This is a genomic window from Pseudomonas sp. CFBP13509 (genome assembly GCF_005233485.1).
Taxonomy (GTDB): domain Bacteria; phylum Pseudomonadota; class Gammaproteobacteria; order Pseudomonadales; family Pseudomonadaceae; genus Aquipseudomonas; species Aquipseudomonas marginalis.
On sequence record NZ_QGAA01000007.1, the window covers coordinates 1 to 113,159 of the forward strand.

The 113,159-nt window shown below is 61.7% G+C and carries 98 protein-coding genes and 4 tRNA genes (1 of these 102 running past the window's edge); 52 read left to right on the forward strand and 50 right to left on the reverse strand.

Annotation, left to right across the window (positions count from 1 at the left end; translation table 11 throughout):
* Positions 1-220: 220 nt before the first annotated feature.
* The 3 genes from preA to hydA form a co-directional block, all read right to left on the reverse strand.
* A complete protein-coding gene (preA, locus tag PspCFBP13509_RS13045; protein WP_065927011.1) occupies positions 221-1,495 on the reverse strand; it encodes an NAD-dependent dihydropyrimidine dehydrogenase subunit PreA in 1,275 nt (424 codons plus the stop codon).
* The gene (locus PspCFBP13509_RS13050; RefSeq protein ID WP_137212144.1) at positions 1,495-2,862 is read right to left on the reverse strand and encodes an NAD(P)-dependent oxidoreductase; all 1,368 of its coding nucleotides are present in this window, start codon (positions 2,860-2,862) and stop codon (positions 1,495-1,497) included. Before PspCFBP13509_RS13050 ends, preA begins: the two co-directional genes overlap by 1 nt.
* Positions 2,863-2,924: 62 nt before the next feature.
* Positions 2,925-4,364 carry a dihydropyrimidinase gene (gene hydA / locus PspCFBP13509_RS13055; RefSeq protein WP_065927013.1) on the reverse strand — a complete coding sequence of 480 codons (1,440 nt, stop codon included), beginning with the start codon at positions 4,362-4,364 and terminating at the stop codon, positions 2,925-2,927.
* A gap of 591 nt (positions 4,365-4,955) precedes the next feature.
* Here hydA and PspCFBP13509_RS13060 point away from each other — a divergent pair.
* Both PspCFBP13509_RS13060 and PspCFBP13509_RS13065 read left to right on the forward strand, forming a co-directional pair.
* Positions 4,956-6,437, forward strand: coding sequence for an NCS1 family nucleobase:cation symporter-1 (locus PspCFBP13509_RS13060; RefSeq protein ID WP_065948399.1), 1,482 nt, complete (start codon positions 4,956-4,958; stop codon positions 6,435-6,437).
* 25 nt (positions 6,438-6,462) lie between these two features.
* A complete protein-coding gene (locus tag PspCFBP13509_RS13065) occupies positions 6,463-7,746 on the forward strand; it encodes a Zn-dependent hydrolase (RefSeq protein ID WP_065927015.1) in 1,284 nt (427 codons plus the stop codon).
* A gap of 122 nt (positions 7,747-7,868) precedes the next feature.
* On the opposite strand, the gene PspCFBP13509_RS13070 is transcribed toward PspCFBP13509_RS13065, so the two are convergent.
* Complete coding sequence (locus PspCFBP13509_RS13070) at positions 7,869-8,327, reverse strand: REP-associated tyrosine transposase (protein ID WP_137212145.1); 459 nt, start codon at positions 8,325-8,327, stop codon at positions 7,869-7,871.
* A gap of 369 nt (positions 8,328-8,696) precedes the next feature.
* Here PspCFBP13509_RS13070 and PspCFBP13509_RS13075 point away from each other — a divergent pair, with 369 nt between their 5' ends.
* Positions 8,697-9,080 carry a polymorphic toxin type 44 domain-containing protein gene (locus PspCFBP13509_RS13075; RefSeq protein ID WP_065927017.1) on the forward strand — a complete coding sequence of 128 codons (384 nt, stop codon included), beginning with the start codon at positions 8,697-8,699 and terminating at the stop codon, positions 9,078-9,080.
* Positions 9,058-9,510: a hypothetical protein gene (locus PspCFBP13509_RS13080; RefSeq protein ID WP_074847219.1), complete on the forward strand. Its 453-nt coding sequence runs from the start codon at positions 9,058-9,060 to the stop codon at positions 9,508-9,510. The genes PspCFBP13509_RS13075 and PspCFBP13509_RS13080 overlap by 23 nt, the downstream gene beginning before the upstream one ends.
* Positions 9,511-9,607: 97 nt before the next feature.
* Here PspCFBP13509_RS13080 and PspCFBP13509_RS13085 read toward each other — a convergent pair whose 3' ends face one another.
* The 3 genes from PspCFBP13509_RS13085 to PspCFBP13509_RS13095 are packed head-to-tail and all read right to left on the reverse strand — an operon-like array spanning position 9,608 to position 15,390.
* Positions 9,608-11,026, reverse strand: coding sequence for an efflux transporter outer membrane subunit (locus PspCFBP13509_RS13085; RefSeq protein ID WP_137212146.1), 1,419 nt, complete (start codon positions 11,024-11,026; stop codon positions 9,608-9,610).
* Entirely contained in the window at positions 11,010-12,179 is a 1,170-nt protein-coding gene (locus tag PspCFBP13509_RS13090) for an efflux RND transporter periplasmic adaptor subunit (protein ID WP_065927019.1), read from the reverse strand. The genes PspCFBP13509_RS13085 and PspCFBP13509_RS13090 overlap by 17 nt, the downstream gene beginning before the upstream one ends.
* Positions 12,169-15,390, reverse strand: coding sequence for an efflux RND transporter permease subunit (locus PspCFBP13509_RS13095; protein WP_065927020.1), 3,222 nt, complete (start codon positions 15,388-15,390; stop codon positions 12,169-12,171). The genes PspCFBP13509_RS13090 and PspCFBP13509_RS13095 overlap by 11 nt, the downstream gene beginning before the upstream one ends.
* Before the next feature lie 207 nt (positions 15,391-15,597).
* On the opposite strand from PspCFBP13509_RS13095, the gene PspCFBP13509_RS13100 reads away from it, so the two are divergent.
* Complete coding sequence (locus PspCFBP13509_RS13100; protein ID WP_065927021.1) at positions 15,598-16,008, forward strand: PA0061/PA0062 family lipoprotein; 411 nt, start codon at positions 15,598-15,600, stop codon at positions 16,006-16,008.
* On the opposite strand, the gene PspCFBP13509_RS31490 is transcribed toward PspCFBP13509_RS13100, so the two are convergent.
* Positions 16,005-16,166, reverse strand: a complete 162-nt coding sequence (locus PspCFBP13509_RS31490; protein ID WP_162844269.1) for a hypothetical protein — start codon at positions 16,164-16,166, stop codon at positions 16,005-16,007. The two genes, PspCFBP13509_RS13100 and PspCFBP13509_RS31490, sit on opposite strands and share 4 nt — an antisense overlap.
* Before the next feature lie 211 nt (positions 16,167-16,377).
* Between PspCFBP13509_RS31490 and PspCFBP13509_RS13105 the strand changes: the two genes are divergently transcribed.
* The gene (locus tag PspCFBP13509_RS13105; protein WP_065948396.1) at positions 16,378-17,040 is read left to right on the forward strand and encodes a peptidase C39 family protein; all 663 of its coding nucleotides are present in this window, start codon (positions 16,378-16,380) and stop codon (positions 17,038-17,040) included.
* A gap of 43 nt (positions 17,041-17,083) precedes the next feature.
* Here the strand turns inward: PspCFBP13509_RS13105 and pbpG are convergent, their stop codons facing one another.
* Both pbpG and folD read right to left on the reverse strand, forming a co-directional pair.
* Positions 17,084-18,007 (reverse strand): D-alanyl-D-alanine endopeptidase, encoded by a 924-nt coding sequence (gene pbpG / locus PspCFBP13509_RS13110; RefSeq protein WP_065927030.1) that lies wholly within the window; start codon positions 18,005-18,007, stop codon positions 17,084-17,086.
* A 208-nt stretch (positions 18,008-18,215) separates the two neighbouring features.
* The gene (gene folD, locus PspCFBP13509_RS13115; RefSeq protein WP_137212147.1) at positions 18,216-19,070 is read right to left on the reverse strand and encodes a bifunctional methylenetetrahydrofolate dehydrogenase/methenyltetrahydrofolate cyclohydrolase FolD; all 855 of its coding nucleotides are present in this window, start codon (positions 19,068-19,070) and stop codon (positions 18,216-18,218) included.
* Between the two features lie 275 nt (positions 19,071-19,345).
* Here folD and PspCFBP13509_RS13120 point away from each other — a divergent pair.
* From PspCFBP13509_RS13120 to PspCFBP13509_RS13170, 11 genes are all read left to right on the forward strand, one after another.
* Positions 19,346-19,422, forward strand: a tRNA-Arg gene (locus tag PspCFBP13509_RS13120).
* A gap of 32 nt (positions 19,423-19,454) precedes the next feature.
* Positions 19,455-19,530 (forward strand) — tRNA-His (locus PspCFBP13509_RS13125).
* Positions 19,531-19,586: 56 nt separating this feature from the next.
* Positions 19,587-19,671: transfer RNA gene (locus PspCFBP13509_RS13130), tRNA-Leu, on the forward strand.
* Positions 19,672-19,747: 76 nt separating this feature from the next.
* Positions 19,748-19,823, forward strand: a tRNA-His gene (locus tag PspCFBP13509_RS13135).
* Between the two features lie 398 nt (positions 19,824-20,221).
* A complete protein-coding gene (gene tig / locus PspCFBP13509_RS13140; RefSeq protein ID WP_027606242.1) occupies positions 20,222-21,532 on the forward strand; it encodes a trigger factor in 1,311 nt (436 codons plus the stop codon).
* A 91-nt stretch (positions 21,533-21,623) separates the two neighbouring features.
* The gene (clpP, locus tag PspCFBP13509_RS13145) at positions 21,624-22,259 is read left to right on the forward strand and encodes an ATP-dependent Clp endopeptidase proteolytic subunit ClpP (protein WP_003174822.1); all 636 of its coding nucleotides are present in this window, start codon (positions 21,624-21,626) and stop codon (positions 22,257-22,259) included.
* A gap of 112 nt (positions 22,260-22,371) precedes the next feature.
* Positions 22,372-23,655, forward strand: coding sequence for an ATP-dependent Clp protease ATP-binding subunit ClpX (gene clpX, locus PspCFBP13509_RS13150; RefSeq protein WP_003238279.1), 1,284 nt, complete (start codon positions 22,372-22,374; stop codon positions 23,653-23,655).
* A 162-nt stretch (positions 23,656-23,817) separates the two neighbouring features.
* The gene (lon, locus tag PspCFBP13509_RS13155; RefSeq protein ID WP_065927024.1) at positions 23,818-26,214 is read left to right on the forward strand and encodes an endopeptidase La; all 2,397 of its coding nucleotides are present in this window, start codon (positions 23,818-23,820) and stop codon (positions 26,212-26,214) included.
* 149 nt (positions 26,215-26,363) lie between these two features.
* The gene (locus PspCFBP13509_RS13160) at positions 26,364-26,636 is read left to right on the forward strand and encodes an HU family DNA-binding protein (protein WP_003174819.1); all 273 of its coding nucleotides are present in this window, start codon (positions 26,364-26,366) and stop codon (positions 26,634-26,636) included.
* Positions 26,637-26,866: 230 nt separating this feature from the next.
* Positions 26,867-28,741: a SurA N-terminal domain-containing protein gene (locus tag PspCFBP13509_RS13165; RefSeq protein WP_027606244.1), complete on the forward strand. Its 1,875-nt coding sequence runs from the start codon at positions 26,867-26,869 to the stop codon at positions 28,739-28,741.
* Positions 28,742-28,842: 101 nt separating this feature from the next.
* Positions 28,843-29,367, forward strand: a complete 525-nt coding sequence (locus tag PspCFBP13509_RS13170) for a GNAT family N-acetyltransferase (protein WP_137212148.1) — start codon at positions 28,843-28,845, stop codon at positions 29,365-29,367.
* On the opposite strand, the gene PspCFBP13509_RS13175 is transcribed toward PspCFBP13509_RS13170, so the two are convergent.
* Positions 29,314-30,519, reverse strand: a complete 1,206-nt coding sequence (locus PspCFBP13509_RS13175) for an MFS transporter (RefSeq protein WP_137212149.1) — start codon at positions 30,517-30,519, stop codon at positions 29,314-29,316. The two genes, PspCFBP13509_RS13170 and PspCFBP13509_RS13175, sit on opposite strands and share 54 nt — an antisense overlap.
* A 115-nt stretch (positions 30,520-30,634) precedes the next feature.
* Here PspCFBP13509_RS13175 and PspCFBP13509_RS13180 point away from each other — a divergent pair, with 115 nt between their 5' ends.
* Together PspCFBP13509_RS13180 and PspCFBP13509_RS13185 are read left to right on the forward strand one after the other, a co-directional pair.
* Positions 30,635-31,531, forward strand: coding sequence for a LysR family transcriptional regulator (locus PspCFBP13509_RS13180; RefSeq protein ID WP_065927027.1), 897 nt, complete (start codon positions 30,635-30,637; stop codon positions 31,529-31,531).
* A gap of 89 nt (positions 31,532-31,620) precedes the next feature.
* Positions 31,621-32,403 carry a DUF2242 domain-containing protein gene (locus tag PspCFBP13509_RS13185; RefSeq protein ID WP_137212150.1) on the forward strand — a complete coding sequence of 261 codons (783 nt, stop codon included), beginning with the start codon at positions 31,621-31,623 and terminating at the stop codon, positions 32,401-32,403.
* Position 32,404: 1 nt separating this feature from the next.
* On the opposite strand, the gene aceE is transcribed toward PspCFBP13509_RS13185, so the two are convergent.
* Complete coding sequence (aceE, locus tag PspCFBP13509_RS13190; RefSeq protein ID WP_137212151.1) at positions 32,405-35,065, reverse strand: pyruvate dehydrogenase (acetyl-transferring), homodimeric type; 2,661 nt, start codon at positions 35,063-35,065, stop codon at positions 32,405-32,407.
* A 145-nt stretch (positions 35,066-35,210) separates the two neighbouring features.
* Here aceE and PspCFBP13509_RS13195 point away from each other — a divergent pair, with 145 nt between their 5' ends.
* The gene (locus tag PspCFBP13509_RS13195) at positions 35,211-35,687 is read left to right on the forward strand and encodes a MarR family winged helix-turn-helix transcriptional regulator (protein WP_027606249.1); all 477 of its coding nucleotides are present in this window, start codon (positions 35,211-35,213) and stop codon (positions 35,685-35,687) included.
* A 26-nt stretch (positions 35,688-35,713) separates the two neighbouring features.
* Positions 35,714-35,971: a hypothetical protein gene (locus PspCFBP13509_RS31425; RefSeq protein WP_137212152.1), complete on the forward strand. Its 258-nt coding sequence runs from the start codon at positions 35,714-35,716 to the stop codon at positions 35,969-35,971.
* An 8-nt stretch (positions 35,972-35,979) separates the two neighbouring features.
* Here the strand turns inward: PspCFBP13509_RS31425 and PspCFBP13509_RS13205 are convergent, their stop codons facing one another.
* Both PspCFBP13509_RS13205 and PspCFBP13509_RS13210 read right to left on the reverse strand, forming a co-directional pair.
* On the reverse strand, positions 35,980-37,014 hold the full coding sequence (locus PspCFBP13509_RS13205; protein ID WP_065924139.1) for an AraC family transcriptional regulator: 1,035 nt from the start codon (positions 37,012-37,014) through the stop codon (positions 35,980-35,982).
* Between the two features lie 4 nt (positions 37,015-37,018).
* Positions 37,019-38,149 (reverse strand): carbon-nitrogen hydrolase family protein, encoded by a 1,131-nt coding sequence (locus PspCFBP13509_RS13210; protein ID WP_065924138.1) that lies wholly within the window; start codon positions 38,147-38,149, stop codon positions 37,019-37,021.
* Positions 38,150-38,360: 211 nt separating this feature from the next.
* Here PspCFBP13509_RS13210 and PspCFBP13509_RS13215 point away from each other — a divergent pair, with 211 nt between their 5' ends.
* Together PspCFBP13509_RS13215 and PspCFBP13509_RS13220 are read left to right on the forward strand one after the other, a co-directional pair.
* Positions 38,361-40,400, forward strand: coding sequence for an NADPH-dependent 2,4-dienoyl-CoA reductase (locus PspCFBP13509_RS13215; RefSeq protein ID WP_137212153.1), 2,040 nt, complete (start codon positions 38,361-38,363; stop codon positions 40,398-40,400).
* A 57-nt stretch (positions 40,401-40,457) separates the two neighbouring features.
* Positions 40,458-41,348, forward strand: coding sequence for a 1-aminocyclopropane-1-carboxylate deaminase/D-cysteine desulfhydrase (locus tag PspCFBP13509_RS13220; RefSeq protein WP_137212154.1), 891 nt, complete (start codon positions 40,458-40,460; stop codon positions 41,346-41,348).
* Here the strand turns inward: PspCFBP13509_RS13220 and PspCFBP13509_RS13225 are convergent.
* The 3 genes from PspCFBP13509_RS13225 to PspCFBP13509_RS13235 form a co-directional block, all read right to left on the reverse strand.
* Entirely contained in the window at positions 41,338-41,895 is a 558-nt protein-coding gene (locus PspCFBP13509_RS13225; RefSeq protein ID WP_065924135.1) for a cytochrome b, read from the reverse strand. The two genes, PspCFBP13509_RS13220 and PspCFBP13509_RS13225, sit on opposite strands and share 11 nt — an antisense overlap.
* Positions 41,896-42,008: 113 nt before the next feature.
* Positions 42,009-42,836 carry a phosphonoacetaldehyde hydrolase gene (gene phnX, locus PspCFBP13509_RS13230; RefSeq protein ID WP_065948389.1) on the reverse strand — a complete coding sequence of 276 codons (828 nt, stop codon included), beginning with the start codon at positions 42,834-42,836 and terminating at the stop codon, positions 42,009-42,011.
* Between the two features lie 27 nt (positions 42,837-42,863).
* Complete coding sequence (locus PspCFBP13509_RS13235) at positions 42,864-43,973, reverse strand: 2-aminoethylphosphonate--pyruvate transaminase (protein ID WP_137212155.1); 1,110 nt, start codon at positions 43,971-43,973, stop codon at positions 42,864-42,866.
* Between the two features lie 113 nt (positions 43,974-44,086).
* Here PspCFBP13509_RS13235 and PspCFBP13509_RS13240 point away from each other — a divergent pair, with 113 nt between their 5' ends.
* On the forward strand, positions 44,087-44,944 hold the full coding sequence (locus tag PspCFBP13509_RS13240; protein ID WP_074847207.1) for a LysR substrate-binding domain-containing protein: 858 nt from the start codon (positions 44,087-44,089) through the stop codon (positions 44,942-44,944).
* A gap of 99 nt (positions 44,945-45,043) precedes the next feature.
* Entirely contained in the window at positions 45,044-45,751 is a 708-nt protein-coding gene (locus tag PspCFBP13509_RS13245; protein WP_027606258.1) for a YebC/PmpR family DNA-binding transcriptional regulator, read from the forward strand.
* Positions 45,752-45,979: 228 nt separating this feature from the next.
* Here the strand turns inward: PspCFBP13509_RS13245 and PspCFBP13509_RS13250 are convergent, their stop codons facing one another.
* The 4 genes from PspCFBP13509_RS13250 to PspCFBP13509_RS13265 form a co-directional block, all read right to left on the reverse strand.
* Positions 45,980-47,284, reverse strand: coding sequence for a protein kinase (locus PspCFBP13509_RS13250; RefSeq protein WP_074848199.1), 1,305 nt, complete (start codon positions 47,282-47,284; stop codon positions 45,980-45,982).
* Between the two features lie 39 nt (positions 47,285-47,323).
* Positions 47,324-48,418 (reverse strand): cell division protein ZapE, encoded by a 1,095-nt coding sequence (gene zapE / locus PspCFBP13509_RS13255; RefSeq protein ID WP_137212156.1) that lies wholly within the window; start codon positions 48,416-48,418, stop codon positions 47,324-47,326.
* 62 nt (positions 48,419-48,480) lie between these two features.
* The gene (locus PspCFBP13509_RS13260; RefSeq protein WP_137212157.1) at positions 48,481-49,218 is read right to left on the reverse strand and encodes an anti-sigma factor family protein; all 738 of its coding nucleotides are present in this window, start codon (positions 49,216-49,218) and stop codon (positions 48,481-48,483) included.
* A complete protein-coding gene (locus PspCFBP13509_RS13265) occupies positions 49,215-49,721 on the reverse strand; it encodes an RNA polymerase sigma factor (protein WP_027606262.1) in 507 nt (168 codons plus the stop codon). Before PspCFBP13509_RS13265 ends, PspCFBP13509_RS13260 begins: the two co-directional genes overlap by 4 nt.
* 170 nt (positions 49,722-49,891) lie before the next feature.
* Between PspCFBP13509_RS13265 and PspCFBP13509_RS13270 the strand changes: the two genes are divergently transcribed.
* Both PspCFBP13509_RS13270 and PspCFBP13509_RS13275 read left to right on the forward strand, forming a co-directional pair.
* Positions 49,892-50,974: a catalase family peroxidase gene (locus PspCFBP13509_RS13270; RefSeq protein WP_065948384.1), complete on the forward strand. Its 1,083-nt coding sequence runs from the start codon at positions 49,892-49,894 to the stop codon at positions 50,972-50,974.
* Positions 50,971-51,510, forward strand: coding sequence for a cytochrome b (locus tag PspCFBP13509_RS13275; RefSeq protein WP_137212158.1), 540 nt, complete (start codon positions 50,971-50,973; stop codon positions 51,508-51,510). The genes PspCFBP13509_RS13270 and PspCFBP13509_RS13275 overlap by 4 nt, the downstream gene beginning before the upstream one ends.
* Before the next feature lie 18 nt (positions 51,511-51,528).
* Here PspCFBP13509_RS13275 and PspCFBP13509_RS13280 read toward each other — a convergent pair whose 3' ends face one another.
* On the reverse strand, positions 51,529-52,680 hold the full coding sequence (locus PspCFBP13509_RS13280) for a M14 family metallopeptidase (RefSeq protein WP_098479150.1): 1,152 nt from the start codon (positions 52,678-52,680) through the stop codon (positions 51,529-51,531).
* 462 nt (positions 52,681-53,142) lie between these two features.
* Positions 53,143-53,493, reverse strand: a complete 351-nt coding sequence (locus PspCFBP13509_RS13285; RefSeq protein ID WP_137212159.1) for a DUF6124 family protein — start codon at positions 53,491-53,493, stop codon at positions 53,143-53,145.
* Between the two features lie 131 nt (positions 53,494-53,624).
* Between PspCFBP13509_RS13285 and PspCFBP13509_RS13290 the strand changes: the two genes are divergently transcribed.
* Positions 53,625-54,260, forward strand: a complete 636-nt coding sequence (locus tag PspCFBP13509_RS13290) for a LexA family protein (protein ID WP_137212160.1) — start codon at positions 53,625-53,627, stop codon at positions 54,258-54,260.
* Here PspCFBP13509_RS13290 and PspCFBP13509_RS13295 read toward each other — a convergent pair.
* From PspCFBP13509_RS13295 to PspCFBP13509_RS13315, 4 genes are all read right to left on the reverse strand, one after another.
* On the reverse strand, positions 54,257-56,182 hold the full coding sequence (locus tag PspCFBP13509_RS13295; RefSeq protein ID WP_137212161.1) for an acetyl/propionyl/methylcrotonyl-CoA carboxylase subunit alpha: 1,926 nt from the start codon (positions 56,180-56,182) through the stop codon (positions 54,257-54,259). The genes PspCFBP13509_RS13290 and PspCFBP13509_RS13295 overlap by 4 nt on opposite strands.
* Positions 56,179-56,985, reverse strand: coding sequence for a gamma-carboxygeranoyl-CoA hydratase (locus tag PspCFBP13509_RS13300; RefSeq protein ID WP_027606269.1), 807 nt, complete (start codon positions 56,983-56,985; stop codon positions 56,179-56,181). Before PspCFBP13509_RS13300 ends, PspCFBP13509_RS13295 begins: the two co-directional genes overlap by 4 nt.
* Before the next feature lie 133 nt (positions 56,986-57,118).
* On the reverse strand, positions 57,119-58,726 hold the full coding sequence (locus PspCFBP13509_RS13310; RefSeq protein ID WP_027606270.1) for a carboxyl transferase domain-containing protein: 1,608 nt from the start codon (positions 58,724-58,726) through the stop codon (positions 57,119-57,121).
* An 11-nt stretch (positions 58,727-58,737) separates the two neighbouring features.
* Positions 58,738-59,901, reverse strand: coding sequence for an isovaleryl-CoA dehydrogenase (locus PspCFBP13509_RS13315; protein ID WP_065924121.1), 1,164 nt, complete (start codon positions 59,899-59,901; stop codon positions 58,738-58,740).
* Positions 59,902-60,051: 150 nt separating this feature from the next.
* On the opposite strand from PspCFBP13509_RS13315, the gene PspCFBP13509_RS13320 reads away from it, so the two are divergent.
* A complete protein-coding gene (locus PspCFBP13509_RS13320) occupies positions 60,052-61,689 on the forward strand; it encodes an AMP-binding protein (protein WP_137212162.1) in 1,638 nt (545 codons plus the stop codon).
* Positions 61,690-62,231: 542 nt separating this feature from the next.
* Here PspCFBP13509_RS13320 and PspCFBP13509_RS13325 read toward each other — a convergent pair.
* The 3 genes from PspCFBP13509_RS13325 to PspCFBP13509_RS13335 all read right to left on the reverse strand — a co-directional run bounded on the left by PspCFBP13509_RS13325 (position 62,232) and on the right by PspCFBP13509_RS13335 (position 64,590).
* A complete protein-coding gene (locus tag PspCFBP13509_RS13325; RefSeq protein WP_137212163.1) occupies positions 62,232-63,131 on the reverse strand; it encodes a hydroxymethylglutaryl-CoA lyase in 900 nt (299 codons plus the stop codon).
* Between the two features lie 16 nt (positions 63,132-63,147).
* Positions 63,148-63,540 (reverse strand): MerR family transcriptional regulator, encoded by a 393-nt coding sequence (locus tag PspCFBP13509_RS13330; protein ID WP_027606274.1) that lies wholly within the window; start codon positions 63,538-63,540, stop codon positions 63,148-63,150.
* A gap of 114 nt (positions 63,541-63,654) precedes the next feature.
* Positions 63,655-64,590, reverse strand: coding sequence for a LysR family transcriptional regulator (locus PspCFBP13509_RS13335; RefSeq protein ID WP_027606275.1), 936 nt, complete (start codon positions 64,588-64,590; stop codon positions 63,655-63,657).
* A gap of 166 nt (positions 64,591-64,756) precedes the next feature.
* Between PspCFBP13509_RS13335 and PspCFBP13509_RS13340 the strand changes: the two genes are divergently transcribed.
* On the forward strand, positions 64,757-65,986 hold the full coding sequence (locus PspCFBP13509_RS13340) for an acyl-CoA dehydrogenase (RefSeq protein WP_027606276.1): 1,230 nt from the start codon (positions 64,757-64,759) through the stop codon (positions 65,984-65,986).
* A 117-nt stretch (positions 65,987-66,103) separates the two neighbouring features.
* Here the strand turns inward: PspCFBP13509_RS13340 and PspCFBP13509_RS13345 are convergent, their stop codons facing one another.
* Positions 66,104-67,438, reverse strand: a complete 1,335-nt coding sequence (locus PspCFBP13509_RS13345) for a substrate-binding domain-containing protein (RefSeq protein ID WP_137212164.1) — start codon at positions 67,436-67,438, stop codon at positions 66,104-66,106.
* Between the two features lie 151 nt (positions 67,439-67,589).
* Positions 67,590-68,402, reverse strand: a complete 813-nt coding sequence (gene xthA / locus PspCFBP13509_RS13350; RefSeq protein WP_065924116.1) for an exodeoxyribonuclease III — start codon at positions 68,400-68,402, stop codon at positions 67,590-67,592.
* A gap of 168 nt (positions 68,403-68,570) precedes the next feature.
* On the opposite strand from xthA, the gene PspCFBP13509_RS13355 reads away from it, so the two are divergent.
* From PspCFBP13509_RS13355 to PspCFBP13509_RS13385, 7 genes are all read left to right on the forward strand, one after another.
* Positions 68,571-69,215 carry a GNAT family N-acetyltransferase gene (locus PspCFBP13509_RS13355; RefSeq protein WP_027606279.1) on the forward strand — a complete coding sequence of 215 codons (645 nt, stop codon included), beginning with the start codon at positions 68,571-68,573 and terminating at the stop codon, positions 69,213-69,215.
* A gap of 64 nt (positions 69,216-69,279) precedes the next feature.
* Positions 69,280-71,007, forward strand: coding sequence for an autotransporter assembly complex protein TamA (locus tag PspCFBP13509_RS13360; protein WP_108572655.1), 1,728 nt, complete (start codon positions 69,280-69,282; stop codon positions 71,005-71,007).
* Entirely contained in the window at positions 71,007-74,678 is a 3,672-nt protein-coding gene (locus PspCFBP13509_RS13365; RefSeq protein ID WP_137212165.1) for a translocation/assembly module TamB domain-containing protein, read from the forward strand. The genes PspCFBP13509_RS13360 and PspCFBP13509_RS13365 overlap by 1 nt, the downstream gene beginning before the upstream one ends.
* A gap of 334 nt (positions 74,679-75,012) precedes the next feature.
* The gene (locus tag PspCFBP13509_RS13370; protein WP_027606282.1) at positions 75,013-75,486 is read left to right on the forward strand and encodes a MarR family winged helix-turn-helix transcriptional regulator; all 474 of its coding nucleotides are present in this window, start codon (positions 75,013-75,015) and stop codon (positions 75,484-75,486) included.
* Positions 75,483-76,934, forward strand: a complete 1,452-nt coding sequence (locus tag PspCFBP13509_RS13375; protein WP_074847194.1) for an efflux transporter outer membrane subunit — start codon at positions 75,483-75,485, stop codon at positions 76,932-76,934. The genes PspCFBP13509_RS13370 and PspCFBP13509_RS13375 overlap by 4 nt, the downstream gene beginning before the upstream one ends.
* Before the next feature lie 15 nt (positions 76,935-76,949).
* On the forward strand, positions 76,950-78,149 hold the full coding sequence (locus tag PspCFBP13509_RS13380) for an HlyD family secretion protein (RefSeq protein WP_137212166.1): 1,200 nt from the start codon (positions 76,950-76,952) through the stop codon (positions 78,147-78,149).
* On the forward strand, positions 78,149-79,678 hold the full coding sequence (locus PspCFBP13509_RS13385) for a DHA2 family efflux MFS transporter permease subunit (RefSeq protein WP_027606285.1): 1,530 nt from the start codon (positions 78,149-78,151) through the stop codon (positions 79,676-79,678). The genes PspCFBP13509_RS13380 and PspCFBP13509_RS13385 overlap by 1 nt, the downstream gene beginning before the upstream one ends.
* 259 nt (positions 79,679-79,937) lie before the next feature.
* Here PspCFBP13509_RS13385 and lpxH read toward each other — a convergent pair whose 3' ends face one another.
* The gene (gene lpxH, locus PspCFBP13509_RS13390; protein ID WP_027606286.1) at positions 79,938-80,687 is read right to left on the reverse strand and encodes a UDP-2,3-diacylglucosamine diphosphatase; all 750 of its coding nucleotides are present in this window, start codon (positions 80,685-80,687) and stop codon (positions 79,938-79,940) included.
* Entirely contained in the window at positions 80,684-81,187 is a 504-nt protein-coding gene (locus PspCFBP13509_RS13395; RefSeq protein WP_065927032.1) for a peptidylprolyl isomerase, read from the reverse strand. The genes lpxH and PspCFBP13509_RS13395 overlap by 4 nt, the downstream gene beginning before the upstream one ends.
* Before the next feature lie 249 nt (positions 81,188-81,436).
* Here PspCFBP13509_RS13395 and PspCFBP13509_RS13400 point away from each other — a divergent pair, with 249 nt between their 5' ends.
* Together PspCFBP13509_RS13400 and cysS are read left to right on the forward strand one after the other, a co-directional pair.
* Positions 81,437-83,137 carry a glutamine--tRNA ligase/YqeY domain fusion protein gene (locus tag PspCFBP13509_RS13400; RefSeq protein WP_065927033.1) on the forward strand — a complete coding sequence of 567 codons (1,701 nt, stop codon included), beginning with the start codon at positions 81,437-81,439 and terminating at the stop codon, positions 83,135-83,137.
* Between the two features lie 15 nt (positions 83,138-83,152).
* Positions 83,153-84,535 carry a cysteine--tRNA ligase gene (gene cysS, locus PspCFBP13509_RS13405; protein WP_074847192.1) on the forward strand — a complete coding sequence of 461 codons (1,383 nt, stop codon included), beginning with the start codon at positions 83,153-83,155 and terminating at the stop codon, positions 84,533-84,535.
* A 410-nt stretch (positions 84,536-84,945) separates the two neighbouring features.
* Here cysS and PspCFBP13509_RS13410 read toward each other — a convergent pair whose 3' ends face one another.
* The 4 genes from PspCFBP13509_RS13410 to PspCFBP13509_RS13425 all read right to left on the reverse strand — a co-directional run bounded on the left by PspCFBP13509_RS13410 (position 84,946) and on the right by PspCFBP13509_RS13425 (position 87,480).
* Entirely contained in the window at positions 84,946-85,659 is a 714-nt protein-coding gene (locus tag PspCFBP13509_RS13410; protein ID WP_074847191.1) for a DUF4225 domain-containing protein, read from the reverse strand.
* Positions 85,656-86,141, reverse strand: coding sequence for an Hcp family type VI secretion system effector (locus PspCFBP13509_RS13415; protein WP_074847190.1), 486 nt, complete (start codon positions 86,139-86,141; stop codon positions 85,656-85,658). The genes PspCFBP13509_RS13410 and PspCFBP13509_RS13415 overlap by 4 nt, the downstream gene beginning before the upstream one ends.
* A 194-nt stretch (positions 86,142-86,335) precedes the next feature.
* Positions 86,336-86,671: a DUF6124 family protein gene (locus PspCFBP13509_RS13420; protein ID WP_074847189.1), complete on the reverse strand. Its 336-nt coding sequence runs from the start codon at positions 86,669-86,671 to the stop codon at positions 86,336-86,338.
* 113 nt (positions 86,672-86,784) lie between these two features.
* Positions 86,785-87,480: a Type 1 glutamine amidotransferase-like domain-containing protein gene (locus PspCFBP13509_RS13425; protein ID WP_074847188.1), complete on the reverse strand. Its 696-nt coding sequence runs from the start codon at positions 87,478-87,480 to the stop codon at positions 86,785-86,787.
* A gap of 141 nt (positions 87,481-87,621) precedes the next feature.
* Between PspCFBP13509_RS13425 and PspCFBP13509_RS13430 the strand changes: the two genes are divergently transcribed.
* A complete protein-coding gene (locus PspCFBP13509_RS13430) occupies positions 87,622-88,080 on the forward strand; it encodes an HIT family protein (protein WP_074847187.1) in 459 nt (152 codons plus the stop codon).
* A gap of 140 nt (positions 88,081-88,220) precedes the next feature.
* Here the strand turns inward: PspCFBP13509_RS13430 and PspCFBP13509_RS13435 are convergent, their stop codons facing one another.
* The 7 genes from PspCFBP13509_RS13435 to PspCFBP13509_RS13465 form a co-directional block, all read right to left on the reverse strand.
* Positions 88,221-88,559, reverse strand: coding sequence for a Na+/H+ antiporter subunit G (locus PspCFBP13509_RS13435; protein ID WP_074847186.1), 339 nt, complete (start codon positions 88,557-88,559; stop codon positions 88,221-88,223).
* The gene (locus PspCFBP13509_RS13440) at positions 88,556-88,834 is read right to left on the reverse strand and encodes a K+/H+ antiporter subunit F (protein WP_005789171.1); all 279 of its coding nucleotides are present in this window, start codon (positions 88,832-88,834) and stop codon (positions 88,556-88,558) included. Before PspCFBP13509_RS13440 ends, PspCFBP13509_RS13435 begins: the two co-directional genes overlap by 4 nt.
* Positions 88,831-89,319: a Na+/H+ antiporter subunit E gene (locus PspCFBP13509_RS13445; RefSeq protein ID WP_065927037.1), complete on the reverse strand. Its 489-nt coding sequence runs from the start codon at positions 89,317-89,319 to the stop codon at positions 88,831-88,833. The genes PspCFBP13509_RS13440 and PspCFBP13509_RS13445 overlap by 4 nt, the downstream gene beginning before the upstream one ends.
* On the reverse strand, positions 89,316-90,998 hold the full coding sequence (locus PspCFBP13509_RS13450; protein WP_027606292.1) for a monovalent cation/H+ antiporter subunit D: 1,683 nt from the start codon (positions 90,996-90,998) through the stop codon (positions 89,316-89,318). The genes PspCFBP13509_RS13445 and PspCFBP13509_RS13450 overlap by 4 nt, the downstream gene beginning before the upstream one ends.
* Positions 90,995-91,339 carry a Na+/H+ antiporter subunit C gene (locus tag PspCFBP13509_RS13455; RefSeq protein ID WP_003192163.1) on the reverse strand — a complete coding sequence of 115 codons (345 nt, stop codon included), beginning with the start codon at positions 91,337-91,339 and terminating at the stop codon, positions 90,995-90,997. The genes PspCFBP13509_RS13450 and PspCFBP13509_RS13455 overlap by 4 nt, the downstream gene beginning before the upstream one ends.
* Positions 91,339-94,260: a monovalent cation/H+ antiporter subunit A gene (locus PspCFBP13509_RS13460; RefSeq protein ID WP_027606293.1), complete on the reverse strand. Its 2,922-nt coding sequence runs from the start codon at positions 94,258-94,260 to the stop codon at positions 91,339-91,341. The genes PspCFBP13509_RS13455 and PspCFBP13509_RS13460 overlap by 1 nt, the downstream gene beginning before the upstream one ends.
* A gap of 124 nt (positions 94,261-94,384) precedes the next feature.
* On the reverse strand, positions 94,385-95,314 hold the full coding sequence (locus tag PspCFBP13509_RS13465; protein WP_027606294.1) for a DMT family transporter: 930 nt from the start codon (positions 95,312-95,314) through the stop codon (positions 94,385-94,387).
* 92 nt (positions 95,315-95,406) lie between these two features.
* Between PspCFBP13509_RS13465 and PspCFBP13509_RS13470 the strand changes: the two genes are divergently transcribed.
* The 11 genes from PspCFBP13509_RS13470 to PspCFBP13509_RS13520 all read left to right on the forward strand — a co-directional run bounded on the left by PspCFBP13509_RS13470 (position 95,407) and on the right by PspCFBP13509_RS13520 (position 106,401).
* The gene (locus tag PspCFBP13509_RS13470; protein WP_027606295.1) at positions 95,407-95,970 is read left to right on the forward strand and encodes a helix-turn-helix domain-containing protein; all 564 of its coding nucleotides are present in this window, start codon (positions 95,407-95,409) and stop codon (positions 95,968-95,970) included.
* A gap of 154 nt (positions 95,971-96,124) precedes the next feature.
* A complete protein-coding gene (locus tag PspCFBP13509_RS13475) occupies positions 96,125-97,321 on the forward strand; it encodes an SfnB family sulfur acquisition oxidoreductase (protein ID WP_027606296.1) in 1,197 nt (398 codons plus the stop codon).
* Positions 97,322-97,332: 11 nt separating this feature from the next.
* Positions 97,333-97,659, forward strand: coding sequence for an acyl-CoA dehydrogenase (locus PspCFBP13509_RS13480; RefSeq protein WP_065927040.1), 327 nt, complete (start codon positions 97,333-97,335; stop codon positions 97,657-97,659).
* Positions 97,659-99,050, forward strand: a complete 1,392-nt coding sequence (locus PspCFBP13509_RS13485; protein ID WP_065927041.1) for an LLM class flavin-dependent oxidoreductase — start codon at positions 97,659-97,661, stop codon at positions 99,048-99,050. The genes PspCFBP13509_RS13480 and PspCFBP13509_RS13485 overlap by 1 nt, the downstream gene beginning before the upstream one ends.
* A gap of 257 nt (positions 99,051-99,307) precedes the next feature.
* On the forward strand, positions 99,308-100,156 hold the full coding sequence (locus PspCFBP13509_RS13490) for an AMP-binding protein (protein ID WP_065927042.1): 849 nt from the start codon (positions 99,308-99,310) through the stop codon (positions 100,154-100,156).
* Positions 100,153-100,923 (forward strand): ABC transporter ATP-binding protein, encoded by a 771-nt coding sequence (locus PspCFBP13509_RS13495; RefSeq protein WP_065927043.1) that lies wholly within the window; start codon positions 100,153-100,155, stop codon positions 100,921-100,923. The genes PspCFBP13509_RS13490 and PspCFBP13509_RS13495 overlap by 4 nt, the downstream gene beginning before the upstream one ends.
* Positions 100,923-101,804 carry a branched-chain amino acid ABC transporter permease gene (locus PspCFBP13509_RS13500; protein ID WP_027606301.1) on the forward strand — a complete coding sequence of 294 codons (882 nt, stop codon included), beginning with the start codon at positions 100,923-100,925 and terminating at the stop codon, positions 101,802-101,804. The genes PspCFBP13509_RS13495 and PspCFBP13509_RS13500 overlap by 1 nt, the downstream gene beginning before the upstream one ends.
* Before the next feature lie 4 nt (positions 101,805-101,808).
* Complete coding sequence (locus tag PspCFBP13509_RS13505) at positions 101,809-102,858, forward strand: branched-chain amino acid ABC transporter permease (protein ID WP_065927044.1); 1,050 nt, start codon at positions 101,809-101,811, stop codon at positions 102,856-102,858.
* Positions 102,859-102,876: 18 nt separating this feature from the next.
* A complete protein-coding gene (locus PspCFBP13509_RS13510) occupies positions 102,877-104,217 on the forward strand; it encodes an ABC transporter substrate-binding protein (RefSeq protein ID WP_137212167.1) in 1,341 nt (446 codons plus the stop codon).
* 3 nt (positions 104,218-104,220) lie between these two features.
* On the forward strand, positions 104,221-104,988 hold the full coding sequence (locus PspCFBP13509_RS13515; RefSeq protein ID WP_065927046.1) for an ABC transporter ATP-binding protein: 768 nt from the start codon (positions 104,221-104,223) through the stop codon (positions 104,986-104,988).
* Between the two features lie 12 nt (positions 104,989-105,000).
* On the forward strand, positions 105,001-106,401 hold the full coding sequence (locus tag PspCFBP13509_RS13520) for an FAD/NAD(P)-binding protein (protein WP_137212168.1): 1,401 nt from the start codon (positions 105,001-105,003) through the stop codon (positions 106,399-106,401).
* 162 nt (positions 106,402-106,563) lie between these two features.
* Here PspCFBP13509_RS13520 and PspCFBP13509_RS13525 read toward each other — a convergent pair whose 3' ends face one another.
* Genes PspCFBP13509_RS13525 through PspCFBP13509_RS13540 form a run of 4 tightly spaced genes read right to left on the reverse strand, consistent with a single transcriptional unit; the run spans position 106,564 to position 111,169 of the window.
* Positions 106,564-107,808, reverse strand: a complete 1,245-nt coding sequence (locus PspCFBP13509_RS13525; RefSeq protein WP_137212169.1) for an efflux RND transporter periplasmic adaptor subunit — start codon at positions 107,806-107,808, stop codon at positions 106,564-106,566.
* A complete protein-coding gene (locus tag PspCFBP13509_RS13530; RefSeq protein ID WP_137212170.1) occupies positions 107,798-109,276 on the reverse strand; it encodes a TolC family protein in 1,479 nt (492 codons plus the stop codon). Before PspCFBP13509_RS13530 ends, PspCFBP13509_RS13525 begins: the two co-directional genes overlap by 11 nt.
* Positions 109,269-110,468 carry an ABC transporter permease gene (locus PspCFBP13509_RS13535; protein ID WP_065927050.1) on the reverse strand — a complete coding sequence of 400 codons (1,200 nt, stop codon included), beginning with the start codon at positions 110,466-110,468 and terminating at the stop codon, positions 109,269-109,271. The genes PspCFBP13509_RS13530 and PspCFBP13509_RS13535 overlap by 8 nt, the downstream gene beginning before the upstream one ends.
* Positions 110,465-111,169: an ABC transporter ATP-binding protein gene (locus tag PspCFBP13509_RS13540; RefSeq protein WP_137212171.1), complete on the reverse strand. Its 705-nt coding sequence runs from the start codon at positions 111,167-111,169 to the stop codon at positions 110,465-110,467. Before PspCFBP13509_RS13540 ends, PspCFBP13509_RS13535 begins: the two co-directional genes overlap by 4 nt.
* Positions 111,170-111,531: 362 nt before the next feature.
* Here PspCFBP13509_RS13540 and PspCFBP13509_RS13545 point away from each other — a divergent pair, with 362 nt between their 5' ends.
* Entirely contained in the window at positions 111,532-112,284 is a 753-nt protein-coding gene (locus PspCFBP13509_RS13545; RefSeq protein ID WP_065927052.1) for a TetR/AcrR family transcriptional regulator, read from the forward strand.
* 166 nt (positions 112,285-112,450) lie between these two features.
* On the opposite strand, the gene PspCFBP13509_RS13550 is transcribed toward PspCFBP13509_RS13545, so the two are convergent.
* Positions 112,451-113,159: the 3' portion of an FUSC family protein gene (locus PspCFBP13509_RS13550; protein WP_137212172.1), read on the reverse strand. 353 nt of this gene lie beyond the right edge of the window; only the last 709 of its 1,062 coding nucleotides appear in the window; its start codon lies off the right edge, out of view — the gene reads right to left on this strand; its stop codon occupies positions 112,451-112,453.

Sequence of the window (113,159 nt, forward strand, 5' to 3'; positions counted from 1 at the left end):
GTGAGCGGGCTTGCCCCGCGCTGGGCTGCGCAGCAGCCCCAAAACACAGCCCCGGAACTGTCTGGCACACTGCAGCGTTCTTATTGGGGCTGCTACGCAGCCCAGCGCGGGGCAAGCCCGCTCACCACAGAAGCCTAATTGCCATAGATTCCGTATTCACTGGAAGTTGTGTAGATACCCATGCTCATCGGGGGCAAGCCCCCGATAGCGGCCTGAAGGCCTACACCGCTTCCCGGTAAGGATTCCTCGGATCCTGCGTCCAATTCAAAAACGGCTTGCCCGTGTCGATGGGCACCATCTCGATGCAATCGGCCACCGGGCAGGTGATCTGGCACAGGTTGCAGCCCACGCACTCGTCATCGATCACTTCGTATTTATGCGTGCCGTCCGCCTGTTTCAGGCTGGCGATGGCCTGGTGCGAGGTGTCCTCACAGGCAATATGGCAACGCCCACAGCCAATGCACGCCGCCTGGTCGATCCTGGCGATCACCTGGTAATTGATGTCCAGGTACTTCCAGTCCGTGGTGTTGCCCACCGCACGCCCGGAAAATTCTTGCAGGCTGGTGTAGCCCTGGCTGTCCATCCATCGCGACAGCCCATCCTTCATCTCTTCCACGATGCGAAAACCATGCAGCATCGCCGCCGTGCACACCTGCACCGCGCCGCAACCGAGGGCGACGAATTCCGCGGCGTCGCGCCAGTTGCCGATGCCGCCGATCCCGCAGATCGGTAGGCCTTGGGTCTGCGGGTCACGGGCGATTTCGGCAACCATGTTCAGGGCAATCGGCTTGACCGCCGAGCCGCAGTAACCGCCGTGGGTGCTCTGGGTGCCGACCATCGGCAGGGCGACCATGCGTTCCAGGTCCACGCTGGTGATGGAGTTGATGGTGTTGATCAGCGACACCGCGTCCGCACCGCCGCGATACGCTGCCCGTGCCGCCACGCGGATGTCGGTGATATTCGGCGTGAGCTTGACGATCACCGGCAGCGAGCAATAGGTCTTGCACCAGCGCGTCACCTGTTCCACGTACTCCGGCACCTGGCCCACCGCCGCACCCATGCCGCGTTCGGGCATGCCGTGGGGGCAGCCGAAGTTCAGCTCGATACCGTCGCAGCCGGTGGCTTCCACCAGGGGCAGGATGTTTTTCCAGGATTCCTCCACGCAGGGCACCATCAGCGACACGATCAGCGCGCGGTCGGGCCAGTCCTTTTTGACTTGGGTGATTTCCCGCAGGTTGATCTCCAGGGAACGGTCGGTGATCAGTTCGATATTGTTGATGCCCAGCACTTCACGGTTGGCGCCGTAGTGCGCCGAGTAGCGCGATGACACATTGACCGCCGCCGGGTCTTCACCCAGGGTCTTCCACACCACGCCGCCCCAGCCCGCTTCAAACGCACGCACCACGTTGTAGGCCTTGTCGGTGGGCGGCGCGGAGGCCAGCCAGAATGGGTTGGGGGCCTTGATACCGGCGAACACAATCGAGAGATCGGCCATTACGCAGCCTCCACATTCAGCATGAGTTGGGCGTGCATGGCTTCGGCGGCCAGCTTGCCGTGTTGCACCGCCTGCACGGTGAGGTCCTGGCCGAGGCTGACGCAGTCACCGCCGGCGTAGACCCCAGGGATGCTGGTGCGCAGCTGTTCGTCGACGAAGATACGCTCGCCGACGCGGTGCAGCTGTTGCGCCAGGGGATCGTGCAAAGCGTCGTTGTCGAAGCCCTGGCCGATGGCCTTGAAGATGGCATCAGCGGCCAGTTCGAAGGTTTCTCCGGTGGATTGCAGGCGGCCGTTTTCCAGGCGGGTGCGGGCGAAGCGCATGCCGCGTACGTGGCCCTGGTCGTCGAGCAGGACTGCTTCGGGTTGGGCCCAGGTCAGCAGGCGCACCTGATTGGCCTTGGCGATGTCCTGCTCATGGTGGGTGGCGCCCATATCGGCCAGGCCCCGGCGGTAGACGAGGTTCACATCACGGGCACCGAGCCGGGCCATTTGCACGGCCATGTCGATGGCGGTATTGCCGGCGCCGAGCACGATGCAGCGGTCGGCCAGGGGCAGTTGGCTCAGGTCGTCGGCCTGGCGCAGTTCGCGGATATAGTCGGTGGCGGCGAGCAGGCCGGGGGCGTCCTCATGGGGTAAACCGAGTTGCTTGCTGGCCGCCAGGCCCAGGCCGAGGAACACCGAGTCGAATTGCTGGTGCAGTTCGCTCAGGGTCAGGTTGTCGCCCAGGCGCTGGCCATGGCGGATTTCGATGCCGCCGATCTGCAGGAGGAAATCCAGTTCCTTCTGGGCGAAGTCGTCGACCAGCTTGTATTTGGCGATCCCGTATTCATTCAGGCCGCCGGCTTTTTCCCGCGCTTCGAAGATCACCACGTCATGCCCGTGCAGCGCGGCGCGATGGGCACAGGCCAGCCCTGCGGGACCTGCGCCGACCACGGCGATGCGTTTGCCGGTGGGGGCGGCACGCTGGAACGGGTGTTCGCTGAAGTGGGCGTTATCGATGGCGTAGCGTTGCAACAGGCCTATCAGCACCGGCGCGCATTCTTCGGCGTTGTTACGCACGCAGGCTTGCTGGCAGAGGATCTCCGTCGGGCAGACCCGCGCGCAGCTGCCGCCAAGGATGTTGGCCGAGAGGATTTTCTGCGCTGCGCCCTGGACGTTGTCGGTGTGGATATTGCGGATGAACGACGGGATGTCGATTTCGCTGGGGCATGCGTTCACGCAAGGGGCGTCGTAGCAATACAGGCAGCGCGAGGCTTCCAGTTGGGCCTGGCGCGCGTTGAGCGGCGGCGCCAGGTCGGTGAAATGGCTGGCGAGGGTGGCCCCGTCTTCATGGGGATGGGGGAGGTGGGTCAGGGTCTGGATCACGGTGTGGGCCTCACGGTTTTTTTGGATTGCCTCTAAGTGGGCATTTTTGTTGCTTGGCGGTCTCAGCGCTTCACAGCAACCGGCCTGGAATGCTCCGCCCGCTTGCTCAACTGTTCGAACACCGACGGATACGCCGGCCGTTCCACATAGCGCCCGGCCCCGCGCTCGGCGCGCAGGTCGCCATCGGCCCAGACCAGCTTGCCCTGGCTGATGGTGTGGCTCGGCACGCCGCGCACGGTCTTGCCTTCGAAGATGTTGAAGTCGACTTGCTGGTGATGGGTCTTGGCGGAGATGGTCCGCGTACCCTCGGGGTCCCACAGCACCAGGTCGGCATCCGCACCCACGCGGATCGCGCCTTTGCGTGGGTAGAGGTTGAAGATCTTCGCGGTGTTGGTGGAGGTCAGCGCGACGAACTCCTGCATCGACAGGCGCCCGGTGTTGACCCCTTCGTGCCACAGCAGCGCCATGCGGTCTTCGATACCGGCGGTGCCGTTGGGGATCTTGCTGAAGTCGTCACGCCCGGCGGCTTTTTGCTCGGCGCAGAAGCAGCAGTGGTCGGTGGCGGTGGTGTGCAGGTTGCCCGATTGCAGGCCATGCCACAGCGCTTCCTGATGCCCGCGCGGGCGGAACGGCGGGCTCATCACGTAGCCGGCGGCGGTTTGCCAGTCGGGGTGCTGGTAGACGCTGTCGTCCAGCAGCAGGTGGCCGGCGAGCACTTCGCCGTAGACCGCCTGGCCCTTGCCCCGGGCGTAGGTGATTTCATCCAGCGCTTCCCGGGTGGACACGTGCACCAGGTACAGCGGCGTGCCGATGGTCTCGGCGATACGGATCGCGCGGCTGGCCGCTTCGCCTTCCACCTGGGACGGGCGCGACAGCGGGTGCGCTTCCGGCCCGGTGATGCCCTGGGCCATCAGTTTGCGTTGCAGGTGGTACACCAGCTCGCCGTTTTCCGCATGCACGGTGGGCACGGCGCCGAGTTCCAGGCAGCGTTCGAAGCTGGCCACCAGGGTATCGTCGGCCGCCATGATCGCGTTCTTGTAGGCCATGAAATGCTTGAAGCTGTTGATGCCGTGGTGGCTGACCAGCTCGGCCATTTCCTCGCGCACCTGCTCGCTCCACCAGGTGATTGCTACGTGAAAGCCATAGTCGGACGCGGATTTTTCCGCCCAGCCCCGCCACTGATGGAACGCTTCCATCAGCGATTGCTGCGGGTTGGGAATCACGAAGTCGATAATCGACGTAGTGCCCCCCGCCAAACCCGCCGCCGTGCCGCTGAAGAAATCTTCACTGGCCACGGTGCCCATGAAGGGCAGTTGCATATGGGTATGGGGATCGATGCCGCCGGGCATCAAATATTGTCCGCTGCCGTCGAGTTGTTCAGTGCCGGCGGGAATATCCAGGTCCGTGCCAATGGCGCGAATCAGGCCGCCTGCGCATAAAACATCGGCGCGGTAACTTTCATCATGGGTAATAACGGTGGCGCCACGGATCAACAGCGACATGTCGAGTTCCTCACAGGCTTGACCGGCTTGTGCCAGTTCTAAGTGTTGTATGGCTACGCGCCGATGGTCGGTTAATTCCTGTCATCGGTGACAGGAATAGAAACTAGACCGAGTTTTTCGATTGAGCAAGAAGATTTTTTATAAGCTTATATCGTATTTAATCTATTGATTTATAAGAATAAAAATACAAAATCACCAAAATGTAGCGGTCTCTCACCATTTTGACGCACTTGACAGGTTCCCAATATGAGCAACATTTCTTATTGCAAATCAGACGCTTGAGACATGCCTCTTGACGGGGGCGGTCAATAAAAATAATTGTGGTGCACCAGATTGAGTCCTGACCGTTCGGATAATTGGCGCGTTATTTAGCCTGAGTATCGCGGCAAGTACCGCAGGCACAATCGGAAAGCTGATTAACATCAGCGAGTTATATAAGCGGTGCGGGTTCAAGAGCGGTTGTCGGCACGGTTATTGAGTGCAGTGGCGGCTGGCCGGGCCCGTGATGTCATGTTGTTTACGAGGTACTCCGGCCACCCTGCGTTCAGCGCGGAGTGAGCAACAATAATTCGAAAAAACCGTGGAGCGGCCATGCAACAGAACAGATCGCAAGTCATTGAGCGCAACGGCCTGTACGAACTCGACGCCGGTCCCGACGTCCTCGACAGCCCTCGCTACAACCATGACATGGCACCGACCAAGGTGCACGAACGCACCTGGAACAAGTGGCACATCACCGCGCTGTGGGTCGGCATGTCGATCTGCGTGCCCACGTACACCCTGGGCGGTGTGCTCACCGCGTATTTCGGGTTGTCGGTGGGCGAGGCGCTGATGGCGATTTTGCTCGCCAATATCGTGGTGCTGATCCCCCTGACCCTTAACGCCTTCCCCGGTACCAAGTACGGCATTCCGTTCCCGGTGTTGTTGCGTTCGTCCTTTGGCATCCTCGGCTCCAACGTGCCCTGTTTGATTCGAGCGCTGGTGGCGTGCGGCTGGTTTGGTATCCAGACGATGTTTGGCGGGCTGGCGATTCACCTGTTCCTGGGCTCGATTTTCGAGGGGTGGAAGTCCCTCGGCGGCACTGGTGAAGTGATCGGCTTCATGATGTTCTGGTGCCTGAATTTGTGGGTGGTGCTGCGCGGCGCCGAGTCGATCAAGCGCCTGGAAACCCTGTCGGCGCCGTTGCTGGTGGCGGTGGGCATTGGCCTGCTGGTGTGGGCGATGCCGAATGTGTCTCTCAGCGAACTGATGGCGATCCCGCCCAAGCGTCCGGAGGGCGCGAGCCTTACCGGTTACTTCATGGCCGGCCTGACCGCGATGGTGGGCTTCTGGGCCACCCTGTCACTGAACATTCCCGATTTCAGCCGCTACGCCAAAAGCCAGAAGGACCAGATCCTCGGGCAGATCTTCGGCCTGCCACTGACCATGTTCCTGTTCGCCGCCCTCGGCGTGATCATGACCGCCGCGTCGGTGAAACTGGTGGGCGTCAGCGTGTCCGACCCGGTGACGCTGATCGGGCATATCCAGAGCCCTGTGTGGGTGGCCGTGGCCATGGCGCTGATCATCGTCGCCACCTTGTCCACCAACACCGCCGCGAACATCGTCTCGCCCACCAACGACTTCCAGAACATCGCGCCCAAGCTGATCAACCGCACCACGGCGGTGATCCTCACCGGGTTGGTGGGCTTGGCGTTGATGGGCCATGAACTGCTGAAAAAACTCGGCTTGATCGTCTCGGATGTGAGCCTGGAAACCGTGTATTCCAACTGGTTGCTGGGCTATTCGAGCCTGTTGGGGCCGATTGCCGGGATCATGGTGGTGGACTACTTCATCACCCGCAAACAACAACTGGACCTGGCCGGCCTGTACCGCGACGACGTGTACCCGGCGTGGAACTGGAGCGGTTTTATCGCCTTCGGTGTACCGGTGGTGCTGACCTTGCTGTCCCTGGGCAGTGATGCGTTCAGCTGGTTCTACAGCTACGGCTGGTTTACCGGTTCGGCGTTGGGCGGGTTGTTGTATTACGGCCTGAATGCCAGGCGTGGAGCCAGCCCGGTGGTTGTCAATTCATAAGAAATACAAGCCTGAGGAGATCCCCATGAACGCTGCCCTTGACGTTCTGCAATCGCCCCACCAGCACATCAATCGCGACCGTTTGTGGCAGTCGTTGATGGACCTGGCCAAACTCGGTGCCACCCCCAAGGGCGGCGTGTGCCGCCTGGCGCTCACCGACCTCGACCGCAAGGCCCGCGACCTGTTTGTGCAATGGTGCGAAGACGCCGGTTGCACCGTGACCGTCGACGGCATCGGCAATATCTTCGCGCGCCGCCCTGGGCGTAATCCCGACCTGCCGCCGGTGATGACCGGCAGCCATATCGACACACAGCCTACGGGCGGCAAGTTCGATGGCTGTTTCGGTGTGCTGGCGGGCGTGGAGGTGCTGCGTACGCTCAATGACCTCAAGATCGAAACCGAGGCGCCCTTGGAAGTGGTGGTGTGGACCAACGAGGAAGGCTCGCGCTTCCCGCCGTGCATGATGGGCTCGGGGGTATTTGCCAAGAAATTCACCCTGGCGGATACCTTGGCCAAGGTCGATGCGGATGGGGTCAGCGTGGGTGACGCGCTGAATGCGATTGGCTACGCGGGAACCCGTCCCGAGTGTGGACACAAGGTCGGTGCGTATTTCGAGGCGCATATCGAACAAGGGCCGATTCTGGAGGATGAGAAAAAGACCATCGGCGTGGTGCTCGGCGCCCTCGGGCAGAAGTGGTTCGACCTGAAACTGCGCGGTGTCGAGGCCCATGCGGGGCCGACGCCGATGCACCTGCGCAAGGACGCCCTGGTCGGCGCGGCAGCGGTGGTGGCGGCGGTCAATGCGGCGGCGTTGGGGCATCAGCCCCATGCGTGCGGGACCGTCGGTTGCCTGCAGGCGTATCCCGGTTCACGCAACGTCATTCCGGGCGAAGTGCGCATGACCCTGGACTTCCGTCACTTGGAACCAGCGCGGTTGGATTCGATGATTGCCCAGGTGCGCCAGGTGATTGACGAGACCTGTGCCAAGCATGGGCTGAGTTTTGAAATGGAACCCACGGCTGACTTCCCGCCGCTGTACTTCGACAAAGGCTGTGTGGACGCCGTGCGCGATGCGGCCAATGGGCTGGGCTTGTCGAACATGGACATCGTCAGCGGGGCAGGGCACGACGCGATTTTCGTCGCCGAGTTGGGGCCGGCGGGGATGATCTTTGTGCCGTGTGAAGGGGGCATCAGCCACAACGAAATCGAGAACGCCGCCCCGGATGACCTGGCGGCGGGGTGTGCGGTGTTGTTGCGGGCCATGGTGGCCGCTTCAGCCGCCATCGCCAGCGGCAAACTCGCGGCTTGAAATGCGGGTAAAAAATGTAGGAGGGGGCTTGCTCCCGATAGCGGTGTATCAGTTACAGATAAGTTGACTGACCTACCGCAATCGGGAGCAAGCCCCCTCCCACATTTGAACTGTGTTTGACGTTAAACCCAGATGGCATCCCACAGTGGGTAGTCGCCAATCCGCTCGACCAGACCCGCTCGCAATGGATTAGCCACCACATACCGGGCCATTTTCACCAAGTCATCTTCCTTGCGCAGTGCCCGGTCATGAAAGCTTTCTTGCCAAAGCCGTCCTTTGCGACCACTCACGCCATTGACGATCCTGGTGCTTTTTGACTTCACCTGGCACATCAAGTCCGCCAGCGAGCCTTTTTTCAGTTCAAGCAGCCAATGGAAATGGTCCGGCATGATGACCCATGCCAGGGAGTTGGCCAGCCCTTGGTACTGGGCTAACCGAAATTGCCAGACCACCAGGCGACCGAGATGGAAATTGCTGAATATCGGTATGCGTTCGTGGGTGTTGGTGGTGACGAGGTAAATGCGGTCGGGTTCGCTGAGTCGGCCGATGCGCAGGCGGTGTGAAGCGGGTAAATCTGCCATTCCCTGGCCCTCTCTAGATGTGCTTAGAGAGGCTAGATTGGCGAGCAAGAGGTTGATGGGCGGGCTTTTGGCAGGATGTGTCTGAACGGCCGCGATCGGGAGCAAGCCCCCTCCCACATTGGCTCAGCGGTGTTCATACATTGTGTGTCTGACGTGGGACCAGTGTGGGAGGGGGCTTGCTCCCGATGAGGCCGGAACTGACGCTGCCGAAACCTCATTGGACGTGGAAGTACCTTGTTTTGAGGCTGTGGTGTAAGGCATGTCTTACTCCTTTGTACGAAGTCTCTTTTGTTCTTCTCCTCGCTCATCATCTTGGCTATCTGGTGTTAGGTTCTGCCGCGCAAAAACCTAATGCAGAGGAAGCATGCAATGGCGAACCCTATACCCCCGCCTGGTGTATCTGTTGACGAAAATATGGCCACCGCTTTTCATAAAAAGAATGTACTGAAAGCCGGTTCAGCGTTTATGTACTCTTGGTTTTATACTCAGGTCCGCAATCGCGGCCCGTGGGACTACAAGCAAATTTCCAAAGAATATGAAGCGTTTGGAAATTTTCACTATGGTGCGGTGGGGATTGCGGCGGGTTTCAGCGAGGAAGTGCTTTTACGCGCAGCGGGACTTGCTCAAACCAGAGCGGGTACGGATAAACCCGAGTTTGGTCGTTGGTGGGGGGATGCGCCTTTCGGTGACGATCCAGTCGACCAATATTGGATCAAGAAAGGAATCAGCTATGCCAGGTTCAGGAACTACTAGAAAGTCGCTTTATTCAACGGTCACAACGATCTTGCTGGCGCTTTGCTTGGTGTATATCGCTGGTGATTGGCTGCTCTCGCCGGGCCGTCCGCAATTGACGGAGGTTGTACTCCGCGTGCCGATCAGTGATGACGCTTCGATCTATGGCGTCAAGGATGATCGCGGAGGGGCCACTGTGCCGTTCAGTTACCGATATTACGTTTACCGCACCTTGGGAACCGATAGTGAAATATTGGCTGTATTGAAAGATGCCAATCCGTTTCTAGTTACGCGTGACGGGGCGGTAAAAGTTGATGTCGAGAGCCGTTCGATTACGGTTTCGGTGTCGGGGGATGTATCCGACTATCACAGCAGTACCCTGTATCGGCATGCCAATGGTAGTGATTACACAGTGGTGAGTGTTTTTCTTAATAGTCGGCCAGAGGGCTGAAATGTGCGGTGGCTCAGTCAGTGGTGGTTGACTGAGCCACCGCCATCGGGGGCAAGCTCTCTCCTGCATTTAGCCTGAACTGTGCCTTGGGGCGATGTCAGGCGCCAGGTTGCCAGCCGCCGCCGAGTGCAGTCATGAGTCCTACACTGGCCTGCAACTGCCGCGTCTGCACCGCCTGCAATGTCCGCTGCGCCTGCAACGCCGCGGTCTGCGCGGTCACCACATCCAGGTAACTCACCGCCCCCGCCTGATAGCTGTTCATCGCCAATGATTGCGTATGCTGCGCCGCATCCGCCGCCGCCTGTTCATCCTGCGCTTCCTGCTGCAAATCCCGTAGTTGCGCCAAGTTATCTTCCACCTCGCGCACGGCCTTCAGCACCTGGCTACGGTACTGCGCCGACGCCTCTTCAAACTCGGCCTTGGCCTGGCGTTCATTGGCGCTCAAGCGGCCACCGTCGAAAATCGGCAGGTTCACCAACGGGCCCAGTGCCCAATACCGATTACCCGCCGACAGCAGATTGCCGACGCCCTGTGTCTGCCCGCCAATCAACCCGGTCAAGCTGACGTCCGGATACCACGCCGCCTTGGCCACGCCGATATTTGCGTTGGCCGCAAACACCCGTCGCTCTGCCGCTGCAATATCCGGGCGACGTTGCAACAGGTGGCTTGGCAACTGCGACGGAATTCCCGGCAGGGCGATCAGTTGCTGGCCGGGCGGCAAGGTAAAGTCGCTGGCTGCCACACCCACCAACTCGCCGATGGCGTGCTCGGTGAGGTTGCGTTGCCCACGCACTTCATCCAATTGCGCCCTGGCCTGCGCCAGTTGATTTTGCGCACGGGTCAGGTCCAGCTCCGAGGCTATCTGGCCCTCGTAGCGGCTGCGGGTCAATTGCAATGCCTGGCTGAAATCATCCAGCGAGCGAGTGAGAATCCGGCTCTGTGCATCCAGCCCATTGAGCTGCACGTACAAGGTCGCCAACTGACGCTGCAAACTCAGGCGTGCCACCGCCAGGTCATCCCCGGACGCTTGCGCCTGGGCATCGCCGGCCGCGACCCGGTTGCGGATTTTGCCCCACAGGTCCAGGTCATAGCTCAACGAAAAGCCCGCGATGTTGCTGTTGTACACCGACGGTTGCGTATCCCCCCGCAACGGTCGCGAATCCGATTGCCGCTGGCGCAGCGGTTGCGCGCTGGCGCTGATCTGCGGGAACAGGCCTGCGTGCAGTTGGCTGGCATACGCCTGGGAAGCGTCGAAGTGCGCCAGCGCCGCCGCCAGGTCCGGGTTGGCCTTGAGCAGCTGCTGTTGCAGGTCATTCAGGCGCGAATCGTTGTAGAGCTTCCACCATTCGGGCGCCAGTTGGTCGGAGGGCTGGGCGCTGTGCCAGGGCCCATCGCTGGTCTGTTCGCGGTAGTTGGCCGGCAGGTCGATCGCCGGCACCTTGTAGGTCGGCGCCATCGAGCAACCCTGCAAGACCAGCAGCGTCAATGCGGCGAGCGGTTTAAGCCTTATGCGCATGCGCACCTCCGGAGGCATCGGCGAGTTGCACGGGATCACCTTCGCGCAGCGCATCGGGCGGGTTGTCGACGATGCGGTCGGCGGGTTTCAAGCCCTGGTCGATCACCAGGCGTTCGCCCAGGTCGAGGCCGATATGGATGGCCTGCAGGTGCACATGGTTCTGCCCGTCCAACACCGCCACCTGGGTGCCCTGGGCGCGGAAGATCAGCGCGCTGGCCGGGATACTCACACCATGGGTATCGGCCGGAATCGGCAAGGTGGCTTCGGCATAATCACCGGGCAGCAGTTCGCCGTCGGGGTTGTCGGCGACGAACTGGGCGAGCAGGGTGCCGGAGCGGCGGTCGATGGCGGTGGAGTCACCGATCAGGCGCGCCTTGAAATGCTTGCCGGGGTGCTCGGGCACGGTCAGCTCGGCTTCAAGGCCGGGATGGATGACCGCTGCGTAGTTCTGCGGCACCGGTACATAGAGGCGCAATTGATGGGTGTCGGCAATGTTGAACAGTTCCGGATCGCTGTCGGTGTCGGCCTTGATCAGCTGGCCGATATCGGTGTTGCGCGCGGTGATGGTGCCGGCGAACGGGGCGCGAAGGGTCTTGTAGCTTTCCAGCGCCGACAGCCGGGCGTAGTCGGCAGCGGCGGCCTCGGCGTTGGCCTTGGCGGCAGCGGCATTGGAGGTTTTTTCATCCGCCTCCTGGCGCGATACCGAATGGCTGGCCAGCAGGTTTTGCCAGCGCGTGGCGGTGGTTTCGGCCAGGCGTGCGTTGGCCTGTTCCTGCACCAGGCGTGCATGGGTCTGCGCCAACTGTTGATCAAGGTCGGGGCTGTCGATTTCCGCGAGGACTTGCCCGGCGTTGACGTGGCTGCCGATATCGACTTTCCAATCCTTCAGGTAACCGCTGACCCTGGCGTGGATCGGCGCCTTGCTCCAGGCTTCCAGGTGCGCCGGCAGGCGCAAGGTATCGCCGGCCACATTCTGCCTGGGCTGGAACACCATCACGTGCGGGATGGCGGCGGTCTCGGTCCAGGCCGTGACCGATTGTTCGTGCAGCGTACGGGCATGCAGGCCGTTGGCGACCAACAGGGCGGCCAGGGTCAGGCCGCCGACACCCATGAGCATCAGACGCTTGCGCGAGGGTTTGTGATCAGACGACATGTGGGGTTTCTCCTGCAACTGCGCGAGTAGGGTGACGACCGTGGACCAGGCTGAAGACCACGGGAACAAACAACAATGTGGCGAGGGTGGCGAAGATCAAACCGCCGATGACGGCGCGCCCGAGCGGGGCGTTCTGCTCCTCGGAAATCGCCAGGGGCAACATGCCGATGATCATCGCCAGGGCGGTCATGCACACCGGGCGGAAGCGCGTGTAACCGGCCTCCATGGCGGCTTTCAACGCATCACCATGTTCGGCCAGGCGCTCACGGCAGAAGCTCACCACCAGGATCGAGTTGGCCGTGGCCACGCCCATGCACAGGATGGCGCCGGTGAGTGCCGGCACCGACAAGGAGGTGCCGCTGAGGAACAGCATCCACACGATGCCTGCGAGCGCCGCCGGCAACGCGGTGATGATGACGAATGGGTCGGCCCACGACTGGAAGTTGACCACGATCAGCAGGTAGATCAGCACCACCGCACCCAGCAGGCCAAGGCTCAAGCCGCTGAAGGCTTCATGCAGCGCATCGATCTGTCCGTGCAGGCTGATCGTCGCGCCTTTGGGACGCAGATGCGCGGTGTCATCCAGCACCTTTTGCACGTCGCGGGCTACGCCGCCGAGGTCGCGGCCCTGCACGTTGGCGTACAGGTCCAGGGTCGGTTCGATGTTGTAGTGGGTCACCACCGCCGGGCTTTGCACGCGGGAGATGGTTGCCACGCCGCCGAGGATCTGCGACTGCCCATCGGCACCGGTGACGGGCAGCGCTTCCAGTGACGGCAGGCTGTCGAGGCGGTATTGCGGGGTGGCGGCGACAATGGAATAGGACACGCCGTTGGCCGGGTTGAGCCAGAAGGTCGGCGCGGTCTGCGAACTGCCGGCCAGCGACGCCACCATGCTGTTGGTCACGTCCCGCTCGGTGATGCCCAGGCCGTTGGCGCGCATGCGGTCGACATTCACCTGCAGCGACGGGTAGCCGGTGGACTGCTGGATGCGCAGGTCGGCGATACCGGGCACGTGTTGCAGGCGACGTTCCAACTCGACGGCATAGGCGCGGTTTTCTGCATCGCTGCGCCCGGAGATTTTTACGTCCAGCGGCGCCGGCGCACCGAAGTTGAGGATCTGGCTGCTGATGTCCGCCGGCAGGAACGCAAAGTGGCTGCCAGGGAAGCTCTGCGGCAGCGCTTCACGCAGTTTCTTCACGTAGTCGGCGGTGGGCGCATGGCCCTTTTTCAGGCTGACCTGGATGTCGCCATCCTGCGGGCCGATGGTGCCGCTGCTGCTGTAGGCCATGTCGATGCCGCTGAGCGGAATGCCAATGTTATCGACGATGGTGTCCAGCTCTTCGGCGGGGATCACTTCACGGATCCGCGCTTCGATGCGGTCGAAGGCGGCGGCGCTTTCTTCGATGCGCGTGCCCAGCGGCAGGCGCACATGCAGGGCCAGCGCACCGGCATCCGTCGCCGGGAAAAAGTCCTGGCCCAGGCTTGGCAACAGCAGGAATGAGGCGAGCACGCAGGCCAGGAAACCGACGATAAAACCCTTGCGATTGCCCAGGGCCAAGGTCAGCAGGCCGTGGTAGGTGTCGCGGATATTCGAGAAGTGACGCTCGAAACCCTGCTGGAAATTCAGCACCGCTTGCAGTGCGGCATTGCGCGGTTTCGGGTGCTGCTCGCCCTCATGGTGGTTGATGAATGCATCTTCGGGATGGTGCCCCACGCCTGGCTCCGGCGTGTGCGGCTTGAGCAGGAACATCGCCAGCGTCGGCACCAGGGTGCGCGAAAGAATGAATGAGCTGGCCATGGCGAAGATCACCGCCAGCGCCATCGGCCGGAACAGATAACCGGCGATGCCTTGCAGCAGGAACATCGGCACGAACACGATGCAGATGCACAGCAGCGAGACGAACGCCGGGCCGACAATTTGCGCGGCGCCGTCGAGGATCGCGGTCTTCACCGCCTTGCCTTGTTCCAGGTGCCAGTTGATGTTTTCGATGGTCACCGTGGCGTCGTCCACCAGGATCCCCACCGCCAACGCCAGCCCGCCGAGGGTCATGACGTTGAGGGTCTGCCCGCTGACCGCCAGCAACGCAATGGCCGACAGCACCGCCAGGGGAATTGACGCCGCGATAATGATCGTGGAGCGCCAGCTGCCGAGGAACAGCAGGATCATCGCACTGGTCAGCAGCGCGGCGATGATGCCTTCTTGGGCCACGCTGCCCACCGATTGCTTGACGAATACCGAGGCGTCGCCCAGCAACGAGGTCTTCAATGACGGCGGCAGGGTTTCGTTGATGCGCGGCAGCATCTGGCGGATACCGTCGATGATCGACAGGGTGGAAATGCTGCCGTTTTTCAACGCCGGCATCAGCACCGCTCGATGGCCGTCGACGCGCACGATGTTGGTCTGCGGCGGCGAACCGTCGCGCACGTGGGCGACCTGGCCGATGGTGATCAGCGCGCCGTCGACGGTCTTGATCGGCAGGTCGTTGAGCTCATCGATGGCCTTGGGGCTGTTGTTGAGCAGGATCGTGTATTCATTGGGGCCGAGTTTGGCGGTGCCCACCGGGATGATCTGGTTCTGCAGCGCCAGGGCATTGCCCACATCCTGGGCCGACAAGCCTTTGGCCGCCAACGCCTGGGGGTCGAGGTCGAGGGTGATCTGCCGCTGCTTGCCACCCATCGGCGTGGGCATAGCCAGGCCGGGCAGGGCGCTGAGGGGCAGGCGGATATTGTTCTGCACCAGGTCGCGAATTTTGGCTTCCGACAGCGTGGGGCTGGAGAACGCCATTTGCAGGATCGGCACCGTGGAGGCGCTGTAGTTGAGGATCAGCGGCGGCGTGATGCCCGGTGGCATCTGCTTGAGCACGGTTTGTGATACGGCGGTCACTTGGGCGTTGGCTGTGCGGATGTCGACGCCGGGCTGGAAGAAAATCTTCACGATGCCCATGCCGGGCAGCGATTGCGATTCGATATGTTCGATGTCGTTGACGGTGGTGCTCAGGGAGCGTTCATAGGTGTAGATCACCCGGCCGGCCATGGCGTCCGGTGACAGGCCGTTGTACTGCCAGACCACAGCGACCACAGGGATGCCAATATCGGGAAACACGTCGGTGGGGGTTCGCAGGGCCGCCATCGGCCCGATGATGCAGATGAATATGGCCAACACGATAAACGTGTACGGCTTTTGCAGTGCGGTCTTTACCAGCCCGAGCATGCGTGAACCTCCGAGGGAGCAGGATTGCAAACCCCGGCAGTCTTGCCCGACCCACCTAACACGCGCCTTTCAGCCAGGTGAAGGAACATTTAGGTAAGGGCTGAAGATCGTTTCATATGGATTCATTTGTTCTACAGGGCGTGGCTGCCCAAGCTTGCATCCCATCGGACGACTTGTCTTTTAACTGATGTTCTTTGGAGCCCTGCCATGTCACTCAAACCTTTATTGTTGATCCCCGCCCTGGGGGCTGTTTTGTTGTTGTCGGCCTGTGCCGGCCCGATTCCCAAGGCGGACCCCAGCGAAGCCTGGATCGGCTTGAAAGAAGAAGCGCCGAACGACCTGATGGCCGAACGTGTGGACGGCAAGCGTGTCGACGACGGGCGCTTTTTCGAGGTGACCCCCGGGGATCACCGCCTGGACGTGACGTTGTTCGAGGAAGAGGCAGGCGACGACAACCAGCAGGACTGCCAGGGTCGGGTCGAGTACAAGGATTTCAAGGCGGGTGAGCATTACACCCTGGTGGAGTCGAGCCTGGGCACCACCGTGCGCGCATCCCTGATGGACGGGCACGGTAAGGAAGTCGCAGCGACTCAGGATTTCAATTGCATGCCTGGCTAGGCGTGGTGCACCGCCGCTCTATGGGGCTTGGCGGGTGCCGCAGGTTTGACGTGGGGGTGATGGTGCCGGCGAGTAATGCGCAACACCCCCCACAACATGGCGCCGGCTACCGCCAGCCAACCGCAGATCAACAGGAAAATCGTTGTTGCAAGGCTCATTTTGGCCTCCTTTCGCCCCGCAGGGGGCACACACAGTCTTCTCAATGGACAGTCTAGCTACCCGGCGGTTGCCTGCTATTGACCAATGGTCGTGTTCGTCCAACTCGTTTGCTCTATCCGCGACGCTTTACTGAGCCTGTGGGCTATACCCGCGTGGCAGAGCGTCCTATGATCAGGGCCCTCACCGGCAGTTGATCAAGAGAGTAAAAAATTGCGGTTACGGTCGAACCTTAAAACATCCTTGTTGCTGGCCTGTGCCCTGGGGCTCGCGGCCTGTTCCGGGCAGCCGTCGAAACTTCCGGGCCTGCCGGAACGTGTCGAACTCAATGGTGTGCCGACCTTTCGCAGCGAGGCTTATCAGAGTGGTCCTACAGCGTTAGCCAGCATGCTGTCGCAACAAGGCATTGTGATGACACCGGGCTTGTTGGATAAACCGTTGCATTTGCCGGGCGGGGAAGCGGACCTGGAGCGCAACATGCAGGTGCTGGCCCGTGAGTACGGGCTGATGGTGTACCCGCTGGATGCCAAGCTGACCGCGGTACTGGCGCAGGTGGCGGCGGGTTACCCGGTGATGGCGCGGATTGGCGGCGGCCTGTTGTCTGACGCGCGCTACGTGGTCGTGGTGGGTTTCAACCAGCAGAAAAGCACGGTGCTGTTGCGTTCAGGCATGGACCGACGCCTGCTGATGAGCTTCAGCGACTTTGAGTCGAAGTGGAGCAGTGCCGGGCACTGGGCAATCCTCACTCAGCGCCCGAGCCAGTTGCCGGCCAATGTGGATGCGCAGCGCTGGCGGGACTCGGCGAACGCAACGGCCCAGGCCGGGCAGGAGCGGGCGGCGGCGCAGGCGCTCAAGGTGTTGGCGGAACACAAATAAAATGGGAGGGGCGAGCCCCTCCTAAATGAGTTCTCGGTGTTCCTTAGCGGCGGACTTCGGCGGCATTCGCGCGGTTCTTCAGGTTCTTATCAGCCTTGTAGCGCAGAGCGACGTCCGGCACCGAGCCGCCCTTGCCGGTCTCGACCCAGTTACGGATACGGCTGGCATCGGCAAAGTGGGTGAATTTGCCGAAAGCATCCAGGATCACCAGCGACACCGGACGATTACCCATGCGGGTGACCAGCACCAGGCAATGACCGGCCTGGTTGGTGAAACCGGTCTTGGTCAGCTTGATATCCCAGTTGGCGCGGTTGATCAGGTGGTCGGTATTGGAGAAACCCAGGGTGTAGTTGGGCTTGCGGAACGCTACGGTCTTTTCCTTGGTGGTGCTCAACTGGCTCAGCATCGGAAATTTTTGCGCGTAGGCCAGCAGCTTGCTCAAGTCGCGGGCGGTGGACACGTTGTGGATCGACAGGCCGGTGGGCTCGACATAATGGGTGCTGGTCATGCCCAGGGCCTTGGCCTTGGCGTTCATCGCGGCAATAAAGGCCGCGTAGCCGCCCGGATAGTGGTGCGCCAGGCTCGCGGCGGCGCGGTTTTCCGAGGACATCAGGGCAATCAGCAACATCTCCTTGCGCGGCATCTGGCTGCCGATCTTCACGCGGGAGAACACGCCTTTCATCTCCGGCGTGTCGGTGATGTTGATGTCGATGTACTCGTCCATGTTCTGCTTGGCTTCAAGCACGATCAGGCCCGTCATCAGTTTGCTCACCGAGGCGATAGGCACCACCACGTCGGGGTTGCTGGCGTAGATGACCTTGTTGGTTTGCAGGTCCACCAGCATGGCGCTGCCGGAAGCGATCTGCAGTTTGGATGGATCCCGCGGCGCCAGGGCGGAGTCGGCAGCGTGTGCAAAGGTGCCGGTGAAAGCAAAAAATAGGCTGACAATGGAAAGACGAATTTTCACGCGGATGAACTCGCTAAAAAAGTAAGAAATACCGTTGGGAAACGGGTTCTGTGACAAATGGCGTTACATTTTAGGAGTATGGACGACAGACTGTCGAATGTTCTTCTAAAACCAGACGAAAGTGCTTAAAAACTAAGAAAAAACAGGTTTTCTTCCGGGTAATAAAAAGCCCTGCGATAAGGCAGGGCTTTTTCAGTACGACTGGTTATTAACCGTGCAGGGTTTCTGCGGCGTACAGGGTATTTTCCAGCAGGCAGGCACGGGTCATCGGGCCAACGCCACCCGGCACCGGGGTGATCCAGCCAGCGCGGGGCAGGGCGGTTTCATACACCACGTCGCCGACCAGCTTGCCGTCTTCCTGGCGGTTGATGCCCACGTCGATGACGATGGCGCCTTTCTTGATCCATTCGCCCTTGACCAGGCCCGGCTTGCCGGCGGCCACGACGACCAGGTCGGCACGGCCAACGTGGCCTGCGAGGTCCTTGGTGAAACGGTGGGTCACGGTGACGGTGCAACCGGCCAGCAGCAACTCCATGGCCATGGGGCGGCCCACGATGTTGGACGCGCCGACGATGACGGCATCGAGGCCGTACAGGTCGACACCGGTGCTTTCCAGCAGGGTCATGATGCCTTTGGGCGTGCACGGGCGCAGCAGCGGGATACGCTGGGCCAGGCGGCCGACGTTATAGGGATGGAAACCGTCGACGTCTTTGTCAGGGCGGATGCGCTCGAGCAACTTGGACGCGTCCAGGTGCGCGGGCAATGGCAATTGCAGGAGGATGCCGTCCATCGCCGGGTCGTCGTTGAGGCTGTCGATCAGGTCGGTCAGGGCCTGCTGGGTGGTGTCGGCAGGCAGGTCGTAGGCCTTGGAAAGAAAGCCGACCTCTTCACAGTCTTTACGCTTGTGCGAGACATAAACCTGAGAGGCAGGATCGCTGCCGACCAGGATCACCGCGAGGCCAGGCGTGCGCAAGCCTTGCTGGCTGCGCTCGGTGACTCGTTTGGCGATCTGCTGGCGCAGGCTGGCGGCGATTGATTTGCCGTCGATAAGTTGTGCAGTCATTACGCGTGATTAACCATCGAGAGGGGGAGGAAAAGTGCGCGCATTCTCGCACGCCACGGCGTGAGGGCAAAGGCGCTTGGTCCGCAAATTGGCCTAACCCCTTAAATAAAATGAATTTTTTTCAAAAAAGATTTGACGGGTTTCCAGGCCCTCTATACTATTCGTCGCACTTGTCGGGCACAGCCTAGCACTGGTTAAGAAGGTCGAGCAGAATCGTTGTTCTGCAAGGCTGGAAGCACTTAGTTTGTAATCCTCCAAGAGTACAGATTAATAAGGCGCCCGTAGCTCAGCTGGATAGAGCATCCGCCTTCTAAGCGGATGGTCGCAGGTTCGAGTCCTGCCGGGTGCGCCATTAGGCAGCTTTGGCACAAGTAGCGCTATATGGTGGGCGTAGCTCAGTTGGTAGAGCACGGGATTGTGACTCCCGTTGTCGAGGGTTCGATCCCCTTCGTCCACCCCATATTTTGAAAGGCGCCAGATTAACCGTCTGGCGCCTTTGCTTTAAGAGCTTCAAGCGCGGATGTGGTGGAATTGGTAGACACACTGGATTTAGGTTCCAGCGCCGCAAGGCGTAAGAGTTCGAGTCTCTTCATCCGCACCAATAAAGCTTTACTCGGTCTATACGCAGGGTAGGGCTCGACAAAGAAGTGGTTTGGTTTCTTTGTTAACGCAATATGGTGGGCGTAGCTCAGTTGGTAGAGCACGGGATTGTGACTCCCGTTGTCGAGGGTTCGATCCCCTTCGTCCACCCCATATTCGAAAGGCGCCAGATTTAACAGTCTGGCGCCTTTTTTGGTTTTGGCGGTTCGGATTGTCGTGGCTGCAGGTTCTGGGTCGCGATGGCGGTGCGTTTCATCGTATTTATGTGTCTCGATGATACTGCGTTGTCTATCTGCCCTCACTGCGGGGTGGGCGTCAGGGAGATGAGCGACGACCCCTTCTATATATAGAAGGGGCGGCGCAGAGCCCTGGCGTGATTGGCTTTATTTGTCACCGGGGCGGGGCGCGACAGTGCCTTCGTATCGATAAATTGCCGGCTGTTTACGGGCGTATTTCCAGTAGGGTGACTTCTTGAGTTTGACCCACTAGAATGCATGCCCTTGATTGGGGTCGGAAATGGCCGGCTAACGTCTGTGCAACGAGGAATATCCATGCAAGTTTCTGTTGAAAATACTACTGCTCTCGAGCGCCGCATGAGCATCACCGTGCCGGCTGAGCGCATCGAGACTGCGGTCAACAAGCGTCTGCAGCAGACTGCCCAAAAGGCCAAGATCGCTGGTTTCCGTCCAGGCAAAGTGCCAATGAGCGAAATCAAGCGCCGTTTTGGTGCTGATGCACGCAATGAAGCCGTCGGTGACGTGATCCAGGCTTCTTTCTACGAAGCAGTGGTTGAGCAAAAGCTGAACCCGGCTGGTTCGCCTTCGATCGAACCCAAGTCCCTGGAAGCGGGCAAGGACCTGGAATACGTTGCCGTATTCGAAGTGTTCCCCGAGTTCGAAGTGGCCGGTTTCGACGGTATCGCTATCGAGCGCCTGAGCGCCGAAGTGGCTGATTCGGACCTGGACAACATGCTGGAAATCCTGCGCAAGCAGAACACCCGTTTCGAAGTGGTCGACCGTGCTGCCCAGAACGAAGACCAGTTGAACATCGATTTCGTTGGCAAGGTTGACGGCGAAGCATTCGCTGGCGGCTCCGCCAAGGGTACTCAGCTGGTGCTGGGTTCCAACCGCATGATTCCTGGCTTCGAAGACGGCCTGGTTGGCGCCAAGGCTGGCGAAGAGCGGGTCCTGAACCTGGAATTCCCTGCTGACTACCAGAACCTGGACCTGGCTGGCAAAGCCGCCGAGTTCACCGTGACCGTCAACAGCGTTTCCGAGCCTAAGCTGCCAGAGCTGAACGAAGAATTCTTCAATCAGTTCGGCATCAAGGAAACCGGTATCGAAGGCTTCCGCACCGAAGTTCGCAAGAACATGGAGCGCGAGCTGCGCCAGGCTATCAAGTCCAAGGTCAAGAACCAGGTCATGGACGGTCTGCTGGCCTCCAACCCGATCGAAGTGCCTAAGGCCCTGCTGTCCAACGAAGTGGATCGCCTGCGCGTACAGGCTGTCCAGCAGTTCGGCGGCAACATCAAGCCAGACCAGCTGCCGGCCGAGCTGTTCGAAGAGCAAGCCAAGCGCCGTGTGGTGCTGGGTTTGATCGTGGCTGAAGTGGTCAAGCAGTTCGACCTCAAGCCTGACGAAGATCGCGTCCGCGAAATGATCCAGGAAATGGCTTCGGCCTACCAGGAGCCTGAGCAGGTCGTGGCCTGGTACTACAAGAACGACCAGCAGCTGAACGAAGTACGTTCGGTTGTGCTGGAAGAACAAGTTGTGGATACTGTTCTGCAGAAGGCTAAGGTGACCGATAAAGCGGTCTCTTACGAAGAAGCAGTCAAGCCGGCGGAAGCAGCACAAGCCGACTGATTGTCCAACTCGTTGGAAATTCAACCATAAGCCAGCCTCGCGCTGGCTTATGCGTTTTCAAGACATGACTATTTGGGAGTAACTGCAGAGCATGTTCCGTAATTCCTATATTCAGCAGAACTCTGATATCCAGGCCGCAGGCGGCCTGGTCCCGATGGTTGTCGAGCAGTCCGCTCGTGGCGAACGCGCCTACGACATCTACTCGCGCCTGCTCAAGGAGCGAGTGATCTTTCTGGTGGGCCCGGTAGAGGACTACATGGCCAACCTGATCTGTGCGCAACTGCTGTTCCTTGAAGCGGAAAACCCGGACAAGGACATCCATCTCTACATCAACTCGCCGGGCGGTTCGGTGACAGCGGGCATGTCGATCTACGACACCATGCAGTTCATCAAGCCGAACGTATCGACTACCTGCATTGGCCAGGCCTGCAGCATGGGCGCGTTCCTGCTGACCGCAGGTGCCGAGGGCAAGCGTTACTGCCTGCCGAACTCGCGCGTGATGATTCACCAGCCACTGGGCGGTTTCCAGGGCCAGGCGTCGGACATCGAAATCCACGCCAAGGAAATCCTCTTCATCCGCGAACGTCTCAACACGCTGATGGCCAAGCACAGCGGGCACACCCTGGAAGAAATCGAGCGCGACACCAACCGTGACAACTTCATGAGCGCCGAAGCCGCACGTGAATATGGGTTGATCGACGCAGTGATCGAAAAGCGCCCCGCTTAATATAAGCCGCTCAAAATAGGGCTGGTCGGGTTTCCCGATCATCTGCGGGCTTGAAAAAGCCCGCATAAGCCTTCATCTTGTGTTGCAAGCCTATCGGATTTGGATCGAACGAATGACTGACACCCGCAACGGCGAGGACAACGGCAAGCTGCTCTATTGCTCCTTCTGTGGCAAAAGCCAGCATGAAGTGCGCAAATTGATTGCCGGCCCCTCGGTCTTTATCTGCGACGAGTGCGTCGACCTGTGCAATGACATCATCCGTGAGGAGGTGCAGGAAGCCCAGGCCGAAAGCAGCGCGCATAAATTGCCTTCGCCTAAAGAAATCAGCGGCATCCTTGATCAGTATGTGATTGGTCAAGAGCGTGCAAAGAAGGTTCTGGCCGTAGCGGTATACAACCACTACAAGCGCTTGAACCAGCGTGACAAGAAAGGCGACGAAGTCGAACTCGGCAAGAGCAACATCTTGCTGATCGGTCCTACAGGCTCGGGTAAGACCCTGCTTGCAGAAACCCTCGCTCGCCTGCTGAACGTTCCGTTCACCATCGCTGACGCCACCACCCTCACCGAGGCTGGCTACGTGGGCGAAGATGTCGAGAACATCATTCAGAAACTGCTGCAGAAGTGCGACTACGACGTAGAGAAGGCCCAGATGGGTATTGTCTACATCGACGAAATCGACAAGATCTCGCGCAAGTCCGACAACCCGTCGATCACTCGGGACGTTTCCGGTGAAGGCGTGCAGCAGGCCCTGTTGAAACTGATCGAAGGCACGGTTGCTTCCGTACCGCCACAAGGCGGCCGCAAGCACCCGCAGCAGGAATTCCTTCAGGTTGATACGCGCAACATCCTGTTTATCTGTGGCGGTGCATTCTCCGGCCTGGAGAAGGTTATTCAGCAACGGTCTACCCGTGGCGGCATCGGTTTCAGTGCAGAAGTGCGCAGCAAGGAAGAAGGCAAGAAGGTGGGCGAGTCCCTGCGTGAAGTCGAGCCTGACGATCTGGTCAAGTTCGGTCTGATCCCGGAATTCGTTGGCCGTCTGCCGGTCCTGGCCACGTTGGACGAGTTGGATGAGGCGGCTCTGATTCAGATCCTCACCGAACCGAAAAACGCCCTGACCAAGCAATACGCCAAGCTGTTCGAGATGGAAGGTGTGGACCTCGAGTTCCGTACCGACGCGCTCAAATCGGTGGCCAAGCGGGCACTGGAGCGCAAGACCGGTGCACGTGGCCTGCGTTCGATCCTCGAAGGTGTATTGCTCGACACCATGTACGAAATCCCCTCGCAGTCCGAGGTGAGTAAAGTGGTGATCGACGAAAGCGTTATAGAAGGTAAGTCCAAGCCACTGTATATCTACGAAAACAGTGAGCCGACTGCCAAGGCTGCGCCAGACGCGTAAGCGTTTCGCAGTTTTGGTACAAACGAAGGGGCCTCTAGGGGCTCCTTTGTTTTTCATAAGGATTTTTACTGCGTGTAACTGCCAGCATTGAGCTTGTTTTTTTTACACGCAGCCCCCATCTTGGTTTCAAGCTTATTTTTCAACTGTCATAGAGGCGAAATCATGAAGACAACCATCGAATTGCCTCTCCTGCCGTTGCGTGATGTCGTCGTCTATCCGCACATGGTTATCCCGCTGTTCGTGGGGCGCGAGAAGTCTATCGAAGCCCTCGAGGCCGCGATGACGGGCGACAAGCAGATCCTGCTGTTGGCCCAGAAAAATCCTGCCGATGATGATCCAGGCGAAGATGCCCTGTATCGCGTCGGCACCATTGCCACTGTCCTGCAACTGCTCAAGCTGCCCGATGGCACCGTCAAGGTGCTGGTGGAAGGCGAGCAGCGCGGTGCGGTAGAGCGTTTCATGGAGGTGGACGGCCACCTGCGCGCCGAAGTGGTGCTGATCGACGAAGTCGAGGCCCCTGAGCGCGAGTCCGAAGTGTTTGTGCGCAGCCTGCTCTCGCAGTTCGAGCAGTACGTGCAGTTGGGCAAGAAAGTCCCGGCTGAAGTCCTGTCTTCCCTCAATAGCATCGATGAGCCAAGCCGCCTGGTCGACACCATGGCCGCGCACATGGCGCTGAAGATCGAGCAGAAGCAGGACATCCTCGAAATCATTGACCTGTCGGCCCGTGTCGAACACGTGCTGGCGTTGCTGGATGCCGAGATCGACCTGCTCCAGGTCGAGAAGCGCATCCGGGGTCGGGTCAAAAAACAAATGGAGCGCAGCCAGCGCGAGTACTACCTGAATGAGCAGATGAAGGCCATTCAGAAGGAACTCGGCGACAGCGAGGAAGGCCACAACGAAATCGAAGAGCTGAAAAAGCGCATCGATGCTGCCGGCCTGCCGAAAGACGCCCTGGCCAAAGCCACCGCCGAGTTGAACAAGCTCAAGCAAATGTCGCCGATGTCGGCCGAAGCCACCGTGGTGCGCTCGTACATCGACTGGCTGGTGCAGGTGCCGTGGAAGGCCCAGACCAAGGTACGCCTGGACCTGGCCCGTGCCGAAGATATCCTTGATGCCGACCACTATGGCCTTGAAGAAGTCAAAGAACGCATCCTCGAATACCTCGCCGTGCAGAAGCGCGTGAAGAAGATTCGTGGCCCGGTGTTGTGCCTGGTTGGCCCGCCTGGGGTAGGTAAAACCTCCCTGGCCGAGTCCATCGCCAATGCCACCAACCGTAAATTCGTGCGCATGGCCCTCGGTGGTGTGCGCGATGAGGCGGAAATTCGTGGCCATCGCCGGACTTACATCGGTTCGATGCCAGGAAGATTGATTCAAAAAATGACAAAGGTGGGTGTGCGCAACCCGCTGTTCCTGCTCGATGAAATCGACAAAATGGGCAGCGACATGCGTGGCGATCCGGCATCGGCCTTGCTGGAAGTGCTCGACCCTGAGCAGAACCACAATTTCAACGACCATTACCTGGAGGTCGACTACGACCTGTCCGACGTAATGTTCCTGTGCACCTCCAACTCCATGAACATCCCGCCGGCATTGCTGGACCGGATGGAGGTGATTCGTCTGCCGGGTTACACCGAAGACGAGAAGATCAATATCGCCGTCAAATACCTCGCGCCCAAGCAGATTTCGGCCAATGGCCTGAAGAAGGGCGAGATCGAATTCGACGTCGAGTCGATCCGCGACATCGTGCGCTACTACACTCGCGAGGCCGGTGTCCGGGGCCTTGAGCGCCAGATCGCGAAGATTTGCCGCAAGGCGGTCAAGGAGCACGCGCTGGAAAAACGCTTCTCGGTGAAGGTCTCGGCCGACGCTCTTGAGCACTTCCTGGGTGTGCGTAAATTCCGTTACGGCCTGGCAGAACAGCAGGATCAGGTAGGGCAGGTGACTGGCCTGGCGTGGACCCAGGTGGGCGGCGAATTGCTGACCATCGAAGCTGCGGTGATCCCCGGCAAGGGCCAGTTGATCAAGACCGGCTCCCTCGGTGACGTGATGGTCGAATCCATTACCGCCGCGCAGACCGTGGTGCGCAGCCGCGCCAGGAGCCTGGGGATCCCCCTGGACTTCCACGAGAAGCACGACACCCACATCCACATGCCGGAAGGGGCTACACCGAAGGATGGTCCGAGCGCTGGCGTAGGCATGTGCACGGCCCTGGTTTCGGCATTGACCGGCATACCGGTGCGCGCCGATGTTGCGATGACCGGGGAAATCACCCTGCGTGGCCAGGTATTGGCCATTGGTGGCCTGAAAGAGAAATTGCTGGCTGCACACCGCGGTGGCATCAAGACTGTGATCATTCCTGAAGAGAATGTTCGCGACTTGAAGGAAATTCCTGACAATATCAAGCAGGATCTTCAGATTAAACCGGTTAAATGGATTGACGAGGTCCTGCAAATTGCGCTGCAATACGCGCCGGAGCCCTTGCCGGATGTGGTTCCGGAGATAGTTGCAAAGGACGAAAAACGAGAGTCTGATTCCAAGGAAAGAATTAGCACGCATTAATGTGAATAAGCCTGGGGGCTTCCTTGACAGCTTTTTAGAGCCCTTGTTATAAAGCGGCTCTTAAGTGTCTGTAGGCCATTCAGCACTGGTTTTTGCTGTTTACCAAAAAACTTAGAATCATACTCAATAGATATATAAGGGGACTTAGAGTGAACAAGTCGGAACTGATTGATGCTATCGCTGCATCCGCTGATATCCCGAAAGCTGCTGCCGGCCGTGCGCTGGATGCAGTAATCGAATCCGTCACTGGCGCTCTGAAGGCCGGCGACTCCGTGGTACTGGTAGGCTTCGGTACTTTCTCTGTGACTGACCGTCCAGCTCGCACTGGCCGTAACCCACAGACTGGCAAAGCACTGCAAATCGCTGCTGCCAAGAAACCAGGTTTCAAAGCCGGTAAAGCCCTGAAAGAAGCGGTTAACTAAGCTTCGATCAAGCCTTTGCTACCCGGGTCGGACGCAGGTCTGGCCTGGCAGCGGAGCGAAAGCTGACCCAAGTATCCATCGGGTCGCCAAGCCGGGGGTGTAGATTCAACCCCCCGTCCGCTCCGCCAGTTACGAGAAGGCGCATCCTCGGATGCGCCTTTCTTCTATCCGGACTCTACCCACGCTCCACGGTTGCCAATTTTTGAAGTTCAACCGTTTCTGGGGGACGCATGCTGCAAAATATCAGGGACAATTCACAAGGCTGGATTGCCAAGACCATTATCGGGATCATCGTCGCATTGATGGCGTTCACCGGTATCGAGGCCATTTTCCAGGCTTCGACCAACACCAAGCAGGACGTGGCCAAGGTCAACGGTGAAGAAATCACCCAGACTGAACTGAGCCAGGCCGTCGACATGCAACGTCGCCAGCTGATGCAACAGCTGGGCAAGGATTTCGATGCTTCACTGCTGGACGAAAAACTGCTGCGCGAAGCGGCCCTCAAGGGCCTGATCGATCGCAAGCTGCTGCTGCAAGGCGCTGCCGACTCCAAGTTTGGCTTCTCTGAAGCTGCACTGGACCAGGTGATCCTGCAGACGCCGGAATTCCAGGTGGACGGCAAGTTCAACGCCGAACGCTTTGACCAGGTGATCCGTCAGCTGGGCTACAGCCGTCTGCAGTTCCGTCAGATGCTGACCCAGGAAATGCTGATCGGCCAGGTGCGCGCAGGCATCGCCGGCAGCGGTTTCGTGACCGACGCCGAAGTGCTGGCATTCGCCCGTCTGGAAAAACAGACCCGCGATTTCGCTACCGTCAATATCAAGGCCAACCCTGCGGCGGTGAAACTCACCGACGACGAGGTCAAGGCTTACTATGACCAGCACGCCAAGGAGTTCATGACCCCGGACCAGGTGGTCATTGACTACTTGGAACTGAAGAAGTCTTCCTTCTTCGACCAGGTCAGCGTCAAGGACGATGAACTGCAGGCTGCCTATCAGAAAGAAACCGCCAACCTCGCTGAACAACGTCGTGCCGCGCACATCCTGATTGAAGTCAACGACAAGGTCACCGACGCGCAAGCCAAGGCCAAGATCGAAGAAATCCAGGCACGCCTGGCCAAGGGTGAGAAGTTCGAGGCCCTGGCCAAGGAGTTCTCCCAGGATCCAGGTTCGGCCAACAATGGCGGCGATCTGGGCTTTGCCGGCCCTGGCGTCTACGACCCTGACTTCGAAGCTGCCTTGTACGCGTTGAACAAAGACCAGGTTTCGGCGCCGGTGCGCAGCACCTTCGGTTGGCATTTGATCAAGCTGTTGGGCGTTGAAGCACCGCAAGTGCCGACGTTTGCCAGCCTGAAAGACAAGCTGACCCGCGAGCTCAAGACCCAACAGGTCGAGCAGCGTTTTGTCGAAGCAACCAAGCAATTGGAAGATGCGGCATTCGAAGCCTCCGACCTGGCCCAACCAGCATCGGACCTGAAGCTGACCGTACACACCTCCGCGCCGTTTGGCCGTGAAGGTGGTGACGGTGTCGCGGCCAACCGCGCCGTGGTCACCGCTGCGTTCAGCCCGGAAGTGCTGGATGAGGGTGCCAACAGCAGCGCCATCGAGCTGGACCCGGAAACCATCATCGTGCTGCGTGCCAAAGAGCACCGCAAACCGGCGCAACTGCCGCTGGAAAGCGTTGCCGCGGCGATTCGCACACAGATGGCCAAGGAGCGCGCCAGCGCGGCTGCCAAGACTCACGCTGACGAACTGATCGCCAGCCTGCGTGATGGCAAGACCCCGCTGAACCAGCCGGTCGACGGCCAGGCCTGGAAAGTCACTGAAGCGGCTACCCGTAGCCAGGAAGCGATTGACCCGGCCGTGCTGCAAGCCCTGTTCCGCATGCCCAAGCCTGCGGCCAAGGACAAGCCGACCTTCACCACCGTGACCCTGGCTGATGGCAGCCTGGTGATCGTGCGCTTGAACGGCGTCAACGAAGCGGCTGCCCCAACGGACGAAGAAAAGGCGCAATACCGCCGCTTCCTCGCTTCCCGTGTCGGCCAGCAGGACTTTGCGGCGTACCGCAAGCAGTTGGAAACCAAGGCTGATATCAAGAAGTACTGATGTCGCTTTGAACAAGAAGCCCCCGGCCTGAAAAGACCGGGGGCTTTTTTATGTGTGCGCTAGACTGGGTACTCGGTATCGTCGACCCAGGAGTTCCAAGCGTGTTGATTCAAGGAATGGATGGCTTGCTGATCCGCCGCGCCAGCGTGGCGGATGTTCCTGCGGTGCTGCAGGTGTTCGACGAGGTGATCGCCTGGTTCGTTGGCAGGGGCAATACCCATCAGTGGGGCACCGAGCCCTGGTCGGGGTCGCCCCGGCGGGTCGCGCAAGTGGCTGAAGCCTGCGCGTTGCCCGAGGCCTGGGTTGTCGAGGACCCCGAGGGGCATCTCCGAGGAGCGCTGGTGGTGGGCGATCCCATGCCTTATGTACCTTCGGCGACTGAGCCCGAGGTGTATGTGCGCCTGTTGATTGCCGCGCGTGACCTGAGTGTTCGCGGCCTTGGCCGGCGCATGATGGCCTTTGCCGATGACCAGGCCCGCGCAGCAGGAGTCACGCGCTTGCGTGTGGACTGCTACGGCGGCGGGACAGGGGATCTGGTGCGTTTTTATGAGTCCTGTGGCTACCAGCGCATTTCAACGTTCGACTTGGCGGGGTGGCCGGGCCAACTGCTGGGGCGCCGTCTGTGATGCACCGGCCCAGGCCAGCAGCATCAGAAGCACAACCGCCCATGGAAAGGCCGTGACGCCCCAACCTTGAAGCAATACGCCACCCGCCAGGCCGCCACCGGCTATCCCCAGGTTCCACACGGTCACCAGCATGGATTGTGCGGCATCCGCCGACTTGCCCGCCGATTGGGCCAGTGCGGTTTGCAGCAATGCCGGCAAACCGCCGAACGCCAGGCCCCATAACGTCACGGCGATATAGATGACTGCCGGCACATTGATCCACAACGCCAGCGCAAGGGCGATCAGGCCAAACAGCGCACAACTGATCAGCAGCAAGGCGCGCAACCACCGGTCAATCAATACACCTGCCAGCCAGATGCTCAGCACTGCCGCGAGGCCGAACACCAGCAGTACTCGGTCAACGTCCGCATCGACCCCTGCGGGCACCAGCAACGGGGCGATGTAGGTGTACAGAATGTTGTGGGCCAGCACGTAGGTAAACGTCACCCATAGCACCGGACGAATGCCCGACAGGTTCAGCACCTGGCGCAGCCCCAGGCGTTTATCCGCCCGTTCGCCGGCAAAGTCCGGCAGTTGCCAGCGTGCCCAGGCGAGCAGCACCAGGGTCAGCCCGGTCATGATCGCAAAGCTCAAGCGCCAGCCAACGGCGGTGCCGAGGAAGGTGCCCGCAGGTACACCCAGCGACAGCGCCAGGGGTGCACCCAGCATCGCCACGGCAATGGCGCGACCTTGCAGGTGTGGCGCCACCATTCGGCTCGCATAACCCGCCAGCAACGCCCACAGCAACCCGGCGAAGACCCCGGCAAAAAAGCGCGCCACCAGGGTCAACCCGTAATGGCTGGACAGCGCGGTTACGCTATTGACCAAGGCAAAGCCGCCAATGGCCAGCAGCAACAACGGCCGCCTGCGCCAGCCGCGGGTCAGCAGCGTCAGCGGGATGGCTGCCAGCAGGGAGCCAAGGGCGTAGAGGGTAACCAATTGGCCGACCAAGGCGGGCGACACGCCCAGGCCGTCGCCCATCTGCGGCAGAAGCCCGGCGGGCATGGCTTCGGTGAGGATGGTAATAAAGCCGGCGCTGGCCAGGGCCATTAGACCGCCCAAGGGTAAAGAATCCCGTTGGGCTGATGCGGTGAGTGAAGGGCTGCTGCTCATGACGTTTTATCCAGGTAAAAGGGCAAGCAGGCAGAGTAGGGGGCTGTGGTTGACGGAAAAACAGGCTAAGGTTCCGAACTTATCGGACGCGGATGTCCGTAATTGGAGGCAGATCATGGACAGCTTGGGCAGCCTGTCGGTATTTGTGCAGGTGGCGCAGACGCTCAGCTTCACCGCCGCCGGCCGCGTGCTGGGGGTGTCGTCGTCGGCCGTGGGCAAAAGCATTGCGCGGATGGAAGAGCGCCTGGGCGTGCGGCTGTTTCACCGCAGCACGCGCAGTATCACCTTGACCAGTGAAGGTGCACTGTTCCTTGAGCGCTCGCGGCGGATTCTCGCTGAGGTGGAAGCGGCCGAGCAGGAGCTGACGGACGCCGCTGCAACGCCACGGGGCAAGTTGCGCATCAGTGTGCCGCAGGTGCGCGGCTTGTTGATGCCGGTGCTCAGTGACTTTATGCGCACCTACCCGGAGATCGAGCTGGACGTGGATTTTTCCGACCGCATGGTGGACGTGATCGAGGAAGGTTTCGATGCGGTGATTCGCACGGGCAAGCCGGAAGATTCGCGCTTGATGGCGCGTCATCTGGGCCACTACCAGTTGGTACTCGTCGCCACGCCGGGCTACTTCGCCCAACACGGCACGCCGCAGCAACCACAGGACCTCAATGGCCACGCCTGCCTGCGCCACAAGTTCTGCGCCACGGGCAAGCTCGAGCCCTGGCCGTTGCGCCTTGCCCCGGGGGCTGCGGAACCGCTGTTGCGTACGCCGCTGGTCAGCACCACCATCGAGTCCCTCAAGCATGTGGTGCTCGAGGGCTTGGGCATTGCCTGCCTGCCGGACTACATGGTCAACCAAGCCGTGGACGAAGGGCGCTTGCAACGGGTGCTGGATGATGACCTGGAGCATCGGGGCAATTTCTGGATATTGTGGCCCGGTCGCCATACCTCGGCCAAGCTCCGCGTATTTATTGACCATATGTGCGCCGGGCTTTTCCCTGCAGGCCCCGGCGCGTAAACCTGTGACGTTTTACCGACAGGAATGCGCGCGCCAAGGCCTCGTTCTGTTGCACAATACCGCCCAGACCGTTTTCCTCAGGATTATCAATGTCGACATCATTCCACTTGCGTAGCCTCGGGCTGGCGCTGGTGCTGGCGGGCGCCGCGGGCTGCTCGTCACCCAAGACCGCTATTTATGAACATGAGAACTTCGACGACTCCGGTACATTTTCCCGGGATTACCCGGTTACCGATGTAGCGGCGTGCGAGGCCGCGCGGCGCGCCTTGCTGAGCCAGGGCTACATCATCACCAGCAGCGATCCGAAACTGGTCGTGGGTAACAAGAGCTTCCAGCAGACCGGCGAAACGCACCTGCAGATCAGCTTCAACGTGGTGTGCGCCGATGATGGCAAAGGCAAGAACCACTCGACGATGTTCGCCAATGCCCTGCAGGATCGTTATGCGCTGAAGAAGGTCAACAACTCCGCGAGCCTGGGCGTGGGCGTGCTGGGGTCGGTGTCGATGCCGATCGGCTCTACCGATGACTCGATGGTGAAGGTGGCCAGTGAGACGGTGTCCGCGCCGAAGTTCTACGACCGTTACTTTGCGTTGGTGGATGTGTTCCTGCCACAGGAAGTGAAGAAGGCCGAGCATATCCCCGAGCAGCCCAAGGCCGACCTCGGTGTGCCGGAGCCGAAGGCCGCACCGGCTGCAGAGAAAGTCGAGGCGCCGAAGGAAGAGCCTGCCGCACCGGCTGCCTCGGAGCCGGTTGTGCCCGCGCCTGAGGCTGCACCGATTGCGCCGCAGGCCGAGCCCGTACCCGCTGCCACCACGCCGGACCTGCCGCCGCCGACAGAAGCGATTCCGCCCCTGCCGACGCCTGCGCAGTAAATCAAACCGCTACGGGGTCGGCCTTGTCGACGTTGATCCCGTAGCGTTTGATCGCTTCACTGACCTTGTCGCGACCGATCACGCCGTCATCCGCCAGTGCCTTCAGGGCAGCCAGGGCGATGAAGTGGCGATCCACCTCAAAGAACGCGCGCAAGGCTTCCCGGGTGTCTGATTGCCCGAAACCATCAGTGCCCAGTGCGACAAAGCGTCGGCCCGGCACGAACGGACGGATCTGATCGGCGAACAGCTTCACGTAATCCGTCGCCACCACCACCGGTCCCGTTTGCCCGGCCAGGCATTGCTCGACGTAGCTCTCGCGTGGCTCACGCTCGGGGTGCAACAGGTTCCAGCGCTCCACCGCGTGCCCGTCACGGCGCAATTCGGTCAGGCTGGTCACGCTCCATACATTGCATTGCACGGCAAAGTCGTTGGCGAGCAGGTCGGCGGCGGCGATCACTTCGCGCAGGATCGAACCACTGCCCATCAGTTGCACCTTGGCGTGCTGGCTGCCGCTCAGGCGGTACATGCCTTTAACAATGCCATCCTCCATACCTTCGGGCATTGCCGGGTGCGGGTAGTTTTCGTTGAGCAGGGTGATGTAGTAGTAAATATCCTCCTGTTCGACATACATACGCCGCATGCCTTCGCGAATAATCACCGCCAGTTCGTAGGCAATGGTCGGGTCATAGGACACGCAGCACGGAATCATCGACGACAGGATATGACTATGGCCATCGTCATGCTGCAGGCCTTCGCCCATCAACGTGGTGCGCCCGGCCGTGGCACCCAGCAGGAAACCACGTGCCCGTGCATCGCCCGCTGCCCAGGCCAGGTCGCCGACGCGCTGGAAGCCGAACATCGAATAGAAGATGTAGAACGGCACGGTCATCAGGCCGTGATTGCTGTAGGACGTACTCGCCGCTATCCACGAGGAAATGGCCCCGGACTCATTCAGGCCTTCCTGCATGATCTGTCCGTCCTTGCTCTCCTTGTAATAGCTCAGTTGCCCGGAGTCCTGTGGGGTGTAGAGCTGGCCGACGGCAGAGTGGATACCGATCTGACGGAACAGGCTTTCCATGCCGAAGGTGCGTGATTCGTCCGGCACGATGGGCACGATCAGCTTGCCCAGGTGCGGGTCTTTCAGCAGGGTGCCGAGGATGCGCACGAAGGCCATGGTGGTTGATATCGCGCGCTCGCCAGTGTCCTTGAGCTGAGTGGCGAAGGCGCTCAGTTCGGGGATCTGCAACGGTTCGACCGCCGTGTGGCGCGCGGGTACATAGCCGCCCAGGGCCTGGCGACGCGCGGCGAAGTAACGGGCTTCTTCGCTGTCGGCGGTGGGCTTGAGGTACGGAATTTCAGCGAGTTGCTCATCGGGCACTTCCAGGCCGAAGCGGTCGCGGAAGGCTTTGACGGCATCGGCGCCCATCTTTTTCAGTTGGTGATTGATGTTCTGGCCTTCGCCGGCTTCGCCCATGCCAAAGCCCTTGACGGTCTTTGCCAGGATCACCGTTGGTTGGCCGCTGTGGCGTACGGCGGCAGCATAGGCGTTGTAGACCTTGTCCGGGTCATGGCCGCCCCGTGAGAGTTTCCAGATATCGTCGTCGGACAGGTCTGCAACCAGTGCCAGCAACTCCGGGTATTTGCCGAAGAAATGTTCGCGCACATAGGCGCCGTTCTGGGATTTGTAGTTCTGGTAGTCACCGTCCACGCACTCCATCATGCGCTGGCGCAGCAGGCCGCCGGTGTCTTTTTCCAGCAGCGCATCCCAGCCACCGCCCCAGATCACTTTGATCACATTCCAGCCGGCGGCGCGGTACAGGCTTTCGAACTCCTGGATCACCTTGGCATTGCCGCGTACCGGGCCGTCCAGACGTTGCAGGTTGCAGTTGACCACGAAGATCAGGTTGTCGAGTTTCTCGCGCCCGGCCAGGGAAATGGCGGCCAGGGATTCCGGCTGGTCCATTTCGCCATCACCGAGGAATGCCCAGACCTTGCGGCCCTGGTGTTGCTTGAGGTCACGAAACTCCAGGTAGCGCATAAAGCGCGCCTGGTAGGCCGCCGTGATCGGCCCGAGGCCCATGGACACGGTGGGGAATTGCCAGAAGTCCGGCATCAGCCGTGGGTGGGGGTAGGACGAAATGCCCTCGCCACCGGCTTCGCGGCGGAAGTTATCCAGTTGTGCTTCGCTGATGCGGCCTTCGAGGTAGGCACGGCCGTAGATGCCTGGCGAGGAGTGGCCCTGGATGTACACCAGGTCGCCGTCGAAGTTGTCGGTGCGGCCACGGAAGAAGTGGTCGAAACCTACGTCGTACAGCACAGCGGCTGACGCATAAGTGGCGATATGCCCACCCACACCGGAGTGTTTGCCTGCACGCAATACCATGGCCATGGCGTTCCAGCGGATAAACGCGTTGATACGGCGTTCGATGACCAGGTTGCCGGGGTAGGGCAACTGGCGTTCCACCGGGATGGTGTTGACGTAAGGCGTGGTCACCCGCCCGTAGAAATCACCATGCCGCGCCACGTCGAAATCCAGCAACTGATCGATCAGGTAATGGGCGCGCGGGCGACCTTCGGTGGACAGCACCGATTCGATGGACTCCAGCCACTCGCGGGTTTCCTGTGGATCGACGTCGCGTCTGACTACGTTATTCGGGGTCATGTGAGGCTCCAGGGTCGGCGGATTTCAAGTGGCGGGCTCCTTGTGGGAGCGTCGTCAATGTTGTTGCAATTGCAACTACATGGCCGAATCTAGCGCGGGATGAGCTACTATTGCAACCTTCTTGAAATCCGCCGGATGGTGTTGCATGTCGTCGAAAGAGCCTGATGTATGGTTCCGTTTTGTCAGGGCCCACAGGACGGTCATCCGTGAAATCGAGCGCCGCCTGGCGGCCGCCGACTTGCCGCCTTACGCCTGGTACGATGCACTGTGGGGCCTTGAAAGCGGCCCCGAAGGCACCCGCCGCATGCACGAATTGGCCGATGTGCTGGCCATCGAGCGCTATAACCTCACGCGCCTGGTAGATCGCCTGGAAAAGGACGGCCTGGTGCTGCGTTCACGTTCCGACGGCGATGGGCGCGCGGCCTTTGCGTCGATCACCGATGCCGGCCGGGCGTTGCGTAAAAAAATGTGGAAGATCTACGAAAGTACGGTGGACGAGTTGTTCCTGTCGCAGATCGAACCGCAGCAGCGCCAGGCGTTTGCCGAGGCGTTGGAGCGTACCGCCGGGATGGCGGTGGAGGCGGGTGTCCAAACCCGTGGTCGACGCAAGTCTGAAACTTGATGCATTCCATTTCAGTGCATCCCTGATTGCAATCGCGCCTCAAAACCCCGGTGCTAAATCCGCACAACGCTGCTACGTTTAATCCTGGAGTGCAGGAACGTCATGACGTCGACATTTTTTCGTCATCACGGCACTTTAGGCTGGCTGTGCAGGTCATTTATCTGCAGCCGCTTTTAATTCAAAACAAGGAGCCCACCATGGACGAATACCAGGAAGAACTGCTGGAGTACCAGGCCTTTGAACTGGATCCTCTGGATCCGGCCGATGACGCCACCGAGCTGTAAGACCGACTTCAGGCGGAATGCCGCTGACTGCGGCGAAATTCCCCTGGCGTCTGGTTGTTCCATCGCCTGAACGCCCGTTGAAACGCCTGGGCCGAGGCAAAACCGAGCAAGTAGGCGATTTCGCCGAATGCCAGTTCCGTATCGCGAATGTAGGTCATGGCCAGGTCGCGGCGGGTATCGTTGAGAATCGCGCGAAACTGTGTGCCTTCTTCGGCCAGTTTGCGGCGCAGTGTCCAGGTCGGCAGCTTCAAGCGTGCCGCCACTTCTTCCAGGTCGGGTTCCCGGCCGCCATTGAGCATCGGCCCGAGCAACCGGGTAATGCGCTCGCGCAGGCTGCGGGTGCGGGTCAACTGCTCCAGTTCCCGTTCACACAGTTGCAGCAACAGGTGCCAGGTACTCGGACAATGCTGCGGGTTGCGCAGGGCCAGGGTTTGCTGGCTCAGGCGCAGTTGATTGGCGTCGGCGCCGAACTGGATCGGGCCATCGCCCAGCACCGCGTACTGTTCGCTGTAGTCCGGCGCTTCAAACTCGATTTCAATCCGCTGCGCCTGCACCGTTTGCTGGGCCAGGCTCGACAGTTGCTGCAGCCAGCCGGCGATGATCGAGTCCACCACGAAGCGGTTGTAGGCGTTATAGGGGCTGATGGAATAGAAACGCAGCCAGGCGCCTTCGGCGTCCTCGTGAAAACTTGATTGGCCGCGATAGTTGGAGCCGTACAGCGCCTCGAAGCGGGTCAGGGTGCGCGCCGCCTCACGTACGTTGGGTGCCTGGGCGGCGGTGACCCCGGCCAGCCCGGCCTGGCTCAGGCGGCTGAGCTGGCCCATGCGCAGGCCCAGGCCGGGGTCGCCGGTGAGTTGGATGGCCGCATGGCCCAGGCGCATATAACGGGGGATCGACAAGCGTGCACCCGCTTCGGCGAGGCGCGCGGGGTCGAGGCCGTATTGCAGCAGCAGCGGTTGCGGGTCGAGGCCGTGGCTGTGGATCGCGTCGGCCAGAGTGTGCACGAAGCCCACCGACAAATCACCCAGGCGCACCGGCTTCACGGGGTTACAGCCAGATATTCAGCAGGCGCGCACCACGGGCGTCGCCGTCGGCGCTGATCTGCCCGTAGCTGCTGAGAAAGCTGTGCCCGGCCGTGCCCAGGTCCCAGAACTGCCCACGCAGGAATACGCTCATGCCAGCGGTTGCCTGGCTGACGGGTTGCTGGCTGATCAGCGTCAGGCGCCGCCAGGCCTCACCTTCGCTGAGTTCTTCAGGCTTGAGGCTGATTTCCGGTGGCGTGGACACGCTCTTGAAGCCGCGCCATGGTCGATCCCAGGTATCGCGACCCAGCACAAAGGCCGGTACCGCAATCAGTTGCGCACCTTGCTCGTTGAGCTTGCGATAGTTGTCCGGGTACCAGCTGTCACTGCCGACCAATACGCCGAGGCGCCCGGCCGGGGTGTCGACCACGCTGACGATGTTTTCGTCACCGGGTTCGATAAAACCGCGTTCATCGTAGATCGGATAAAGCTGGCGCTGGGGATCACCGAGGGGCAATCCGTCCGCCGCGAACACCACGCTGGCGTTGTACAAGGCGCCATGGCCGACCTGCAGTTGGCCCTGGCTGACGCTGGGGTTGGGCAGGGCGATGGAGCCGGCCACCAGCGTGACGCCAAACTCCTTGGCCAGGCCGCCGAACAGCACCTGATAGTCCCGCGCCATGCCGGAGGCTTTCATGCGCAGGTAGGCGTCATCGGTGCGGTTATCGCCGGTTGCGCTGATCCAGGCACGGGCAAACAGCAGCGGGTTGCTGACCGACAGCCAGTTCATCGCATCCTTCACGTGCAGCGCCTGGTACACCTCATTTTTTTCACCGGTCAACATCAGCCAGGTGCCGATATGTTCAGGCAGCACCACGATGGTTTTTTCGTTGATCAACCCCTGGTCCCGGGCCTTTTGCAGATAGGCCGCGAGCTTCAGGTGCAGGCGTTCCAGGCTCTGGTAATCGGCGGGAAACAGCTCCGGCTGGATGCCCAGCAAGTTGCCGCGATCGGCGGGCAGGCCTTCGTTGACGGCGAGGGTGATGCGCAGGTCCGACAGGTAATGCCCCACGGGGCGCTCCTGGGTCCAGACCAGATACGCGGCGACTGCGGCAACCAGGGCCATGGAGACGGTAAAAGCGAGAAGTTTACGCATGGGGCAACAGACAACAGACCGGGTGCAGGGTTCGCGACTAGGGTAGGGCCCCGGCAGCGGCTTGCCAAGGGGCGCTGTGCATTTGGATCAATAACTTGTCAGTTTCAGTCATTGAGCCGTCGTCCACCGCCTCTTAGTCTGTGGGACATAAACCGATGGGGTGCCATTCGAGCCCTCCACGTCCCGTGATGATCCGTTGTGGAGCTGTACCATGACCGCTGCTGCCTACCCGCACCTGCTGGCCCCGTTGGACCTGGGTTTTACCACCTTGCGCAACCGCACCCTGATGGGCTCGATGCACACGGGCCTGGAAGAAAAGCCCGGTGGGTTCGAGCGCATGGCGGCCTACTTTGCCGAGCGCGCCCGTGGCGGCGTGGGCCTGATGGTCACTGGCGGCATTGGCCCGAATGATGAAGGCGGGGTGTATTCCGGCGCGGCCAAGCTCACCACCGAAGAAGAAGCGCAGAAGCACAGGATCGTCACGCAGGCCGTGCATGAGGCGGGCGGCAAGATCTGCATGCAGATCCTCCACGCCGGCCGTTATGCGTACAGCCCAAAACAGGTGGCGCCGAGTGCGATCCAGGCGCCGATCAACCCGTTCAAGCCCAAGGAGCTGGACGAGGAAGGCATCGAGAAGCAGATCCAGGATTTCGTCACCTGCTCGCTGCTGGCCCAGGTCGCCGAGTACGACGGCGTGGAAATCATGGGTTCCGAAGGTTACTTCATCAACCAGTTCCTCGCCGCCCACACCAACCACCGCACCGACCGTTGGGGCGGCAGCTACGAAAACCGTATGCGCCTGGCGGTGGAGATAGTGCGCCGCGTGCGTGAAGCGGTGGGCCCGAACTTCATCATTATCTTCCGCCTGTCGATGCTCGACCTGGTGGAAGGCGGCAGCACTTGGGAAGAAATTGTGCAGTTGGCCAAGGCCATCGAGCAGGCCGGCGCGACCATCATCAACACCGGCATCGGCTGGCACGAAGCGCGTATCCCGACCATCGCCACCAAAGTACCCCGTGGCGCGTTCAGCAAAGTCACGGCCAAATTGCGCGGTGCGGTGCAGATCCCGCTGATCACCACCAACCGCATCAACACACCGGAGATTGCCGAGCAGATCCTCGCCGAAGGCGATGCCGACATGGTCTCGATGGCGCGGCCTTTCCTCGCCGACCCCGAGTTCGTCAACAAGGCCGCCGCCGGCCGCGCCGATGAAATCAACACCTGCATCGGCTGCAACCAGGCTTGCCTGGACCACACCTTCGGCGGCAAGTTGACCACCTGCCTGGTTAACCCTCGGGCCTGCTATGAAACCGAACTCAACTACCTGCCGGTCAAGCAGATCAAGAAAATCGCCGTGGTCGGTGCCGGCCCCGCAGGCCTGGCCGCCGCCACCGTGGCGGCTGAGCGTGGCCACCAGGTGACCTTATTCGATTCGGCCAGTGAGATCGGCGGCCAATTCAATATCGCCAAGCGCGTACCGGGCAAGGAAGAGTTTTTCGAGACCCTGCGCTACTTCAATCGCAAGTTGCAGACCACCCACGTCGAGCTGTGCCTCAACACCCGTGTCGACACCGCACAACTGGTGGCGGGCGGTTACGACGAGATCGTCCTGGCCACCGGCATTGCGCCGCGCACGCCGGCGATTCCGGGCGTTGAAAATGCCAAAGTGCTGAGCTACCTGGACGTGATCCTCGAGCGCAAGCCGGTGGGCAAGCGCGTCGCGGTGATCGGCGCCGGCGGCATTGGTTTTGACGTGTCGGAATTCCTCGTGCATGAAGGCGTGTCTACCAGCCTCGACCGCGAAGCGTTCTGGAAAGAGTGGGGCATCGACACCCAGTTGCAAGCCCGTGGCGGTGTGGCCGGGATCAAGCCGCAACCCCATGCCCCGGCCCGTGATGTGTTCCTGTTGCAACGCAAGGCTTCCAAGGTCGGCGACGGCCTGGGCAAGACCACCGGCTGGATCCACCGTACCGGCTTGAAGAACAAGCGCGTGCAGATGCTTAACAGCGTCGAGTACCTGAAGATCGACGATGACGGCCTGCATATCCGCATCGGTGCCGAAGGTGAGCCGCAGCTGTTGGCCGTGGACAACATCGTCATCTGCGCCGGGCAAGACCCGCTGCGCGAGTTGCAGGATGGCCTGGTCGCCGCAGGGCAGAACGTGCACCTGATCGGCGGCGCCGATGTGGCGGCCGAGCTGGACGCCAAGCGCGCCATCAACCAAGGCTCACGGCTCGCCGCCGAGCTGTAAGGCGACGCAAGGGGCGGTGTTAGACTACCGCCCCTTTTTCGATGCAGATGCCGCCCGATGGGTCCTTTTGATTGGCTTCCCCATGCACCGCTTGAACCGTTAGCGCTGGAGTGGCTGAACGGCGTCGAGCTGGCCGTGCTGCGCCTGGACCGTATCGACCCACTGATCAGCGGCAATAAGTGGTTCAAGCTCACCCAACATCTGGCCCAGGCGCAGCAGGCCGGTGCCAGCGGCATCGTCAGCCTCGGCGGTGCTTACTCCAACCATCTGCACGCGCTGGCAGCGGCGGGCAAGCGCTTTGGTTTTCCCACCGTCGGCCTGTTGCGTGGTCACCCTCAAGACACCCCCACAGTCCTCGATCTGAAAGCCTTTGGCATGCAGTTGCATTGGCTGGGCTATGCCGGCTACCGCACGCGCCACGCGGAGGATTTCTGGTTGCCGTGGCGCGCGCAATATCCCGATCTTTACCCCGTGCCCGAAGGCGGCGGCGGGTTGGCCGGGGCATTGGGTTGCGGGGTCTTGGTCGAGCAGGCACGCCGGCAATTGAGCACCGTGGGCTGGGCCGATTACGATGCCTGGTGGTTGGCGGCAGGCACCGGTACGACGTTGGCGGGGTTGGCGTTGGCGGAGGCGGGCGCGCATCCGGTGTATGGCGCCATGGCGGTACCGGATGATCATGGTGTGGCACAGAACGTGAGTGCCCTGGTGCAGGGTGGTTATGAATTGCTGGACGCCAGTCGGGGCGGTTTTGCCAAGGTAGATCCGCTGCTACTGGACTTTATCGAGACCGCTGAACAGGCCTGCGGTGTACCGCTGGAACCGCTCTATACCGGCAAGGCGTTGTTGGCGTTGAAGCAGCAGATCGAGGCCGGGCGGTTCGTACCCGGCACTCGCCTGATCTTCGTGCATACCGGCGGCTTGCAGGGCCGCCGAGGGTTTACAGCCTAGCACGCTTACCCGGCATCATCCGCAGCGCCGTGTTATCACGCATCACATAATGATGAAAGATCCCCGCCAACGCATGCAGCCCGATCAGCCAGTAACCGGCTTTGCCGAACCACACATGCCAGCCTTCAATCTCTTTGGCCAGCGCCTTGTTTTCAGCGATCAGCGGCGGCAACTCGATCCCATAGAACATCACCGAATGCCCCTCGGCACTGACGATCAGCCAACCGGCAATCGGCATGCCGATCATCAAGGCGTACAGCGCGAAGTGCATCAGCGTGGCCAGCAGGCTTTGCCATTGCGGCGGGGCGGGGACGATCCTCGGCGCAACCCCCAGGCTGCGCGCGAACAGGCGCAGCCACACCAGCACAAACACGGTGAGGCCGAACATAAAATGCATCTCGACGATCAACGTCCGTGCACCGCTGCCTTTGGGAAACTGTCCGCGTAACTCAATGCAGGCGTAGACCACCGCCAGTAGCACCACCATCAACCAGTGCAGCGCAATCGACATGGTGCTGTAGCGCGTATCGGAATTTTTCCACGGCATCGCTGGGTTCCTCACTCATCAGGGCGAACCTTCGTTCTTTGGCGACGAAGTCCTTTTACTGTAAGCCTGTTTTGCGCGGTTTGCCCGGTGCGATGTCGTTGTCTTGACCTCTATCAGTCGCTTTGCGGCATTTCGCCACGGGCCAGGCGCTGGTTGATGTCGGCGATGACGGCCGGCAGGTCGGTAATGGTATCGATCAGGTAATGGGGGCGGGAGCTTGCGAACATCGCTTCGATGCGCGTGCGTTCGCTGGCCAACGTGGCGCTGTCCAGGGCGCGGAACTGCGCGTAGGTCAGGCCCAGGGCATTGCCGGAGCAGGTCAGGGCCACGGTCCACATCCCGGCGCGGCGGCCTTCGAGGATGCCTGGCACGGTGTCGTCGACCTTGACGCACGCCGCCACATCGTCGATGCCCAGGGCGATCACGTTGGCGAGTGCCTGGGCTGGCCATGGGCGGCCGTTGGGCACTTCGTCGGTGGCGACCACGTGGTCGGCGACGTAGCCGTTGGTGGCGGCCAGGGCGACGACCTTGTCCATGACTTGCTTGGGGTAGCCGGAGCAAGAGCCGATCTTGATGCCTTGCCCGCGCAGTTGGCCGATGGTGTCGAGGGCGCCGGGGATCAGCGCCGAGTGTTCGGCGATCTTCTCGATCTGCAACGGCATGAAGCGCTGGTAGATGGCCGTCACGTCGTCATCGGTGGGCGTGCGGCCGAATGCCTGGCGGTAGCGCTCGGCGACTTGCGGCTGGTCGCACAGGGTGCGGATATGGTCCCACTTGCCCATGCCCATCGGGCCACGGGCTTCTTCGATGGATACCTGCACATCGAATTCGGCGAAGGCCTCGACGAAAATCTGCGTGGGGGCGAAGGAGCCGAAGTCGACCACGGTGCCGGCCCAGTCGAGGATGACGGCCTGGAGGGTGTTGGGGTTTTGATAGTTCATGGTTCAGATCCTGTGGGTAGGGGGCAATCAGATGTCCGACACTTCCATTTCTTGCAGCACCTCGGCGATCGCCTTGACCGCTGCGCGCATCCCTTGCGCATCGACATGGCCGATGCAGCCCACGCGGAACGTCTCCACCTCGGTCAATTTGCCCGGGTACAGAATGAACCCCTTGGCCTTGACCCGTTCGTAGAAGTCCTTGAACTGGTAGCGCGGGTCCTGCGGTGCGTGAAAGGTCACGATGATCGGTGCCTGGATCGCCGCCGGCAGGAAGCTGCGCAGGCCCAGTGCGGCCATGCCGTCGAGCAAGGCCTGGCAGTTGTCGGCGTAGCGTCGGTGGCGCGCGGGCAGGCCGCCTTCTTCCTGGTATTGCAGCAGCGCTTCGTGCAGGGCGGCGACCACATGGGTCGGCGGGGTAAAGCGCCATTGGCCGGTCTTGGCGATGTAGCTGTGCTGGTCGAACAGGTCCATCGCCAGGGAATGGCAGTTGCCCTGGGCGGTTGCCAGCGCCTGTTTGTTCGCGAAGACGAAGCCCATGCCCGGCACGCCTTCCAGGCACTTACCGGACGCGGCGATCAGTGCGTCGAACGGCACCTCGCGGGCATCGATCGGCAGCGCACCGAAGGAGCTCATGGCGTCGATGATCAGGCGCTTGCCGTGGTGTTTGACGACCTCGGCGATCTGCGGCAGCGGGTTGAGAATGCCGGTGCTGGTTTCGCAGTGGATCAACGCGACGTGGGTGATGGCGCTGTCTACCGTCAGCAGGCGGTCCACATCGGCGGCGGTGGTGGGCTGGTCCTCGGCGGTCTCAAAGGTGCTCAAATCACGGCCGAGCACTTCGCAGATCCTGGCCAGGCGCTTGCCGTAGGCGCCGTTGATCAGCACCAGCACCTTGCCGTCACGCGGTACCAGAGTGCCGATGGCGGCCTCGACCGCAAAGGTGCCGCTGCCTTGCAACGGCACGCAATGGTGGCTGCCTTCGCCATGGAGGATCGCCAGCAATTGCGCGCAGACGCTGGCAGTGAGTTGGTTGAAGCGGTCATCCCATGAACCCCAGTCCACCATCATGGCCCGGCGGGTGCGGTTCGATGTGGTCAGGGGGCCAGGTGTCAGCAGGATCGGCGCGGCAGTGGTCATCTCAAGTCCTCGCAAGGCATCGGGGGTTGAAGCTACGACGCCTAAATTGCAGTTTGGCTTGTCATCAATCAAATTGTTTGTTGTTATGCGAGCTATCAGTGAGGCCGATAACCATGAACCTGTTCCAACTGCGCGCATTCGATGCCGTGGCCCGCGAGGGCAGTTTTACCCGTGCTGCCGCGCGGCTGTTCATCAGCCAACCGGCGGTGACCGGGCATATCAAGGCCCTGGAGGAGCACTACCAGATCCCGTTGCTGCGCCGCACCGCGCGGCGGGTGGAGTTGACCGAAGAGGGCGCGCGGCTGGCGGCGATCACACGGGCGATCTTTGGCCTGGTGGACGAAGCCCAGACCATGCTGGAGGCCAACCGCCAACTGCTGAGCGGGCGCCTGGAAGTCGCGGCGGACGGCCCGCACCTGGTGATGCCGATGATTGCCAGCCTGCGCGCGCGCTACCCCGGGATTACCGTCAACCTGCGCCTGGGCAATGCCCAGGAAACCCTGGCCGCGCTGTTGTCCGAGCATGCGGATGTGGCGGTGCTCACCGAAGTGGAACCGCGCAACGGTCTGCACCTGCAACCGTTGAGCGAGTCGCGGATGTGCGCATTGGTGCCGGCCAGCCACCCGTGGGCGCAGCAACCCGAGGGTATTCGCCTCGAGCAACTCAACGACATGATCATGGTGCTGCGCGAGCCCAGCTCGATCACCCGGCGTACCTTCGATGAGGCCTGCATGGCCGCGAATGTGCAGCCCAAGGTGCTGCTGGAGCTGGACAGCCGCGAGGCGGTGACCGAAGCCGTCGCCGCTGAGCTGGGGGTGGGCGTGGTCTCGTCCATGGAAGTCAGCCCCGACCCGCGGGTGCAGGCGGTGCCGATTGAGGGCGAGGGGCTGCTCAACCGGCACCTGCTCGGTTGCATGGAGCGGCGCCGTTCGTTGCGCCTGATTCAGGCGTTTTTCGAGTTGGCGCCCTGAGGGTTTTTTGGTGGAACGATGCGTTCTCGCGCTATAAACTCTGCCCCCAAAGCGCCGGCCAGTAGACGTTTCGGCGCGATGTATAGAAGAGAGTGAGTCATGGGCGCACAGTGGAAAGTCAAACATAAAGAAGCGGCATCCAATGCCAAGGGCAAGATCTTCGGCAAGCTGGTGAAAGAAATCACCATCGCCGCCCGCAACGGTGCCGACACCGCGACCAACGCCCACCTGCGTCTGGTGGTGGAACAGGCCAAAAAGGCCTCGATGCCCAAGGAAACCCTGGAACGCGCGATCAAGAAGGGCGCCGGTCTGCTCGGTGAAACCGTGCAATACCACCGCGTGACCTACGAAGGGTTCGCCCCGCACCAGGTACCGTTGATCGTCGAGTGCGTGACCGACAACATCAACCGCACCGTGGCGGAAATCCGCGTGGCGTTCCGCAAGGGGCAGCTGGGTGCTTCCGGCTCCGTGGCCTGGGATTTCAACCATGTCGGCCTGATCGAAGCCTCGCCGGACACCCCGGATGCCGATGCGGAAATGGCCGCGATCGAAGCCGGTGCGCAGGACTTTGAAGACGGCGAAGAGGAAGGCACCACCCTGTTCATCACCGAGACCACCGACCTGGACGCCGTGCAAAAAGCCCTGCCGGAACAGGGGTTCACCGTGCTGTCGGCCAAGTTGGGCTACATCTCGAAGAACCCGGTAAGTGGCCTGACCGATGAGCAGATGGCTGAAGTCGAAGCCTTCCTCGAAGGCTTGGACAACCACGACGACGTGCAGGATATGTTCGTCGGCCTGGCGGGCTGATTTATCCGCTGAAGAAACGCATTCAAAATGTGGGAGGGGGCAAGCCTTAATGCCAGTCAGTTAAGGCTTTTTGTAGGAGCGAGCTTGCTCGCGAAAAACTCACAGGCGCCGCGCTCATTCAGGAAGCACGCGTTATCGTTGACGTTTTTCGCGAGCAAGCTCGCTCCTACAGGAGGCGATGTACGCTTAACTGACTGGCATTAGGGCAAACCCCCCTCCCACATTTGTTTATTGGTGTTGGATGGATTGCAGCAAGGCGTTGATTTCTTCGAAGCTCGGCCGTGCCAACACGTCGGGCTGGCAACAGCTTTTCTGCAACGCTACCAGCGCCTCGTCAATCAACCCCGCTTCAACCCGCTCCAGCAATTCCCCCAGCAACACCCCGAACGCGCGCACTTCAATGCGTTGCAAGGCTCGTGTTTCCAAGGTGTCTGCCTTGGCATGGAACGACGCCGCGCCAAAGTCCCCGAGCAAACAATCTCCCGCTTCATTCCACAGGATATTGTGCCCGTACAGGTCGCCATGGGTGATGCCGTGCCGGTGCAGATGCGCGGCCACGGAGGCGATGCCCCGGGCCATGCGCAAGGCTACGTCGAGGCTGAAGCGGGTGGCGGGGTCGTAGACATCGCGGGTGCACGAGGCCAGGCTCGGCAGGGCGGCGAGGTTGCGGTAGCTCGGGTCGATCAGGTCCATGACCAACGCGGCCTGGTCCTCGGGGGCACCCACCACGCGGCCTTGCACCTTGATCAGGTTAGGGTGCAACCCGGCGGCGATGCAGGCCTGCATTTCGTGCAGCGGCGAGCCGTCGCTGGTGATCGTGCCCTTGTACAGCTTGACGGCGACGGGCTTGGCCATGGGGGTCCACAGGGCCTTGCGAATCACCCCCGAGGCACCTTCGCCCAGCACGTCGGCGAGTTCCAGTTCCGTCCAGGGAATAGCCGCTGTCGTGTCGTCCACCGCCACATCCACGGCCATTTCCACCGGGTTGCCCGCATAGGCCAGCCACGTCAGGCTCGGCAGCGTCAACAGCCATTCGGGCAAGCGTGTGAGGCGGTTGGAGGCAATGCGGATCAGCTCCAGATTGCTGCAGTTGGCCAGGCTCTGCGGCAACTGCGTCAGTTGGTTACCGGCGAGCATCAGTTTCTGCAGTAGCGGCCGCTCGCCCAACTCGCAGGGGAGCTGGCTGATGCAGTTATCGGTGAGGATCAGCCAGCGCAGCAACGGCGGCAGCGCGGCGGCGGGCACGTGGCTGATCTGGTTGGCCTTGAAGCCGATCATGCTCAGTTTGGCGCATTGGCCCAGGCATTCCGGCAGTTCGGTAAAGGCGTTGTCCGAGCAGAACAGCACGCGCAGGTGCGGCAGGCGGTGCAGGTCGTCGGGCAGGCGGCTCAGGGCATTGCCGCTGAGGTTGAGGATTTCCAGGGAGTCGGCCAGCCCGAAGATTTCCTCAGGGAATTCGGTGAGTCCGCAGGACAGGTCCAGGCGCGTAATGCCGGCCAAGTGGCCGGCCTTGAGTTGGGCGAGGGTATTCATGAACGGCGCGATCACTCGGCAAGGGGGCGTAAATGGCGCTCATGATACCGGGTCGCGCGCCCGTTGCGGGTTGGCCTGTTGCAATTGGTTCAGGCGACTGGCGGTGCGCGCCAGGTCGATGGCCTGGCCGCTCATGGCCTGTGCCAGCGGTTGTTCGCCGATCAGGACCAGGTGCTTGTCCTTGTCGTAAAGCACGTCCACCAAGTTGATAAAACGCTGTTGCACGGCGATCGGGCACTCTGCCAGGTGGGGCAGGCCGTCGATGACCCAGTGATCGAACGCCTCGCACAGCAACAGGTAGTCCATCACCGCCGTCAGCTGTTCGCACAGGTCGTTGAAGGTGAATACGATGGTGCGGGCCTGATGCCGGCGGCAGATCAATGTGCGGTTGCCCACCGTCAGCGTCTGCGTCGGGCCGCCGCTGACCGGCAGGCCGAGCGCCGCACGCTGGGCCTGCGTGCCCGGCCACAGGTAACAACCGGTGGTAAAGCGTTGCGCGGCATGGGCCTGGGGCAGGCTGCGAAAGTCCTCGGGCGAACTGACTTCCAGCACGTCCATACGCGCGGCAATCAAGTCGATCACCGGCTTGAAACGCTCGTGGTACAGCGGGTTGGGCAACAGCCCTTCGGGTGGATAATTGGAGGTGACCAGCACCCACACGCCACGCTGGAACAGGGCCTTGAACAGCCGGGTAATCAGCATGGCATCGCCGATGTCGTGCACGTGGAACTCGTCGAAACACAGCACGCGACAGCCGACGAGCAACTCGTCCAGGGTGATGGCCAAGGCATCGTCCGTCGCCTGGTGCGTGAACATACCGCGGTGCAGTCGGGCGAAAAACTCATGGAAATGCACGCGTTGCTTCTCGGCGATGGGCAGCGCCTGGAAGAAACCGTCCAGCAGCCAGCTTTTGCCGCGCCCCACCGGGCCGTGCAGGTACAGGCTGCGGGTCGGCTGGCTGGCGAGCAGGTGCCGGGTCTGGCGCGCCATCGCGTCGATGGCCTGGGCTTGGCCAGCACTGAGGGTGTAACCCTGTTGCCGGGCTTTGTCCTGAAAGAACGTCTGGATGGGCATGTCGTCGTGTGTGTCGGTTTTTTTACCGAGCAAACGACGGATAAGGGGGAGCACGGCCAATGCGAGTCACTCTGTAGTGCGGTGGTCGCTTACTTTAGGGCGCCGCTGGCGATTTGACCAATCTAGAACGGCTGCAGGGGCGGCGTCGGCTGGTCCGTCGGGCTGACCACCGCATAGTTGTAGCCGCCGCCGGACCAGTATTGCGCTTGCAACCCATCCGCCGTGCGCTCGCCACGGGGCAGGAAACCGTTGTCCGGGCCCGGTGGGCGGATGTAGAAGCTGATGCGCCGACCTTGTGCGTCCTGGTACAGCACCATGGCGGCGGCGCCTTGATCGGTGGTGAGCAGTCGCCCGCTGACGGGCGTGAAGCCCGCCTGGCTCAAGTCCGGCAGGCGATGGGCCTGATTGAAGTAGCGGTCGAGCCACGCCTGCATCGTGCCGCGGTCCTGGCCGTTGTAGTCGGCGGGCATGATGCCCTCCTGGGCAAACAGGCGGAACGCTTGCATCGCATCGGCCATCGGCAGCAGCGGCGGTTGCGTGGCTTCACGGGCCTGCCAGCCGCCGAGGCCACCGAGGCTGACGGCCATCAGCAGCACCGCAGCGGTAGCATAGTGGCGGCGCGATTGATGCTTGAGGCGCTGGCGAATCAGTGCCGGATCCAGCGCCGGGTTAGCCGGTTGTTGCAGGGCGCCGCTCAAGGACGCGCGCAGCAATTGCGCGTCCTGTTGCCACGCCTGCACTTGGGCCGCGACCTCGGGGTGGGCGGCCAGATAGGTTTCGAGCACGCGGCGATCACTGTCCAGGAGTTGATGATCGACGTAGGCATGCAGGTCGCGTTCGCTGGGGGGCAGGCTGATCATTTGAGTATCCGCAGGGAAGGGCTGGCGATGTCGCCATCGCTGAGTTGACGCAACGCTTGGCGCGCCCGGGACAGGCGCGACATCACGGTGCCGATCGGCACCTCGAGTATTTGCGCGACTTCCTTGTAGCTCAAGCCCTCCACCGACACCCACAACAGCAGTGCGCGTTGTTCGGTGTTGAGTTGGTCGAAGGCTTGCAGGGTCGCTTGGGCGATGACGGTGCGCTCCACCGACGGCTGCGCATCATCGCGGCCGGTAAAGAATTCCAGCATGCGTGCATAGCGCCGGGTGCGGCGGTGGGCATCGAGGAACTGCCGGTAGAGGATCGAGAACAGCCAGGCGCGCAAATCGCCCTCGATGCGTTTGTCGGCCCAACGGGTGATCGCCCGCTCCAGGGTCGCCTGCACCAGGTCGTCGGCACTGCTGGCGTTACGGGTCAGGGACACAGCGAAACGCCGCAGCCTGGGGATGAGTTCACGTAACGGTTCGTCGAGTTCATGCATGGGTGTCTGGCTGGTCACTACGCTGGGGACTAGAGAGACGTCCGGCGTGAACGGTTATTCCCGGCCGTGGAAAATAAATCCAGGGCCTGGGAATAGAGCGGATCGGCGTTCGTCTTAATGCTCCGACCTTATGGTTACCCCCAAAGGCCTTCAGGCCCTGGAGTCTGTTCATGGTAGATCACTCATCACCGCCACGTCCCCCGTTAAGCACGGCGAGCCTGATCGCACGACTTGCGGGAATTGGTGCCGTGGTTGCGGTTATGGCCGGGGCATTTGCCTACGTCAACGGCAGCCTCGACCCACAACGCCTGCGTCCGAAAACCCTGGTCAATGCCCTGGAAACCAACAACGGCGTGCACCCTGGATTCCGGCGTAACCATGCCAAGGGCGTGTGCGTGGCCGGGTACTTCGAAAGCAGTGCCGAGGCGCGTGCCTACTCCCGCGCCCAGGTGTTCAGCGCGGCCAGGACCCCATTGATCGGCCGCTTCGCCCTGCCCAGCGGCAACCCCTATGCGCCGGACAGCAGTGTACCGATCCGCAGCTTTGCCGTGCAGTTCAGCCTGGCCAACGGCCAGCAATGGCGTACCGGCATGAACAGCATGCCGGTGTTCCCGGTGGGCACGCCCGAGGCGTTCTACCAGATGCTCAAGGCCGGCGCGCCGGACCCGGCCACCGGCAAGCCGAACCCGGCGAATATGCCGGCGTTTTTTGCCGCACACCCTGAGGCGGCGCCATTCCTGGCGTGGGTCAAGACGGCCAGGCCATCGGCCAGTTATGCGACCGAAACCTATAACGGTATCAACGCGTTTTATTTGGTGAGTGCCGAGGGCAAGCGCCAGGCCGTGCGTTGGGGCGTAGTGCCCCAGAGTCAGGATGCAAAGGGGGAGACCGCACCGATGGGCGCCGACTTTCTGGAGAAAGACCTGGTGCAACGCCTGGCCACAGGGCCGTTGCGTTGGCAGTTGAACATGACCCTGGCCAACCCCGGCGACCCGCTGGAGGACGCGAGCAAACCCTGGACCGGTGAGCACAAGGTGTTGAATGCCGGCACCCTGGTGCTGCAAAGCAGCCAGCCCCAGGCCGACGGCGATTGTCGCGACATCAATTTCGATCCGTTGATCTTGCCCAGCGGCATCGAAGCCTCCAATGACCCGCTGCTGGCTGCACGTTCGGCGGCATATGCCAGTTCTTACCTGCGCCGTGCCGGTGAAGTCAGCCCCTTGCACAGTGCCCCAGCGGAGTCGAAGCCATGAATGCCCAACCGCGGTTTTTTGCGCTCCTGGCGCGCCTGCTGCACTGGTTGATGGCGCTGATGGTCATCGCCATGTTGTTTATCGGCGCAGGCCTGGCGGCGTCAGTGTCGGAGCGGCATGAGTGGTTGATCCACCTGCACAAGCCGCTGGGGATCGCGATCCTGGTGCTGGTGATCGTGCGCCTGGCGGTGCGCTTCTCCACCCGCCAGCCGCCGTTGCCGTCTGACTTACCGCTGTGGCAAGTGCTGGCGGCCAAGGCGTCCCATCTGGTCTTGTATGGGTTGATGCTGGTATTGCCGCTGCTGGGCTGGGCGATGATTTCGGCGGCGGGCGACCCGGTGATGCTCAGCAGTTCGGTGCAGTTGCCGGCGCTGGTGGCGGCGGATGCGCCGCTGTTTGCGCTATTGCGCAAGGCCCATGGGTATCTGGCCTACCTGCTGTTCCTGACGGTACTGCTGCACCTGGCGGCGGCGCTGTTCCATGGGTTGATTCGGCGCGATGGTGTGTTGCAGAGCATGACCGGCACCAAGGACTGATGCCGGGGGCCAGGGGCGTTAGCGCAGGACCGTGACGATATCGGCCACGGTGCTCAAGACGTCCTTGGCCAGCTGTTTGGAGCGTTCGCCTGACCAACCGGTTTTCGGGTTGGGGGCGTCATCGTTGTCCTTGAACGGCATTTCCAGGGTCAGGGACAGGCAGTCGTATTGCTCGCCGACGGCATTGCAGGCCAGGGTCATATTGGCTTCGCCCGGCAAGTCGCGGGTGTAGCCGTGGGTGGTTTGGAAGTCACGGGTCAGCGAACTCAAATGGCTGCGAAAGCGTTTTTCCAGCGCTTCGATACGCGGGGTGTAGCCGGGGTTGCCTTCGCAGGCAGCGGTGAACACGTAGGGGATTTCTTCGTCGCCGTGAATATCGAGGAACAGGTCGACACCGTACTGCTGCATTTGCTGTTGCACGAACAGCACTTCCGGGCTGATCTCCTGGCTGGCGCTTTGCCAGGCGCGATTGAGGTCCTGGCCCATGGCGTTGGTGCGCAGGTGACCGTGGAAGGCGCCGTCGGGGTTCATGTTCGGCACCAGGTACAGGTCGGCAACGGCCAGGAGCTTTTTCATCTCGGCATCGCCATCCTGTTGCAGGCGTTCGATGATGCCCTCCATGAACCATTCGGCCATGTGTTCGCCGGGGTGCTGCTGGGCAATGATCCAGACATTGCGTCGGCCTTCGCCGCCTTTGCCACGTCGCAACAGTTGAATATCGCGGCCCTCGACACTTTTGCCGGTGGCCAGCAGTTGGGTGCCGGCGTACTTCAGGGCCTGGTCGATCAGCCAGTCGTGGCGTTCGCGGCTGTAGGGCTCGAAGTAGGCCAACCAGGCATGCTTCTCACGGGTTTCTAGGCTGATGTGCAGGATCTCGCCGTCAAAGCGCGTGGGGACTCGGAACCAGTTGACGTGATCATAGGACGCGACAGCGTTATAGCCGCTCCAGGCGTGCTTATACGAAGAGCCACCGGCGTTGCTCAGGCGAAAGTTATGGGTGTGGCCCACGTGCATGCCTTCGGCTTTGAAGTGGAACCATTGGTAATGGTGGCTGCGGGTATCGGGTTGGATGGCCAGCAGCAGCTGGTAGGCGTCGCTGGCGTCGAGCACCTGGATATTGCCACTGTCGAAGTCGGTGCTGATCTTGATGGAGGTCAAGGCCACGGTCATAGTCTGGTTGCCTGAATATGAGTGTTGTGGCGGCTATATTACACAGGAGTTTGGTAAAGCCTGGATGCAAAATTGTTGCGGGGAGGGGGGCGTCGTCCGTGACGCCGCCGCAGCTTAGAATCTATGAGATTGATTCTCAAGCGCTATTTCGCAGAGATGTGCGCTGGAGCACTGGACTGGCTTTCTTTTGGCGATGGTCTTTTGCTACCATGCGCGCCATCAAGCAACACACAGTCTTCATTAGCCTGAAGCCATGCCAGGGAAACTGGCAAAAAAAGACCCGGCCAAAGAGCCGGGTCAAAAACCGTGATTAGCCTGATGAGGAGATATTCCAAGAGTCCGACCTAAGGTCCCTTGGTCTATCGACTGATCTCGCGATCAGCTGGGTCCAATAATAATCATTATCATTTGCAAGTCAAATGTTTTTATCCATGGGATAGAAATATTTTTCTTTCGCGGCTGTTATCCGTTCGCCCGAACCTCCGGTGCCCGCAACGACCGCTCGACCATCGCCTTCGCCATATCAATCAAATACACCACGGAAAACGCCAGGTCGCGCTGGTTGCCCTTATGGCTGCTCGCTGATTCGTAGGCCGTGGCGGCGGCACTGCGCAACAGGTCCGAGGCGTGCACCAGGGCTTCCTCCTGGCTGATGCCGGGCTTGATGGCGAAAAAGCTGTCATCCGGGACGGGTGCTGACATATTTTCTTTCAAGTAGAAGTCCAAGGCACGCTGGGCAGCACCGCTGCTGCGCAGGCCTTGAACGTCATCGTTTTCGGGTGTTTCAGGCAGGGGGTACGGGCTCGTCGTCATAAGGGGCGGTACTCTGGGTGGGTGTCGAAAACCTTATGCTCGATGATAGTACGTATCGTATTTATGTCGTTTTATGGATTACTACAAACTGTTTATTGCCCTGGAAACTGACTGACGTATTGTCGGCGGCCATGGATAAATGGATAGCGTTGGTCAAGGCCAACATGAAAGACCGCAAGGTCACCCAGGGTGAGTTGGCTGAACGCTTGGGCATGTCCCAGGGTGGCGTTGGCCACTGGCTCAACAAGCGCCGCGTGCCGAGCCTGGCGGATATGAACCGGGTGCTGGCAGAGTTGGGGCTGGGCGACCTGGAAGTGGTGCAGGAGCTGCGTGAGAAGGCCGACGAGGTCGTAGATCCGGCAAGACAGTACACGGCGTATTTTCGCTACCCGGTCAGCGAGTGGAAAGGCCTGTGTGACATTCGCGAAGAGCGCCCGGCCTATGGTGCCGCACGCTTCGAACCGACGGATTACCACGCCCGGGGGGACGCCTTCTGGCTGCCGGTGACAGGTGACGCCATGACCGCGCTCAGCGGCCCGAGCATCGCAGCGGGGATGATGATCCTGGTAGATCCGGCCATCGCCGCCGAACCCGGCAAACTGGTAGTTGCCCAACGGGCCGCCAGCACCCAGGCGACCTTCCGCCAGTTGCTGGAAGAGAGCGGCCAGCTCTACCTGGTGCCGCTCAACCCCACCTACCCGAAACTGCTGTTCACCGCTGATTGCCGCATCCTCGGCGTCGTCGTGCAGGCCACGGTGAAGTTCTAGTCCTCCGTTTCGAGCTCCACCAACGCACACCCTTCGGCAACCATTTCGCCCTCCTGGCAGAACAGCGCCTTGACTACCCCGGCCTGGGGCGCGCGGATACTGTGCTCCATCTTCATCGCCTCGAGCACCACCAGTTGCGTGCCGGCCTCGACCGTTTGGCCGACGTCCACCAGTACCCGCACGATGCTGCCGTTCATCGGTGCCGTGAGGCCGCCCTGGTGCGACTGGCTGGCCTCGACTGCGGCAATCGGATCGAACAGGCTCACGCCCTGCATCTCGCCGTCCCAACGCAGGAAAACCGTGTGCTCGTTGCGCACTGCCAGATGTGAACGACGGACGCCCTGGTGTTCGATCACTAACTGTTCGCCCTGCAATGTCGCGGCGCCGGCGGCCAGTGTCACCAGGCGGTCCTGGCCATTGCAGCTCAAGTGCAGCGAGACCTCGGCGGGCAGCCCCGCACGGAATCCACGTGTGTCCGCCCATGGCCCGTCACCCGCAGGCAAGCTCTGCATGAAGGCCGAACCCGCAGCCTGCCAGAACGCATCGCTCAGCGTCCCGGCCACCGGCAGCAGATCCTCCTGATAGCGCGGAATGAATCCGGTATCCAACTCGGCCGCCGCAAATGCCGGATGACCAATAATGCGCCGCAGGAAGCCCAGGTTGGTCTTCAGCCCACCCACGGCAAACTCGTCGAGCATGCTCAGCAACCGCAGGCGTGCCTGTTCACGGTCTTCACCCCAGGCAATCAGCTTGCCGAGCATCGGATCGTAGAACGGCGACACGTCGTCTCCTTGCTCGACACCACTGTCCACGCGGCGCCCCGGGCCCGGCCCGGACTCGCGATACAGCGCCAGGTGCCCGGTGGCGGGCAGGAAGTCGTTGGCCGGGTCTTCGGCGTACAAACGCACTTCAATCGCATGGCCGATCAGCGGCACCTGCTCCTGGGTGATCGGCAGCGCCTCGCCCTGGGCGACGCGAATCTGCCAGGCCACCAGGTCCAGGCCGGTAATCGCTTCGGTGACCGGGTGTTCCACCTGCAGCCGGGTGTTCATCTCCATGAAGAAAAACTCGCCGCGCGCATCCAGCAAGAACTCCACCGTGCCCGCACCGACATAACCGATGGCCTGGGCCGCACGCACCGCCGCTTCGCCCATGGCCTTGCGCTGTGCAACGCTCAGCCCCGGTGCCGGGGCTTCCTCGACGACCTTTTGGTGGCGGCGTTGGATCGAGCAATCCCGCTCATTGAGGTACAGGCAATGCCCATGCTGATCGGCAAACACCTGGATCTCTACGTGGCGTGGCTTGAGCAGGTATTTCTCCACCAGCATCTGCCCATTGCCGAAGGACGACAGCGCCTCACGCTGGGCCGAGGCCAGGGCGTCGGCGAGCTGGCTGACATCCTCCACCACCTTCATGCCCTTGCCGCCGCCGCCGGCCGTGGCTTTGAGCAGTACCGGATAGCCGATGCGCTCACAGGCGGCGCGGAAGGTTTCCAGGTCCTGCTCTGTGCCGTGATACCCAGGCACCAGGGGCACGCCGGCGGTTTCCATCAGGGCCTTGGCGGCGGACTTACTGCCCATGGCGTCGATGGCCGAGGCGGGCGGCCCGAGGAAGATCAGGCCCGCCGCCTCGATCGCACGGGCAAACCCGGCGTTTTCCGACAGGAAGCCGTAGCCTGGGTGAATGGCCTGGGCACCGCTGGCCTGGGCGGCGGCGATCAGTTTGTCGATTTGCAGGTAGCTCTCGGTGGCCTTGCTGCCCCCCAGGTCGACACGAATATCCGCCTCGCGGCTGTGTCGCGCATCACGGTCGACGGCGCTATGCACCGCCACGGTGGTCAGGCCCATGGCCTTGGCGGTGCGCATCACCCGGCAGGCAATCTCGCCGCGGTTGGCCACCAGTATGGTGGTCAGCGTGCTCATGAACGCGGCTCCTGGGGTTGCCAGCTGGGTGGGCGTTTTTGCAAAAAAGCGCGCAAACCTTCCTGGCCTTCGGCGCTGACACGGATGCGTGCAATGGCATTTTCGCAATAGCGGCGCAGGGCAGGGGTGAGCGCGCCGTTACCGACTTCACGCAGCAGGTCCTTGCTGGCGCGCATCGCCGCCGGGCTGTTATGCAGCAGGTGGGTGATCCACTGTTCCACCTGTTGGTCCAGTTCGCCAATCGGGTAGCTTTCCGCCAGCAGGCCGATTTCCCGTGCACGCTGGCCGCCAAAGCGCTCGGCGGTCAGGGCATAGCGCCGCGCCGCCCGTTCGCCGATGGCCTGCACCACGAACGGGCTGATCACGGCCGGGGCCAGGCCGATGCGCACTTCCGACAGGCAAAACTGCGCGTCATCGGCGCCGATGGCCATGTCGCAGCAACTGATCAGGCCCAGCGCGCCACCGTAGGCCGCGCCTTGCACTACTGCCAGGGTCGGGATTTTCAGCTTGGCCAGGTTGTACATCAGCTCCGCCAGTTCGCGGGCGTCGTCCAGGTTGGTGTGGTAATCCAGCTCGGCCGACTGCTGCATCCAGGCCAGGTCGGCACCGGCGCTGAAGTGCCTGCCACGCCCCCGCAGGACCAGGAAACGCAGGGACGCATCACCTTGCACATGGTCGAGGGCGATGATCAGTTCGCGGATCATCTCGGCGTTGAACGCGTTGTTCTTGGCTTCTCGGCTGAGCCACAGCGTGGCAAAGCCACGGCTGTCGGTGATCAGTTCGAGGGTGTTGAAATCGCTCATGCAAGGAGCTCCATGATGATGAGAGGTCTCCTGTAGGAGCGAGCTTGCTCGCGAAAAACGTCCAGGCAACGCGTTCATCCAGAATGCTCGCGTTATCGTTAACGACCTTCGCGAGCAAGCTCGCTCCTACAGGTTACATGCGGAACACGCCGAAGCGGCTCGGCTCGATGGGGGCATTCAGCGCGGCGGACAAGGCCAGGGCCAGCACATCGCGGGTCTGCATCGGGTCGATGACGCCGTCGTCCCACAGGCGTGCGCTGGAGTAATAAGGGTGACCCTGGGTTTCGTACTGGTCGAGGATCGGCTGCTTGATCGCCGCTTCCTCTTCAGCGCTGAAGCCGACGCCTGCCCGTTCAGCCTGCTCACGCTTGACCTGCACCAGCACGCCCGCAGCCTGTTCGGCGCCCATCACGCCAATCCGCGCGTTGGGCCACATCCACAAAAAGCGCGGATCATAGGCGCGGCCGCACATGCCGTAGTTGCCGGCGCCGAAGCTGCCGCCGATGATCACCGTGAATTTCGGCACCTTGGCGCACGCCACCGCGGTCACCAGCTTGGCGCCGTGCTTGGCGATGCCACCGGCTTCGTATTTCTGGCCGACCATAAACCCGGTGATGTTCTGCAGGAACAGCAGGGGAATCCCGCGTTGGCAGGCCAGCTCGATAAAGTGCGCGCCTTTTTGCGCGGCTTCGGCGAACAGAATCCCGTTGTTCGCCAGGATCGCAATCGGGTAGCCGTGCACATGCGCGAAGCCGCACACCAGGGTGGTGCCGAACAGCGCCTTGAACTCATCGAACACCGAGCCATCCACCAGCCGTGCGATCACTTCGCGTACATCGAACGGCTGCTTGGCATCGGCCGGGATCACGCCGTAGAGCTCTTCGCTGCTGTACAGCGGCGCCACGGGCGTGCGTTGCAGCAATTGGCCCTGCTTGCGCCAATTGAGGTTGGCCACGCTGCGGCGGGCCAGGGCCAGGGCGTGTTCGTCACTGTCGGCATAGTGGTCGGCCACGCCGGATATCCTGCAGTGCACATCGGCACCGCCGAGGTCTTCGGCACTGACCACTTCACCGGTAGCGGCCTTTACCAGCGGCGGGCCGGCCAGGAAGATGGTGGCTTGGTTGCGCACCATGATCGCTTCGTCGGCCATGGCCGGCACGTAGGCGCCACCGGCGGTGCACGAGCCCATCACCACGGCGATCTGCGGGATGCCCTGGGCACTCATGTTGGCCTGGTTGAAGAAGATCCGCCCGAAGTGTTCGCGGTCGGGAAACACTTCATCCTGGCGCGGCAGGTTGGCGCCGCCGGAGTCCACCAGGTAGATGCACGGCAGACGGTTCTGCTCGGCGATGGTCTGGGCGCGCAGGTGTTTTTTCACCGTGAGCGGGTAGTAGGAGCCGCCTTTTACCGTGGCGTCGTTGGCGACGATCATGCATTCGACGCCTTCCACGCGGCCGATGCCGGCGATCACGCCGGCGGCCGGCACGTCTTCGCCATACACCTGATGGGCGGCCAGTTGGCTGAGTTCAAGGAACGGCGAGCCCGGGTCCAGCAGGCGATTGATGCGCTCGCGCGGCAGCAGTTTGCCGCGTGAGGTGTGGCGTTCCTGGGCCTTGGCGCCGCCGCCTTGCTGCACGTGGGCGAGCAGGGTATGCAGGGCGTCGACCTGTTGGCGCATCGCCGCGCTGTTGCTGGCGAACTCCGCTGAGCGTGGGTTGAGCTGGGTGTGCAAGGTGGCCATGGGGCGCTCCTTCAGCGGGTTTCGTTGAAGAGTTCGCGACCGATCAGCATCCGCCGAATCTCACTGGTGCCGGCGCCGATTTCATACAGCTTGGCGTCCCGCAGCAGGCGCCCGGCGGGGAATTCATTGATGTAGCCATTGCCGCCGAGGATCTGGATCGCGTCGAGGGCCATTTGCGTGGCGCGTTCGGCGCTGTACAGGATCACCCCGGCCGCATCCTTGCGCGTGGTTTCACCGCGTTCGCAGGCCTGGGCCACCGCGTAGAGGTAGGCGCGGCTGGCGTTGAGCTGGGTGTACATGTCGGCGACCTTGCCCTGGATCAGCTGGAACTCGCCGATGCTTTGGCCGAACTGCTTGCGATCGTGGATGTAGGGCACGATCAGGTCCATGCACGCCTGCATGATCCCGGTGGGGCCGCCGGACAGCACCACGCGCTCGTAATCGAGGCCGCTCATCAGCACTTTCACACCGCCGTTGAGCACGCCGAGGATGTTTTCTTCCGGCACTTCGACGTCATCGAAAAACAGCTCGCAGGTGTTGGAGCCACGCATGCCGAGCTTGTCGAACTTGTTGCTGCGGCTGAAGCCTTTCCAGTCGCGCTCGACGATAAACGCGGTGATGCCGTGTGGGCCCTTTTCCAGGTCGGTCTTGGCGTAGATCACATAGGTGCTGGCGTCGGGGCCGTTGGTGATCCAGGTCTTGCTGCCGTTGAGCACGTAGTGGTCGCCGTGTTTGTCGGCGCGCAGTTTCATCGAGACTACATCGGAACCGGCGTTGGGTTCGCTCATGGCCAGGGCGCCGACGTGTTCGCCGCTGATCAGTTTGGGCAGGTACTTGAGTTTCTGTTCGTGAGTACCGTTGCGGTTGATCTGGTTCACACACAGGTTGGAGTGTGCGCCGTAGGACAACGCCACCGACGCCGAGCCACGGCTGATTTCTTCCATGCTCACCACGTGGGCCAGGTAGCCCAGGCCGGCGCCGCCGTATTCTTCCGGTACGGTGATGCCCAGCAGGCCCATATCCCCGAACTTGCGCCACAGGTCGGCGGGGAACAGGTTGTCGATGTCGATCTGTGCCGCACGGGGCGCGATTTCCTTGGCCACGAAGGACTGCACCTGGTCGCGCAGCATGTCGATGGTTTCACCGAGGGCGAAGTTCAGGGACGGGTAACTCATGGACAGGCACCTTAATGTGAGCTTTGTTGTTGTGTGGATGGCGCGCCAGGGAAGGGCGCTCACCTTTACGTTAACGTAAGCTTGCGTTACGGTGCTGTCAATCGTAGTTTACGTTTACGTCAACCTACAAAAAAGACAACAGGGGTCGTTATGGATCAACTGCATCCGAGCTACAGCCGTGGCTCCCAGGACAAGGCCTTGCTGGCCATGACCATTGGCCAGGCCTTCGATCACACCGTGGCGCAATACCCCGATGGCGAAGCCCTTGTGGTGCGCCATCAGCAGCGTCGCTACACCTGGCGGCAACTGGCCGAGACCGTCGATGTGCACGCCCGCGCGTTCCTGGCCTTGGGTATGCAGACCGGCGATCGCCTGGGCATCTGGGCGCCCAATTGCGCCGAGTGGTGCATCAGCCAGATCGCCAGCGCCAAGATTGGTGTGATCCTGGTCAATATCAACCCGGCGTACCGCAGCAGTGAACTGGACTACGTGCTCAAGCAGTCCGGCTGCGAGTGGCTGGTGTGCGCCGGCGCGTTCAAGACCTCCGACTACCACGCGATGTTGCAGGCATTGCAGCCTGATCTGCGCGGCATGATCAGCCTCGACCCCAGCCCGCCCCCGGGCTTCCTGCCCTGGTCGGAACTGGCGGCCCTCAGTGCGGGCCTGCCGCCCGAGCAGCTGCACAGCCGTCAGGCCAGCCTGCACTTCGATCAAGCCGTCAATATCCAGTACACCTCCGGCACCACGGGGTTCCCCAAGGGCGCCACCCTCAGTCATCACAACATCCTCAATAACGGCTATATGGTCGGCGAAAGCCTGGGCCTCACCGCGCAGGACCGCCTGGTGATCCCGGTGCCGCTGTACCACTGCTTCGGCATGGTGATGGGCAACCTGGGCTGCATTACCCATGGCACCACCATGATCTACCCGAATGACGGCTTCGATCCGCTGCTGACCCTCACCGCCGTCGCCGAAGAACGTGCCACTGGCCTGTACGGCGTGCCCACGATGTTTATTGCCTTGCTTGATCACCCACGCCGGGGCGAGTTCGAGCTGTCCACCCTGCGTACCGGCATCATGGCCGGCGCCACGTGCCCCATCGAGGTGATGCGCCGGGTCATCGGCGAATTGCACATGGGCGAGGTGCAGATTGCCTACGGCATGACCGAGACCAGCCCCGTGTCCCTGCAAACCGGCGCGGATGACGATCTGGAGCGTCGCGTGACCACCGTCGGCCGCACCCAGCCGCAACTGGAAAGCAAGATCATCGATGAAGCCGGTAACACGCTGCCCCGTGGCCAGGTCGGCGAACTGTGCACCCGTGGCTACAGCGTGATGCTCGGCTACTGGAACAACCCCGACGGCACCCGCGAGGCCATCGACGCTGCGGGCTGGATGCACACCGGCGACCTGGCCACCATGGATGCCCACGGCTATGTGTGCATCGCCGGGCGCAACAAGGACATGATCATTCGCGGTGGCGAAAACGTGTACCCGCGCGAGGTGGAAGAGTTTTTCTTCACCCATCCGGCGGTGGCCGATGTGCAGGTCATCGGCATTCCGGACGAGCGTTACGGCGAGGAGATCGTGGCCTGGGTCAAGTTGCATCCCGGCCATGTGGCCAGCGAACTGGAGCTGCAGGCCTGGTGCAAGGGCCGCATCGCGCACTTCAAGACGCCCAGGTACTTCAAGTTCGTGGAGGAGTTTCCGATGACGGTGACGGGCAAGATCCAGAAATTCCGCATGCGCGAGATCTCGATCGAAGAGCTGGGGGCAGGGCAGGGTTAAAGGCCAGAAAGCACAAAGGGGACCTGAAGGTCCCCTTTAATTTGTCGTTGCGTGCTCTTTTTTTATTATTGAGGGGCGGTCTATTGTTGTTTTTGGCAACCGTTACCCTTTACCGCTGTTTTTGGCGACCCCCATCCGGGGTCAAGAGCAAACGTATTTTTTTGAGCGCTGATCTGCTTCTTCGTTAACGATCCAACCAGTGGGTAGCTACCTGAGGTAGTTTTATTTTTCTCTAACCGGTTGCGGGTTTCGGCATGCCGTACCCTGCGAAGCACATCTTCTCCAAAAAAATCTGTTAGCTGCGTCTCTGCCGTGTTGTTTTTGTTATGTCAGAGTCGTTTCGTCTTATTTTTATTAGGTTTGGCGCTTTTTATTCTTGTTATGCCATAGAGATAGCAGAAGGCGTGCCAACTTTTAAAATCCATTTAAAATCAATAAGTTAATTTTTAAGTAGGGTTTGGCCTACAGAAAATACGACAAAATATGTTCCCGTGTTACTCGATGTGTAGCCGTGCGGTAACACATTGTCACGGCTACGCTACTCAACCGGCTGTCCGCGCCTTGGCTACGCGCGAGCCGGTAGGGCGGCCGAGGACATGGCTGATTTGCAGGCCCGCGCGAATCAATGCGTCCAGGTCGATGCCGGTGTCGATCCCGAGGCCATTGAGCAGGTACAGCACATCTTCGGTGGCGACGTTACCGCTGGCGCCCTTGGCATAGGGGCAGCCGCCGAGGCCTGAAATAGAGCTGTCGAATACCGTGATGCCTTCCAGCAGGCCGGCATAGATATTGGCGATGGCCTGGCCATAGGTGTCATGGAAGTGGCCCGCCAGTTTGTCCCGTGGCACCTGCGCGCCGACCACCTCGAACAGCCGCCGCGTGGTGCCTGCCGTGCCGGTGCCGATGGTGTCGCCCAGGGACACCTCGTAGCAGCCCATGGCATACAACTCCCGCGCGACCGCCGCCACCTGTTCCGGCGCAATCTCACCTTCGTAAGGGCAACCCAGCACACAGGACACATAGCCACGCACGGTGATGCCGTGCTGCCTGGCCGCCGTCATGATCGGCGCAAAACGCTCCAGGCTTTCGCTGATGGAACAGTTGATATTGCGCTGGGAAAACGCCTCGGAGGCTGCGGCAAACACCGCCACTTCCTTCACGCCCGCCGCCAGCGCGTCCTCGAAACCACGCAGGTTTGGCGCCAGCGCGCCGTAGGTTACGCCGGGCTTGCGCTGGATCTGCGCGAACACGTCGGCGGAACCGGCCATTTGCGGCACCCACTTGGGCGAGACAAAACTGCCGACTTCGATATAGCTCAGGCCCGCCGCGCTGAGGGCATCCACCAATTGGACCTTGTCGGCCACGCTGATGGGCTGGGCTTCGTTCTGCAAGCCGTCGCGCGGGCCGACTTCCACCAGGCGCACATGGGAGGGGAGGGACATGGCAGCTACCTTCTGATCAATGGCCAACCTGGCCCATGGTTTGCGCCAGGGCCTGGGTGCAACGCTCTTCGGCGGTGTCCAGCTCCAGCTTCATTTGTTCGATATCCAGCAGTTGCTGTTCCAACTGCTCACGGCGCTCGGCGATCTTGGCCAGCATGCTGTTGAGTTGGATCTGGTTGCCGCCGGTGGGGTCGTAGAGTTCGATCAGCTCACGGCACTCGGCCAGGGAAAAACCGATGCGTTTGCCCCGCAGGATCAGCTTGAGGCTGACCTTGTCCCGCGCCGAATAAATGCGCTCCTGCCCCCGGCGTTCCGGGGCCAGCAGGCCTTGTTCTTCATAGAAGCGAATGGCGCGGGTGGTGATGTCGAGCTCGCGGGCGAGGTCGGAGATGCTGTAGGTCGTGCTCATGGGGGCGCTCAAGAAGGTCTTGGCGCTAAGCTAATGGCAGGTTGACGTAAACGTCAAGGGCCGCTGCGCAGCCCATCGGGGCAAGCCCCCTGCCACAGGGGGCGCTCTTCAGCCTCAGGCCTGTTGTTTGTCCAGCTTCTTCTCGTGGGCGGTGACTTGCTGGCACAACTCGATCATCTGTTCGCGCATCCAGCGGTTAGCCGGGTCCTGGTCGGTGCTTTCGTGCCAGTACAGGTGGGTTTCCACCGGTGGCACGTCGTTGACCGGCAGGTTGAACCAATGCAGCTCATGGCGGCGGGCGAAACGTTCGGGCACGGTCATGACCATGTCGGTCTGCTGCAACACTTGCGAGGCCATCAGGTAATGCTGGGAGCGCAGGGCGATCTTGCGCTGGATGCCCATCTTGCCCAGGGCCAGGTCGACATGGCCCAAGCCGTTGCGGCGGCTGGAGATATGGATATGGGTCAGCGACAGGTAGTCATCCAGGGTGAACTTGTCCTTGCCCGCCATGGGATGGCCCTTGCGCATGGCGCACACGTAGCGGTCTTCCATCAGCTTGACGTGGCGTACCTGCGGGTCGGTGTTGAGCGGCGCGTCCACGGCAAAATCCAGGCGCCCGGCTGCCAGTTCCTTGGTGGTCTCGCGGCGTTTGGAGAGGAAACTCTCGATCACCACGGTGGGCGCCAGGCGGCGCAGGCGTTGGAACAGCAGCGGCAGAATCACCGCTTCGGTGAGGTCGGTCATGCTGATGCGGTAGGTCTTGGCCGCCTGCTGCGGGTTGAAGATGCGGCTTTCCTGCACCGACACCCGCAGCAACGACAGCGCATTGCGCACCGGGCCGATGATGTTCTGCGCCATCGGCGTGGGCACCATGCCTTGGGCGGTGCGCACGAACAGCGGGTCGTTGAACGTCTCGCGCAGGCGCGCCAGGGCGTTGGACACCGCCGGCTGGGTGATGCCGACAATCTGCCCGGCGCGGGTCAGGTTGGCTTCGGTGTAGATCGCGTCGAAGACGATAAAGAGGTTGAGGTCGACCTTGCTCAGATTCATTGGGTTGCGCTCTTATTATTAGGTGGCGATTTGTTACGTGCTCATACGTCGATCATATATCGGTGATGAATGTTAATACACGCCGAGAATAGGCTAGGTAAATTATCAACGCTGTTCTAGCATCGATTGCATGACCTAAACAACCTCTCAAAGAAGGGAGCTGCTCATGGATTTCGCCTATTCGCCCAAGGTTCAGGAACTGCGTGAACGTGTTACAGCGTTCATGGACGCTTACGTTTACCCGGCCGAGCCGGTGTTCGAACGCCAGGTCAGCGAAGGCGACCGCTGGCAGCCCACCGCCATCATGGAAGAGCTGAAGGCCCGGGCGAAAGCCGAAGGCCTGTGGAACCTGTTCCTGCCCGAGTCCGAACTGGGCGCCGGCCTCACCAACCTTGAATACGCCCCCCTGGCCGAGATCATGGGCCGCTCGCTGCTGGGGCCGGAACCGTTCAACTGCTCCGCCCCCGACACCGGCAACATGGAAGTGCTGGTGCGCTACGCCAACGAAGAGCAGAAACAACGCTGGCTCGAGCCGCTGCTGCGCGGTGAGATCCGTTCGGCCTTCGCCATGACCGAGCCCGATGTCGCCTCCTCGGATGCCACCAACATGGCCGCCCGCGCCGAGCGCCAGGGCGACGAGTGGGTGATCAACGGCAAGAAATGGTGGACCTCCGGCGCCTGCGACCCGCGCTGCAAGATCCTGATCTTCATGGGCCTGAGCAACCCGGATGCACCGCGCCACCAGCAGCACTCGATGATCCTGGTGCCGGTGGACGCCCCCGGCGTGAAAATCGTACGCCCGCTGCCGGTGTTCGGCTACGACGATGCGCCCCACGGCCACGCCGAAGTGCTGTTCGACAATGTCCGCGTGCCATACGAAAACGTACTGCTGGGTGAAGGCCGAGGCTTCGAGATTGCCCAAGGCCGCCTTGGCCCCGGCCGTATCCACCACTGCATGCGCTCCATCGGCATGGCCGAGCGCGCGCTGGAACTGATGTGCAAACGCTCGGTCAGCCGCACCGCGTTCGGCAAGCCTTTGGCGCGCCTGGGCGGCAACATCGACAAGATCGCCGACTCACGGATGGAAATCGACATGGCGCGCCTGCTGACGTTGAAGGCGGCGTACATGATGGACACCGTGGGCAATAAAGTGGCGAAAAGTGAAATCGCCCAGATCAAGGTGGTGGCGCCGAACGTGGCGTTGAAGGTCATCGACCGCGCGATCCAGATCCACGGCGGCGCCGGCGTCTCCAACGACTTCCCGCTGGCCTACATGTACGCCATGCAACGCACCCTGCGCCTGGCCGACGGCCCGGACGAAGTGCACCGCGCGGCCATCGGCAAGTTCGAGATCGGCAAGTATGTGCCTAAAGAGTTGATGCGCGGCGGGCAGTAACACCGCGTCGCCTGCAATCGGGGGCAAGCCCGTCCCACACTTTGAATGTATTCCCAAATCAAAATGTGGGAGGGGGCACCCCGATGAGGCCATTCCGAACACCGCAAGGCTAAGGCCTCAGTACACCCAAACCTCCACCCGCCGATTCTTGATCCGCCCCTCATCCGCCGTATTCGCCGCCACCGGCATCTGTGCGCCGAAGCCGCGAATATCGCGCAATACCACGCCGTTCTTGACCAGCTCCCGGCGTACCGCCATCGCCCGCAGCTTCGAGAGCAGCGCGGCCCGTTGCGGGTCATTCTTGGCATCGCCGAATCCCACCAGCGTTACCTGCTTGTCGAGTTGGTTGTGGCTCTTTATATAGGCCACGACGCGCTGCACATCCTGGCGCGCCTTGTTGTCCAGGCTGGCGCTGCCTTCCTCGAAGCGAAAATTCACGCTCAAACGCTGGGCGTCACGGGCAATCGCCTGGTAATCGTCGGGCATCGAAGGGCGCGGCTCCACCGTCATCGCCTGCACCTGCTGCGCAATAAACCCATTGGCCGCCACAATCGCCTGGCCTTTGCTGCTCTGGGCAAAGTCCACCAGGGCCTTGGCCCACGGGTTGCTGGAGGAGGGCGGCAGGTAGAAGAACAGACGGCGTGACAGCGGGTAATCCTCGGTGGCAATCAGGCTGTTCAACGGCAACATCGGTTGCGAGTCGCCATCGACAATCGCCACCGCCTTGGCCTGGCGCACGTAAGGCAAGCCGATAAAACCGATGCCCTGGGGATCCCGGCTCACCGCATCGGACAACGCTTCGCTGGACTCGAAGCGCTTGGCAGACGCGGCCAGGGGCTTGCCGCGCAGGCGCAGCACCAAGTCCTTGAAGGTGTCATAGGTGCCGGATTGATCATCCCGCGCATACAGGTGAATGGCGCCGCCGATCCCGCCCAATGCTTCCCAGGTGTTGATTTCGCCGTTGAAAATCTGCGCCAGTTGCTCGGTGTTCAACGTATTCAGCGGGTTGCGCGGGTTGAGGATAATGGCCAGGCCGTCGATGGCGATCACCTGTTCGGCCTCGGGGCTTTTCAGGTCGCCGAGCGGTTCGAGGTCCACCAGTTCGCTGTCTTTTATCGGCCGGGACGAGGCGGCCAGGTCGGCGCTGGCGTTTTTCAGCGCGGCAAACCCCGTGCTGGAACCATGGGCCGCCACCTCGACGGTCACCGTCCTGCCCTGGCGTGTCTTGCCGATCACGCGCTGTTCATTGGCGCCCTCGGCCGGTTCGCTGTGCACCGCCTGCAGGCCCTGATGCTCCATCAACCCCTTGACCAACGCCGGCCCCAGCGCCGCGCCAATGGTGTTGGAGCCCTGGATGCGCAAAGCCGGGCCTTGGTCGGGAACGGGGAGGGGGGCAGCCACGACGCAGAGGGAAAACGCGCTACACAACAGGAACAGAACGCGCAGCATCATGCCGGCACCTTCTCAAGCCAAAGGGAGTGCCGCGAGATTAAGTCACTTGGATTTCAATAATGTGACTGATAGTCAGCCTATCTGTTACTGATACACCGCGATCGGGGGCAAGCCCCCTCCTACATTTGGCCCGAGTACACAGTCAAGGGGATCAGCTCAGTTCAAGCCAGATCGGCGCATGGTCAGACGGTTTCTCCAAGCTCCGCAGGTCGTAATCCACGCCGGCATCCTTGACCCGCGCCAGCAAGCCATTGGAGGCCATGATCACGTCAATGCGCAGCCCACGCTTGGGCTCATCCTCGAACCCACGGCTGCGGTAGTCGAACCAGCTGAAACGGTCGGCCACATCGGGGTTGAGGTGGCGGAAGCTGTCCACCAGGCCCCAGTTCTTCAGGCGCGCCATCCACTCGCGCTCTTCAGGCAGGAAGCTGCACTTGCCGGTTTTCAGCCAGCGCTTGGCGTTGTCGGCACCGATGCCGATGTCGCAGTCCTCCGGGGAAATGTTCACATCGCCCATCACCACCAGGGCCTGGTCGTTGCTGAACTGGCTTTCCAGCAGGTGCTGCAAATCTGCGTAGAAGCGCTGCTTGGCCGGGAACTTGGTCGGGTGGTCGCGGCTTTCACCTTGTGGGAAATAGCCGTTCATGATGGTCACCGGCTGGCCATTTTCATCGGCGAAGGTGCCCCAGATAAAGCGGCGCTGGGCGTCTTCTTCATCGCTGGCAAAGCCCTTGTGCACGCTCAAGGCTTCTTTGCGCGAGAGCAGCGCTACACCGTAGTGGCCTTTTTGGCCGTGGTAGTACACGTGATAGCCCAGGGCCTGCACTTCGGCCAGGGGGAACTGGTCGTCGTGGACCTTGGTTTCCTGCAGGCCGATCACGTCGGGTTGGTGTTTTTCAATCAGTGCCGCCAGCTGATGAGGGCGGGCGCGCAGCCCGTTGATATTGAAGGAGACGATTTTCATGGTCGGCGGTCCAGTCTGGCAAAAGGGCGATGCTAGCGGACAAGTCGGACGGGGGCCAGCGTGGCGGTAGGACAGATGCACTGCTAATGTCTGGGAACGACTGGTGCTGCGTAGGTTCGTACCCATAAGAACGCCATCTATTGAGTGGCGCCCAGGGAGATTGACTGTATGACTGACACTGCCATTGGCGAAGTTCGCCTGCTCAACAGCGGCTACTCCCGCGAAGCCCGCTCGCTGCTGTACCAGGCCTATCGGCATGAGCCGACGTTTGCCTACATCTTCGAGGCGGAACGCGCAGGTTATGAACAACGGGTACGTGCCACGGTGCGCGAACTGGTCAAGCAGCATTTCTTCCAGAAACTTCCCGCCATCGGCCTGTTCGTCAACGACCGCCTGATCGGCATCGCGCTGATCGCGCCACCGCAGCGACGCCTGGGGATTACCGAAAGCTGGGCCTGGCAATTGCGCATGTGGCTGAGCACCGGCGTGCGCGGTACCCGGCGCTACCTGGACTACCACTATGCGGTGATGGCCTGCCTGCCCAACGAGTCGGTGCATGTGTTACCGCTATTGGGCATTCATCCGCAATTCCAGGGCAAGCACTACGGTGAACAGCTGCTGGAGGCGGTACACAACTGGTGCGCTGAAGACCCGCATTCGTCCGGTGTGGTGTTGGACACGGGGAATTCGCGCTATCTGGAGTTCTACAAACGCCAGGGCTATGAGGAGATCGGCGAAGTGGCGGTAGGACCGATTCTGGAACACGTATTTTTCCACCCCAATCCGCAGGTGTTACATGCTGCAACGGCTTAGCGCAGAATTTTTCAGAATCCTCTGAGTTCTAAGTTTCTCCCCAGCTCGTGTAGCATCCGCGCCTATGAAGTTTCCAGGAAGATTTACCAGCGGCTTGGTTCTGCTGTTCACAAGCTGCGGCGCATTCGCGCAAAGCGAATTGGACGTGCGGATCAAGCCAAAAAACGACGCGTTGAAAGCCAACATCGAAGGCTATATCGGCGGGGTGGGCGAGCGTGACGAAGAGGCCTTGCTGCGGTTCAGCCGTGGGGCCGAAGAGCAGGCGCGCAAAGCCGCCCAGGCTTTAGGTTTCTATCAGCCCCGGATCGAAAGCGATGTGAAGGGCGGCAAGAACCCGCGCCTGATCCTCACCATCGACCCCGGCGAACCGGTGCATCTGCGCAACGTGACCATTCGGGTCGACGGCCCGGCCGCGGACCTCAAGGCCTTTCGCGTGCCCGCCAGCGACGACCTGAAATCCGGCGCCGTGCTCAACCACGGCCACTACGAAGACGCCAAGCGTCTGATCCAGAACCAGGCCTCGCGCTACGGCTTTTTCAGCGGGCGTTTCACTCACCAGAAACTCTCGGTAGACCCCCAGGCCGGTGTCGCCGATATCGAACTCATCTATGACAGCGGCCCGCGCTACACCTTGGGCAAGGTCAGCTTTGCCGGCGATACGCCGTTTGACGAAGAGCTGCTGCAACGCATGGTGCCGTTTAAAAGTGGCGCCCCCTACGATTCCGAACTGATCGCCGAACTCAACCAGAACCTGCAAGCCAGCGGCTTTTTCGAAGGCGTGCGCGTCGACGCCGCGCCTGCGGCTTCGGCCAATGACGTGATCCCGGTGGCCGTCAACCTGGAGACCCGCAAGCCACGCACCATGGGCCTGGGCCTGGGTTTCTCCACCGACGTCGGCCCGCGCGGCAAGGCCAACTGGACGCGCCACTGGGTCAATCCCCAGGGCCACAGCTATGGCTGGGAAGCTGAACTGTCGGCGCCTCGGCAGAACGTCGGGCTGTGGTACGACATCCCGCTGGACCCGCCGCTCACCGATAAACTGCGTTTCGCCGGCGGTTATCAGAATGAAGAAATCGCCAACACCGACACCTTGAGTAAATTGCTCACCCTCGGGCCCGAATGGCACAGCAAGTTGCCCAGTGGCTGGACCCGGGTGATCTCGCTCAAATACCAGCGCGAAGAATACCGCCTGGGCAATGACTCGGGCCTCAGTAACCTGGTGATGCCGGGTGTGAGTTATTCCTACCTGCGCAGTGATAACCGCATCGACCCCCACAACGGCTACCGCCTGCAATTCGACAGCAAGGTGGCGAAGGAGGGGCTGGGCTCCGACACCAACCTGCTGTACGGCACGGCCATGGTCAAGGGCCTGACCACCCTGTGGGACAACCACCGCTTCTTGGCGCGGGCCCAGGTCGGCGGCAGTGCCACCAACGGCTACAAGTCGGTGCCACCATCGCTGCGGTTCTTCGCCGGTGGTGATCAGAGTGTGCGCGGCTACGAGTACCAGACCCTGTCGCCGGAGAATGACCGGGGCGACCGTATCGGCGGCCGCTACATGGTGGCCCTGAGTGCCGAGTATCAATATTCCATCGCCGAAAAATGGCGGATTGCGACCTTTATCGACCAGGGCAACTCGTTCAACTCCCTGGAGTTGCCCAGCTTGAAGACCGGTGTGGGTGTCGGCATCCGCTGGGTCTCGCCGGTCGGGCCGATCCGCCTGGACCTGGCCCATGCCCTGGAAGACCCGGGCGGTGTTCGATTGCACTTTTCCATGGGACCTGAGCTGTGATGCGTGGTGTGAAAATAGCGGGGCTGGTCGTGTTGGCCATCCTTGTCGTGCTGTTGCTGGCCCTGTGGGCGGTCGTCGGTACCCAGGCCGGCAGTCGCTGGGCGCTGGGGCGTGTACCGGGTTTGAGCGTAGAGAATTTCCACGGCCGTCTGGGCGGCCAGTGGCGCGCCGATCATCTGTTGTGGGCGCAGGACGGCAGTCGCGTCGAACTCGATGCGCCGACGTTTGACTGGTCGCCCGCGTGCCTGCTGCGCATGACCCTGTGCATCAATCGCTTGGACGTGGAGCAAGTCCGCCTGGACTTTGCACCGAGCACTGAAGAGAGCAGCGGACCGATTCAATTGCCGGACCTGAGGTTGCCGGTTTCCATTCAGTTGGGCGACGTTCGCGTCGGCAGCCTGCTGTTTAACGGCAGCGAAGAACTCAAAGGCCTGCAACTGACCGCGCACTGGACCGCCGCCGGCATGCAGATTGACGCGGTGCACCTGCAACGCGATGGCCTGGTGTTGGACCTGAACGGCCTGTTGCAACCCAGCGGCGACTGGCCGCTGACCGCCAGCGGCAATCTGAACCTGCCCTACGCCCCCGACGGCGCGCCGTGGACGGTGGCGCTCAAGGTCGAGGGCGACCTGCTCAAGACCCTCAGGCTCGACGCCGACAGCAGCGGCTACCTGCCGGCCAAGCTCAAGGGCGAGCTGCAACCCCTGGCGGACAACCTCCCGGCCCAGGTGCATATCACCGCTGATGGCTTCAAACCCAGTGCCGATCTGCCCGACACCCTGCAGCTCAATCAACTGGACCTCACCGCCAAGGGCGACCTGGGCAGCGGCTACCAACTGCTGGGCAAGGCCGTACTGCCGGCGGAAAAAGGCCCGGTGGACCTGTTGCTGCAAGGCAAGGTCGACGCCAAGGGCGCGCAGATCGCCGGCCTGGACCTCAATGCCGGCGACAAACAAAGCCTCAAGCTCACGGCGCAGTTGGACTGGCAACAAGGCTTCAGCGCCGAGGCCAAGATTGACTGGCTGGACTTTCCCTGGCATCGCCTCTACCCGCTGATCGACGAGCCACAGGTGGTGCTGCGCACCTTCAACGGTGAGGTTTCCTACAAAGACGGCAACTACCTCGGCAACCTCAAGGCCGACCTGGACGGCCCGGCCGGCAAATTCAATCTGGTCACGCCATTCAGTGGCGACCTCACGCAAATCTTCCTGCCGGAGCTGAAACTGACCGCCGGCCAAGGCAAGGCCGAAGGGCACCTGAGCCTGCAATTCGCCGATGGCATCGCCTGGGATACCGCGTTGGACCTGTCGGCGCTGAACCCGGCGTACTGGGTGGCGGAATTGCCGGGCACGTTGGCTGGCCCCTTACGCAGCAAAGGTGAATTCAAAAACGAACAGCTCAAACTCAACGCCGACCTCGACCTCAAGGGCCGCCTGCGTGGGCAAACCGCCGTGCTGGCGGCCAAGGCCGAAGGCGCGGGCGAGCAATGGACCCTGGCCAACCTGGATATCCGCCTGGGCGACAACCGCATCAACGGCAGCGGCAGCCTGCAGCAACGCCTGGCCGGGCAGATCGACATCAAGCTGGCGCGCCTGGCCCAGCTGTGGCCGCAGTTGCGTGGTCAGGTGAATGGCCGACTCGACGTGGCCGGCAGCCTCAAGGCGCCTCAAGGCAAACTCGACCTCAAGGGCCAGCAACTGGCGTTCGCCGATAATCGCCTGCAAAGCCTGCGCCTGGACGCGACCCTGGACAGTGCCCAGCGCGGGAAAATCGACCTCAAGGGCAGCGGCATTCAAAGCGGTGACACCCAGGTTGGCACGCTCACCGCCAGCGCTCAGGGCGATATCAGGAGCCAGAAGGTCCAACTCGACCTGGCCGGCCCCTTGGTCAAACTGGCCCTGGCCCTGGATGGCAACCTCGACAAAGGCAACTGGCGCGGTCGCCTGGCCAGTGGCGATGTGCAGGCGGGTGGCCAGGACTGGAAGCTGCAAGCGCCGGCAAAAATCGAGCGCATGGCCGACGGCAAGTTGACCTTCGCGGCCCACTGCTGGATCTCCGGCGCCGCCAGCCTGTGCGGTGAAGACCAGCGCCTGATGCCCGACCCCAAATTGCGCTACCACCTCAAGCAATTTCCCATCGATAGCCTGGCGGCGTTTCTGCCCAAGGACTTTGCCTGGCAGGGCAGGCTCAACGCCGATATCCAACTCGACTTGCCCGACAGCGGCCCCAAAGGCGTGGTCTCGGTGGATGCCAGCGGCGGCACCCTGCGGGTCAAGGACAAGGACCAGTGGCTGGATTTCCCCTACGACACCCTCAAGCTGGAAACCACCCTCAACCCCAAGCGTATCGACACCCAGCTGAACTTCCGAGGCGGCAAGCTCGGCGAGTTGCTGTTGCAGGCGCAGATCAACCCATTGCCGAAAAACAAGCCGATCAGCGGCAATTTCAGCCTGACCGGTCTGGATCTCGCCGTGGCGCGGCCGTTTGTGCCGATGGTCGAGAAACTCAGCGGCAAGCTCAACGGCAGCGGTCGGATCGCCGGTGGCCTGCTGGCGCCGCAGGTCAACGGTAACGTCAACCTGGTGGGCGGCGAAGTCTCCGGGCCGGAGCTGCCCATCAGCCTTGAAGGCCTGAACGTGCAGGCGCTGATTGCCGGTGAAAGCGTGCAGTTGAACGGCGCATGGCGCAGTGGCAAGGCCGGGCAGGGCAGCCTCAAGGGCCAGATCGACTGGGGCCAGGCCCTGGTGGTGGACCTCAGCCTGCAAGGCTCGCAACTGCCGGTCACGGTGGAGCCCTATGCGGTGCTCGAAGTGGCCCCGGACCTGAAGATCAGCCTGAAGAACGACAAACTGGCGATTGCCGGCAAGGTGCGGATCCCGCGCGGCGACATCACCGTGCGCGAACTGCCGCCTTCGACGGTCAAGGTCTCGGATGACACCGTGATCGTCGGCAGCCAGACCGAAGAGGGCAAGCCACCGATGGCCATGGCCATGGATATCGACGTGGCGGTGGGCGAGGACCAGCTCAACTTCTCGGGCTTCGGCCTCACCGCCAAGGTGCAGGGCCATGTGCACATCGGCGACAACATGGACACCCGTGGCGAGCTGTGGCTCAACGACGGTCGCTACCGCGCCTATGGCCAGCGCCTGGATGTGCGCCGCGCACGCCTGCTGTTCGCCGGGCCGCTCGACCAGCCGTACCTGGATATCGAAGCGATCCGCAAGACCGACGATGTAGTCGCCGGTATCCGCCTCAGCGGCAGCGCCGAGCAGCCCACCACGCAGATCTTCTCGGAACCGGCCATGAGCCAGGAACAGGCACTGTCCTACCTGGTGCTGGGCCGTCCGCTGAGCTCTACCGGCGAAGACAACAACATGCTTGCCCAGGCCGCCCTCGGCCTGGGCCTGATGGGCAGCGCCGGGGTCACCTCGGATCTTGCCAACAAACTGGGGATTCGCGACTTCGACCTCGACACCCAGGGCAGCGGCAACAATACGGCAGTGGTGGCCAGTGGCAAGATCACCGAGAAACTCAGCCTGCGTTACGGGGTAGGGGTGTTCGAACCGGCCAGCACCATTGCCTTGCGCTACCTGCTGAGCAAAAAGGTGTACCTGGAAGTGGCGAGTGGCGTGGCCAGTTCCCTCGACATCTTCTACAAGCGCGATTTCTGAGTCCTGCTCGATCAAAAAATGTGGGAGGGGGCTTGCCCTAATGCCAGTCAGTTAAGCGTACATCGCCTCCTGTAGGAGCGAGCTTGCTCGCGAAAAACGTCAACGATAACGCGTGCTTCCTGAATGAACGCGGCGCCTGTGAGTTTTTCGCGAGCAAGCTCGCTCCTACAAAAAGCCTTAACTGACTGGCAAGCCTCCTCCCACATTGGTTTGCATTCCAGCCCGCCGGTCGTGAAATTAGCAAGCAAGCTAATTATTCCATTTGACTTTCGCTGCCTAGGCAGTAACATCTCGTCATACATTCACTGCCTAGGCAGTAATAAGGTGACTTCCGATGCCCCACTTCACCCCTGAAAACTTCCACAACTGCCACCTCGGGCTGTTGCTGGGCCGTGCGGCGCTCCTCAAGGACCGCATCATCGACACCCACATGGAACCCCACGGCATCACGGCCGCGCAGTTCAAGGTGCTGATCATCATGGCCCAGTTCGGCGTCGACACCCCGGCCGAGCTGTGCCGCAACCTGTCCCTGGACAGCGGTTCGATGACCCGCATGCTTGACCGCCTCGAGCAGAAAGGCCTGCTGGACCGCAAACGCTCCGAGCAGGACCGCCGCCAGGTGCAGTTGGTGCTGACTGCCGACGGCCAGCGCCTGGCAGACATGCTGCCGCACATAGGCGCCCAGGCGTTGAACCAACTGGCGGGCGTACTTGAGGCTGGCGAGCTGGAAACCCTGGAACGGATTCTCAAGAAAATTCTGATAGCTGCCGGTGATCCCATCACCCTGCAGCGGGTAGGTAAAGCATGAACACACGTGCCCTATGCCTGGTGCTCGTGGCCATGAGCATGGCCGGTTGCGCCAACTACAGCGGCCTCGACACCCAGGGCCGGCGCCTCGACGCCAACACCTTGCAGACCGGTAAATCCCTGAGCGGGGTGACCCTGTCGAGTGCCGCCTGGCCCAGCGCCGACTGGTGGAAAAGCCTCGGTGACCCGCAGCTCGATGGCCTGATCCAGGAAGCCCTGCAAAACAGCCCCGACATGCAAGTCGCCAGCGCCCGTGCCCATCAGGCCGAAGCCGCCGCCTATGCCGCGAATGCCGCACGCATGCCGACCCTGGATGCCAGCGCCGGCGTGAGCCGTTCACGCCTGGCCAAGGACCAGGACCCGCGCGGCGAGGGCGATGCCTACTCGACCGTGCGTAATATCGGCGCCAGCTTCAATTACAACTTCGACCTCTGGGGTGGCCAGCGCGCCGCCTGGGAAGCCGCGCTGGGCCAGGCCCGCGCCGCCGAAGTCGACCAGCAGGCCGCGCGCCTGACCCTCGCTGCCGATGTGGCCAAGGCCTACAGCGACCTGGGCCAGGCGCACATCGTGCGCGACCTGGCCGGCGATGACCTCAAGCGCACCCGGCAAATGCTCGACCTGAGCAAGCGCCGCCTGGCTGCGGGCATCGACAGCCAGTACCAATACCAGCAGACCGAAAGCCTGGAAGCCAGCTCCCAGTCGCAATTGATCGATGCCGACAAACAACTGCAGAGCGCCCAGATCGCACTCGCCGTATTGCTCGGCAAAGGCCCGGACCGAGGCGGCGAACTGGCTCGTCCGAATGTGCTCAAGCCCGCCGCTGTCGCCGTGCCTTCGGTGTTGCCCGCCGAGCTGCTGGGCCGCCGCCCGGACCTGATCGCCGCGCGCTGGCGAGTCGAGGCTGCGAGCAAGGACATCGCCGCCAGCAAGACGCGCTTCTACCCCAACCTCAACCTCAGCGCGAGCGCCGGGGCCGAGTCGTTGCTGGGGGATGCGATGTTCGGCTCGGCCAGTCGCTTCTTCAACATTGCGCCGACGATCTCGTTGCCGATCTTCGATGGCGGCCGCCTGCGCGCCGACCTCGATGCGCGCGATGCCGACTACGACCTGGCCGTGGCCCAGTACAACAAAACCCTGGTGCAGGCCTTGGGCGATATCGGCAACACCCTTTCGCAACTGCGCGAAACCGGTCGGCAGATCCAGGCCCAGCAACACGCCACGGACATTGCCCAGCAGTCCTACGACACCGTGGTCCAGCGCTACGGCTCAGGGGTCGGTAACTACCTGGACGTGCTCAGCATCGAGCAGCAATTGCTGCAGGCCCAGCGTCAGCTGGCGACCCTGAATGCCGGGCAAATCGATCTGTCGATTCAATTGATGCAGGCCCTGGGTGGCGGATACAGCGCCGACAACGTGGCGTCGACCACCCCAGCCACACGCACGGAATAATTTGAGGTATTTGTCATGGCCACTGCCGAAAACACCAACGCTACAGAACAACCCAAAGACAACAACCCACGCAAACGCAAGGTCATGCTGATCGGCCTCGCGCTGATCGTCATCCTCGGTGTCGTGGGCGTATGGGGCTGGTATGAATTCTACGGGCGCTTCAACGAGAGCACCGACGACGCCTATGTGAACGGCAACGTGGTGGAAATCACCCCGCTGGTCACCGGCACCGTGGTCAGCATCGGCGCCGACGATGGCGACCTGGTCCATGAAGGCCAGGTGCTGATCAACTTCGACCCCAACGACGCCGCCGTCGGCCTGCAAAGCGCCCAGGCCAACCTGGCCCGCACCGTGCGCCAGGTGCGGGGCTTGTACAGCAACGTCGATGGCATGAAAGCCCAGGTCAACGCACAGAAAGCCGATGTGCAAACTGCCCAGGACAACTTCAACCGTCGCAAGACCCTGGCCCAGGGCGGCGCGATTTCCCAGGAAGAGCTGTCCCACGCCCGTGACAGCCTGACGGCCGCGAAAAACGCGCTGACCAACCTTGAGCAGCAACTCAAGACCAGCAATGCGCTGGTGGATGACACCGTGATCTCGTCCCACCCGGACGTGCAGGCCGCTGCCGCGCAACTGCGCCAGGCTTACCTGGCCAATGCGCGCAGCACCTTGATCGCGCCGGTCACCGGCTACGTGGCCAAGCGCACCGTGCAACTGGGCCAGCGCGTGCAGCCGGGTACGGCGTTGATGGCGGTGATCCCGCTGAACCAGCTGTGGATCGACGCCAACTTCAAGGAAACCCAACTGCGCGACATGCGCATTGGCCAGCCGGTGGACATCGAGTCGGATATCTACGGCAGCGACGTGAAATTCAGCGGCACCGTGGATAGCCTTGGCGCCGGCACCGGCAGTGCGTTTGCCCTGCTGCCGGCGCAGAACGCCACCGGTAACTGGATCAAGATCGTGCAACGGGTGCCGGTACGCATCCACATCAATGCCGAAGAACTGGCCAAGCACCCGCTGCGGGTCGGCCTGAGCACCGTCGTCAATGTCGACCTGCATGACCAGAGCGGCCCGGTGCTGGCGCAACAGGCGCCGCAGAAGGCGACCTTCACCACCAACGTGTATGAGCGCCAATTGGCCGAGGCTGACGCCATGATCACCGAGTTGATCCATGCCAACAGCATCGCCGCGCCCAAGGCTGCGCAACGCTGATGAGCAATAACGCCTCCTTCACGCCGCCCAGCCTGTTGATGGCCACCATTGGCCTGTCGCTGGCGACCTTTATGCAGGTGCTCGACACCACCATCGCCAACGTGGCCTTGCCGACCATTTCCGGCAACCTCGGCGTGAGTTCGGAGCAGGGCACCTGGGTGATCACCTCGTTTGCGGTGAGCAACGCCATCGCCTTGCCGCTGACCGGTTGGTTGAGCCGGCGGTTTGGCGAAGTGAAGCTGTTCCTGTGGGCCACCATGCTGTTTGTGCTGGCCTCGTTCCTCTGTGGTATTTCCACTTCGATGCCCGAATTGATCGGCTTCCGGGTGCTGCAAGGCCTGGTGGCCGGGCCGTTGTACCCGATGACCCAGACACTGCTGATCGCGGTCTACCCGCCGGCGAGGCGTGGCATGGCCCTGGCGTTGCTGGCGATGGTCACGGTGGTGGCGCCGATTGCGGGGCCGATCCTCGGTGGCTGGATCACTGACAGTTACAGCTGGCCGTGGATCTTCTTTATCAACGTCCCCATCGGCATCTTTGCGGTGATGGTGGTGCGTGCGCAATTGAAGAAGCGCCCGGTGACCACCAGCTACCAGCCGATGGATTACGTCGGGCTGTTGAGCCTGATCGTGGGCGTCGGCGCGCTGCAGATCATCCTCGACAAGGGCAACGACCTGGACTGGTTCGAATCCAACTTCATCATTGTGGGCGCGGCGATTTCGGTGATTGCCCTGGCGGTGTTCATTATCTGGGAAATGACCGACAAGCACCCGGTGGTCAACCTGCGGCTGTTTGCCTACCGTAACTTTCGCATCGGCACGATTGTGTTGATCCTCGGCTACGCGGGCTTCTTCGGCATCAACCTGATCCTGCCGCAATGGCTGCAAACCCAGATGGGCTACACCGCCACCTGGGCCGGCCTGGCGGTGGCGCCGATCGGCATCCTGCCGGTGCTGATGTCACCGTTCGTGGGCAAGTACGCGCACAAGTTCGACCTGCGCCTGCTGGCAGGCCTGGCGTTCCTGGCGATTGGTCTGAGCTGCTTTATGCGCGCGGGCTTCACCAATGAGGTGGACTTCACCCACATCGCCCTGGTGCAGCTGTTCATGGGCATCGGCGTGGCGCTGTTCTTCATGCCGACCTTGAGCATCCTGATGTCCGACCTGCCACCGCACCAGATCGCCGATGGCGCCGGTCTTGCGACCTTTCTGCGGACCCTGGGCGGCAGCTTTGCGGCCTCGCTGACCACCTGGATCTGGATTCGCCGGGCGGACCAGCACCATGCGTACATGAGCGAGAACATGACCACCTATGACTCGGCCACCCGCGACGCGCTGCAGGCGCTCGGTGGGGCAGGGCACAAGGCCTACGCGCAACTGGACCAGATCCTCACCAGCCAGGCGTACATGATGTCCACCGTGGATTACTTCACGTTGCTGGGGTGGATGTTCATGGGGTTGATGCTGCTGGTGTGGCTGGCCAAACCGCCGTTTGGCGCCAAGGCAGGGCCGGAAGCGTCCGGCCACTGATTGGCAAAGACTGAAATGCAATCAATTGTGGGAGGGGGCTTGCCCTAATGCCGTTCAGTTAAGCGAAAGTGATTCACTGTAGGAGCGAGCTTGCTCGCGAAGAACTCAGGGCCACCGCGCTTATCGAGAATGAACGCGTTGCCTGGGCGTTTTTCGCGAGCAAGCTCGCTCCTACAAAAAGCCTTAACTGACTGGCATTAGGGCAAGCCCCCTGCCACATTTTGATCTCTGTTCACATTGGATCAGTGGTGTTTGAGGATCAGGCGCCAGGCAACGCCAGCTGCGGATTGACGAAGTCAAACGCCGCCAACTGAAAGCCTTGCTCATCCGCCTGCAACGCCCAGCCCTGCTTGTCCCAATCCCCCAGCACAATGCGCTTGGCCGCCTGGTCGCCAATCTGCAGCTTATGGATCGCCGGGCGGTGCGTGTGGCCGTGGACCAGGGTGCGCACGCCGAACTGCTGCATCACCCGCGGCACTTCCTCGGGCGTCACATCGACAATGTCGTTGGCCTTCATGCGCGTTTGCGCGCGGCTTTCACTGCGCAGCTTGCGCGCCAGCCGATGGCGGGTGCGCAACGGCAGGTGACGCAGGATAAACAGCACGATGGGATTACGCAGGATGCGCCGCAGCTTCATGTAGCCAAGGTCGCGGGTGCAGAGGCTGTCGCCGTGCATCAACAGCACGGGTTCGCCTGCGAGCTGCACGACACTCGGGTCCTTGAGCAAGGTGGCGCCTGCCGCTTTGCAGAACGCCTTGCCGAGCAGGAAGTCGCGGTTGCCATGCATGATAAAAATCGGGGTGCCGCTGTCGCTCAGCTCGCGCAGAGCCTCGCAGATCGAACGCTGGAAGGGCGTCATCCCATCGTCGCCAATCCAGGCTTCAAAGAAGTCCCCCAGAATGTACAACGCCTGGGCGCCACGGGCGCGGTTGTGAAGCAGATCCAGAAACGCCCGGGTAATGTCCGGGCGCTCCTCTTCCAGATGCAAATCTGAAATCAGTAATATCACTCAACGATCTCGGCTTTCTCGACGATCACGTCTTCGACCGGAACGTCCTGGTGACCGGCCTTGGAGGTGGTCGACACGCCTTTGATCTTGTCGACAACGTCCTGGCCTTCGGTGACTTTACCGAACACGGCGTAGCCCCAGCCCTGTACGTTCTTGCCGCTGTGGTTCAGGAAGGCGTTGTCGGCCACGTTGATGAAGAACTGCGCGGAGGCCGAATGCGGCTCCATGGTACGGGCCATGGCGACGGTGTACTTGTCGTTGGAAAGGCCGTTGTCCGCTTCGTTCTGGATGCTTGGGCGCTTGTCTTTCTTTTCTTTCATGCCAGGCTCGAAACCGCCGCCCTGGACCATGAAGTTACCGATCACACGGTGGAAAACCGTGTTTTCGTAGTGGCCGGCCTTAACGTACTCGATGAAGTTGGCGACGGTGATCGGCGCTTTCTCGGCGTTCAGCTCGATGACGATGTCACCGTGGTTGGTGGTCAGTTTGACTTGAGTCATGTTCACTACTCTTTTCAGGGAATTCGTGGGTTTGGACGCCTGGGGCGCCTTACCTGTCTGGCTAAACGGCGGCCAAGGCGCGCAGTTTAGCGTGCCCGGCAGGAATTTCGAGGTGGTTTTTTACCGCCCGGTTAATTAAAGCAGCAGTTTTTGGTCGTGACCTGTCAGTGTCTTGACAGCATCAGCTATGATATCGCCTTTGTTTTATCTGGCCCCAACCGGCCACGAACCTGTCTGTTCAAGGATCCTATGAGCAAGCCCACTGTCGACCCTACCTCGAATTCCAAGGCCGGACCTGCCGTCCCGGTCAATTTCCTGCGCCCGATCATCCAGGCGGACCTGGATTCGGGCAAGCACACGCAGATCGTCACCCGCTTCCCGCCAGAGCCCAACGGCTACCTGCACATCGGTCACGCCAAGTCGATCTGTGTGAACTTCGGCCTGGCCCAGGAGTTCGGTGGCGTCACGCACCTGCGTTTCGACGACACCAACCCGGCCAAGGAAGACCAGGAATACATCGACGCCATCGAAAGCGACATCAAGTGGCTGGGCTTCGAATGGTCCGGTGAAGTGCGCTATGCCTCCAAATACTTCGACCAGTTGTTCGACTGGGCCGTCGAGCTGATCAAGGCCGGCAAGGCCTACGTCGACGACCTCACCCCGGAGCAGGCCAAGGAATACCGTGGAACGCTGACCGAACCGGGCAAGAACAGCCCGTTCCGCGACCGCTCCGTAGAAGAGAACCTCGACTGGTTCGCCCGCATGCGCGCCGGTGAGTTCCCGGACGGCGCCCGCGTGCTGCGCGCCAAGATCGACATGGCCTCGCCGAACATGAACCTGCGCGACCCGATCATGTACCGCATCCGCCACGCCCATCACCACCAGACCGGCGACAAGTGGTGCATCTACCCGAACTACGACTTCACCCACGGCCAGTCGGACGCCATCGAAGGCATCACCCACTCCATCTGCACCCTGGAGTTCGAGAGCCATCGTCCGCTGTACGAATGGTTCCTCGACAGCCTGCCGGTCCCGGCGCACCCGCGTCAGTACGAGTTCAGCCGCCTGAACCTGAACTACACCATCACCAGCAAGCGCAAGCTCAAGCAACTGGTGGATGAAAAGCACGTACATGGCTGGGATGACCCGCGCATGTCCACACTGTCGGGCTTCCGTCGCCGTGGCTACACCCCGGCCTCGATCCGCAACTTCTGCGACATGGTCGGCACCAACCGTTCCGACGGCGTGGTCGATTTCGGCATGCTGGAATTCAGCATCCGTCAGGACCTCGACGCCAATGCCCCGCGCGCCATGTGCGTGCTGCGCCCGTTGAAAGTCGTGATCACCAACTACCCCGAAGGCCAGGTCGAGAACCTCGAACTGCCGCGTCACCCGCAGAAAGAAGAGCTGGGCGTGCGCAAGTTGCCATTCGCCCGCGAGATCTACATCGACCGTGACGACTTCATGGAAGAGCCGCCAAAAGGCTACAAGCGCCTGGAGCCGAACGGCGAAGTGCGCCTGCGCGGCAGCTACGTGATCCGTGCGGACGAAGCGATCAAGGACGCCGACGGCAACATCGTCGAGCTGCGCTGCTCGTACGATCCGGACACCCTGGGCAAGAACCCTGAAGGCCGCAAGGTCAAAGGCGTGGTCCACTGGGTGCCTGCCGCTGCCAGCATCGAGTGCGAAGTGCGCCTGTACGATCGTCTGTTCCGCTCGCCAAACCCTGAGAAGGCTGAAGACAGCGCGAGTTTCCTCGACAACATCAACCCTGATTCCCTGCAAGTACTCACTGGTTGTCGTGCCGAGCCATCGCTTGGCGACGCACAGCCGGAAGACCGTTTCCAGTTCGAGCGCGAAGGCTACTTTTGCGCGGATATCAAGGACTCGAAACCAGGCGCTCCGGTATTCAACCGTACCGTGACCTTGCGAGATTCGTGGGGCCAGTGATTTAAGGGAAACATCGTGCTAACGATCTACAACACGCTCAGCAAGACCAAAGAAGTCTTCAAGCCGCTGGATGGCAACAAGGTGCGCATGTACGTGTGCGGCATGACCGTGTACGACTACTGCCACATCGGCCACGGCCGCAGCATGGTTGCCTTCGACCTGGTGACCCGCTGGTTGCGTTTCAGCGGCTATGACTTGACGTACGTGCGCAACATCACCGACATCGACGACAAGATCATCAACCGTGCCAACGAAAACGGCGAGTCGTTCGACGCGCTGACCGAGCGCATGATCGCCGCCATGCACGAGGACGAGGCGCGCCTCAACATCCTCAAGCCGGACATGGAACCGCGTGCCACGGACCACATCCCCGGCATGCACGCCATGATCCAGACCTTGATCGACAAGGGTTACGCCTACGCTCCTGGCAACGGTGACGTGTACTACCGCGTCGCCAAGTTCATGGGCTATGGCAAGCTGTCGCGCAAGAAAATCGAAGACCTGCGCATCGGCGCGCGCATCGAAGTCGACGAAGCCAAGCAGGATCCGCTCGACTTCGTGCTGTGGAAAGGCACCAAGCCCGGCGAGCCGAGCTGGGAATCGCCATGGGGCGCCGGGCGTCCGGGCTGGCACATCGAATGCTCGGTGATGTCCACCTGCTGCCTGGGCGAGACCTTCGACATTCATGGCGGCGGCAGCGACCTCGAGTTCCCGCACCACGAAAACGAAATCGCCCAGAGCGAAGCCGCCACCGGCAAGACCTACGCCAACGCCTGGATGCACTGCGGCATGATCCGCATCAATGGCGAGAAGATGTCCAAGTCCTTGAACAACTTCTTCACCATCCGCGACGTGCTGGAAAAGTACCACCCGGAAGTGGTGCGTTACCTGCTGGTGTCCAGCCACTACCGCAGCGCCATCAACTACTCCGAAGACAACCTCAAGGACGCCAAGGGCGCCCTGGAGCGGTTCTACCACGCGTTGAAAGGCCTGCCATCCGTGGCGCCGGCCGGCGGCGAAGCCTTCGTGGCACGCTTCACCGAAGTCATGAACGACGACTTCGGCACACCGGAAGCCTGTGCGGTGCTGTTCGAGATGGTGCGCGAGATCAACCGTTTGCGCGAGAGCGATCTCGACGCAGCGGCGGGCCTGGCGGCTCGCCTGAAAGAACTGGCCAGTGTGCTGGGCGTGCTGCAGATGGAAGCCGACGAGTTCCTGCAGGCCGGCGCCGAAGGGCGTGTGGATGCGGCGCAGGTGGATGCGCTGATCCAGGCGCGTCTGGCGGCTCGGGCTGGTAAAGACTGGGCGGAGTCTGACCGTATCCGTGACCAACTGACCGCGATGGGTGTGGTGTTGGAAGATGGGAAAGGTGGGACTACTTGGCGGTTGGCTGACTGACGGTTGGTTGCTGTACGTTGAATAAAAAAACGCCCCGACTGGTTCGGGGCGTTTTTTGTAGTATGGAGATTAGTATGCGTCAAACTAGCTGGATTTATAGCGCTCTCATCAAAACCACCATCTGATTTCCCATCTAACAGGTAGAGCCCCCGCGTGAGCGGGTATACAGAAAAAAGCAATCCATCCAATGAAGGGGTAGTTTGATATAAGATCTGGGTTGTATCCGAGTAAGGGAAAGTTGTTTTTTTCGATCATGCTTAAGTATGTGATCGAAAAAAAGCCATTAAATATTAAACATAGTAGAAATTTTGCAAGAAAATACTCGGTTCCAGAGAAGCGTATTTTTAGTGTGTATGCGCAAAGAATTCCCCATGTGGCAAATAGCGGGAAAGTCAAAACGAACCAGAGTGTCAATGTTTTTCCTCGTCGTACATCTGCTTTATCGTTTGAAAATCTGTATAGACTTCGATTCCCATCGTAGTTGGGGTCATTGTTTTGTACGCTCGGATGTAATCGGTTGGGAGGTATCTAAATAGGCGCCAAGCATCAGGTTTAAGTACGTGTCTCGCAGCACTGTAGACGGATAAGCCAATATCAGCTGCACCGTAGGCCATATTGGCTGCTCGTTCATCATGACCCATAGCGAATGCGGCCGACTGATATGCAGCACGAACCGGGCCGACCGCATCTGATTGTCCCGTCACTAGATTACGCCCACCCTCATATACGTTATTTGCACCATGTGCGATCAGCGGCACCCCCGCAATGAGACAGAGCGTGCCAACTGATGCGTAGCAAATTCCAGCTCCTGTGGCCATTTGCAGCGCGCCTGCTACAACTCCAATACCTTTACGCCCAATCTCCATTGACTGGTTCAGCAGGCTTTGTTGTTCGGTTTTTATCTCCACGAGCCCCTGCGCAACCGTCTTTTTTCCCTGCTCCACATCGTTAACAATACTGCGAGCGTAATAGGCCACTTCCCGATTGAATATCGAACGATTAACGCCATCCTGTAGATGTCGGGCACTTATTGCGCACGCATGATTGGTCAGTTTTGCAGCGGCTTGGCTGACTCCCCCCAAGTCATAGAAAGTAGGCGTTTGATTTTTGTTCTTTGAGTTCATCGCCCGGTTTCCCATGAGCCATAGCCGCTGGTCCCCGCGATGTGATGTGTCCAGATAATTTCCCGATAACAAATCGACAGATGTTCTTGTGCGTCTACATCATTCAGGAGTACGGAATGGGGAACGTCGACGGTCAGGCTGGCAATGATGCAGCCCCTTATATCGACGGTGTAGTATTTTTCGTGCCGACCAAACTGTGAAATTCGATAGAAGTTGATGACGCAGTTCAGTTCTTCTCTGTTGGATAACGCCACGGCCAGCAAGGGCGAGGATTTATCAATGCTTTTTGTGATGACCACAGGGCCGTGAGTGGAAGCACTGACGTTGCCGGTGTTGAGCATATTGTGGTTGAAGGACATCACCATGATTTCATCCCTGTGCCCCTCCTGACATTTGTTGCCAATAGAGTCTTGAGTTGAGCAGCCAGCCGAGATCAGGCCTTGAGATTTTCCGTTAATGGACATGTAACCGTGGTTAGCCATGGAAGTTGGTATCCTGATTTATTCACCATAAACATACGGAAAAATGTAAATAGGAAATATCGGATGTTTCGCCTTTTATCGTGCGAGCGGGATGTAGGATTATTCGGTTTTGTGCGAGAAGAAAAACGCCCCGTTATGCAGGGGCGTTTTGCTGTGGTTGTGTGAGCGAAGGTAATGACGGCATTCGTCGCCTACTATTTTTCAATTCCCGCGCAATGCTCATTCAGTGCTTCATTCACCAGAAGCTGGATAGTTTCCACCATTCGGCAAATCCCTAGTGCCACGCTGCGTGGTGTGCCATCAATCTCAAAGGCTAAATGACTAGCCAATGCCTGAACTGACGCAAGGTCCTCCGAAGCATTGACCAGTAGTGTCTCGGCATCCAGTCCTTTACGTACAGTAAAAAGACCTAGCCCGTCATCAGGTGGCCCAGGCGTTGAAGACGGATTCAAATGATGGTTAATCGCTTGATCAGCACAAGCGTGAAGCGAAGATGAATCCAGCGGCGGATTCGAATTGTCTTTAATCATGGCGAAGCTCCCAGAGTATTGGAGTCACCTAGAGTCTAATCGGGCTGCGAAACCCGGTCGCTGAATTTGCAGCGACCACCTAAGATTAGAAAGCCATTTTCCGAGCGACAACACTAAATCTTTGTAGGAAGTTTCTCTACGACCAATATCGAGGTGTTGCTGACCTCATAAGCGCTACCAGCTGCGTCGTTATGGACAGTCGCATGGTATTCACCGTTCTTGAAATGCAGGGCAACGCCGTCATCCAGCGCGTAGGCGGGGTGTATGTTTTTAAGTCGAACCAGTTCAACAAACGAAGATTCTCTCCCCACCTCTGAACTGAAGTGCGGGCACAGCGCGCCAGGGAGAAAACCCAGCCCGTCGATCAGCGCATATACGCCTCCTGAGTCGGAATGCCCGTGGTCGAACCAGCAGATGGCGCCGGCACTGACGCCGCAAAGCGCTTTGCCGTGTTCCTGGGCTTGCTTCAAAAGGGCGGTCACGTCAAATTCACGCCAGATGGCCAGCAAGGCTCGGGTGTTGCCGCCGGCCACATAGATGATGTCAGCCTGCTCAAACAGCGCGGCAACATGACCCGGGGCTGGAAAAGGCGGAATGAAAAACGTCAATGGCACAACGGTGCAGCCGGCGCTTTGGTATTTGAGCGTGAAGTCGGCAATCTTCGTACGGTCATCGCCATTGGCGGTGGAGATATAGAGCACCGTGGGCTGGGTTTTGCCCGACGAAGCGACGATATATTCGTCGATGCCGGTCATGCGTGTCATGTCTTCGCTGGACTCGCCGCCGATGACAATAATGTTTTTATCCATGGTGAACTCCTGTCTCAGCACAGCGGGCATACCCAGGTCTTAGGACATTTCCCAAAATGCCCGTAGGGTTTGACGCTCATTCCATCCTAGCTTTAGATGATTGCCACGACCAAACCCAAGACGAAACTGGCGGTAATTCAAATGGATTGTATTTTCTGCAGCATTGTCCGCAAAACTTCCCCCGCCCACATCCTGTGGGAAGACGACCACCACATGGCGTTCCTCTCGATCTTCCCCAACACCCCAGGCTTCAGCGTGGTCATCCCCAAACAGCATTACGGCAGTTATGCGTTTGCGCAGTCGGATGAGGTGCTGGCTGGTCTGATGGTCGCGACCAAGAAAACCGCTTTGCTGATCGACCGGGCGTTTCCCGATGTGGCCCGCACGGGGATGATGCTGGAAGGGTATGGGGTGGATCACTTGCATGCGAAGTTGTTTCCCATGCATGGGACGGGGCAGGACAGTGCGTTCAAGCCGTTGAGTTCGAAGGTGGATAAGTTTTTCGAAGCTTATGAAGGCTATATCTCTTCCCATGACCATGTGCGGGCGGATGATGCCGAATTGGCTGAGCTGGCAGAGCGAATCCGATCTTTCGTCTAGCACAAATCCAAATGTGGGAGGGGCGGTGCGACGATTCGACTTGCTCCCGATTGCAGTGGATCAGTCGGCTCATCTGTAGCTGACCCACCGCAATCGGGAGCAAGCCCCCTCCCACATATTGACTGTGTACGGTCTGTCACTCAGCGGCGGCTGCTGACCTCGGCGGGTACGTCGTCACCGGCCATGCGCTTGCGGAACAGCGCGGTGCGGGCCAGCAGCAACGTGGTCACCGGCACCGTGATCGCCAGCAGGATCGGTATCAACCACCCGTGCAGCACCGGCCCGGACTTGAGCACCGAAAAGTAAACAATCGACGCCAACGCCACGCACCACGCGCCCAGAGTCGAAGCCAATGCCGGCGGATGCATGCGCTGGAAGAAGTCCTTCATGCGCAGCAAGCCAATCGCGCCAATCAGCGCAAACACGCTGCTGAGCACCAGCAGCACCGCCACTATCACTTCCATCCACAGCGGCATCATTCAATCACCTCTCCGCGCAGCAGGAATTTGGCCAGGGCAAACGAGCCGACGAAGCCGAACAACGCGATCAGCAGCGCCGCTTCGAAGTAGGTATCGCTGGCATAACGAATACCCAGCACCAGCATCATCAGCATGGCGAGGATGTACAGGTAGTCCAGCGCCAGTACCCGGTCCTGGGCCGAGGGACCTTTGAACAGGCGGATCAGGGTCAGCACCATGGCCAGGGAGAACAGGAACAGGCTGAACAGGATCGCATTGGAGAGCAGGGCGCTCATTCGAAGATCTCCATCAGGGGCCGCTCGTAGGTGGTCTTGAAGTGCTCGATAAACGACGCTTCATCCTCCAGGTCGAATACGTGCAGCAGCAGGATGCTGCGGTCCAGCGCCAGTTCCGACCAGATGGTGCCGGGGACCACGGTGGTGATCATCGACAGGGCGGCGAGGCCGTTGGCGTCGCGCAGGTCCAGGGGGATTTTGACAAAGCGCGAACGCGGTGGGCGTGAGCCGCACATCAGCACGCCCCAGGCCACTTGCAGGTTGGAGACGATCACATCGCGGCCGACCAGGAAAAACAGGCGGATGATCACGCCAGGGCGGCGGATGCGGATCGGCAGCGGGCGCAGCGGTGCCATCAGCAGCGGTGCAAGCAGGCCCAGCAGCGCGCCAAGCAGCAGGTTGCCGGGGCTGACGGACAGGTTCAGCACCAGCCACAGCAACCACAAGGCCAGGGACAACCACGGGGCAGGCAACAGGCGCTTCATGGCTGCACCTCCAGCGCGGCGGTCTTGGCTTCGGGGCTGGGGACCGGACGCGTGGCCATCACCGCCATCACGTAGTGTTCCGGGTTGTTCAGGCTTTGGGCAGTGGCCTGGGTGTAGCGCATCAGCGGCTCGGCCTTGAAGGTCAGCAGGATGCTCAGGCCCAGCAGGAAGAAGATCGGCACGCATTCATAGCGGCGCAGCAAGGGCGATGGGCGCTCTTCCGGGGTCCAGAAGCGCTGGATACCCAGGCGCGCGAAGGCGATCAGCGAGGCCAGGCCCGAGAGGATCAACAGCGCCACCAAACCCCAGGCCGCGGGGCGAATGGGTTCATCCACACTGACGCCCAGGCCCAAGGGGTTAACCAGCGCACTCAACAAACTGAGCTTGCCGATAAACCCGGACAGCGGCGGCATGCCGATGATCAGCAGGGCGCAGGCGACAAAGCTCAAGCCCAGGAAGGCCATGGTCCAGGGAATCACCTGGCCGACCACGGCTTTCTGCTCGTCATCCAGGTTCACGCCAGGACGCGGATGCAGGGATTCCATGGCCTTGGGCAGTGCGTCGATTTCTTCATCCAGCGGCAGGTCGTTGGCCGAGCGCGAACGCTCGATCAATTCGGCCAGCAGGAACAGCGCACTCAACGCCAGGGTGGAGCTGACCAGATAGAACAGCGCTCCGGCGGTCAGGCTTGGCTGGGCGAAGCCAACGGCCGACAGCAGGATGCCGGCCGAGACCAGGATGCTCAAGCTGGCCATGCGCTCGAGCCGCTGCGCCGCCACCATCGCCAGCGCCGCGCAGATGATCGTGGCCATGCCGCCGTACACCAGCCAGTCGCCGCCAAACAACGCCGACGCGCCGGCCTGGCCGGAGAACAACAGGGTCCACAGGCGCAGCACGGTGTACACGCCGACCTTGGTCATGATCGCGAACATCGCTGCCACCGGCGCACTGGCCGAGGAGTAGGCGGGGGCCAGCCAGAAGTTCAGCGGCCACATGCCGGCCTTGGCCAGGAATGCGGTGGCGAGGATCGCCGCACCGGCATGCAGCAGGCCGCGATCCGCCTCGGGGACCAGGGGGATTTTCAGTGCCAGGTCAGCGAAGTTCAGCGTGCCGGTCACGCCGTAGATCATCGCCGCGCCAATCAGGAACAGCGACGACGCCAACAGGTTGATCGCGATGTAATGCAGCCCCGACGACACCCGCGCCCGGCCCGAGCCGTGCAGCATCAAGCCGTAGGACGCCGCCAGCAGCACCTCGAAGAACACGAACAGGTTGAACAGGTCCGCCGTGAGGAACGCGCCGTACAGGCCCATCATCTGGATCTGGAACAGCGCATGGAAGCTGGTGCCGGCGCGGTCCCAACGGGCCATGGCGAACAGCAGCGCGCTCACGCCGATGATCCCGGTGAGCACCAGCATCAACGCCGAGAGCTGGTCGACCACCAGCACGATGCCGAACGGCACCTGCCAGTTGCCCGGCAGGTAGACGCCAATCGAGCCGGGACCGCCTTTTTGCGTCCAGTACAACAGCAGGATCGCGATGCCCAGGCCAATAACGCTGGAGAACAGATTGATCCTGGCCTTCAGCGGACGGCGTTTTTCACCCAGCATCAGCATCAGCGCGGCGGTGAGCAACGGCAGCAAAATGGGGGCGACGATCAGTTGGTTGACCCAATTCATTCCTTGGGCTCCCGGCCGTCCACATGGTCAGTGCCGGTCAGGCCCCGTGACGCCAGCAGCACCACCAGGAACAACGCAGTCATGGCGAAGCTGATCACGATGGCCGTGAGCACCAGGGCCTGGGGCAGGGGGTCGGTGTAGTTGAGCAGATCCTGGGGCACGCCGTCCTTGATGATCGGCTCCTTGCCGATAAACAGGCTGCCCATGCTGAAAATGAACAGGTTGACCCCATAGGACAACAGGCACAGGCCCATCACCACCTGGAACGTCCGTGGCCGCAGGATCAACCAGACGCCGGAGGCCGCCAGGACCCCAATGGCAATTGCGATGACTTCTTCCATCAGGCGGCTCCTTCGGTGGCGGCGACTACTTTGGCCTGGTTGCTCGGTTTATGCGCACGCACCGACTGGTGGCCGAGGGCGGTGAGCATCAGCAGCGTCGAGCCGACGACCATGGCGTATACGCCCACATCGAAGAACAACGCGCTGGCAACATGAATATCGCCCAGCAGCGGCAGGCTGAAATGCCAGGTATGGGTGGTGAGGAACGGGTAGCCGACAAACAACGCGCCGATCCCGGTCAGCGTCGCCGAGAACAGGCCGAAGCCCATCCAGCGCATCGGCCGCAGGCTCATCTGCGCCTCGACCCACTGGGTACCGGCAACCATGTACTGCAGGATAAACGCCACCGACATCACCAGGCCGGCGACAAACCCGCCGCCCGGTTGGTTGTGGCCGCGCATGAACAGGTAGAACGACACCACCAGCGCAATCGGCAGCAGCAGGCGCACCAGCACCGCCGGCACCATCATGAAGCCCAGGGCGGTGTCGCTGGCCTGGCGCGGGTTGACCAGGTCGGTGGCCACGTCCGGCGCCAGTTGACGCTGCTGTGGCGGCAGCTCCATGCTTTCCTTGGACGGGCGGAAACGACGCAGCAGGGCATACACCGTCAGCGCCACGGCGCCGAGCACGGTGATTTCGCCGAGGGTATCGAAGCCCCGGAAGTCCACCAGCATCACGTTCACCACATTGCTGCCACCGCCCTCGGGCAGGGCGCGGCTCAAGTAGAACGAGGAAATATCGTTGGGCGTCTGGCGCGTCAGCATCGCATAGGACAGCAGCGCCATGCCGCCGCCTACCACGGTGGAGAGCAGGAAGTCGCGCAGACGACGGATGCGCGCCTTGCGCAGCGAACTGGGCAGTGGCGAGACTTCTTCGATCCGCCGTGGCAGCCAGCGCAGGCCGAGCAGGATCAGTACGGTGGTGACCACTTCCACCACCAACTGGGTCAGCGCCAGGTCCGGCGCCGAGAACCACACGAAGGTGACGCAGGTCATCAGGCCGCACACGCTGACCATGGTCAGGGCCGCGAGCCGGTGGTACTTGGCTTGCCAGGCGGCGCCCAGGGCACAGGCAATCGCCAGCAGCCACAGGGTGACGAACACGATGGAGCCCGGGATCTTCGGGCGGTCGCCCCAGCTGAGTCCGCTGTTGAGCATCGGGATCATGGCGCCGATCACCGCGACGATCACCAACAGGAACAATTGGGTCTGCAGGCGCTTGGTGCTGATGCGTTTCTCGATCCTGCGCACGCCGCGCATCATCACCACCAGGCTGCGCTCGAAGCCGCGCTTGCCGTTGAAGTAGCTGATGACCGGCGGGTACTTGAAACGCCCGCGCTTCAGTTGTTTGCGTAGCAGCAGGTAGAGCACCACGCCACCGGACATGGCCACCAGGCTCATGATCATCGGTGCATTCCAGCCATGCCAGATCGCCAGGCTGTATTCCGGCAGCACGCCGCCGACCACCGGCAGCGCCGCAGCGGCGAGGATCGAACCGACCACCTGGGCCGGGAAGATGCCCACCAGCAGGCAGGTGAATACCAGCAGCTCAACCGGGGCACGCATCCAGCGCGGGGGTTCGTGAGGCGTGTGGGGCAGATCGGTGGCGGGCGGGCCGAAGAACACATCCACGGTAAAGCGCAGGGCGTAGGCCACGCTGAACGTACCGGCGATGGTCGCGATCAGGGGCAGGGCGATTTCCACCCATTGGGTCGATGAGATAAACACGGTTTCAGCGAAGAACATCTCTTTGGACAGGAAACCGTTGAGCAACGGTACGCCGGCCATGGATGCGCTGGCCACCATCGCCAGGGTCGCGGTAAACGGGATCAGGCGCACCAGGCCACTGAGCTTGCGGATGTCCCGCGTGCCGCTTTCGTGGTCGATGATGCCCGCCGCCATGAACAGCGAGGCCTTGAAGGTGGCGTGGTTGAGGATATGGAACACCGCGGCGACGGCGGCCAGCGGGCTGTTGAGGCCCAGCAGCAGGGTGATCAGCCCGAGGTGGCTGATGGTGGAATAGGCTAAAAGGCCTTTGAGATCATTCTGGAACATGGCGCAGTAAGCGCCGAGGAGGAGGGTCAGGGCGCCGGCACCGCCGACGATCCAGAACCATTCTTCGCTGCCGGACAGCGACGGCCACAGGCGGGCCAGCAGGAACACGCCGGCCTTCACCATCGTCGCCGAGTGCAGATAGGCAGACACCGGGGTCGGTGCAGCCATGGCGTGGGGCAGCCAGAAATGGAACGGAAACTGCGCGCTTTTGCTCAGGGCGCCGATCAGCACCAGCGCGAGCATCACCGGGTACAGCGAATGCGCGCGGATCTGCTCGCCGGCGGCCAGCACCTGGTCCAGGTCATAGCTGCCGACGATATGTCCCAGCAGCATCACGCCCGCCAGCAGGCACAAGCCGCCCGCGCCGGTGACCATCAAGGCCATGTACGCACCACGACGCGCATCGGCGCGGTGGTGCCAGTAGCCGATCAACAGGAACGAGAACAGGCTGGTCAGTTCCCAGAAGAACACGATCTGGATCAGGTTGCCGGAAATCACCAGCCCGAGCATGGCGCCCATGAAGGCCAGGAAAAACGCGAAGAAACGCGGCACCGGATCGTCCGGCGACATGTAGTAGCGCGCATACAGCGACACCAGCGCGCCGATGCCGAGCACCAGCATCGAGAACAGCCAGGCGAATCCATCCATGCGCAGCACGAAGTTCAGCCCAAGGCTGGGCAACCACATGAATTCTTCGCGGATCACGCCACCGTGGGCGATCTGGGGGTAGAGCAGGGCGACTTGAACGGTTCCGACCAGAGCCACAAGGCCAGCCAGCAGGGATTCGGTGTTACGTGCATTGTGCGGCAGCAAGGCCGCCAGACAGCTGCCGATAAAAGGCAGAAGCAGTAGAACTATCAGGGACATAGGCTTCTAATCTGCGGGAGTTTGGGATGCATCATACGTGCCGCTTTGTCGATCACCAAACGGCAACATGTGGCAGGATCCTACAAAGTAGGTCGAAAACTCCCGTTTGGCATTGTTTCGGACCCTAGCCCTGTTGCTCCTGTTCCCGCTCATCCTGCAACTCGATGGCCTTTTGCCCTTTTGTCTTGATCTCACTCACAATCACCGCCACCACAATCAACGCCGCCCCCAGCATGGCAATCGGCGGGAACCGCTCGCCGGCGATCCGCCCGACTACCCCGGCCCACACCGGCTCACCGGCATAGATCAACGTGGCCCGTGTCGGCGAAACGCTTTGCTGCGCCCAATTCATGGCGACCTGGATCACCGCACTGGTCAGGCCCAGGCCCACGGCGCTGAACAATAGCAGCCAGGAGAACCCCGGCAGTGCCTCGCCCATCGGCACCACCATCAAAAACGACAGCAGCGACGCCGTCGCCAGTTGCACCACCGTCACCCGGCGTACGTCCACTTGCCCGGCGAACGCACTGATCAAAATGATTTCCGCCGCTATCGCCACGGCACCGATCAGGGTGGCGATTTCCCCGGGGCTGAAATTCAGCGAAGCCCCGGCGGGGCCGGTCAGTAACATCAACCCGGCAAACGCCAGCATGATGCCGATGCTTGGCATCAACCCCGGGCGCCGGCCCAGCACCAGCCATTGCAGCAGCGGCACGAACGGCACATACAGCGCGGTGATGAACGCCGATTGGCTGCTCAGGATCGTCTGCAGGCCAATGGTCTGCAAGCCGTAGCCGAACATGATCGCTACGCCGATGAACACGCCCGCCTTCAGCTCGAACAACGTCAGGTCGCGCAGTGTACGCAAGGAAAAGAACCCGACCACAATCGCCGCCGCTGCAAAGCGCAGGCCCACGAAAAACATCGGTCCGCTGACAGTCATGGCATGCTGCACCAGCAAAAACGTGCCGCCCCAGATCATGGTGATAAACACCAGGATGCACTCGGCTTTGCTGAAACGGTGGAAACGCGAGGGGGAGTTCGGCGTGGTCATGGCGGCTCGGTCTTGCAAGGGAAAGGCACGGACCGCACAATGCGCCGCACGCTGGGCAGTATACTGCGCACACCCACCCATTGAGCAATATAGTGCACAAAGAAAATCCACAACGGGCCTCGGTCCTGCAGCACGTCAGCCAGAACGTTCGTCGCCTGCGCCACGCCGCCGACCTGAGCCAGACTGCGCTCTCGGAAAAGTCCGGGGTCAGCCGGCGCATGCTGGTGGCCATCGAGGCCGGGGAAAAGAACGTCAGCCTGTCCACCCTCGACCGTGTGGCCGAAGCGTTGGATGTGGCGTTCAGCGACCTGATCCAGGCACCGGATGTGCGCGATCACAGCCGCATCAACGAACTGGCCTGGGCGGGGGAAATCGACGGCAGCAAGGCGGTGTTGCTGGCCAAGGCCACGGCGCGGCGCGAGGTCGAGTTATGGGAGTGGCGCCTTGAACCGGGCGATCGTTATTGCCCGGACCCCGACCTGGAGGGGTGGAGCGAGCAACTGTTCGTCTTCGAGGGCAGCCTGACGTTGGTGGTCGGCGAGCAGGAAAATACCATCGGCGCCGGCGAATTCTTCATGTTCGCCAGCCACCAGCCCCATGCCTATCGCAATGACGGCCAGGTCGCCGTGCGCTTTGTGCGCAATGTGGTGATCTAACTGTTTGCCAGCCAACAGTGGATGCACACTTTGCTGGTTTGAAACAGCGGTTGTACGCCTGTTTACGCGGCAACCGGCTGATTTTACTGACGATTAAATTCAGGCACGACTCCTGCAAACACTCCAGTATCCCCTCGGAGCCTGGAGTCGGCCCATGTCTGCCCACCCTCAACAACCTGCCCATATCATCCGCTCGGACGCGGAGGCCATCGAGGTCGCCAAGCGCCTGGCCGAACGCTTTGCCGTCGACGCCAGCGCGCGTGACCGTGAGCGTCGCCTGCCCGTCGCCGAACTGGACGAGTTTTCCGCCAGCGGCCTGTGGGGCATCACCGTTCCCAAGGCCTATGGCGGCGCCGGGGTGTCCTATGTGACGGTGGCCGAGGTGATCAAGTTGATCTCCGCCGCCGACCCGTCATTGGGCCAAATCCCGCAGAACCACCTGGGCGTGGTGGACATCCTGCTGCAAACCGCCACCGAGGAACAAAAGCGCCACTACTTTGGCAAAGTCCTGGCGGGTTATCGCTTTGGTAACGCCTTCTCCGAGGCCAAGAGCAAAAACGCCGGCACCTTCGATACCCAGATTCGCTTCCACGGCGACACCGCGCAAATCAACGGCGAGAAGTTCTACTGCACCGGCGCGCTGTTCGCCCACATCGTGCCCACCGTGGGTAATAACGAAAAGGGTCAGGCCTTCATCGGCCTCGTCGAGCGCGATGCGCCAGGCCTGACCGTCATCGACAACTGGGACGGCTTCGGCCAGCGCACCACCGCCAGCGGCGGCGTGACCCTCGACGGTGTGAGCGTGCCCTTGAGCGCGGTGATTCCCGCCCACCTGGCGTTTGACCAACCCACGGCCGATGGGCCGATTTCGCAAATTATCCAGGCGGCGGTCGACACCGGCATTGCCCTCGGCGCCCTTGAACAGGCAAAAATCTTTGCGCGGCAGGCCCGTCCGTGGATCGACAGCCAGCAGGATCACGGTTGGCAGGACCCGTTCACCATCGCCGCCATCGGCGACCTGGAGTGGCGTGTGCACGGCACCGAAGCGATCCTCGCCAAGGCCGGCCTGGCCGTCGACCGCGCCCTCGCCGAACCGAATGAAGACACCGTCGCCCAGGCTTCACTGGTGGTCGCCCAGGCCAAGGTCCTGTCGGCCGAAACTGCCTTGCTCGCCAGCAGCAAACTCTTCGAACTGGCCGGCACCCGCTCGGTCACCGCCAAGCACAACCTCGACCGCTTCTGGCGCAACGCGCGGACCCACACCCTGCACGACCCGGCCCGCTGGAAATACCACCTGATCGGCAATTTCGTGCTCAACGGCGTCAAGCCTGCGCGCCACGCCTGGAACTGAGGACCTGACCCATGACCGCCCTGACCCTCGCACGCCAACTGCTGGACAGCACCCGTCGCCACGTCGAAAAAAGCGACGACCCCTACGTGATCAGCCGCTTCGGCGATTGGCAGATTCGCGTGGATGTAGCGGCCGCCTTGCTTGAACGCGCCGAAACCGATCCAAGCCCGGTCGCCGTCACCGAAGCGCAGATCGCCGCCGCTGAAGCCTTGCTCTTTGCCAGCAACACCGAATTCGAACTGACCGGCCAACGCACCGCGCTGCCACCGACCCTGGATGATCCGTTGCGCTGGAAATACCAGGTCGTCGGCAACTACCACCTCAACGGAGTGCTGTGATGTCCCGTGAAATCCGCTTGAACGCCTTCGACATGAACTGCGTCGGCCACCAATCGCCGGGCCTGTGGGCGCATCCGCGCGATCGCTCGTGGCAGTACAAGGACCTTGAATACTGGACCGACCTGGCGAAGATCCTTGAGCGCGGCAAGTTCGACGGCCTGTTTATCGCCGACGTGCTGGGCATCTACGACGTGTACAACGGCAATGGCGACGCGGCGATTCGCCAGGCGACCCAGGTGCCGGTCAACGATCCGTTGTCGCTGATCGCACCGATGGCGCTGGTCACCGAGCACCTGGGTTTTGGCCTGACCGCGTCGCTGTCGTTCGAACACCCGTATCCGTTTGCACGCAGGCTGTCGACCCTCGACCACCTGACCAAGGGCCGCATCGGCTGGAACATCGTCACCTCCTACCTGGAAAGCGGCGCCAAGAACCTTGGCCAGAAAGCCCAGACCGAACACGACGCCCGCTACGACTATGCCGAGGAATACCTGGAGGTCTGCTACAAACTCTGGGAAGGCAGTTGGGAAGAGGGCGCGGTACTGCGCGACCGCGAACGTCGGATCTTCAGCGACCCGAGCAAGATCCACGAGATCCGCCACGTCGGCAAACACTTCCAGGTGCCCGGCATCCACCTGTGCGAACCCTCGCCGCAGCGCACGCCGGTGCTGTACCAGGCCGGTGCTTCCAGCCGTGGCAAGCAGTTCGCCGCCGAGCAGGCCGAATGCGTGTTCGTTGCCGCGCCGTCCAAGGTGCTGCTGAAAAAGACCGTCGCCGACATCCGCCGCCGTGCGGCCGAAGCCGGGCGCGACCCGAAGAAAATCCTGATTTTCAACTTGCAGACCGTGATCGTCGACGAGACCGACGCCAAGGCCAAGGCCAAATTCGACGAATACAAATCCTACGCCAGTTATGAAGGCGCGATGGCGCTGATCTCTGGTTGGACGGGCATCGATTTCAGCCAGTTCAAGCCGGATGAGCCGCTCAAGCACGTGCACACCAATGCGATTCAATCGGCGGTGGAAGCTTTCTCCACGGCGGACCCGAACAAGGTCTGGACCCCCAGCGAGCTGGCCGATTGGGTCGGTATCGGCGGCTTTGGCCCGCTGTTCGTCGGCGGCCCGGAGACCGTGTCGGACCTGTTGCAGGAGTGGGTCGAAGAGACCGACGTGGACGGATTCAACCTCGCCTATGCGCTGACCCATGAAACCTTTGTCGACGCCGTCGAATGGCTGGTGCCGGAGTTGCAGAAGCGCGGCGTGTACAAGACCGAATACGCCCAGGGCACATTGCGCGAGAAGTTGTTTGGCGACGGTGCAAGGTTGGGTGCGAACCACCCGGGCGCTGGCTATCGAAACCTTGCTGAGTCCCGCAAAGCAAATGTTGCGTAGCAACTGCGCAGCCTTGGCGAGGCTGCGAATGCCAATCCCCATCGCGGCCTCATCCCGTAGCAGCTGCCGAGCGCAAGCGAGGCTGCGTCGGCCGCGACTCGGGCTCGAATCGGCAGCGCGCCTGACGCAGCCTCGCTTGCGCTCGGCAGCTGCTACGGACTTGCGTGGTGCTCGGTATCTACTTACGGGAAATTGAGTTTGATTTATTTCAGCCAGCGGACCACCGCACGCATACCCCCCAATAGGAGCAACCCCCTATGAGCGTGCACGAACCAACGGCCCTCCTGGAACACCTGCGCCACTGGGCGCAACTCACGCCGTTGCACATCGCCCTGCGCCACAAGCGCCAGGGCCAGTGGTACGCCTGGCGCTGGATCGACACCTTGCGCGATGTCGAACGCCTGGCCGATGGTTTGCGCCAGCAAGGTTTCAATCAACAGTCACGCTTGGTGCTCAGCGGCGCCTTTGAGCCGAACCTGCTGTTGCTGGCGTTGGCGGCCCAGTCCGTCGGCGCACAGGTACTGACGCTGGCCGATAACCTCGAGCCGCAGGCCTTGGAGCAACAGCTGTGGCGTATTCATCCCAGCCATGCCTACGTTCAAGGTCGCCAGCGCGATTGGACCTTCACCCAGCGGTTGGATTTCGCCCAACTGCTCGGCCCCGTCGACCCGGCGCAACACCTGCAGCGCTGGTGGCAGCCAGCCGGTGAAACCGCGTTGTGGAGCGAGGAGGGCACCCACTGGCAAGGCGGCCTAGCCGTGGTGCTGGAGCAGTGGCTGAGCAGCGGCCACGGCCTGGCCTTCCCGGAAAGCCTGGCCTCGGCGCGACGTGATCGCAGCGAAGTCGCGCCCACCGGCCTGCTGCTGTCGCCCGCCCGTTTGCTGCACCTGGCCGACGAGATCGAAAGCCGCCTGCCACCCCACGGCACCTGGCGTCGACGCCTGTGCGACTGGGCCATTGCCCACCCGCACAGCGGCCTGCGCCGCCTGCTGAAAAACCGCGTGCGCACACTGTTGGGCTTCCAGCGCCTGGCCTATATCTGGCAGCCCCTCAAATCCAATGCCGAGCCGACGTGGCTCGCCGAATTCAAACGGGAACGTGCATGAGCCAAGCCATTCTCCAGGTGCGGGACATCTCGCTGTCGTTCAAGGGTGTCAAGGCGATCAATGGGTTGTCGTTCGAGGTGGCGCGCGGGGAAATCTGCGCGTTGATCGGGCCCAACGGTGCCGGCAAAAGTTCATTGCTCAACGTCCTCAACGGCGTGTATCGCTTCGATGCCGGCGAGATCGTGTTCGAGGCGCAGCATTTCCAGCGTATCGACCCCCTGGGCGCCGCGCGTCGAGGCATTGGCCGTACCTTCCAGAACAACGCCCTGTTCAAGAAAATGAGTGTGCTCGACAACATCCTCACCGGCCTGTCGCGGCATATGCACACCAGCCTTATCGAGCAGGCGCTCGGCTTGCCCCGCGCACGCCGTGAAGCCGACGCCTTCCGCCTGCGCGCCCAGGGCATCCTCGAGTTCCTGGAGCTGCAAGCCTACCGCGATGTGCTGGTGGGCAACCTGTCCTATGGCCTGCAAAAGCGTGTGGAACTGGGCCGTGCATTGATCGCCGGGCCGAGCCTGTTGCTGCTGGACGAACCCATGGCCGGCATGAACGCCGAGGAAAAACAGGAAATGGCGCGCTTTGTCGCCGACGTGAACCGCGACCTCGGTACCACCGTGGTGTTGATCGAGCATGACATGGGCGTGGTCATGGGGCTGTCCGACCATGTTGTGGTGCTCGACTACGGGCGCAAGGTCGGCGACGGCACCCCTGCCGAGGTGCAGGCCAATCCCGAGGTGATCGCGGCCTACCTGGGAGTGACGCACTGATGACGTTCTTCTTCGAAACCCTGCTCGGCGGCCTGCTCGCCGGCACCATGTATTCCCTGGTCGCCATCGGCTTCGTGCTGATCTACAAGGCCAGCGGCGTGTTCAATTTTGCCCAGGGCTCGATGCTGCTGTTTGCCGCGCTGACCTTCGTCAGCCTGCACGACCAGGGCGTGCCGTTTGCCCTGGCGTTGCTGTTGACGGTGATCGTGATGATTGTCGGCGCTTTGCTCATCGAGCGCCTGGTGCTGCGGCCGTTGGTGAACCGCTCGCAGATCACGCTGTTCATGGCGACGCTGGGCCTGTCGTTCATTATCGAAGGCCTGGCCCAGGGCGTGATGGGCTCGCAGGTGCGCGCTCTGGACCTGGGCATCGACGATGTACCGCTGTTCGTCGGGCCGCTGATGCTCAGCCAGTTCGACCTGATCGCCGCGGCCGTGGCCGTGGTGCTGGTGACGGTGCTGGCGCTGCTGTTCAACAAGACCCGTATCGGCGTGTCGCTGCGCGCGGTGGCGGATGACACCACGGCGGCGCTGTCCATCGGCATCAACCTCAACCGCATCTGGCAGATCGTCTGGGCGGTGGCCGGCATCGTCGGGCTGGTGGCGGGGTTGTTGTGGGGGGCGCGCCAGGGCGTGCAGTTTTCGCTGTCGCTGGTGGTGCTCAAGGCCTTGCCGGTGTTGATCATCGGCGGCTTCACCTCGATTGGCGGGGCGATTGTCGGCGGGCTGATTGTCGGCGCAGCGGAGAACCTCGCCGAGGTGTATATCGGTCCGCTGATCGGTGGCGGCATCACGCCGTGGTTCGCCTATGTGCTGGCGTTGTCCTTCCTGTATATCCGTCCCGCCGGCCTGTTCGGCGAGCGCGCCATCGAGCGAGTCTGAAAGCATGTCGATCCCTGTTGCTGAACACACCGCCCCCTTGCTGCTGGTCCAGCGGCGCGTGCCCTGGAGCCTGCTCGGCCTGCTGGCACTGGCGTTTATCGTGGTGCCGCTGTGGGGCAATGACTATTGGCTCAACGCGATCCTGATCCCGTTCCTGGTGCTGTCCCTGGCCGGGCTGGGCCTGAATTTACTCACCGGCTATACCGGGCAAACCTCGGTGGGCGCAGCCGGCTTCATGGCGGTTGGGGCGTTCGCCACCTATGGGTTTTTACTGCGCCTGCCTGAGCTGGGCTTGCCGGTGGCGCTGCTCGGCGGCGGCATCATCAGCGCCGTGGTCGGGCTGCTATTTGGCTTGCCCAGCTCGCGGATCAAAGGCTTCTACCTGATGGTCACCACCTTGGCCGCGCAGTTTTTCCTGGAGTGGCTGTTCGTCAAATTCCCCTGGTTCTACAACTACGGTTCGTCCGGAACCATTTCGGCGCCGAAGCTGGCGTTGTTCGGCCATGACCTTAACACGCCGCTGGGCCGCTACTGGCTGACCCTGGTCACGGTGCTGTTGTTGACCTGGGCCGCGGTCAACCTGGTGCGCAGCCAGGTGGGCCGCAACTGGATGGCGATCCGCGACATGGACACCGCCGCCGCCGTGGTCGGCATCCCGGTGGTGCGCTACAAGCGCCTGGCGTTTGCGGTCAGTTCGTTCTACCTCGGCATCGCCGGCGCGTTGTGGGCGTTTGCCTACCTGGGCACGGCCAGCGCCAGCAGCTTCGACATCAACCGCTCATTCCAGATCCTGTTCATCATCATTATCGGCGGCATGGGCAGCATTGCCGGCAACTTCGTCGGCGCGGCATTCATCAGTTTGCTGCCGATCTTCCTCAGCCATGCCGGGCAGGCGTTGTTCGGTGGTGCGGTGGATGCCGGGCAGTTGCAGAACCTGCAGAAAATCATTTTTGGCGTGTTGATCATCGTGTTCCTGATCAAGGAACCCGAGGGCTTGATTCGCCTGTTGCATAACCTTCGCGATCGGCTGCGTCAGTGGCCCCTACGTTTCTGACTGAATAAGAGAATCCCTATGCGTGCATCCTTGAAACGTTCCCTGGCCGGCGCCGCCTTCGCGCTGGCAGCCCTGGCCGGTGCCGTGCCCCAGGCGGTAGCCTCGGCCGACCAGCAGTTCTTTCCCCTGGCCACCTACCGGGTGGGTGCCTACGCCTCCAGCGGCGTGCAGGTGTGGGCCGGGATGATCGACTACCTGCGCTATATCAACGAGGTCGAAGGCGGCATCAATGGCGTGAAGCTGGTGTGGCAGGAATGCGAGACCGAGTGGACGGCGGAGAAGGGCATCGAGTGCTACGAGCGCTTCAAGAACGGCCTGGATGGCGCGCCGGTCGCGGTGTACCAGCCCAACGGTGCACCGGCGGCCTATGCGCTCAGTGAAAGGGCTGAGGTGGACAAGATCCCGCTGATCACCCTCGGCTACGGTCGCACCGAAGCCACCGACGGCACGGTGTTCCCGTACAACTTCCCGGTGATGCTGACGTTCTACAGCGAGGCGTCGACCCTGGTGAACTACATCGCCCAGCGCGAAGGCGGCTTCGACAAACTCAAGGGCAAGAAGATCGCCACGGTCTACCACGACTCGGCCTACGGTCGCGAAACCCTTGGCCCGCTGAAATTGCTGGCGGAAAAATACGGTTTTGAAAACATCCAGATTCCGGTGGCCGACCCGGGCAATGAGCAGTCTGCGCAATGGCGCCAGGTACGCCAGGCCAACCCGGATTGGGTGTTCCTGCGTACCTGGGGCGTGTCTACCCCGGTGGCGGTGAAAACCGCCGCGCGCTTCGGCTTCCCGGTGGACCATATCATCGGCGATATATGGGCCAGTTCCAGCGAAGACGTATTGCCCGCAGGCGCCGCCGCCAAGGGCTACCTGGCGCTCACGCCTTACCCGGCAGGTACGGATTTCGAGATCCACAAGCGCCTCAAGCAATACATCCTCGACAAGGGCCACAGCGACCTCAAGGACCTGAAAAACTTCGGCAGCGTCTACTACAACTCCGGCCTGGTGAACGCCGCCGTAGCTGTGGAAGCGATCCGCACCGGCCAGGCCAAGTTCGGCAAGCGTCCGCTCAATGGCGAAGAAGGCCGCTGGGGCCTGGAACACCTGAATATCGATGACGCGCGCTTGAAGGACATGGGCTACCTGGGCCTGATGCAGAACCTCAAGCTGTCGTGCCGCGACCACGAAGGCGGCGGCTCGGCGCGCGTGCAGCAATGGGACGGCGCCCACTGGACGCTGATCAGCGACTGGATCGCCGCCGACCGCGCCCTGTTGCGCCCGCTGATCGATGAAAAATCTGCGGCTTTCGCCAAGGAAAAAGGCCTGACGCCACGCACCTGCACCGGGGATGAATAAATCATGAGCCAGCTCGCCAGCGAAGCCATGCGCCCGTCGTTGTTGACGGTCAACGATATTGAAGTGATCTACGACGGCGCGATCCTCGCCGTGGCCGGGGTGTCGCTGAGCGTGCCCAAGGGCGCCATCGTCGCCCTGCTGGGGGCCAATGGCGCCGGCAAGAGCACCACCCTCAAGGCGATCTCCGGGCTGGTGCGTGCCGAGCGCGCTGAAGTCAGCCGGGGCGTGATCGAATATGCGGGCGTCGACCTGGCCGGCGTCGACCCCAGCCAGCGCGTGCGCCAAGGCATGGTGCATGTGCTGGAAGGCCGCCATGTCTTCGGCCAGCTCAGCGTCGAAGACAACCTGCGCAGCGGCGGCTTTGTGCGGCGCCTGAGCCGCAAGGCCATGGAGCAGGATCTGGAGCGCATCTACGCCTGGTTCCCGCGGCTCAAGACCAAGCGCCACACCCGTGCGGGCCTGACGTCCGGCGGCGAGCAACAGATGGTCGCCATCGGCCGCGCGTTGATGACCCGTCCTACTTTGGTACTGCTCGACGAGCCGTCCATGGGTTTGGCGCCTATGATCGTGCAGGAGATCTTCGAGATCATCGCGCAGCTCAACCGCGAGCAGCAGGTGAGCTTCCTGATCGCCGAGCAGAATATCAACGTCGCGCTTAACTATGCGTCCCAGGGCTACGTGCTGGATACTGGGCGCGTGGCCTTGAGTGGCAGCGCCGCCGAGCTGTTGGCGCGGGGCGATTTGCACGACATTTATCTGGGTAAACAGTAAAGGCGAATGTGCATGACTGAATCCCTCCGCAACGCTGATGTGGTGATCATCGGCGGCGGCCTGAGCGGCACCATGCTGGCGGTGCAACTGCTGCGTCGGCCTGGGCAGCGCCGGATCCTGGTGATCGAACCGCGCGCCGAACTCGGCCGTGGCGAGGCCTACAGCGCCGTCGAACTGGGCCACACCTTGAACGGCAACGCGGCGCGCATGAGCGTCGACCCGGACAACGCCGATGACCTGACCCAATGGCTCACCGACTACATCGGCGCCGGCGGTTGGCCCGAGTCGGACCAGCAGCACGTGCCCATCAGCGAACTGTTCCCGCCACGCGGGATTTTTGGCCTGTATGCACAGCAACGGCTGGCTGAAGCCAAGGCGTTGTCGGCGTCTACCGTCGAGCATATCCGCGCCGAAGTCGTCGACCTGCAGGTCGGCGACGATTCAGTGGTGCTGACCCTCGACAATGGCCAGCAACTGCGCGGCGCCCAGGCGGTGTTGGCCACCGGCATGTTCCCGGCGGCACGCACGCCGCAGACCCAGTCCAGCGGCTTGAACGCCGCCGCCGTGGACCCCTGGGACGTGCAGGCCATGACCCGGATCGACCCGCAGGCGCCGGTGCTGATCATCGGCTCCGGGTTGACCATGGTCGACGCTGTGGTGTCCCTGGAACAGGCCGGGCACCGTGGGCCCATCGAGGTGTTTTCACGCCACGGGTTGTTGCCCCATGTGCGCCGGCAGCCGCCGGGCTGGGACGATTTCCTCGCCGCCGACCACGCCTTGTGCAGCCCGCGACAACTGCTGCGCGAGGTGCGGCGTCAATGCCGCCTGGCACTGGCGCAGGGCATCGATTGGCAGGCGCCACTGGACACCGTGCGCGCCCATATCGGCCGGCTGTGGAGCCAGGCCAGCGAAGGCCAGAAACGTCAGTTCGTGCGGCATGTGCGGCCCTGGTGGGAAAGCCATCACCACCGCTCGCCGCCGTTGAGTGCCCAGTTGGTGGCCCGGCTGCATGAGCAAGGGCGGTTGCGCATTCGCGCGGCGTCGTTCAAGGGGCTGGAGCCTTCGGGCGAGGGCGTGACCATTCGCTTGCGTTACCGTGGCGAGCAGGTGATCAGCCAAGTGTCGGGGGCGGCGCTGATCAACTCCAGCGGTATCGAATACGACTGGCGCCGCGTGGCCCGGCCGCTGCCGCAGCAGTTGCTCAAGCGCGGGCTGATCACGCCCGGGCCGTTGGCGTTGGGGATTGCGGCGGACACGTCCGGCGCCGTGCTGGATGCCCAGGGCGAGGTCAGCGCGCGATTGTTCGCCATGGGCCCGCCGTTGCGGGGGATGTGGTGGGAGAGCACGGCGGTGACGGATGTGGCGCTTCAGGCCAAGGCATTGGCATTGGCATTGAAGTTGGCGCATTTCTAAATGTGGGAGGGGGCAAGCCCCAATGCCGGTCAGTTAAGGGACAGAACGGGCAACCCGTCACCTGTGGGAGGGGGCTTGCTCCCGATAGCGGTGTGTCAGACACAGGTTTTTAACTGATCCACCGCCATCGGGAGCAAGCCCCCTCCCACAGGGGATCTCCATTTATCTTGAGGTCTTTACGAAGCCGGGTTTTAGGCCGAATACTTCCACCCCCTGCGGCGTCGATTGCCCGGTAGTCACCTTCACCCGCTCCACCGGCTTATCCATCGCTTCTCGATACTCCACCGTCCTGTCCGCCTGGATCGCCTCGCTCGGAATCACCATCGCCTGCGCATTGTTGTAAGTGACGATGGTCAACCTCGCACTCATTCCCAGGCGCACCCGCTGCAACTGTTGCGGGGTCAGCTTGGGAATCGACAACGTCACCGGAAACTGCGCGCTGCCCTGGCTGTCGCTGGCAATCGCCAGGCCGCTGACCACGCTCACCGAGCCGCTCAGCCGTTCGCCGTCAAAACCGTCGCCCAGCACTTCCACCGCCTGGCCCTGGTGCAGCTGGTTGATGTCCAGCTCAGAGACCTTGGCGACGATTTTCAGCCGCTCGATATTGGCCAGGCCGAACAGCACCTGGCCCTGGCTGACCTTGCTGCCGGCCTGAATCGGCGCGTTGGTGTTGCCGCCGCCTTGGGGCGCATTGTTACCGGGGGCGGGCACCACGATGCCGGAGAACGGCGCCTTCACCTCCTTGCCTGCGAGCAGGGTGCGCAAGGCCTCGTATTTCACCGTGGCGTTGGTCAGTTCCATGTCGGCGATCTGGCGGTACTCGCCCTTGCCCTGGTCGAGGGCCTGTTGCAGTTCGCTGCGGGCGGAGGCGAGGTCCAGCTGCTGTTGCTGGGCCTGTTGCTTGAGGTCGTCCAGCTCATTGCGCGGGATGATGCCGCGCTTGAACAGGTTTTCGCTTTCGGTGAGTTTGCGTTGGGTATTGCCGGCGGTCATTTCGGCGGTGCGCAGGCTGCGGCGCGCACGGCTGACGGTGGGGCCGCTGTCCCAGTCCTGCAGTTCTTGCACGGCGCGGCGGGCCTTGAGCTGGGCGGAGAGGGCGTCGCGCAACTGCACTTCAAGGGTGGCCGGGTCCATGCGCAGCAGGACCTGGCCAGCCTCGACCCGCTGGCCTTGCTCCACCAGATTGGCCTGCACGTTGCCGTCGAACGGCGCCGTGAGGGTGAGGGTGGTGTCGGGTTCGATCTTGCCCACCAGGCCGATCTGGTGCACCAGCGGGTCGGGCTTGACGGCCAGCCATTGCTCGCCGGTGGTAGCCGGGCCTTCGGCCGGGCTGCGCAGGACCAGCCCGGCGCCGGCCAGCAGCACGATCAATACAGCGCCCAGCAGGCCTTTGTGTTTAATAGTCATTGAGGGCGATTTCCCAACTTTCCAGCGTCATGCCCAGGGTCAAGTCGAGCTGGGTCTGGGCGTTCAAATAAGCGATCAGGGCGTTGAGCTGCGCGTTTTCGGCATTGCGCAGGTCGGTCTCGAAACTCAGCACCTGGAAGTTGGTGGAGCGCCCGGCGCTGAGTTTCTCGCGTTCGATCTCGATCTTGCGCCGCGACAACTCCACCGCGCGCTGGGAGATTTCATACTGGCGCCAGCGGGTGCCGAGGTCGCGTACCACGTCGTTGACGTTGCGTTCCAGTTCCTGGCGTGCGTCGGTGATGCGGATCTCCTGGTCCTCCACGTTGACCCGCGCGCGCACTTCGGCCTGGCGCGTGCTGATGTCGCCGATGGGGATCTGCACCTGCACCCCGGCGTAGCTGTTCCAGGTGCGGTTGTTGGTGCTGCCGGCATCGTTATTGTAGGCGTCGCGTATCTGGTTCGCGCCGGCCACCAGGTCCACCTGCCAGCGCCCGGAGTCCTTGGCGATCACCAGGTTGAGGTCGGCCTGCTGGCTGCCGAGCAGGGCGGCGAGGTATTCCGGTTGCTGGGTCTGCGCCAGGTTGAAAGCCTGGCGTTTGTCGATCTGCATGGGCTTGGCCTCCAGGGCTTCGGTGGCGCGAATCGGCGTGGACAGGTCCAGGGCCAGCAGGCGCAGCAAGGCCAGGCGGTTGGTGTCGAGCTGGTTCTGCGCTTCTTCGACGCCCAGTTGCTGGGTGGCGATGTCGGCTTCGGTCTGCACGATTTCGAATTCGGCCATGCGCCCGGCGCTGATCAAGGCCTTGTTTACCTCCAGCAAGGTGCCGGAGCGCTTAAGGGCGTCCTGTACGATGCTCAGTTGCTCCTGGGCCCGCAGCAGTTCGCGGTAGGTGGCGATGATCTGGCTGATGGTCTGCGCCACGGTCGCCTTGAGGTTCAGGCGGTTGGCCTGCTCCGACAGGCGCGACAGGCGCAACGGTGCGGTGGTGGCGTCCCAGCCGGCGCCGCGCATCAACGGCTGGATGATCGCCAGGTCGAGGCCGTCGCTGCGGTAGCGCCCGGCGCGGTCGGCGTTGTTCAGCTGCTGGGTCCAGGCCATGCTCAGGCGAGTGCCGTATTCACTGAGCAAGCTGGTGGCCGGCGCCACGTTGGCATTGCGCGCACTGTCCTGAGAGCCGCGGGTACTGCGGTAATAACTGTTGAGGGTGAGCTTGGGGTTGAACACGTCTTCGGCGACGCGCAGGTCGAACTTCTGCGCCACCCGTTGCAGGTAGGCGCTGCGGATCGCCGGGTTGTTGCGCAGGCCCAGGTACACGGCGTCACCCAGGGTCATGGTGGTGACCTGGGCATTCAAGGACACGCCCCGGTCGTAACCGCTGCGCGTGCTGCTGGGGGCCGACGGCTTGATGACCACCTCGGCGGCCATGCCGTGCAGGCTGATCAACACGAGCAACCCCAGCCATTTACTCATCGCGCAAGGCCTCCACCGGCTGCAACCGTGAGGCCGATACCGCCGGGTAGATGCCAAAGAACAAGCCCACCAGCAACGTACTGCCCACCCCCAGGGGCAGGGCGGCGACGGCCAGGTCGAATAGCCAGCCCGACAGCCAGGCATAGAGCCAGGCGGCGGTCATGCCAAGTACCGCACCGCACAGCGCGCCGACGGCGGTGAGGGTGACGGCTTCGAGCAGGAACAGGTTGCGGATGTCGCGCTGGCGAGCGCCCAGGGCCATGCGAATGCCGATCTCACGACGGCGCTCCGACACGTTCATCAGCATCACATTCATCACGCCTACGCCGCCGCCGACCAGGGAAATGGCGCCGAGGGCCAGCAGCAGGTAGGCGAAGGTGCGGCTTTGCCTGGTCATGCCGTCGATCATTTGCTGGGGCACCTGGATGTCGACAGTGTGGTCGGTGAGCTGGGCCTGCAAGGCGCTGGCGGCTTCCCTGGCAATGTGTTCCATGTCCTGGCCGGGCGCGGCGCGGATAATTACATTGCCGATCTGCGGCATGGCATGGATGCGGCGCATGCCTTCGGCGGGAATGAACAACGACTCGTTGGCCTGTACCGGCATCAGCATTGCCCTGGGCTGGTTCTGCAGAATGCCCACCACCAGGAACAGGTAGTCGTTGATGCGCACGCGGTCGCCCAGTTGCAGCGGATCGCCCGGCGCTCCGAGGGCCTGGGCCAGCTGGTCACCGATCACGCCATAGGTTTCGTTGGCGTCGAAGCTCGACAGGAAGCGCCCCTGCCGTACCACCAGGCGCATCGCTGCCTGGATGTCCGGTGTGCTGCCGACGAGGTTGGCGTTGGTGGTGCGGCCATGGAACACGATGGGCCCGCTGAACAAGGTCAGCGCGCCGATATGGGCAATGCCCGGCACGGCCTGGCGCACGGCATCCAGGTCGAGCCTCGCGGGTGTGGGGATCGTGCTGTTGCCCTTGGGCGGGAACTGGGCGACCAGGGTGTCGGTGCCCATGTCCTTGAAAATCATCGCGGCATCCACCGCGGCGTTATGGCCGATATTGATCAGCGCCACCACCGACGAACTGCCGATGACGATGCCCAGCAGGGCCAGCACCGAGCGCTTGCCCAGGGTGCGCAGGCTGACGAAGGCTTCATGCAGCAGTTGGCTGAAGCTCTGTTCGACCCGCAGGCTCATAGGCGCCCGGCCTCGTGCACTACGCCGTTGCGCACCAGGATCTTGCGCTCCAGGCGTTCGGCGATATGCGGGTCGTGGGTGACGATGATCAGCGTGACCTGTTGCTCGCGGTTCAATGCCAGCAGCAGGTCCATGATGTCCTGGGCGGTGCTGCTGTCGAGGTTGCCGGTGGGCTCGTCGGCCAGGATCACCGAAGGCTTGCCCACCAATGCACGGGCAATCGCCACACGTTGGCGCTGGCCGCCGGAGAGGTCGGCGGGGCGATGGTGGGCGCGCTCCGCCAGCCCGACCTGTTCGAGCATGCGCAGGGCCTGCGCCACCGATTCATGCCGCGACACACCGCGATAGCTCAGGGGCAGGGCGACGTTGTCCAGGGCGCTGAGGCGCGGCAGCAGGTTGAAGCTCTGGAACACAAAGCCGATCTGCTGGTTGCGGATCGCCGCCAGTTGATCTGGAGTGGCGCTGAAAATATCGTGGCCGGCAAAGTGGTACTGGCCGCAATTGGGCAGGTCCAGCAGGCCGAGGATATTGAGCAGGGTGCTTTTGCCTGAGCCCGAGGCGCCGAGGATGCCGCAGCTGTCACCGCGCTCGATGGACAGGCACACCTCATTGAGAATGGTCAGTTCCTGCCCGGCGAGCTGATAGCGCTTGCCGATGCCTTGCAGGGAAATCAAGCCTGGGTGCGCGGGGGTATCTGTCATCGTGACTACGCCTGCAGTCTCGACGCTGCCGTCATGCGCCCTTTGTAAATCTTTGTAACAAGTTCGGGGGCTATCTGGTTCGCGTCACGGACTGGTTTTATTTCTTGTTTTTAAAATATTGTTTGAATACTAACCGTGTTCCCGGTGCTTCGCCAGCCGTGGATGTAGAGCGGTTTTACGCTTTGAAAAGATTTCCCTCGCCGGTACGGGGGTCTACCGAAAGGTCCCTGGCTTGCCTGAGAATCCCCATGGGCAAAGGCTTTGGATAGTATGGCGGTGTGTCACTACTTGCTTTCGACCGGCCACACCGGTATAAAAAATCAAATTATTTTTTAAAACAATATTTCCGCCGTGGAACCCTTATGGTCGCGAAGAAACTCAGCGCTCCAAACGTTACCAAGACTCGATTGCTGGATGCGACAGAGGCTCTCTTCATCAAATACGGCTATGACGCCGTGCTGCTGCGGCAGATTACCGAGCGCGCCCAGGTGAACCTGGCTGCGGTGAACTACCACTTCGGGGACAAGGACTCCCTGATGAAGACCCTGCTGATGCAACGCCTGGAGCCGCTCAACGAGCAGCGCCTGGAATTGCTGGCGCGCTGTGAGGCCGAATCCGACGGCCCCCTCGACTGCGACACCTTGCTCGGCGTGCTCTTCGCCCCGGCCATGGGCCTGGAACGCAGCGACCCGGCGAGTGGGGAAGGGCGTTCGTTCATCCGTTTCCTTGGGCGGGTGTACAGCGACACCTCGCCGTTTATCCAGGAATACCTCAAGGTGCATTACCAGCCGGTGTTCCAACGCTTCTTCGAAGCCTTCGCCCTGGCCTTGCCGGACTTGCCGCGCAACGAGCTGGGGGTGCGCCTGCAATTTGCCCTCAAGGCGATTTCCGGGGTCATGGCCGGTACCGAACTGCGCCTGCTGATGAACTCCATGAGCCTGGGCCGCCCGGCGACCGATGCCGAGGTGATGGCCAAGCTGATCACCCTGGTCTCGGCGGCGATTCGTGTGCCGCAGCAAAGCCCCGAAGCCGAACACGCGCTGGCCAAGGTGCTGGATACCCAGCGTGCCATTCGTGAACAGGCGACAGCGCCGGCCGCCAAGGCCTCGCGCTGAGAAATCCCAGGCAAAAAAAAGCCCGCTGGGGCGGCGGGCTTGATGTGCAACGTTTGTAACGGATGAGGCTTCACCCTACGTCCCGGGATGTGAATAAAACGTGAAAAATATGTAAGAGAAAGTGTGAAAGTGTTGATGTGAGTAAACCGGTCAACGGGCCACCTTTCTAGATCTTCCAGCGCCCGGCGCTTTTAGCCAGGCGTTGGCGCATCGCGTCCACATTCGCCGCCAGTTGCACGGTCAACAATCGATACCCATCCAGCGCGCTGTAAACCGGCGCATCCAGGCTGGGCTCGCCGCCGCTGACAGGGCTGGGGCGCTCCAGCCGCTCCGTAACCCCCGACTTCAATGCCCGCGCCATCCCCACCAACTGCACGCGAATCTGCCGATGCTCGGCTTTCAACATCACTTGCATGCGCGCCATCGCCTGTTCGTCTCGAGGGGCCGGGCGGGTGTTGCCGAGAATCTCCAGGGTGCTGATGCACATGCGCAGGTGGCGTTGGATCGCGTCCAGCTCGGTCATGGAGATGCGCACCTCCTTGGACACCGACGGCATCAGCGAGCGCAATTGCAGCATTGCCGCATTCAGGCGGTTGAGCAGCTTCAGGTGTTCATCGTCGGTGACCGACTGGCCATTGATGATCCGGCTGTAGATCTGGGCGCAATCACGCAAGGCGCTGGCCAGGTTGTAGCGCCAGGAATACACGGCATACAGCGGCAGGGCGAAGGAAAACGCCAACGCCAAGGCAATGCCGATCAGGATATCCACGGTGCGCCACAGCCCGTCCGACAACGGGTTGTCACCGTGCCCCGCGACGATAAACACCGTGATCGCGGACAACAGCGCCGTGTACCCGCCCTTGCCGATGGCGTGA

Bases quoted from the DNA above. Each gene is read 5' to 3' on its own strand.
- PspCFBP13509_RS13430 (WP_074847187.1), top strand. From the start codon at position 87,622: ATGGATTGTATTTTCTGCAGCATTGTCCGCAAAACTTCCCCCGCCCAC.
- PspCFBP13509_RS13400 (WP_065927033.1), top strand. From the start codon at position 81,437: ATGAGCAAGCCCACTGTCGACCCTACCTCGAATTCCAAGGCCGGACCT.
- PspCFBP13509_RS13495 (WP_065927043.1), top strand. From the start codon at position 100,153: ATGAGCCAAGCCATTCTCCAGGTGCGGGACATCTCGCTGTCGTTCAAG.
- PspCFBP13509_RS13220 (WP_137212154.1), top strand. From the start codon at position 40,458: ATGGGTCCTTTTGATTGGCTTCCCCATGCACCGCTTGAACCGTTAGCG.
- PspCFBP13509_RS13165 (WP_027606244.1), top strand. From the start codon at position 26,867: ATGCTGCAAAATATCAGGGACAATTCACAAGGCTGGATTGCCAAGACC.
- phnX (WP_065948389.1), bottom strand. From the start codon at position 42,836: ATGAACTATCAAAACCCCAACACCCTCCAGGCCGTCATCCTCGACTGG.
- PspCFBP13509_RS13420 (WP_074847189.1), bottom strand. From the start codon at position 86,671: ATGATTAAAGACAATTCGAATCCGCCGCTGGATTCATCTTCGCTTCAC.
- PspCFBP13509_RS13455 (WP_003192163.1), bottom strand. From the start codon at position 91,339: ATGGAAGAAGTCATCGCAATTGCCATTGGGGTCCTGGCGGCCTCCGGC.
- PspCFBP13509_RS13080 (WP_074847219.1), top strand. From the start codon at position 9,058: ATGCCAGGTTCAGGAACTACTAGAAAGTCGCTTTATTCAACGGTCACA.
- PspCFBP13509_RS13180 (WP_065927027.1), top strand. From the start codon at position 30,635: ATGGACAGCTTGGGCAGCCTGTCGGTATTTGTGCAGGTGGCGCAGACG.
- PspCFBP13509_RS13345 (WP_137212164.1), bottom strand. From the start codon at position 67,438: ATGATGCTGCGCGTTCTGTTCCTGTTGTGTAGCGCGTTTTCCCTCTGC.
- PspCFBP13509_RS13480 (WP_065927040.1), top strand. From the start codon at position 97,333: ATGACCGCCCTGACCCTCGCACGCCAACTGCTGGACAGCACCCGTCGC.
- PspCFBP13509_RS13360 (WP_108572655.1), top strand. From the start codon at position 69,280: ATGAAGTTTCCAGGAAGATTTACCAGCGGCTTGGTTCTGCTGTTCACA.
- PspCFBP13509_RS13275 (WP_137212158.1), top strand. From the start codon at position 50,971: ATGAATGCCCAACCGCGGTTTTTTGCGCTCCTGGCGCGCCTGCTGCAC.
- PspCFBP13509_RS13365 (WP_137212165.1), top strand. From the start codon at position 71,007: ATGCGTGGTGTGAAAATAGCGGGGCTGGTCGTGTTGGCCATCCTTGTC.
- PspCFBP13509_RS13100 (WP_065927021.1), top strand. From the start codon at position 15,598: ATGTCACTCAAACCTTTATTGTTGATCCCCGCCCTGGGGGCTGTTTTG.
- PspCFBP13509_RS13295 (WP_137212161.1), bottom strand. From the start codon at position 56,182: ATGAGCACGCTGACCACCATACTGGTGGCCAACCGCGGCGAGATTGCC.
- PspCFBP13509_RS13475 (WP_027606296.1), top strand. From the start codon at position 96,125: ATGTCTGCCCACCCTCAACAACCTGCCCATATCATCCGCTCGGACGCG.
- PspCFBP13509_RS13285 (WP_137212159.1), bottom strand. From the start codon at position 53,493: ATGACGACGAGCCCGTACCCCCTGCCTGAAACACCCGAAAACGATGAC.
- PspCFBP13509_RS13325 (WP_137212163.1), bottom strand. From the start codon at position 63,131: ATGTCCCTCCCCTCCCATGTGCGCCTGGTGGAAGTCGGCCCGCGCGAC.
- clpP (WP_003174822.1), top strand. From the start codon at position 21,624: ATGTTCCGTAATTCCTATATTCAGCAGAACTCTGATATCCAGGCCGCA.
- PspCFBP13509_RS13195 (WP_027606249.1), top strand. From the start codon at position 35,211: ATGTCGTCGAAAGAGCCTGATGTATGGTTCCGTTTTGTCAGGGCCCAC.
- PspCFBP13509_RS13330 (WP_027606274.1), bottom strand. From the start codon at position 63,540: ATGAGCACGACCTACAGCATCTCCGACCTCGCCCGCGAGCTCGACATC.
- PspCFBP13509_RS13520 (WP_137212168.1), top strand. From the start codon at position 105,001: ATGACTGAATCCCTCCGCAACGCTGATGTGGTGATCATCGGCGGCGGC.
- PspCFBP13509_RS13185 (WP_137212150.1), top strand. From the start codon at position 31,621: ATGTCGACATCATTCCACTTGCGTAGCCTCGGGCTGGCGCTGGTGCTG.
- PspCFBP13509_RS13465 (WP_027606294.1), bottom strand. From the start codon at position 95,314: ATGACCACGCCGAACTCCCCCTCGCGTTTCCACCGTTTCAGCAAAGCC.
- PspCFBP13509_RS13510 (WP_137212167.1), top strand. From the start codon at position 102,877: ATGCGTGCATCCTTGAAACGTTCCCTGGCCGGCGCCGCCTTCGCGCTG.
- PspCFBP13509_RS13265 (WP_027606262.1), bottom strand. From the start codon at position 49,721: ATGCATGAACTCGACGAACCGTTACGTGAACTCATCCCCAGGCTGCGG.
- PspCFBP13509_RS13460 (WP_027606293.1), bottom strand. From the start codon at position 94,260: ATGTCCCTGATAGTTCTACTGCTTCTGCCTTTTATCGGCAGCTGTCTG.
- PspCFBP13509_RS13310 (WP_027606270.1), bottom strand. From the start codon at position 58,726: ATGGCCACCTTGCACACCCAGCTCAACCCACGCTCAGCGGAGTTCGCC.
- PspCFBP13509_RS13515 (WP_065927046.1), top strand. From the start codon at position 104,221: ATGAGCCAGCTCGCCAGCGAAGCCATGCGCCCGTCGTTGTTGACGGTC.
- PspCFBP13509_RS13540 (WP_137212171.1), bottom strand. From the start codon at position 111,169: ATGACAGATACCCCCGCGCACCCAGGCTTGATTTCCCTGCAAGGCATC.
- preA (WP_065927011.1), bottom strand. From the start codon at position 1,495: ATGGCCGATCTCTCGATTGTGTTCGCCGGTATCAAGGCCCCCAACCCA.
- PspCFBP13509_RS13070 (WP_137212145.1), bottom strand. From the start codon at position 8,327: ATGGCAGATTTACCCGCTTCACACCGCCTGCGCATCGGCCGACTCAGC.
- PspCFBP13509_RS13085 (WP_137212146.1), bottom strand. From the start codon at position 11,026: ATGCGCATAAGGCTTAAACCGCTCGCCGCATTGACGCTGCTGGTCTTG.
- clpX (WP_003238279.1), top strand. From the start codon at position 22,372: ATGACTGACACCCGCAACGGCGAGGACAACGGCAAGCTGCTCTATTGC.
- PspCFBP13509_RS13065 (WP_065927015.1), top strand. From the start codon at position 6,463: ATGAACGCTGCCCTTGACGTTCTGCAATCGCCCCACCAGCACATCAAT.
- folD (WP_137212147.1), bottom strand. From the start codon at position 19,070: ATGACTGCACAACTTATCGACGGCAAATCAATCGCCGCCAGCCTGCGC.
- PspCFBP13509_RS13340 (WP_027606276.1), top strand. From the start codon at position 64,757: ATGGATTTCGCCTATTCGCCCAAGGTTCAGGAACTGCGTGAACGTGTT.
- PspCFBP13509_RS13270 (WP_065948384.1), top strand. From the start codon at position 49,892: ATGGTAGATCACTCATCACCGCCACGTCCCCCGTTAAGCACGGCGAGC.
- PspCFBP13509_RS13090 (WP_065927019.1), bottom strand. From the start codon at position 12,179: ATGTCGTCTGATCACAAACCCTCGCGCAAGCGTCTGATGCTCATGGGT.
- PspCFBP13509_RS13375 (WP_074847194.1), top strand. From the start codon at position 75,483: ATGAACACACGTGCCCTATGCCTGGTGCTCGTGGCCATGAGCATGGCC.
- PspCFBP13509_RS13545 (WP_065927052.1), top strand. From the start codon at position 111,532: ATGGTCGCGAAGAAACTCAGCGCTCCAAACGTTACCAAGACTCGATTG.
- PspCFBP13509_RS13175 (WP_137212149.1), bottom strand. From the start codon at position 30,519: ATGAGCAGCAGCCCTTCACTCACCGCATCAGCCCAACGGGATTCTTTA.
- PspCFBP13509_RS13060 (WP_065948399.1), top strand. From the start codon at position 4,956: ATGCAACAGAACAGATCGCAAGTCATTGAGCGCAACGGCCTGTACGAA.
- PspCFBP13509_RS13250 (WP_074848199.1), bottom strand. From the start codon at position 47,284: ATGAATACCCTCGCCCAACTCAAGGCCGGCCACTTGGCCGGCATTACG.
- PspCFBP13509_RS13385 (WP_027606285.1), top strand. From the start codon at position 78,149: ATGAGCAATAACGCCTCCTTCACGCCGCCCAGCCTGTTGATGGCCACC.
- PspCFBP13509_RS13300 (WP_027606269.1), bottom strand. From the start codon at position 56,985: ATGAGCGATTTCAACACCCTCGAACTGATCACCGACAGCCGTGGCTTT.
- PspCFBP13509_RS13260 (WP_137212157.1), bottom strand. From the start codon at position 49,218: ATGATCAGCCTGCCCCCCAGCGAACGCGACCTGCATGCCTACGTCGAT.
- PspCFBP13509_RS13380 (WP_137212166.1), top strand. From the start codon at position 76,950: ATGGCCACTGCCGAAAACACCAACGCTACAGAACAACCCAAAGACAAC.
- PspCFBP13509_RS31490 (WP_162844269.1), bottom strand. From the start codon at position 16,166: ATGAGCCTTGCAACAACGATTTTCCTGTTGATCTGCGGTTGGCTGGCG.
- PspCFBP13509_RS13395 (WP_065927032.1), bottom strand. From the start codon at position 81,187: ATGACTCAAGTCAAACTGACCACCAACCACGGTGACATCGTCATCGAG.
- PspCFBP13509_RS13500 (WP_027606301.1), top strand. From the start codon at position 100,923: ATGACGTTCTTCTTCGAAACCCTGCTCGGCGGCCTGCTCGCCGGCACC.
- PspCFBP13509_RS13280 (WP_098479150.1), bottom strand. From the start codon at position 52,680: ATGACCGTGGCCTTGACCTCCATCAAGATCAGCACCGACTTCGACAGT.
- PspCFBP13509_RS13435 (WP_074847186.1), bottom strand. From the start codon at position 88,559: ATGATGCCGCTGTGGATGGAAGTGATAGTGGCGGTGCTGCTGGTGCTC.
- PspCFBP13509_RS13245 (WP_027606258.1), top strand. From the start codon at position 45,044: ATGGGCGCACAGTGGAAAGTCAAACATAAAGAAGCGGCATCCAATGCC.
- hydA (WP_065927013.1), bottom strand. From the start codon at position 4,364: ATGTCGCTGTTGATCCGTGGCGCCACCGTTATTACCCATGATGAAAGT.
- PspCFBP13509_RS13215 (WP_137212153.1), top strand. From the start codon at position 38,361: ATGACCGCTGCTGCCTACCCGCACCTGCTGGCCCCGTTGGACCTGGGT.
- PspCFBP13509_RS13320 (WP_137212162.1), top strand. From the start codon at position 60,052: ATGGATCAACTGCATCCGAGCTACAGCCGTGGCTCCCAGGACAAGGCC.
- PspCFBP13509_RS13445 (WP_065927037.1), bottom strand. From the start codon at position 89,319: ATGAAGCGCCTGTTGCCTGCCCCGTGGTTGTCCCTGGCCTTGTGGTTG.
- xthA (WP_065924116.1), bottom strand. From the start codon at position 68,402: ATGAAAATCGTCTCCTTCAATATCAACGGGCTGCGCGCCCGCCCTCAT.
- PspCFBP13509_RS13440 (WP_005789171.1), bottom strand. From the start codon at position 88,834: ATGAGCGCCCTGCTCTCCAATGCGATCCTGTTCAGCCTGTTCCTGTTC.
- PspCFBP13509_RS13425 (WP_074847188.1), bottom strand. From the start codon at position 87,480: ATGGATAAAAACATTATTGTCATCGGCGGCGAGTCCAGCGAAGACATG.
- PspCFBP13509_RS13095 (WP_065927020.1), bottom strand. From the start codon at position 15,390: ATGCTCGGGCTGGTAAAGACCGCACTGCAAAAGCCGTACACGTTTATC.
- PspCFBP13509_RS13370 (WP_027606282.1), top strand. From the start codon at position 75,013: ATGCCCCACTTCACCCCTGAAAACTTCCACAACTGCCACCTCGGGCTG.
- PspCFBP13509_RS13075 (WP_065927017.1), top strand. From the start codon at position 8,697: ATGGCGAACCCTATACCCCCGCCTGGTGTATCTGTTGACGAAAATATG.
- PspCFBP13509_RS13505 (WP_065927044.1), top strand. From the start codon at position 101,809: ATGTCGATCCCTGTTGCTGAACACACCGCCCCCTTGCTGCTGGTCCAG.
- PspCFBP13509_RS13355 (WP_027606279.1), top strand. From the start codon at position 68,571: ATGACTGACACTGCCATTGGCGAAGTTCGCCTGCTCAACAGCGGCTAC.
- PspCFBP13509_RS13315 (WP_065924121.1), bottom strand. From the start codon at position 59,901: ATGAGTTACCCGTCCCTGAACTTCGCCCTCGGTGAAACCATCGACATG.
- lon (WP_065927024.1), top strand. From the start codon at position 23,818: ATGAAGACAACCATCGAATTGCCTCTCCTGCCGTTGCGTGATGTCGTC.
- PspCFBP13509_RS13530 (WP_137212170.1), bottom strand. From the start codon at position 109,276: ATGAGTAAATGGCTGGGGTTGCTCGTGTTGATCAGCCTGCACGGCATG.
- aceE (WP_137212151.1), bottom strand. From the start codon at position 35,065: ATGACCCCGAATAACGTAGTCAGACGCGACGTCGATCCACAGGAAACC.
- PspCFBP13509_RS13450 (WP_027606292.1), bottom strand. From the start codon at position 90,998: ATGAATTGGGTCAACCAACTGATCGTCGCCCCCATTTTGCTGCCGTTG.
- PspCFBP13509_RS13490 (WP_065927042.1), top strand. From the start codon at position 99,308: ATGAGCGTGCACGAACCAACGGCCCTCCTGGAACACCTGCGCCACTGG.
- PspCFBP13509_RS13535 (WP_065927050.1), bottom strand. From the start codon at position 110,468: ATGAGCCTGCGGGTCGAACAGAGCTTCAGCCAACTGCTGCATGAAGCC.
- tig (WP_027606242.1), top strand. From the start codon at position 20,222: ATGCAAGTTTCTGTTGAAAATACTACTGCTCTCGAGCGCCGCATGAGC.
- PspCFBP13509_RS13240 (WP_074847207.1), top strand. From the start codon at position 44,087: ATGAACCTGTTCCAACTGCGCGCATTCGATGCCGTGGCCCGCGAGGGC.
- PspCFBP13509_RS13485 (WP_065927041.1), top strand. From the start codon at position 97,659: ATGTCCCGTGAAATCCGCTTGAACGCCTTCGACATGAACTGCGTCGGC.
- PspCFBP13509_RS13290 (WP_137212160.1), top strand. From the start codon at position 53,625: ATGGATAAATGGATAGCGTTGGTCAAGGCCAACATGAAAGACCGCAAG.
- PspCFBP13509_RS13415 (WP_074847190.1), bottom strand. From the start codon at position 86,141: ATGGCTAACCACGGTTACATGTCCATTAACGGAAAATCTCAAGGCCTG.
- PspCFBP13509_RS13335 (WP_027606275.1), bottom strand. From the start codon at position 64,590: ATGAATCTGAGCAAGGTCGACCTCAACCTCTTTATCGTCTTCGACGCG.
- PspCFBP13509_RS13410 (WP_074847191.1), bottom strand. From the start codon at position 85,659: ATGAACTCAAAGAACAAAAATCAAACGCCTACTTTCTATGACTTGGGG.
- PspCFBP13509_RS13235 (WP_137212155.1), bottom strand. From the start codon at position 43,973: ATGACCACTGCCGCGCCGATCCTGCTGACACCTGGCCCCCTGACCACA.
- PspCFBP13509_RS13210 (WP_065924138.1), bottom strand. From the start codon at position 38,149: ATGCGTAAACTTCTCGCTTTTACCGTCTCCATGGCCCTGGTTGCCGCA.
- PspCFBP13509_RS13525 (WP_137212169.1), bottom strand. From the start codon at position 107,808: ATGACTATTAAACACAAAGGCCTGCTGGGCGCTGTATTGATCGTGCTG.
- PspCFBP13509_RS13225 (WP_065924135.1), bottom strand. From the start codon at position 41,895: ATGCCGTGGAAAAATTCCGATACGCGCTACAGCACCATGTCGATTGCG.